This is a genomic window from Streptomyces sp. NPDC051217, assembly GCF_044455465.1.
In the GTDB taxonomy this organism is placed as follows: domain Bacteria; phylum Actinomycetota; class Actinomycetes; order Streptomycetales; family Streptomycetaceae; genus Streptomyces.
In genome coordinates, this window is the sequence record NZ_JBITEV010000005.1 from 258,519 (window position 1) to 370,155 (window position 111,637).

A 111,637-nucleotide genomic window follows, 5' to 3' on the forward strand; every position below is an offset into this window, starting at 1 on the left:
CTGGCCGACGAGGGGCTGGTGGAGAGCCGGCGGGGGCGCTACGGCGGCACGTTCGTCCTGCGCCGGCCCGATACTCCGGCGCAGGGGGCCGAGGAGGAACTGCGCCGCCGGGTCTCGGGGGGCGACATCGAGGACGTGCTGCGCTTCCGGGAGGTGCTGGAGGTCGGCGCGGCGGGGCTGTGCGCGGCGCACGGTCTGACCGAGGAGGGGGCTGCCCGGCTGCGTACGGCGCTCGCGGCCACGCACGACGCCCCGCTGGGCGACTACCGCCGCCGCGACACACTGCTGCATCTGACGCTCGCGGAGCTGTCCGGCTCGGCGCGGCTGACCGAGAGTTATGTGTCGGTCCGCGCGACGGTGAACGATCTGCTGGACTGCATTCCGCTGCTGGTCCGGAACTTGGAGCACTCGCAGCAGCAGCACACCGCGCTGGTGGAGGCGGTCCTGGACGGCGACGCGGACGCGGCGCGCGAGGTGATGCGCGAGCACTGCGGCGGGACGGCGGCGCTGCTGCGGGGTTTTCTCAGCTGAGAGCGGGTAGCGAGGGGGGTGGGCCGCGCGGGCCCCGGCCACCCTGCCGCGCGGCCGTAACCGTCGCTTAACGCAGAGGGCTTGCGCCCGCGCGTATGAGGCCGCAATGGTATGCCCTCACACCTTTGCCCCCGAGGCAGAACCCGAGGCAGGAGCGGCTCATGGCCGAAGGCACGGACTCCCGTATCCCACCAGCCGATCCGTCACGTCCGGCCGGTCCCGCACCGGACGCCGCCGCGACCGACGCCGCGACCGGCGCCGCGACCGGCGCCGCGACCGGCGCCGCGGGCGGTCCCGCCGCCGACGCGGACTATCTGCGGCGCCGCACGCTGAAGCGCGGCAGCGCCGGCTGGCTGCTGCTGACCGGTCTCGGCGTCGCCTACGTCGTCTCCGGTGACTTCTCCGGCTGGAACATCGGACTCTCCGAGGGCGGCTTCGGCGGACTCGCCATCGCGACGCTCCTGATGGGCGCGATGTACGCCTGTCTCGTCTTCTCGCTCGCGGAGCTGTCCGCCATCCTGCCGACGGCGGGCGGCGGTTACGGCTTCGCCCGCCGCGCGCTCGGCACCTGGGGCGGTTTCCTGACCGGCACGGCCATCCTCATCGAGTACATCCTGGCGCCGGCCGCGATCTCCATCTTCATCGGTGACTACGTCGAGTCGCTGAACCTCTTCGGGCTGGACGCGGGCTGGCCGGTCTATCTCGCCTGCTTCGCCGTCTTCATCGGCATCCACCTCTGGGGCGTGGGCGAGGCGCTGCGCTTCAGTCTGGTCGTGACGGCCATCGCCGTCGCCGCGCTGCTGATCTTCGCCGTGGGCGCCTTCACCGACTTCGACAGCGGCCACCTCAACGACATCCCCGTCCAGGAGGACGCCTTCGGCTCCAACTCCTGGCTGCCGTACGGCCTGTTGGGCATCTGGGCCGCGTTCCCCTTCGGCATGTGGTTCTTCCTCGGCGTCGAGGGCGTGCCGCTGGCCGCCGAGGAGGCCAAGGACCCGGTGCACTCGATGCCACGGGCGCTGTCGATCTCCATGGGCATCCTCGCCCTGCTGGCCCTGATCACGTTCTTCGCCGCCACCGGGGCCCGCGGCTCGGCCGCCGTCCAGGAGGCGGGCAACCCGCTGGTCGTCGCACTCCAGGGCGACGGCGATCCCACCGCGCTCAGCCGGTTCGTCAACTACGCGGGCCTCGCCGGTCTCGTCGCGTCCTTCTTCTCCCTCATCTACGCCGGTTCCCGGCAGCTGTTCGCGCTCTCCCGCGCCGGCTATCTGCCCCGCTTCCTCTCCCTGACCAGCAGCCGCAAGGCGCCCTACCTCGGTCTGCTGATACCCGGCGCGATCGGCTTCGCGCTCGCCGCGGGCAGCGGCAACGGCGGGCGGATGCTGAACGTCGCGGTCTTCGGCGCGACCATCTCCTACGCCCTGATGGCCCTGTCCCATCTGGTACTGCGGCGCCGCGAGCCCGGTCTGCACCGTCCGTACCGGACACCGGGCGGCATGCTGACCTCCGGCGTGGCCTTCGTACTGGCCCTGTCGGCGCTGGTGGCGACCTTCCTGGTGGACAAGGACGCCGCGTTCATCGCGCTCGGCGTCTATGTCGTGGCACTCGCCTACTTCGCCTTCTACAGTCGGCACCGGCTGGTCGCCGCCGCGCCCGAGGAGGAGTTCGCCGCGCTCGCGGCCGCCGAGGCCGAGCTGGAACGGGACTGAGGATCCCGTACGGCGGATCGCCTCCCGACGGATCGCTTCCGACGGAACACCACTACAGAACAGCGCCACAGCACAGCACCACAACGGAGGAACGTTCAGTGAAGCCGCTCATCGGCGTCAGCACGTATCTGGAGACGTCGGCCAAGTGGGGCGTCTGGGATCTGCCCGCAGCTCTGCTGCCCATGGGATATCCCCGCCTCGTCCAGCGCGCGGGCGGCGTGGCCGTCATGCTCCCGCCGGACGGGTCGGCCACCGCCGCCTCCGTGGTCGCCAGGCTCGACGGGCTGGTCATCGCCGGCGGTCCGGATGTGGAGCCCGTACGGTACGGGGCCGAGCCCGACCCCCGTACCGGACCGCCCGCCCGGGAGCGGGACGAGTGGGAACTGGCCCTGATCGAGGCGGCGTTGGCGTCCGGTACGCCGCTGCTGGGGATCTGCCGGGGCATGCAGCTGCTGAACATCGCCCTCGGCGGGACGCTCGTGCAGCATCTGGAGGGCCACACGGCCGCGACGCTCGGCGTGTTCGGCGAGCACCCGGTGAAGCCGGTGCCGGGGACGCGGTACGGGACCGCCGTGCCGGAGGAGGCGGACGTGCCGTCCTCGCACCACCAGACGGTGGACCGGCTCGGCGAGGGTCTGATCGTGTCGGCGTACGCGGGCGACGGGACCGTGGAGGCCGTGGAGTTGGTGGACGAGCGGTGGGTGCTGGGGGTCCAGTGGCATCCCGAGATGGGCGAGGACGTTCGCGTGATGGCGGCGCTGGTGACGGCGGCGCGCGAGCGGGGGCGGGTCGGCGCACGGCCGCCCGGCCGGTGAGACAGCATGCGTTGATGGTTTCCCGTTCACCCGCCGTTCGCGGATGGAGGGGACTGTAGCCCGGGCTCGGGTCACCCCGGCCGTCCAACCGTGTACCCCCAGGAGACGAACGTGCCCATCACCCGTAGAGACTTCTCCAAGACCTCAGCCGGCGCCGGTCTCACCCTCGTCGGTGCCGCCGGTGTGCTGTCCACCGCCAGCGCGTACGCCTACGCGGACGAGAACGCGGACGCAGCCACGAGCGGAGACCAGGAGCAGATCGACCGGTCCGCCCAGGCACTCGGCAGCAAGACCGGGTACGGCCCCCTGATCGACGACCCGAAGGGCCTGCTCGCTCTGCCCGCCGGATTCTCGTACAAGATCATCACCCACGCCGGTGTCACGAAGCTGGACAGCGGTGAGTTCACGCCGAACAAGCACGACGGCACGGCCACCTTCCCGGGCACCCGCGGCTCCACACTCCTGGTCACCAACCACGAGATCAGCGGCGACCGCGCCGCCGTCGACTTCCCCGTACCGCTCACGGCGGGACTCGTGTACGACCCCGCCGCCCCCGGCGGCTGCACCGTCGTCGAGGTCTCCAAGCACGGCGAGCTGGTGGCCGAGTGGGTCGGCGTCGCCGGCACCCAGCAGAACTGCGCGGGCGGTCGCAGCCCCTGGGGCACGTGGCTGACCTGCGAGGAGAACACCGCCAAGGCCGGCGAGGGCGGCATGACCAAGGACCACGGTTATGTCTTCGAGGTCGACCCCTACGACCGTCGCGCCAACCAGCACCCGAAGCCGATCAAGGCGCTCGGCCGGTACGACCACGAGGCCGTCGTCGTCGACACCAAGCGCGGCCATCTGTACCTGACCGAGGACGCCTCCGGCCCCAACGGTCTGCTGTACCGCTGGACTCCGCCGAAGGGCTTCCGCCACGGCCGGGGCAAGCTGCGCGGGCTCTCCGACACCGCCGGTGTGCTGGAGGCCTTCAAGTGCTTCGACTCCCGGGGCAACTTCATCGACGACCTGTCCCGCGCCACGAAGGCCGGGACCGTCTACGGCGTCGACTGGGTGACCGTGCCCGACCGCGACGCCAAGACCGTACCGGTACGCAAGCAGTTCACGGACACGCAGGTCACGCGCGCCCGCAAACTGGAGGGCATGTGGTGGGCCGACGGCGGCGCGTACATCGTCTCCTCCTACGCGCGTGAGGAGAGCCCGAAGCAGCACGACGGTCAGGTGTGGTTCTACGACCCGGCCCGCCGCAAGCTGACCCTCAAGCTGATCCTGGGCGTCAACCCGGACCCGTCGAAGGACGGCGCTCTCGACGGCCCGGACAACATCACGGTCTCCCCGTACGGCGGCGTGATCCTGGCCGAGGACGGCGAGGGCATCCAGCATCTGTTCGGCGCCACGGACAACGGCAAGACCTACCCGATCGCCCGCAACGAACTGAACGGAGGCACCGCCGAGGAGCCCGAGTACAGCGAGTTCGCCGGTGTGGTCTTCTCCCCCGACGGCAAGACGCTGTACGCGAGCATCCAGAACCCCGGCATCCTGCTGGCCATCACCGGCCCCTGGCGCCACCAGCGCTGAGCGTCCACCGCTCACGGCCGCGCCCCGAACCCTGGGGGCGCGGCCGTGGCCGTCGGGAGGCCAAGGGGGTGGGGAGGGTCACGGGGTTACGCGTGTCAGCGCCAGCAGGTCTCGGGCCGGGCCGCTCGGGCGGTGCCCCGTCGGCCAGACGGCACGCAGCTCGCGCCGCAACTGAATGCCCCCCACCTCGACCTCCCTCAGCCGGCGTGACGCCAGCTCCTCCCGCACGGCGAGTTCGCTGAGCACCGAGGGCCCGGCTCCGCTCACCACCGCCGCCTTGACCGCCGTCGTCGAGGACAGTTCGAGCAGCGGCTCGGCGGGACCTCCGTAGGAGGCGAGCGCCGCGTCGAGCACCTGCCGGGTGCCCGAGCCCTCCTCACGGAGGATCAGCGGGGCAGCCGCCAGCTCGGCGGGCGTCACAGCCGTACGCCGGTCGCCCCAGGGGTGCGTCGGCGCGACCACGACCACCAGCCGGTCGCGCCCGATCACCGTGCCGTCCAGCCCCCCGGGCACGGCCAGGCCCTCCACGAAGCCGATGTCCGCCTCGCCGCCGATCAGCCGCGCGGCCACGGCGCCCGAGTTGCCGGCCAGGAGCGAGACGGCCGTGTCCGGCCGGGCCGTGCGCAGTGCGATGAGCCAGCCGGGCAGCAGATACTCCGCGATGGTCATGCTCGCGGCGACCCGGAGCCGTGAGTCGCGCCGGTCGCGCAGCGCCTGCGCGCCCGCGTCGAACGCCTCGGCCGCCTCCATGATCCGCCGCGCCCAGTCCGTGACGAGCGCGCCGGCGCCGGTGAGCCGGGAGCCGCTGGGCGACCGGTCGAAGAGGCTGACGCCGAGCTGCCGTTCGACGGACCGTATCCGGCTGCTCGCCGCGGGCTGGCTGATACCCAGCTCGCGGGCGGCGCCGCCCATGCTGCCGTGCCGGGCGACCGCGATGAGCAGTTCCAGCGCGCCCAGCTCGGGCACCCGGTGGGCGAGGGTCGGGGCAGGCTCGTCGGTCATATACGCAGGTTATGGCCTCATAGCGCGAAGGGGCCTGGTGGGGAGGGCACGGAGCGAGGAGGGTGTGGGTATGCCCAGCCTCGCTCCGACCGCCCCCGCCGTCCTCACCACGGTGAAGGCGCCCATGAAGCCGACCGCGCGGAAAGACCGCCGGCGCTTCCCGGCGCTGCGCCATGTCGGACCCAACTGGTACGCGAGTGTGATGGGGACCGCGATCGTCGCGAGCGCGGGCGGCGCACTCCCCTGGGCCCCGTCTCCCGCCCCCGCGGCCCGCGCCTTCTGCGTCGCCGTGTGGGCGCTGTCGGCGCTGATGCTCCTGCTCGTCCTGGCCGCCCGCGCCGGGCACTGGATCCACCACCGCGACCAGGCACGCGCCCATCTGCTCGACCCCGCCGTGGCGCCCTTCTACGGATGCCTCGCGATGGCGCTGCTCGCGGTCGGCGGTGCCACTCTCTCCGTGGGCGGTCATGCCATCGGAGAGCGTGCGGCGGTGGCTGTGGACGCCGTGCTCTTCACGGCGGGCACGCTCGCCGGCCTGGCGGCGGCGGTGGGCATCCCGTATCTGATGGTGGTCCGCCATCGGGTACGGCCCGCCGACGCGTCCCCGGTGTGGCTGCTGCCGGTGGTGGCGCCCATGGTGTCGGCGGCGCTCGGTCCGCCGCTGATCCCGTATCTGCCCGCCGGGCAGTGGCGCGAGGCGCTGCTGCTGGGCTGTTACGCGATGTTCGGTCTGAGCCTGCTCGCCACGCTCACCCTGCTGCCGCTGATCTTCGGCCGGCTGCTGGTCCTCGGTCCCCTGCCCGTCGCCCTGACGCCGGCGCTCTTCCTCGTACTCGGGCCGCTCGGGCAGTCCACGACGGCGGTCGGCCATCTCGCCCGCGAAGCGCCGAGCGCGCTGGGCACCTCGTCCCCGCATCTCTCCGCGCTGGACGCGTTCGCGGTGCTGTACGGCGTCCCGGTGCTGGGCTTCGCCCTGCTGTGGCTGGCCCTGGCGGTCGTGATGGCCGTAGGTGCCGTACGGCGCGGGATGCGGTTCTCGATGACGTGGTGGGCCTTCACCTTCCCGGTCGGCACGTGCGTGACCGCCGCCGCCGGGCTGGCCCGCGCCACCGGCCTGACCGCCCTGACCTGGCTGGCATTCGGCTTGTTCGCCCTGCTGACGGCCGCGTGGGCGGTCGCCTGGACCCGTACGGTCCACGGTCTGGTCAGCGGAGTGCCGCTCGCAGCGCCGCCGGTGCCCCGGCCAGTGACGGCCCGTACCAGGTGAGGAACCGCCCGTCGACCAGCGCCGCCGGCAGCCCCGGGAAGGCCTCGGGGCCGTCCTCGGCGGTGAAGCGGTACGGCTCGTCGGGCAGGACGACCAGGTCGGCCCCCGAGGCCCGCAGCTCGTCCAGCGGGATCCGGGGGTAGCGCTCGGCCCGGTCGCCGTAGACGTTGCGCACGCCGAGCCTGGCGAGCAGATCGCCGGCGAAGGTGTCCCGCCCGAGCACCGTCCACGGCCTGCGCCAGATCGGTACGACCGCCCGGCGCCGGCCTCCGTACGGAGGAGGCACCGCCGCCCAGGCGTCGCGGGCCTCGTCGAGCCAGCGCGGCACCGCGAGCCCGCAGCCGGTCACGAGCATCCGCTCCAGCTCACCGAAGGCCTGGTCGAGGTCGCGCACCTCGGTGACCAGCACCATGATGCCCGCCGCTCGCAAGGCCGCCAGATCGGGCTCGCGGTTCTCCTCCTCGTTGGCGACGACGAGGTCGGGGCGGAGCGCGACGATCGCGGCGATGTCGGGATTCTTGGTGCCGCCGACGCGTACGACATCGAGGCCGGCGGGGTGGACGCACCAGTCGGTGGCACCCACCAGCAGTCCGGGCTCGCTGACCGCGACGGCCTCGGTGAGGGAGGGGACGAGCGAGACGATCCGGCGGCTCCCGGCGCCTGTCCGCACGGCGGGGCCCGCCGCTCAGCGCCGGGTGTCGAACGTCGCGTCGATGTGCTCGGCGACGGCGACGACCAGGATGCGGGTGCCGGGCTCGGTCGCGCGCCAGCGGTGCCTGACGCCTCCGGAGAGGTACAGCGTGTCGCCGCGTTCCAGGCGGTAGGCCCGCCCTTCGGCCTCGACCTCGGCCGCACCGTCGGCGATGTACATGACCTCGTCGTTGCGGTGCTGGTACTCGCGCCCGGTGTCCTGCTCGCCGGTGTACTCCTTGGCGTGCAACTGGTGTCCGCCACGTGCCACCCTGCGCACGCCGGGGCCGCCCTCGTGCGCCCGTACGACGTCGACGGTGCGCGCCGAGTCCGCGGCGGCGTGCAGCGCGGCGGTGGTGGTCTCCAGGGCTTCGGCCACCCGCTCCAGCGAGCGGGCGCTCGGCCGGGCGCGTTCGTTCTCGATCTGGCTGAGGAAGGGCACGGACAGCCCGCTGCGGTCGGCGACGGCCGCCAGCGTCAGCCCGAGGGACCTGCGCCGCCTTCGGACGGCGGCGCCCACCCTGAGCGCTTCCTTGTCGTCCATGTCTGGGCTCCCTCCGGCCGGATCGTCATCTTCTCAGAGTTGACGGCCGCGTAAGGGCGGTCTGTCTCACCCGCCACCGATCCGTCCGGATCCGGTTACCGACCCGTAGGGCCACAGCTCCAACGTACGACGCTCAGCGCGGAGCGCACCCCCAGAGCGCGGTGGCGCGGAAAACAGCGGGCGGGCACCGTCTCTCACGGTGTCCGCCCGCTACTTTCCGCCACGGCCGTTGACCACTACGGCCTACGGCCGACCGCTCACCGCCGACCGCTCACCGCGGAGCGATCTGGTCAGCGATGCCCGGATTCTTGTCCATCCAGGCCTTGACCGCCTCTTCCTCATGTCCTGTGCCGCGCTTCTGGATCTCGTTCTCCAGACCGGCGAGCTGCTGCTCGCTCAGCTTGAAGTTCTTGAACCACTTGGTCAGCTGCGGGTAGTTCTTGGGGAAGTCCTTGTTGGCCACGGTCCGGATCTCGTCACCTTCGCCGAAGGCCTTCTTGGGATCCTTCAGCTTGGTCAGCTCGTACTCGTTGTAGGCCCAGTGCGGGGTCCAGAGCATGACCGCGATCGGCTCCTTCTTGCCGTACGCCCGCTCCAGTTCGGCCAGCATGCCCGGCGTCGAGCTGTCGACGACCTTGTAGTCGCCGTCCAGGCCGTAGCCCGGCAGGACGTCGTTCTTGAGGATGTTCATGGTCTCGGTACCTGGCTCGATACCGACGATCCGGCCCTTGAACTCGTCCTCGCGGCCCTTCAGATCCTCCAGGGAGTCGACGCCCTTGACGTAACTGGGCACGGCGATCTCCAGGGACGTCGGCCCGTACCAGGAACCGAGGTCGGAGAGTTTGTCGCCGTACTTGTCCCAGTACTTCTTCTGGGTGTTGGGCAGCCAGCCGTCGAACTGGACGTCGATCTGCCCTCGGGAGAGCGCGGTGTACATCGGACCGACCTCGAACTGCTTGAGGTTCATCTTGTAGCCCCGGTCCTCCAGCACCGCCTTCCACAGATACGTGGCCGCGATGTCCTCTTCCCACGGGAACCAGGCGACTTCGATGGGCCGTTCACGCTCGTCCTTGCCGTTCGCGCCCTTGCTGACGCCGGCGACCGGGGCCCACTTGTCGGCCAGCCCGGGATTGTCCTTCAGCCAGGCGCGTACGGCGTCCTGCTCCTTGCCCTTCCCGGCGCCCTGGATCTCCGCCTCAAGACTGGTGAGCTGTTCCTCGGTCATCTCGAAGTTCTTGAGCCACTTGGCGACGCTCGGGTTGTCGGCGGAGAAGCCCTTGCGGGCGAGCGTGTGCACGCCGTCGCCCTTGCCCCAGGTCCCCTCGGGGTCCTTGAGCTTCTTCAGGTCGTAGGTGTTGTACGCCCAGTGCGGGGACCAGAGCGTGACGACGACCGGTTCCTTCTTCTCGTACGCGCGCTTCAGCTCGGCCAGCATGCCGGGCGTGGAGCCGTCGACGACCTTGTACTCGCCTTCGAGGCCGTACTCCTTGAGAACCTTGTCCTTGAGGATGCCCATCTCGCCCGCGCTGGGCTCGATACCGATGATCCGGCCCTTGAACTGGTCGGCCTTGCCCTTGAGATCCGCCAGGGAGTCGACGCCCTTCACGTAACTGGGCACGGACAGCTCCAGGGACGTCTCGCCGTACCAGGAGCCCATGTCCTCCAGCTTGTCCTGGTACTTGGCCCAGTAGGTGGCGTGGGTGTTCGGCAGCCAGGAGTCGGTCTGGATGTCGATCTGGCCGTTCGCCTGGCCGGTGTAGAGCGCCCCGGCCTCGTACTGGGTGGCCTCGACCTCGTAACCGCGCTGCTCCAGCAGTTCCTTCCAGAGGAAGGTGGACGCGATGCCCTCGTCCCAGGGGATGTAGCCCATGCTGATCTTCTTGCCCTGGCCGACGTCGCCCCCGTCGGCGACCGTCCCAGTCCCTCGGTCGCCGTCGCCACCGAAGATGCTCATGCCGCCTGCTACGAGCGCGAGTACGACCACGCCGACGACGGCGACCGAGGGACGCGGACGGTGGTCCCACACCTTGAACGAACCGCTCAGCGCCTGCGCCTTGGCCAGCGCGCGGCGGCCCACCGGTGAGACGTGCCGGCCGAGCGCGCCGGTCATCCGGTCGAGGTACATCGCCAGGATGACGATGGAGACGCCCGCCTCGAAGCCGAGGCCGATGTCGACGTTGCCGATGGCGCGGTAGACAGCGCCGCCGAGGCCGCCGCCGCCGACCATGCCCGCGATGACGACCATCGAAAGGCCGAGCATGATCACCTGATTGATACCGGCCATGATCGTGGGCAGAGCCAGCGGGAGTTGGACACGCAGCAGGGTGTTGCGCGGGCTGGTGCCGAACGCCTCGGCGGCCTCGACCAGTTCGGCGTCGACCTGCCGGATGCCCAGCTCCGTCATACGGACACCGGGCGGCAGGGCGAAGATGATCGTGGCGATGATGCCGGGCACTACGCCGACGCCGAAGAAGATGATGCCGGGGATCAGATAGACCATCGCGGGCATCGTCTGCATGAAGTCGAGCACGGGCCGGATGACGGCGCTGACGGTGGCCGAGCGGGAGGCCCAGACACCGAGCGGCACCGCGACGACCAGGATGACGATCGTGGCGACGAGCACCAGCGAGAGCGTCGACATCGCGAGTTCCCACAGCTCGATCGAGTCGATGAGCGCGAACCCGACGAAGGCGAGAGCGGCGGTGAGCAGCCCGCGCAGCCACCAGGCGAGCACGGCGAGGATGCCGGCGAGGACAAGCGGTTCGGGGCCGCTCAGCACCGCGTCGACGGCGTCGTACATGCCGGTGACGAGCGAGCTGATGGCGTCGAACAGCCAGGAGAGATGGCGCTGGAGGAAGTCGACACCGCTGTCGACCCACTCGCCGAGCGGGAGCCTAGGCACTGGCCGCCTCCTTACCGAGGGACAGCTGTGCCGGGGCGCCGTCGGCGACGGGCGCCGAGGTGCCCGCGCCCGCGGACGCCGGCGCGTCGGCGGGCGTCATCGGCTCGCCGAGTACGGCGAGCAGTCTGGCGCGCGGTACGACCCCGACGAGCCGCCCCTCCTCGTCGACCACGGCCACCGGGACCGAACTGGTCGAGCAGGGGGTGAACAGCTCGATGATCGGGGTGCTCGCGGTGACGCAGGCGGGCGCCGCGGCGAGCACGTCCTCGTCGGTACGCAGTTCCTCGCCGCCGTCCGTACGGAGGCCATGGGCGGTGTCGGCGTCCGCCATGATCGCGCCGGCGGTCAGGACACGCGAGCGGTCCACGTCCTGGGTGAAGGAGGCGACGTAGTCGTTGGCCGGGGTGACGAGGATGTCCTCGGCGGTGCCCATCTGGACGATCTCCCCGTCGCGCATCACGGCGATCCGGTCGCCGAGCCGCATGGCCTCGTTGAGGTCGTGGGTGATGAAGACGATGGTCTTCTTCAGCCGCTTCTGGAGTTCCAGGAGCTGGTCCTGCATGTCACGGCGGATCAGCGGGTCGAGCGCGCTGAACGACTCGTCCATGAGCAGCAGATCCGCGTCGGTGGCCAGTGCGCGGGCCAGACCCACACGCTGCTGCATACCGCCGGACAGTTCGTCGGGCCAGGCCTTCTCCCAGCCGGCCAGGCCCGCCAGCTCCAGCGCCTCGGTGGCGCGTTTGTTCCGTGCGGCGCGTGGGACGCCCTGGACCTCCAGTCCGTATCCCGCGTTCTCCAGCACGCTGCGGTGCGGGAAGAGCGCGAAGTGCTGGAAGACCATGCTGATCTTGGTGGAGCGCACGGTGCGCAGCTCGGCCGCGCTCAGGGCGGTCAGATCCTGGCCGTCGAAGAGCACGCGCCCGGCCGTCGGCTCCAGGAGTCCGTTGAGCATGCGCAGCAAGGTGGACTTGCCGGATCCGGAGAGTCCCATCACGACGAATATCTGACCGGGGTCGACGGAGAACGAGGCGTCGATCACCGCTGCGGTCGTACCTTCGGCGCGCAACTCCTCACGGTCCGTGCCGCTTTCGAGCTTCTTCACCGCTTCATCGGGTCGTGCGCCGAATACCTTGTACAGGTGTTCCGCCTGCAGCCTGGACACATATACCTCACGCCGTCGAAATGAGAAACGGCCCGCCACCCCCGCCGGCGGGCCGTGGAGCGGCACGGGGTCTGCCCGTGGTGTCCGGTCGACGGTCTTTGGCACTCCGTGTCCGGGTCCGCTCCGCATGCGCGCCTGCCCTGGTCCTCATGACCCAAACATTTATGTGGTCCACACCACTCGGTGCGCTGCCGCGCAGGTCAGACCGGTAGGGGCGGCGGCGCCCGGCGGGACCGGCCGACCGCCCCGCCGCTGTCAGTGGCATGCGGCATCATCGGGGTGTGACGCGACGCCTGATGCTCCTCGACACCGCTTCCCTCTACTTCCGGGCCTATTTCGGGGTCCCCGACTCGGTGCGTGCCCCCGACGGCACGCCCGTCAACGCGGTCCGGGGCCTGCTCGACTTCATCGCCCGGCTCGTCCAGGACCACCACCCGGACGACCTCGTGGCCTGCTGGGACAACGACTGGCGACCGCGGTGGCGGGTGGATCTAATCCCGTCGTACAAGGCGCACCGCGTGGCGGTGGAGAGGCCGGAGGGGCCGGACGAGGAGGAGACCCCGGACACGCTCGCCCCGCAGGTGCCGATCATCGAGGCGGTCCTGGACGCGCTGGGGATCGCCCGCGTCGGGGTGGCGGGTTACGAGGCGGACGATGTGATCGGCACGCTCACCGGCCGCGCCTCCGGCCCGGTGGATGTGATCACCGGCGACCGTGACCTGTATCAACTGGTGGACGACGCGCGCCAGGTGCGGGTGCTGTATCCGCTGAAGGGCGTCGGCTCGCTCCAGGTGACGGACGAGGCGTGGCTGCGCGAGAAGTACGGGGTCGACGGGCCGGGCTATGTCGATCTGGCGCTGCTGCGCGGTGACCCGAGCGACGGGCTGCCGGGTGTGCCCGGGATCGGCGAGAAGACGGCGGCCAAGCTGCTCGACGCGTACGGAGATCTGGCGGGGATCATGGCTGCGGTGGACGATCCGCGGTCCGGGCTCACTCCCTCCCAGCGCAAGCGGCTGGACGAGGCCAGGGCCTATGTGGCGGTCGCGCCCACGGTGGTGCGGGTCGCCGGGGACGTACCGCTGCCGGACTTCGATCCGGCGCTGCCCTCCGAGCCGCTCGATCCGGAGCTGGTGGAGGCGCTGGCCGCGCGATGGGGTCTGAACAACGCCATGCACCGGCTGCTCACCACGCTCGGGAAGTGACGGCGGGAGGTACATATCGCGCGCCGGCCGACAGCGGGGTGTTAACTTAGGCATACCTAAGCACCGCGCGACCGCCGATCGGCGGTCGTGTGCCGCATGAGTCGAGGGAGACGCCGTGGCAGCACAGTCGGCCCGCAAGTCACCGAAGGTCCACGAGGCGCGGGTGATACGTACCCAGCGCATCACGCCGCACATGGTGCGCCTGGTCCTCGGCGGCGACGGACCCGCCGGGCTCCGGGCGGGCGAATTCACCGACCACTACGTCAAGCTGCTGTTCGCGGCCGAGGGCGTCAGCTATCCGGAGCCGTTCGACATGGACCGGATCCGGGAGGACTTCCCGCGCGAGCAGTGGCCCACCACCCGTACGTACACGGTGCGCGAGTGGAATCCGTCCGCCGGGGAGATCACGATCGACTTCGTGGTGCACGGGGACGAGGGCCTGGCGGGCCCCTGGGCGGCCGCCGCGCGGCCCGGCGAGACGGTGCGGTTCCTGGGCCCCGGCGGGTCGTACGCCCCCGACCCGGCCGCGGACTGGCATCTGTTCGTCGGTGACGAGAGTGCGCTGCCCGCGATCGCTGCGTCGGTCGAGCAGGCTCCCGAGGGCGCCAAGATCCATGTCTTCGTCGAGATCGACGCCCCCGAGGAGGAGCAGAAGATCGCCGCTCCCGCCGGCGCCGAGATCGTCTGGCTGCACCGCGGGGACCGTCCGGTCGGCGAGGCGCTGGTCGCCGCCGTACGAGCGCTGGACTTCCCCGCCGGTGACGTGCACGCCTTCGTGCACGGCGAGGCCGGTTTCGTGAAGGAGCTGCGCCGCCATCTGCGGCACGACCGGCAGATCCCGCGCGAGCGGCTGTCGATCTCGGGCTACTGGCGGCTGGGCCAGAACGACGAGGCGTGGCGGGCGGTCAAGCGCGAGTGGAACGAGCAGGTGGAGCGCGAGCAGGAGAACCCGACGGTCTGAGGCCGCGCCGTCCTCGGTCGTCTTCTGGTACGACGGGAACGTCCGGGTGGAGAGCCGACCGCGACGACCGCGCGCATCGGCAGCGGTTCCCCGCGGCTCAGCACATCACCCCGGTCGGGATCGGATGCCATCGCCGAACGGCCCGCGGCCATCGCCCAGTTCACCGGGCGGGGCTGATGCCGTTCCGCACGACATGGCGTTCATCAGTGCGCCGCGGTCTGATCCCCGGGGCCGTGGTGATGAGCGCGCTCGGCTCCGGCATGTATGCCGGCATGAGCACGCTGGAGCGGAACGGTCGGAACGGCGAAACAAGCCGTACAGATCGGCGGTCCCGCCCCCGCCGGGCCGGACCTGCAGGAATTGCTGGGCCGGATGGCCCGGGGCGACCAGGAAGCCTTCGCCCGGGTGTACGACCTGGTCTGCGGGCCGGTGCTCGGGCTCGTCCGCTCCGTCCTGCGCGATCCCGCCCAGTCCGAGGAAGTGGCCCAGGAGGTCCTGCTGGAGGTGTGGCGCAGCGCCCCGCGCTTCCAGGCGTCCCGCGGCAGCGGCATGACCTGGGTGCTCACCCTCGCGCACCGGCGCGCGGTGGACCGGGTCCGCTCGGCGCAGGCGTCCAGCGACCGCGAGCAACGGGCGGCACGGCGGTCCAGAAGGCGGGCCTGGTCGACACCCTCAACACGGCTGAGAACATCACGGTGTTCGCCCCCACCAACGACGCCTTCGCCAAAATCCCGAAGGCCGACCTGGACGCGGTGCTCGCCGACAAGGCCATGCTCACCAAGATCCTCACCTACCACGTGGTGGGTGAGAAGCTGGCGAAGAAGCAGCTGGAGAGCGGCACCTACCCCACCCTCCAGAAGAGCGCGCTCACCACGGCGGGCTCCGGCGACTCGTACAGGGTGAACGACGCGGCGAGCGTCGTCTGCGGCGACGTCCCGACGGCCAACGCCACGGTGCACATCATCGACACGGTGCTGATGCCGAAGTAGTCCCACGCCCAACGGGGTTGTCCGGCCTCTCTATGCTGGCCGGATGACCCCCGTGGATCACCCGGACGCTTCGGACGGAGCGGCTCGCACCGACCGGGCGCTCGGAGCTGTCGTCGGCTCGGCCGTCGGCGACGCGCTCGGAGCGCCCTTCGAGTTCGGCCCCGCCGGCGCCTTCTCCGCCCGCTTCCCGGACGGCGTGGGCGAGATGTGCGGAGGCGGTGGCTGGGAGCCTGGCGAGGCCACGGACGACACACAGATGGCGGTCCTGATCGGCGAGTCGCTGCTGGAGCGCGGCGGCCTCGAACTGCCCGACGTCTTCGACCGGTTCCGGCGCTGGGCCGCGGCCGACCCCAAGGACATCGGGCTCCAGACGGAACAGGTCCTGACCAGCGGCGATCCCTGGGATCTCGCGGCCGCCATCCACTTCCAGCGCTCGGGACGGGCCGCCGGCAACGGCTCGTTGATGCGCGCGGCCACCCCCGCCGTGCACTTCGCCGCCGCCGGCCGGGAGGCCACCATGTCGGCCGCCCGCCGGATCGCGGCGCTCACCCACGGCGACGCGGCGGCCTGGGAGGGCACAGCCGTGCTGCACGAGCTGATCCGGGTGGCGCTGGACGGCGGTGATCCGGTTGCCGCGGTCCCCGGCGTCCTGCGGGACGTACGCGAGGACCACCGTCCGCGCTGGGCGGCCGTGCTCGACCCCGGGTGGCACCCGGACGACGCCACGGAGTTCAACGGCGCGGTATGGCCGTGCCTGGGCTCGGCCCTCTGGGCGCTGCGGACCACCGACTCGTTCGACGCCTCCCTCGCGGCCGCGATCGACCTGGGGGGCGACACGGACACCGTCGCGGCGGTCACCGGTGCGCTCGCCGGCGCCGTGTACGGCTTCGCAGCGGTCCCCCGCCGCTGGACCGACCCGCTCCATGTAATCCTGCCCGGATACGGCGACCGTGCGCTCCGTACACCCGAACTGGCCCGGCTCGCACAGCGGTTGGCCGCATGACGCAAGGGCCCGGACACTCGGTGTCCGGGCCCTTCGTGGACCTTGCCTGTCGAGCTGAGCCAGGTGACGCCCGGGACCGCACGCATCTCGTGGTTCCATCCCGAGACCTCGACCTCGCGCAGTACCCGCAGGGCGTCGCGGCGGGCGGACCCGGCGTCACCCCACCGAGCTGTACGCCACCACCCCGCGCAGCACCGCGTCGACCGCCTTGCGGGCGTTCTTCGCGACCGTGCTGTTCTCGCGGGGCGCCGCCGCGGCGATCTGTCCGAGGACGTCGATCACCTGCTTGCACCAGCGGACGAAGTCGCCGGCCGGCATCTCCGCGTCGCGCAGCACCTCGTCCAGTCCCTTGCCCGACGCCCACATGTGCACGGGCCAGGCGAAGCCGAGGTCGGGCTCTCGCTGGCCGACGCCCTCCGCCTGGTTGATCTTGAAGTCCTCCTCCAGGGCGTCGAGCCGGCCCCAGATACGGACCATCTCGCCGAGCGCGGCCTTCGCCGGGCCGCTGGGCAGCCGGGGCGCCACCGCGTCGTCCGACTGGCGCGCCTCGAAGACCAGCGCCGAGACGCACGCGGCCAGCTCCGCCGGGGAAAGCCCCTCCCAGACACCCTCGCGCAGACATTCGCTGGCCAGCAGGTCCAGTTCGCCGTAGAGCCGCGCGAGCCGCTTGCCGTTGCCCGTGACCTCGTCGGCGCGCAGATAGTCCATCTCGGTGAGAAGGGCGACGATACGGTCGAAGGTGCGGGCGATGGTGTTCGTCCGGCCCTCGATCCGCCGCTCCAGCTGCCGGGTGTCCCGCTGGAGCCGGTGGTAGCGCTCGGCCCAGCGCGCGTGGTCCTCCCGCTCGTCGCAGCCGTGGCACGGGTGCGCGCGCAGCTCCGACCGCAGCCGGGAGATCTCGCGGTCGTCGGCGGCCGGCGCCCGCCCCTTGCGGTGCCGCTCCGGCGCGATGTGACCGGCCTTCGAACGGAGCGCGGACGCCAGATCGCGACGCGACTGCGGCGATCGCTGGTTGAAGCTCTTCGGGATCCGCATCCGCTCCAACGCCTCGACCGGCACCGGGAAGTCCATCGACGCGAGCCGCTTGACCTGCCGCTCGGCGGTCAGGACCAGCGGCCTCGGGCCGTCGTGATACTCCACGCCCCGGTGGCCGTTGGCCCGCCCGGCCGGCAGCCCGGGGTCGAGCACCAGCGCGAGCCCGGCGAACTTGCCGGTCGGGACATGGATGACATCGCCGGGCTTGAGCTTCTCCAGCGAGGACGCCGCGGCGGCCCGCCGCTGCACGGCGCCCTGCTTGGCCAGCTCCGTCTCGCGGTCCTTGAGGTCGCGGCGCAGCCGCGCGTACTCCTCGAAGTTCCCCAGGTGGCAGGTCATGCCCTCCCGGTAGCCCTCCATCCCCTCTTCGTTCTTCTGGACCTGCCGGGAGATCCCCACCACCGACTTGTCCGCCTGGAACTGCGCGAACGACGTCTCCAGCAGCTCGCGCGAGCGGTGACGGCCGAACTGCTGCACCAGATTGACCGCCATGTTGTACGACGGCCGGAAGCTGGAGCGCAGCGGATACGTGCGGGTGCCCGCGAGGCCCGCGAGCGCGCCCGGGTCCATGCCACGCTGCCAGAGCACCACCGCGTGGCCCTCGACATCGATGCCCCGGCGTCCGGCGCGCCCGGTCAGCTGGGTGTACTCGCCGGGCGTGATGTCGGCGTGCTGCTCGCCGTTCCACTTGACGAGCTTCTCCAGGACGACGGACCTGGCCGGCATGTTGATGCCGAGCGCCAGGGTCTCCGTGGCGAACACGGCCTTGACCAGACCCCGTACGAACAGCTCCTCGACGACTTCCTTGAATGTGGGCAGCATGCCGGCGTGGTGCGCCGCGATGCCGCGCTCCAGGCCCTCCAGCCACTCGTAGTACCCCAGCACATGCAGGTCCTCGGTGGGGATGGACGCGGTGCGCTCCTCCACGATCTCGCGGACCCGTGCGCGCCTGTTGTCGTCGTTGAGCCGCAGCCCGGCGTGCAGGCACTGCTGTACGGCGGCCTCGCAGCCGGCCCGGCTGAAGATGAAGGTGATGGCGGGCAGGAGGTCCTCGGCGTCGAGCCGCTCGATCACCTCGGGCCTGCCCGGTGTCCAGATCCGGCCGCGCTGTCGGCGCTCGCGCTCCCGGTCCGCCTCCCGGACCATCTTGCCGCGACGGCGGTCACGCGGGTTGTACGTCTTCTGGTTCTCCATCCGGGCCAGCCGCACGAGATCGGGGTTGACCTCGCGGCGGGCCCCGCCCCGGCCGCCGTGGTCGGTGCTCTCCTCGAAGAGGTCGTACATCCGGCGGCCCGCGAAGACGTGCTGCCACAGCGGCACGGGGCGGTGCTCGGAGACGATCACCTCGGTGCTGCCACGGACGGTGTCCAGCCAGTCGCCGAACTCCTCGGCGTTGGAGACCGTCGCCGACAGCGACACCAAGGTCACGGACTCGGGGAGGTGGATGATCACCTCTTCCCAGACGGCGCCCCGGAAGCGGTCGGAGAGGTAGTGCACCTCGTCCATCACGACATAGCCGAGCCCGGACAGCGACTGGGAGCCCGCGTAGAGCATGTTGCGCAGGACTTCGGTGGTCATGACGACCACCGGGGCGTCGGAATTGACGCTGTTGTCGCCGGTGAGCAGCCCGACCTTGTCCGCGCCGTAGCGTTTCACCAGGTCCGCGTACTTCTGGTTGGACAGTGCCTTGATGGGCGTGGTGTAGAAGCATTTGCGGCCCTCGGTGAGGGCCAGGTGCACGGCGAACTCACCGACGATCGTCTTGCCGGAGCCGGTGGGCGCGGCGACCAGGACGCCCTTGCCGGACTCCAGCGCCCGGCACGCCTCGATCTGGAACGGATCGAGGCCGAAGTCGTACATCTCGCGGAACGGCGCGAGTGCGGTGGCCTGCTCGGCTGCCCGGGTCCGAGCTGCGGCGTAACGCTCGGCCGGTGTGAGGTCCTCTGTCATCTTGCTCACGAGCCTACCCGCCACCTCCGACAGTCAGCGCGATCTTTACGGGCGAGGTACCTCGGCCCCTCCGCGGCCCGGCGCCGGGCCGCGGCCGAGCACCCGTACGGCCCCGGCGACACACTCCGCGGTCAGCGGCAGCGGGCCGAGCGGCTCCCCGTCGGCGTAGCCGGTGAGGCCGGGGGCGGCAAGGGTGATCTTCGCGGTGCGGTGGACGGTGACCTTGGGGTGGCTGAGGTGCGTGCCCCGGTAGACTCGCGGGAAGACCTTCAGCAGCGTGGCACGGCCGCAGTCCCCGACGACTGTCACGTCGAAGAGCCCGTCGTCCATGGCGGCGTCCGCGCAGATCCGCATGCCGCCTCCGTAGGAGGGGCCGTTCCCGACGGCGATCAGGGTCGCCTCGATCTCGCGCTCGATGCCGTCGTCCAGGGTCATGCGGTACCGGACGGGCTTGAAGGCGGCCAGTTCGGCCACCATCGCCAGGTCGTACTTGAGCCGGCCGTTCGGCCGGCGCATGCGGTTGCCGCGGTCGTTGACCCGGGAGTCGAAACCGGAGGCCAGGACGGTGCCGAACCACCGGCCCCCGACCCGCCCCAGGTCCAGCTCCCGGATGCCGTCGTTCTTGAGCGCGTCGGCCGCGATCCGGCCCGCCTCGGCGGGGTCCCGGACCGGCAGGCCGAGCGCCCGGCCGAAGTCGTTGCCCGTGCCGACGGCGACGACGCCGAGCGGGGTGTCCGTACCGGCCACGGCCTGGAGGGCGAGGGAGACCAGACCGTCCCCGCCGACAGCGATCAGGGCGCCGGTTCCGGCCGCGACGGCCTCACGCGCGCGCCGCAGCGCGTCGTCGGCGTCGGTACCCAGCACCGTACGGACGGAGTATCCGGCGTCCCGGAGCGCGCGGGCGGCGGGCTGGGCGGCACGGGCGCCCCTGCCGCGGCCCGCGGCGGGATTGACGAAGAGGCTGATCTCGGCGGTCACGGCTCAGGTGACGTCGTCGTAGCCGTTCACCCGGGCCGTACGGTTGCTGTCCTGCTCGGGCAGCGCGGCAACCGACGAGACCGGTTCGACGCTGCCGACGCTCTCCGGGGTGTGGTCCAGATCGGACGCCTCGTCGTCGTCCAGCCCGGCGTCGGGATTGTTACGGCGCCTGCGCCGGTCGTTCAGCAGGGAGAAGGCGACCGCTCCGAAGTAGAGGACGACGATCGGCCCGGCCAGCGCGAGCATGCCCACGGGGTCCGTCGTCGGGGTGACGACAGCGCCGAAGACGAAGACGCCCATGACGACGGCGCGCCACCATCCGGCCATCCGGCGGCCGGTCACGACGCCCGTCATGTTGAGCATGACCAGGATGAGGGGCAGTTCGAAAGCGAGCCCGAAGACCAGCACCATACGGGTGGTGAAGTCGATGACCTCTTCGAGGGAGAGGATGTTCGACGAGCCCGTCGGCGTCAGGCTGAGCAGCACCTTGAGGCTGATCGGGAGGATCACGTACGCCAGGTAGGCACCGGCCGCGAAGAGGGGCACGGCGGTCGCGACGAATCCGTATGTGTACTTCTTCTCGTTCTTGTGCAGACCCGGGGCGATGAAGGCCCAGAGCTGGTAGAGCCAGACCGGGCTGGCGCCGATGATGCCGGCCGTGAGGCTGACCCGGATCGTGGTGGTGAACGGCGCGGTGATCGTGTTGAAGGAGACAAGCGCGCAGTTGCCGCCGTCGCTCTCCTGGAAGCCGTCCTTGCACGCGGGCACGGTCTCGGCGAAGAACGTCATGATCGGCTCGCTGTAGACCGCGGCCACGATCGACACGACGATGATCGCGAGGATCCCCTTCGACAGCCGGTTGCGCAGCTCACGAAGATGCTCCACGAGCGGCATGCGCCCCTCGGGATCCTTCTCTTCTGTGCGGGCAGACTTGGGCAACCCACGTCCTCATCTCGTGCGGCAGGCCGTCACCGTGCCCGGTGCGTGCATCGGCCCAGGTGTCGGATCAGCGCTTGGTCGAGTCGGTCGGCTCGGCGACGGGACGCGAACTGGTGACATCGCCGGGCGCGGCCTGGATCGTCCGGGGCGCGGGCTGGTCCGGGTCGGCGGAGGCGGTCGGCGGGTCCGTCGGAGCGGTGCCGCCCTTGTTGTCGTCGGACTTCATCGCCTTCGCCTCGCTCTTGAGGATGCGCGCCGACTTGCCGAGTGAACGGGCCATGTCGGGCAGCTTCTTGGCGCCGAAGAGCAGGATGATGACGACAAGAATGAGGATGATCTCGGTGGGGCCGAGCCTACCCATAGCGATTACCTTCTTCACCGAGGCGACAGGAGTCTTGGACGACAGCCGGACAGTTGTCTGACCACCGTGCTGGCAGCGATCGTAACCCGCAGGGGTAAACGCAGGGCAATGCCTGTGCGTACTCCCTACGACGGCCCCCGCCTCCAGTCCGAGACCGCTTCGTCACCCTACCGCCCGAACTGGTGACGGAGGGAGGGTGCAATCATTTATCGGATGGCATCGCCGGTCTTCGCGAGATGGGTGGCGGCCAGCTCCAGCTCCTCGGCCGCCTCGTTGATCCGCCGTGTGGTGGAGGCGACCTGGTGGCCGAGACGCTGGGCCTCGACGAAGACACGGATCGCGAGGACGCCGAGCACGGTGAGTCCGCAGAATCCGAGGGCGATGGCGAGCATGGGCCAGAACACGCGAGGAAGCCTTTCCCCTAGAGATGCAGGCGCAGCGTCCGTACGCCGCCGCCCATGAGCAGTTCGACGATGCGTTCACCGGCGGGTTTGCGCACCGCCGTCTCGCACTCGGGGCAGGTGAACGAGTAGAAGGTCGTACGGCGGCTGGCGCCGATCGCGAGCCGCAGCGCGCCGGCCGAGAGTTCGAAGCGGGCCCGGCACTCGGGGCAGGCGGCCTGGAAGAGGACCGGCACCATGGATGCCGGCGCCGAGAAACCACCCATCATAGACATATCCCCCAAATCCCCTAGTTACGTCAGTAGTCGCCGTCGCCGTACGCCGCCAGCGCCTCGCCCGCCGCCAGCCGCGCGCTCTCCGCGAGATCCGTCGGCGAGGTGATACGGCCGTCCCTGCCCAGGCGCAGCGCGAGCCGCCGCAGCGAGGCCGGCGCCGGCGTACGCAGCGTGATCCGCAACCCGCCGTCGGGCAGTTCCTCGGCGCTGTCGTGCGGGTAGTACTCGGCGACCCAGCGCCCGCCGGGGCCGACCTCGACCACCACTTCGGGATCCTCGGCCGCCGGCTGCACCAGCCCCTCGGAGAGATCACGCAGCTCAAGCTCCGGCGGCGCGGCCGGCTCGTCGAGCAACCTGATCTCGGCGACCCGGTCCAGCCGGAACGTACGCCGCGCCTCGGAGAGCCGGCACCAGGCCTCCATGTACGTGTGACCCACGGCGAACAGCCTGATCGGGTCGACCTCACGCTCGGTCAGCTCGTCCCGCGCCGGTGAGTAGTAGCGCAGCCAGAGCCGGCGCCGCTCGGAGATGGCCCGGTCCACATCGGCGAAGACGCCGCCCTCGGACTCGAAGGTGACCGAGAGCCTGGAGCTGGCACCCGCCGCCTCTCCGGCGGCGGCCTCCAGCTTGGCGGTGGCCCGCAGCAGCGCCTGCCGGTCGCTCTCCCGCAGCCCCGGCAGGGTGGCGACGGCGCGGGCGGCCACCAGCAGCGCGGTGGCCTCGTCCGCGGCGAGCCGCAGCGGCTCGGCGACGTCGTCCGGGTTGTGCCACCAGATGCGGTCGCCGTCGGTGTCGATGTCGAGGAGGTCGCCGCCGCGGAAGCTCGTCCCGCACATGGGCAGTACGTCGAGGTCCGAGATCAGCTCGTCCTCGGTGATCCCGAATGCGCGGGCGACGTCCTGGACGTGCGCACCCGGGCGCTCGCGCAGATAGGTCACCAGCGAGAGCATCCGGCGGGTCTGGTCGATGGCGTTGGCTGCCATGGTGTGTACGAAGTCCCCTCAGGCCTTGGCCACGGCGCGCAGCCGGTCCACGACGTCGGCCCGCAGGTCCGCGGGCTCCAGCACGACCACGTCGGGGCCGAACTCCACCAGCCAGGCGTCCAGGCCGTGGCCGTACGGGATCTCCAACTCGTCCCAGCCGTCGCCCAGTTCCCGGCACGACACCGCTCGGGCGCGCAGCGGATATCCGCTCTCGGAACGGAGCCGGATCAGGGCCGAACGCGTCGCCGTCTCACCGGCCCAGGTCTCGACCGTCTCGCGCACGGTGACCACGTCGGGTACGGACGCGGTGAACTGCCCCGTCCTGGAGCGGACCCGGCCGGTGATCCGGGAGAGCCGGAAAACCCGCTCGGCCCGGCGTTCCCGGTCCCAGCCGGCCAGATACCAGTGACCCCGCCAGCACTCCAGGGTCCATGGCTCGACCTGGCGCTGCTCGGGCTTGGCGGCGTTGGCCTTGCGGTAGTCGAAGACCACGGCCCTGCGGTCGCGGCAGGCGAGCATCAGCGGCTCGAACGCGGCCTCGTGGACGGGGATGCGCGGCTCCAGGGCGCTGTGGTGCGCCTCGTACGAGTCCTCCGCCTCCGGCATGCCCGCGGCCCGCAGTTTCTGGAGCGCGCCGCTGGCGGCGCCCGCGAGCCGGGCCTGCTGCCAGACCTTGGCGGCGAGACCGAGCGCGGCGGCCTCCTCGGCGTCCAGGGTGATGGCGGGGAGCCGGTTGCTGTCCCGGCGGGCGAGATAACCGGTCTCGCCGTCCAGATTCTCCACCGTCTCGATGACCAGACCGAGTTCGCGCAGATCGTCCTTGTCCCGCTCGAACATCCGGTTGAAGGAGTCGTCGGAGCCGGCTTCCAGATATGCCTCGATGGACTCGCGCAGCTCGCGCTTGCTGAGCGGGCGCCGGGTGCCGAGCAGGCACAGCGCGAGATTCATCAACCGCTCGGCCTTGGCAATGGCCATCGACGCCCTACACCTCATCTGATAGTGCCGGATCCGCGCGTCGACCGTACCGCCCGGCGGTCCCGCGGTAAAAGCCGAGGGCCCACGCCGGACAGCATGGGCCCTCGGTGTGTCCGTATGTGATCGGACAGGTACGTCATCGCGCCGACAACGCCGATCGGACACGTCGACCGGAGACGCCGACCGGAGACGTCGATTCAGAGACGTCGATCAGACGGAGACGAGGTCGCAGACGAAGATCAACGTCTCGCCGGGGGCGATGGCACCGCCGCCCGCGCCACGCTCGCCGTACGCGAGATGCGAGGGAATCGTCAGCTGACGGCGCCCGCCGACCTTCATGCCCTGGACACCCTGGTCCCAGCCGGAGATGACCATTCCGCGACCGAGCTCGAACTGGAGCGGCGTACCGCGGTTCCAGGAGGCGTCGAATTCCTCGCCGGTGGAGAAGGCCACGCCCACGTAGTGGACGGAGACGGTGTCGCCCGCCTTGGCCACGGCACCATCGCCCTCCCAGATGTCCTTGATCTCCAGGTCGGCCGGCGGCTCGCCACCCGGGAAGTCGATCTCGGGCTTCTCGATGCTCACTGAACTGCTCCTCTAAATGATGAACGGGGCAACCGGGACAGTCTTACACCTTCGCCAGGATGTCCACGGCGAACACCAGCGTGGAGTTCTTGGGGATGCCCTGCTGCTCCTTGTCGCCGAACGCCTCGGCCGGAGGGATCACGACCAGCACCCGGCTGCCGACCTTCTTGCCCACGACGCCGTCCTTCAGACCCTTGAGGGTGAGCTGCGGCAGCGGGAACGTGACGGTCTTGCCGTTCTTGAACGTGCTGTCGAAGGTCTTGGCGTCCTTCCAGATCAGCGCTTCGTAGTTCAGCACGACCGAGTCGGTGGCCTTGACGACCTCGCCCTTGCTCTCCAGCACGTAGTTGGAGACGAGCTTCGTCGGCGGGTCCGTCTTCGGGATCTTGACCGTGGGGGCTTTGCCGTCGGCGTTGACCCCGACCTTGGGCAGGTCGGCGTCGTCCTGGGCGACCTCGGTGCCCTTGGCGGTGGTCGGGACCTGGGTCGCCTTCAGGATGTCGACGACGAAGACGAGGGTGGAGTTGGGCTTGATGTCGCCCTGGCCCTGCGCTCCGTAACCCAGCTCCGGCGGAATGACCAGCTCGACACGGCTGCCGACCTTCTGGCCCTCCAGGCCCTTGTCCCAGCCCTGGATGACCATGCCGGCGCCGAGCGTCAGATCGAAGGGGGCCTTGCGGTCGAAGCTGTTGTCGAAGGGCTTGGCCGAGTCCCACGACTGGCCCAGGTAGCTGACCTGGATCGCGTCGCCCTTCTTGAGCTTCGCGCCGTCACCCTCGCTGACGACGTCGGTCTGCAGCTCCTTCGGCGGTGTTCCCTCACCCTTCCCGAGGGTCGGCTTCTCACCGAACTTGGCACCCGCTGTGATCTCGGGAAACCCGTTCTTGGACGAGGTGGAGTCGGAGCCTCCGTCGTCACCGCACGCCGCCAGGGACAGCAGCAGTAGGGGGATGACGACGAGGCCGGCAAGTCGGCGCACGAATTCCTCAGATCTCAGACGGAAGGTTTGGGTCCTCGACACTCTAGGGCGTGCCAAGGGCCCCGCACGAGAAACGTACGGGGCCCGAGTGGCGTTCCGGACGGCCGAAGCCGGTGATCGAACTGTCACATACCGGCGATCAGCTTTTCGACGCGATCATCCACGGAGCGGAACGGGTCCTTGCACAGCACGGTGCGCTGCGCCTGGTCGTTGAGCTTGAGATGGACCCAGTCGACGGTGAAGTCCCGCCGCTGCTCCTGGGCCCGGCGGATGAAGTCTCCGCGCAGCCGTGCCCGGGTGGTCTGCGGGGGCACGGACTTGCCTTCGAAGATCTTCATGTCGTTGCAGATCCGGGCCGCCTGGCCGCGCTTCTCCAGGAGGTAGTAGAGCCCGCGACGGCGGTGGATGTCGTGGTAGGCGAGGTCTATCTGGGCGACCCGGGGGTGGGACATGGTCATGTTGTGCTTGGCCCGGTAGCGCTCGATGAGCTTGTACTTCATGACCCAGTCGATCTCGGTGTCGATCCGGTCCAGGTCCTCGGCCTCGATCGCGTCGAGCGTACGGCCCCAGAGCTCCAGGACCTGCTCCACGGTGCCGGTGCGGATGCCCCGGCGGTCGACGAAGTCCACGGCCTTCTCGTAGTACTCCCGCTGGACCTCGATGGCGGACGCCTCGCGCCCGCTGGCCAGGCGCACCTTGCGCTGGCCGGTGATGTCGTGGCTGACCTCGCGGATCGCCCGGATCGGGTTCTCCAGGGTGAGGTCACGCATGACCGTGCCCGCCTCGATCATGCGCAGCACGAGATCCGTGGCGCCGACCTTGAGGAGCATGGTCGTCTCGGACATGTTCGAGTCGCCGACGATGACATGCAGCCGGCGGTAGCGCTCCGCGTCGGCGTGCGGTTCGTCACGGGTGTTGATGATCGGACGGGAGCGGGTGGTGGCGGAGCTGACACCCTCCCAGATGTGCTCGGCGCGCTGACTGACGCAGTAGACCGCGCCACGCGGGGTCTGCAGCACCTTGCCGGCGCCGCAGAGCAGCTGCCGGGTGACGAGGAACGGGATGAGGATGTCCGCGAGCCGGGAGAATTCCCCGTGGCGGGCGACGAGATAATTCTCGTGGCAGCCGTAGGAGTTTCCCGCCGAATCGGTGTTGTTCTTGAACAGATAGACGTCGCCCGCGATTCCCTCCTCGTGCAGGCGGCGTTCGGCGTCGACGAGCAGGCCTTCGAGAATGCGCTCGCCCGCCTTGTCGTGCGTGACCAGTTCGGTCACGTTGTCGCATTCGGGTGTCGCGTATTCCGGATGCGATCCCACGTCGAGGTAGAGGCGGGCGCCGTTCCGCAGGAAGACGTTGCTGCTGCGGCCCCATGACACAACACGGCGGAAGAGGTAGCGCGCCACTTCGTCAGGGGACAGCCGGCGCTGTCCCCTGAAGGTGCACGTGACGCCGTACTCGTTCTCCAGCCCGAAAATGCGGCGGTCCATGTCTGAACATTACGCCTGATGGCCTGAGCTGAAACCGTGTTGGGCCGCACCGTTGCGATCATTTTCGTAACCGGCTTCCCCAATGGGGCCGGTCGCGGCGTCGGCGCGGGGAGCCGCGAGGACCTTCCGGGTGCCCAGCAGAACCAGCAGCGCGGCTCCGCCGCCCGCCCCCGCGACGGCGAAACTCGCGGATGTCCCGGCGAGTTCGACGGCCGGGCCGGCCACTCCCGTACCGAACGCGGCGCCGACGCCGAACGTGGTGACGAGCCAGGAGAACGCCTCCGTGACGGTGCCGGGCGGGGCGTGCCGGTCGACGACGATGAAGGCACAGGCCAGCGCGGGCGCCAGGAAGACCCCGGCGAGGGCGGCGAGCCCGGTCATGGCCACGACGCCGGGGGTGAGCATCAGTGGGAGGTAGCCGGCCGCGAGCAGGGCGGTGATCCACAGCAGCCTGCGTTCGGGGGTGCCGGTCCACTCCCTGGCCCCGTACGCGAGTCCGCCCACCAGCGCGCCGAGACCGAGGGCGGCCATCAGCCAGCCGTACACCGACTCGCGGCCCTGGTCGTCCGCGTACGCGACGCCGGCGACGGTGATGGAGCCGAGTGCCAGACCGATGAAGAGGAAGGCGGCGAGGAGCGCGAGGAGTCCCGGTGAGCGCAGGGCGCCCAGCCAGTGGGCCTCCCGGGGCGCCGAGCGCCAGGCGCGGGAGGGTTTGGAGAGTACGACGGTGAGCGCGCCGAGGACGCCTATGGCGTTGATGACCAGGAGGGCGGCGCCCGGGGACCAGAGGGCGACGAGGAGGGTGACGAAGAGCGGGCCGGCCGTGAACATCACTTCCTGCGCCACGGCGTCCATGGCGTACGCCCGGTGCACCCGGTCCTCCCGGCCGAGCACGCTGGGCCACAGGGCCCGCAGGCCGCCTTCGAGAGGCGGGGTGAAGAAACCCGCGACGACCACCGCCGCGTAGGCGAGGGGCAGCGGGTCGATGCCGGTGGCGGCGAGGAACACCATGCCGAGGGCGGAGACGAGGGCCGCGGGGAGCTGGACGCGCGGCTGGCCGACCAGGTCGACGGCGCGGCCGAGCAGTGGCTGGCCGATCGCGGTGGAGAGCCCGTAGACGGCCGCCAGGGCGCCCGCGAGGGTGTAGCTGCCGCCCGCGTCGCGGGTGAACAGGACGATCGCGATATGGCCGGTGGCGCTGGGCAGCCGCCCGACGAGCGTGCCCGTGAGCAGCCGTGCGGCATGCGGTGCCCTGAGAATCTCCACATAGCCGGTGGCCATGAATCCCCCTTCTCTCCCCCGGTCGGCCCGGCGCGGCAGGTTTTACGTATAACGTGCGCCGTCATACGTACCATGTCGGGAGCCCGCGGGTCCACCGGCTTTCGGGCGGCAGCAGTCACCGCGGAGGACGACACCCATGGCACAGCCGCCCCGTACGGACCGGTCCGGGCCGGGCACGGCCGCGAGGTCCACGAGGCCGACCAGCAGGGACGTGGCGCGCGCCGCCGGGGTGTCGCAGGCCACGGTCTCCCTCGTGCTGGGCGACAAGTGGCCGGGCCGGGTCTCCGAGCGCACGGCCGGGCTCGTCCGGGACACGGCGCGCGAGCTGGGCTACCGGCCCAACCTCGCGGCCCGCAATCTCCGTCTCGGCCGGACCAGGACCGCGTTGCTGGTGGTCCCGGCGCTCACTCACGAGTTCTTCGCCCGGGTCTACACCGGCGCCGCGTCGGTCGCCGCCGAGCACAGCTTCGGGGTGGTGCTCTATCCGTCACCGGAGGGCGTCGGGCCCGCCAGGGACCCGTTCGCCTCGGCGCGGGCGGCGCTGGACGGCGTGATCGCCTCGTCCATGGCCACCGAGGCGCTCGCCGCGATCCGGGGCACCGATCTGCCGCTGGTGATGCTCGACAGCGACCCCGCCGGGTCCGGCGCCGCCGCGCAGGTGAATCTCGACATCGCGGACGCCATGCGGCAGGTGACCGGCCATCTGCTCGGGCTGGGGCACCGCCGGATCATCCATCTGGCCTCGGCCGTGACGTCCTGGACGTTCACCGTGCGGGCGGACACGCTGGCCGAGGCGGTACGTGGAGTGCCCGGGGCGGTCGTACGCACCGTGCCGTCGGCCCTGGAGGTGCACGCGGCGCGCGAGGCCGCCGAGCGGGCCCTATGTGGCCCGGGGCCCCGGGCCACGGCGCTGATCTGCGACAGCGACGTGCTGGCGGCGGGCGCCGTCAAGGCCGCCCGGAAACTCGGTCTGCGGGTGCCGGACGACGTCTCCGTCACCGGCTTCGACGACTCGGGTCTCGCGACGGCGCTGGAGCCGGAGCTGACCACCGTGCGGCTGCCCGCCGAACGGGTCGGCGAGCACGGGATGTCGGCGCTGCTCGCCATCCTCGACGGACGCGAGCCCGAGAACACCGTCCTGCCGGTGTCCCTGGTGATCCGCGGCTCGACAGCGCCCCCGCCGGCCTGAGAACGACGGACCGGCGGCCACGCGGGAGGCGTCCGGACGGACCGGTGCCCCGGACCGCACGGGCGGTACGGGGCACCGGAGGACTCGCGTCACTCACTCGTCGGAGTCGCCGGACCCCTCCGTCTCCTCGGTGTCCGAGGGAGCGTCCGTCGGCGTGGACGCCTCGCCGTCCGCCTCCAGCAGTCGGGCGAGCTGACGCCCGACGACGCGCTTGAACTTGCGCTGCTGGGGCCGGGTGCGGTCCAGGACCGCCACCTCCAGCCGCTCGGCGGGGATCTCCCGCTCGCCCCCGTTCGTGTCACGGGACAGCGCCTGCACTGCCAGCTTCAGCACCTCGGCGAGCGTCATCCCGTCACGGTGCTGCTGGTCCAGGAAGGTGCTGATCTGCTCCGAGTTGCCGCCGACGGCCACCGAGCCGTGCTCGTCGACGATCGATCCGTCGTGCGGCAGCCGGTAGATCTGGTCCCCGTCGGCCGTCGGGCCCACCTCGGCGACGACCAGCTCCACCTCGTACGGCTTCTCGCCGGCGCTGGAGAAGATCGTGCCGAGCGTCTGCGCGTAGACGTTGGCGAGCCCACGGGCCGTCACGTCGTCGCGGTCGTAGGTGTATCCCCGCAGATCCGCGTAGCGGACACCGCCGATGCGCAGATTCTCGTACTCGTTGTACTTGCCGGCGGCGGCGAATCCGATCCGGTCGTAGATCTCGCTGAACTTGTGCAGCGCGCGGGACGGGTTCTCACCGACGAAGACGATGCCGTCGGCGTACTGCAGCACAACCAGGCTGCGACCGCGGGCGATGCCCTTGCGGGCGTACTCCGCCCGGTCGGCCATGGCCTGCTGGGGTGAGACATAGAACGGCGTCGACACCGGCTATCCGTCCCTTCCTGTCAGTGACATGTCTTATCAGAAGAGGCCGGGCGTCAGAGCAGTTCGGCGCGCGGGCCGTCGGGCTGTTCCAGCCGGCGCTCGATGATGGAACGGGCGACCTCGGAGGACTCCTCCTCGGTGACCCTGCGGAAGCCCTCGTCACTCATGATGTTGACGAGGGGATAGATCTTGCGGGCCACGTCCGGGCCGCCGGTGGCCGAGTCGTCGTCCGCCGCGTCGTAGAGCGCCTGGACGACCAGGGTGATGGCCTGCTCCTCCGTCAGTCCCTCGCGGAAGAGCTTCTTCATCGCGCCGCGCGCGAAGAGCGAGCCCGATCCGGTGGACGCGTACCCGTGCTCCTCGGAACGGCCGCCGGTGACGTCGTAGGAGAAGATGCGGCCCTTGCCGCGGTCGACGTCCCAGCCGACGAAGAGCGGGACGACGGCCAGGCCCTGCATGGCCATGGCGAGATTGCCGCGAATCATGGTGGAGAGCCGGTTGGCCTTGCCCTCGAACGAGAGCTGCGCGCCTTCGACCTTCTCGAAGTGCTCCAGCTCCAGCTGGAAGAGCTTGACCATCTCCACGGCGAGACCCGCCGTGCCCGCGATACCCACGGCCGAGTACTCGTCGGCCGGGAAGACCTTCTCGATGTCGCGCTGAGCGATCATGTTGCCCATGGTGGCCCGCCGGTCACCGGCGAGGATGACTCCACCCTCGAAGGTGACGGCGACGATCGTCGTACCGTGCGGCGCCTCGATCGCGCCCTGGACAGGCGGCAACACCCGGTTGCCGGGCAGGATCTCCGGCGAGTGGACCGACAGGAAGTCCATGAACGAGGCCGACCCGGGCGTCAGGAAGGCAGCTGGTAGACGCCCGGTGCTACGAGTGTTGGCTTCCACGCGTTTCCCTCCAGGTATGCGGTGGCCCGGCGCAGGGTGTCGGGATCGTCCCCCAACTTGCCAATGGCCGAATTGCAGTTGAAGCACAGTACGCCCCGGACCCTACCCGTCTCGTGGCAGTGATCCACATGCGCGGCGGGGGCAGATAGGCAGATGACACAGATGCCCATCTGCGACGAGATCATCTCGTCACGCTGGGCTTCGGTGATGCCGTACTGCCGCTTCAGGTGGCCCGCGCGACCTTGGGCCGCCCGGCATGACTTGCACCGCGTGGACAATCCGTCCGAGGTACTGGAATTTCGGTGCCACTCGCTGTGAGGTTTGACCACGCCACAAATCCAGCACAGCTTGTGGCCCGTAGGCACGGCCACCTTCTCGCGGACGACCTTGCCTTCAGCCTCCCGGCGGCGCCGGTAGCGCATGGCGCTGTGCTCCGCCACACACTGCCGACACCGCGTTTGGAGGCCGTCTCGCCTATTCCTGTCCGCCGCGAATGAGCTGAGCTGCAGGGTGCGGCGACAACCCGCGCACTGCTTCTCTTCGGACGGATCGCCCATCGTTCACTCTCCGCCTTTTTGTACGAAGCTTCGAACGAAGTCCTCAGCGTTCTCTTCCAAGACGTCGTCGATCTCGTCCAGCACGGAGTCCACGTCGTCCGACAGCTTCTCCTGGCGCTCCTTGAGGTCCTCGGACTGCTGTGCGTCCTCGGTCGTCTCCTCCACGTCCTCGGTGGAACGCGTCGCCTTCTGCTGCCCGCCGTCGGTGTCCTTGGTCGCCATATCCCTCACCCCGCTCGGTTCGCCCCGCTCGATGTGACCTTCAAGATCCGACCCTACAAGCAGGGTCCGACATCGGCCCCGCAGTTCGTGCAACGTCCGGGGGCCACCTTCATGATTCCCGGACCGGGACCATTTCAGCCGCCCGAGAGCACTCGGACGAGGTCCTCGGCCGTGCGGCACCGGTCCAGGAGCTCTTTCACGTGGTTACGGGTGCCCCGAAGCGGCTCCAGGGTCGGTACCCGCTGGAGCGAGTCCCGGCCCGGCAGATCGAAGATGACCGAGTCCCAGGAGGCCGCGGCCACGTCGTCCGCGTACTGCTCCAGACAGCGGCCCCGGAAGTAGGCGCGGGTGTCCTCAGGAGGCTTTGTCTCGGCCCTCTCGACATCCGGTTCGTCCAGGAGCCTGTCCATCTTGCCGCGGGCCACCAGGCGGTTGTACAGGCCCTTCTCGGGGCGTACGTCCGAGTACTGGAGATCCACCAGATGCAGCCGCGCCGCGTCCCACTCCAGGCCGTCCCGGCGGCGGTAACCCTCCAGGATCTCCTTCTTGGTCACCCAGTCCAGTTCGCCGGACAGGCTCATCGGGTCGTTCTCCAGCCTGTTGAGCGTGTCCTCCCACCGGCCGAGGACGTCCCTGGTCTGCTCGTCGGCGTCGACGCCGTAGCGCTCCTCGACGTATTTGCGCGCCAGCTCGAAATACTCCATCTGAAGCTGTACGGCGGTGAGTGTCCGCCCGCTACGGAGTGTGACCAGGCGCCCCAGGGACGGGTCGTGCGAGACCTGGTGGAGCGTACGGACCGGCTGGTCCACGGCCAGGTCGACATTGATGAACCCGTCCTCGATCATGGACAGGACCAGGGACGTCGTGCCGAGCTTGAGATAGGTGGAGATCTCCGAGAGATTCGCGTCGCCGATGATCACATGGAGCCTGCGGTACTTCTCGGCGTCCGAGTGGGGCTCGTCCCTGGTGTTGATGATGGGCCGTTTGAGGGTGGTCTCCAGACCGACCTCGACCTCGAAGTAGTCCGCGCGCTGGCTGATCTGGAAGCCGTGCTCGTGGCCGTCCTGGCCGATGCCGACCCGGCCGGCGCCGGTGACGACCTGCCGCGAGACGAAGAACGGCGTCAGGTGGCGCACGATGTCCGAGAAGGGGGTCTCCCGCTTCATCAGGTAGTTCTCGTGCGTGCCGTACGAGGCGCCCTTGTTGTCGGTGTTGTTCTTGTACAGAAGGATCGGCTGAGCGCCCGGGAGCTGTCCGGCGCGCTCGGCGGCCTCGGCCATGATGCGCTCACCGGCCTTGTCCCACAGGACGGCGTCGCGCGGGTTGGTGATCTCCGGTGAGCTGTACTCCGGGTGCGCGTGGTCGACGTACAGCCGCGCGCCGTTGGTGAGGATCACATTGGCCAGCCCGATGTCCTCGTCGGTGAGCTGGCTGGACTCGGCGGCCTCGCGGGCGAGGTCGAAGCCTCGTGCGTCCCGCAGCGGGTTCTCCTCCTCGAAGTCCCAGCGGGCGCGGCGCGCCCTGTGCATCGCCGCCGCGTAGGCGTTGACGATCTGGGACGAGGTGAGCATGGCATTGGCGTTCGGTTGGCCGGGGACGGAGATGCCGTACTCCGTCTCGATGCCCATTACTCGCCGTACGGTCATGCGGCCCTCCTTGCCCGGCGGCGCTCCCCTTCGGGAACGGCGCTCAAGTACCGCTGTCTCTCCGGTGCGTGTGCGGTGCCCGTCCCCGCACTGCGCGACGCGGCGGTACCGAAGAGCCTAGAACGCCTTTGCACTGGTGGGGAGATCGTTTCCGTCATTGCCCTGGTGTGGTGAAAGGTACGGGGAAAGCAACCGGCTGCGGATGCCCGTCCGGACATCCGCAGCCGGTCTGTGCCTTACAGGTACTGCCCGGTGTTGGCCACCGTGTCGATGGAGCGTCCGGTGTCCGCGCCCTGCTTTCCGGTGACGAGGGTGCGGATGAATACGATCCGCTCGCCCTTCTTGCCGGAGATACGGGCCCAGTCGTCCGGGTTGGTGGTGTTCGGCAGGTCCTCGTTCTCCTTGAATTCGTCCACGCAGGCCTGCAGCAGATGGGCGACGCGGAGTCCTCGCTGGTTCTCGTCGAGGAAGTCCTTGATCGCCATCTTCTTGGCCCGGTCGACGATGTTCTGGATCATCGCGCCGGAGTTGAAGTCCTTGAAGTAAAGGACTTCCTTGTCGCCGTTGGCGTACGTGACCTCGAGGAAGCGGTTCTCCTCGGACTCGGTGTACATCCGCTCGACGACCGACTGGATCATGCCCTGGACCGTGGACTCGGGCGAGCCCTTGTGCTCGGACAGGTCGTCCTCGTGCAGGGGCAGCGAGGACCGCAGGTACTTCGCGAAGATGTCCTTCGCCGCCTCCGCGTCCGGACGCTCGATCTTGATCTTCACATCGAGCCGGCCGGGCCGCAGGATCGCGGGGTCGATCATGTCCTCGCGGTTGGAGGCGCCGATCACGATGACGTTCTCCAGGCCCTCCACACCGTCGATCTCGGCGAGCAGCTGCGGGACGATGGTGTTCTCCACGTCCGAGCTGACACCGGATCCGCGGGTGCGGAAGAGGGACTCCATCTCGTCGAAGAAGACGATGACGGGCGTGCCCTCGCTGGCCTTCTCACGGGCGCGCTGGAAGACCAGGCGGATGTGCCGCTCGGTCTCGCCGACGTACTTGTTGAGGAGCTCGGGGCCCTTGATGTTGAGGAAGTAGCTCTTCCCCGCGGGCCGGCCGCTGACCTCGGCGACCTTCTTGGCGAGAGAGTTGGCCACCGCCTTGGCGATGAGCGTCTTGCCGCAGCCGGGCGGACCGTAGAGCAGGATGCCCTTCGGCGGGCGCAGTTCGTGCTCCTTGAAGAGGTCCGGGTAGAGGTACGGAAGCTCGACCGCGTCTCGGATCATCTCGATCTGGCCGCCCAGGCCGCCGATCTTGCTGTAGTCGACGTCCGGGACCTCTTCGAGGACGAGCTCTTCGACCTCGCTCTTGGGAACCACTTCGTAGACGTAGCCGGAGCGCGGTTCGAGCAGGAGGGCGTCGCCGGCGCGGATCGTGATGTCCAGCAGCGGCTCGGCGAGCCGCACCACCCGTTCCTCGTCGGTGTGCCCGACGACCAGGGCGCGCTCGCCGTCCTCAAGGATCTCCTTGAGGGTGACGATGTCCCCGGCCCGCTCGAACTCCATGGCCTCGACCACATTGAGGGCCTCGTTGAGCATGACTTCCTGGCCGCGCCGGAGCTCTTCGAGCTCGACGCCGGGGCTGACGTTCACCCGGAGCTTGCGGCCCCCGGTGAAGATGTCAGCCGTGCCGTCCTCGTTCGCATGCAGAAAGACACCGAAGCCGGCCGGCGGCTGTGCGAGCCGGTCGACCTCTTCCTTGAGGGCCACGATCTGGTCGCGGGCCTCACGCAGCGTATTGGCGAGCCGCTCATTCTGCGCGGACACACCTGCCAGGTTCGTCTGCAGTTCGACGATCCGCTCTTCGAGAATCCTCGTATGACGCGGAGAGTCGGCGAGCTTACGTCGCAGGACGGCGATTTCCTGCTCGAGATAGGCAACCTGGCCGGCCGGGTCTTCAGACCCCCGCCCGGGCCGGATGCCGCGGTTGATGTCGTCGTCGTGGGCTGCCACGGTCCTCACCTCCTCCAAGGGGAGCTGGACGCTTCCTGACCCTACCTGGGTAGGTGGTGATTAAAACCCCTAGATCACAAAGACTGTCGGGGCGTGTCCGATCTTCACCCTTGCGCTCTCCCTCACGCCAGGGGAATACCCACCGTTCAACATCGGAAAGCGGCCGGTTGTATCGTCGAAGTGTTCAACACCCGTCCGGGCTGGCGCGACTTGCCCGAGATTGCCTCACCCCACGCAGGAAACGGCAGGAGATATGACCGTGCAGCAGCAGGTTCCGACAGACGCCGTCACCGAGGGCGTCGAGCCGCTCGAAGTCTGGATCGACCAGGACCTCTGCACGGGCGACGGGATCTGCGCGCAGTACGCGCCTGATGTCTTCGAGCTCGACATCGACGGCCTCGCATATGTGAAGAGCGCCGACGACGAACTTCTCCAGTCCCCCGGCGCCACCACGCGGGTACCACTGCCCATCCTCAAGGATGTCGTCGATTCGGCGAAGGAATGCCCGGGGGACTGTATTCATGTACGGCGCGTTTCGGACAGTGTCGAGGTGTACGGCCCCGACGCGGAGTGAGCCTCCTCGGGGGCTCATGACTTCGAGGTTACGCCGTCGGCGGGGTGAGGTTGAGGCACGAGGTGACCGGGTCAGACGCTCCGCGACTCGTCCCGGCCGCCCTCGCTCCGTACGAAGGCGCCGTTCTTCCACTCCCAGGTCGGGCTCTGCTCCACGTCGGGGCAGCAGCCCGGCACGTCGGGTCCCGAGTAGCCGAGCAGCCGGGCCCGGACGACACCGTCGCGTATCTCCAGGTCGGCCACGCTCTGCCGGTCGGCCGGGTCCACCAGCGTCGCGACGATACGAGGGGTGCCCGCGTCCTTCGACGCCGTGAGGACGTACACCCCGGCCGGCGGGGTGCCGGAGCCGGCGTCGCAGCGGGCGGCGGCCACGGTCTCGGGATCGCCGTCGCCGTCGAGGTCTCCGGTGGCTTCCATCGTGACCAGCGCTTTCGCGCCACCGCACTCCAGTGGGAAGTCCACGGCGGCGGTGTCGGGGGCGGGCAGCGGCGCGGCGTTCGGAGCGGTGCGTCCGGTGGGCTCGGAGCCCGGCTGGCCGGCCGTGGCGGCGTCGGGCTGGAGCAGACCGGCGAGGGCCACCACGGCGGCCATCGCGGTGGCCGTGGCGAGCCAGTGCACCGGACGCGGCTGGGTGTGCGCGAGGTCCGGGACGTCGGAGATCTGCACGCGGTGACTCCTGTGAAGGCGATGCCGGTGGGGGTGGCGTGAATGGTGCCACACGTCACACTGCGGCGGAACAGCGGGGTCCGTAAGGCCAACGTAAAGACACCGCCGCCGAGTTCGCGTCGGGTGGACGTGAACTCGGCGGCGGTGCTGTGGTGTTGTGACCGTTGGCGGTCCGGGCCTGCCGGACGTGACCCGCGGCCTCGAAGGTGACGCGGGCTCAGCCTCGGGAGCCGCTGCCGCTTCCGGGGCCGTCGTAGTCGTCGCCGTACGCGCCCTTGGAGGGGCGGCGGCGGCGCAGGGGCGGCTCCACGCCGTCGGCGAGACGGCGGGCGGTGATCAGGAAGCCGGTGTGCCCGATCATGCGGTGGTCCGGGCGGACGGCGAGTCCCTCGACGTGCCAGTTGCGGACCATCGACTCCCAGGCGGCGGGCTCGTTGAACGAGCCGTGCTCCCGGATCGTCTCGACCGTGCGGGCGAGCTGGGTGGTGGTGGCGACGTACGCGCAGAGGATGCCGCCGGGCACGAGCGCCTTCGACACGGGCTCGACGCACTCCCAGGGCGCGAGCATGTCGAGGACGACCCTGTCCACCTCGGTGTCGGAGAGATTGTCCTGGAGGTCGCCGACGGTGAGCTGCCAGGCGGGGTGCGGGCCGCCGAAGTAGCGCTCCACGTTCTGCCGGGCGATGTCGGCGAAGTCCTCGCGGCGCTCGTAGGAGTGCAGCATGCCCTGATCGCCGATGGCGCGCAGCAGGAAGCTGCTGAGCGAGCCCGATCCCACTCCGGCCTCGACGATGCGAGCGCCGGGAAAGATGTCGGCGAAGGCCAGGATCTGGCCCGCGTCCTTGGGGTAGACCACGGCGGCGCCGCGGGGCATGGACAGGACGTAGTCGGGGAGCAGGGGGCGCAGCGCGAGGTAGGCGACGTTTCCCGTGGTGCGGACAACACTGCCCTCGGGAGCACCGATCAGCTCGTCATGGGGGAAGGAACCCTTGTGGGTGTGGAAATTCTTCCCCGCTTCGAGCGTGAAGGTGTAGTGGCGTCCCTTGGGGTCGGTGAGCTGGACCTGGTCCCCGACCTTGAAGGGGCCGCGACGACGGGCGGCACCGGTCGGTTCGGACATGCGGTCAGACTACCTGCTCCATTTGGGCCTTCCTCACCTGCCTTGACCCGCCCTCACTTGCTGTCGGGCCTGGCCATCGCGGCGACGAAGGCGCGTTCCACATCGGCCGTCGACAGGACTCCGTAGATCTCCCCGCTCTCCTCGACGACCAGATACTCGGTGGCGGGGTTGGCCCTGAGACGGTCGAGGAGCGCCTCTCCGGCGAGTTCGGCGGGGACCTTCATACCGTCGGTGAGGTCCTGCGCGAGGCCGCTCACGGCGACCCAGGGGCGGCGGTGGGTCGGGACGCCGACGATGGCCGCCTCGCGGACCAGTGCGGTCGGTTCGCCCTGTCCGTCGACGACGACCAGGGCGCGCGCTCCGGCCTCGTTGGCACGGCGCAGCGCCTCGGAGAGCGGGGTGGCCGACTCGACGGGGACGGCGCGCCGGGTGAGTGCGCGGGCCCGCAGGTCGGGCAGGTGTTCGCGCAGGCGGGCCATCCGCAGGCTGTTGCCGGCGCCGGTCCAGATGATCGCGGCGAGGATGGCGGCGAGGAGCGCGTCGGTGACGGTCTCGACGCCCCCGATGTCCTTGGTGGAGTTGCCGAGCGTGCCGGTGTGGGTGAGCAGCGGCAGGCCGATCAGCACGGCGACGGCGAGTGCCCTGCCGACCCAGGCGGCGGCGACGGTGCCCGTCATGGGCTTGCCGGTGATCTTCCAGACGACGGCGCGCAGCATCCGGCCGCCGTCCAGAGGCAGACCGGGGAGCAGATTGAAGGCGGCGACGATGAGGTTGGAGATCATCAGGCCGGCGAGCAGGACGCCGGGCACGGTGCCGGGCTCCACGGCCGCCATCGTGAGGTAGAAGAAGCCCGCGAGGACCAGCGAGAGCAGGGGGCCGACGAAGGCCAGCATGAATTCGCGGCCCGGTGTCTCCGACTCCTTCTCGATCTCGGAGACGCCGCCGAAGAACTGGAGCTGGATACGGCGGACGGGAAGTTTGTAGCGCAGCGCGACGACCGTGTGGGCCAGTTCGTGGACCAGTACGGAGGCGTAGAAGGCGACGGCGAAGAAGAGCGCGACGAGATAGCGGACACCGCCGAGCTCGGGCAGCACCCGGTCGAGCTGGCCGCCGAAGACCCAGGTGATGAGCGCGGCCACCAGGAACCAGCTGGGGGCGACGTACACGGGCACGCCGAAGGGACGGCCCATCAGGATCCCGCCGCCGGGGTCTTCGGGCCGCTTCCGCTTGCCGCCGGGGGGCGCGTCCTCAGGACCGGACCGCGGCCTCCTGCTCTCGCCGCTCTCGTCGTCCTTTTTCACGTCATCCCTTCGTTGCGGCACCGTCGCTCGCTCGATCATGCTGTTCGCGAGGGTCTTACGTCGATGGTATTCCGCTCGCTGTCAGTGGCGGGCCGTAGGGTCTGCGTCATGAGTACGAGTCAGCAGCCCACTTCGCTGTCGCCGTCGCGCGCGAGCGATTTCATGCAGTGCCCTCTGCTGTACCGGTTCCGGGTGATCGACAAGCTGCCGGAGAAGCCGAGCGAGGCGGCGACCCGGGGGACGCTGGTGCACGCGGTGCTGGAGAGGCTGTTCGACGACCCCGCTGTCGAGCGTACGGCGCCGCGGGCGAGGTCGATGGTTCCCGGGCAGTGGGACCGGCTGCTGGAGTCGAGACCGGAGCTGGGCGAGCTGTTCGCCGGGGACGAGAGCGGCGAGCGGCTGACGGGCTGGCTGTCGGAGGCCGAGCGGCTGGTCGAGCGGTGGTTCTCGCTGGAGGATCCGACGCGGCTGGAGCCGGCCGAGCGCGAGCTGTTCGTGGAGACGGAGCTGGAGTCGGGGCTGCGGCTGCGCGGGGTGATCGACCGGGTCGATGTGGCGCCGTCGGGCGAGGTGCGCATCGTCGACTACAAGACGGGGAAGGCGCCGCGTCCGGAGTACTCGGAGGGCGCGCTGTTCCAGATGAAGTTCTACGCGCTGGTGATCTGGCGGCTGAAGCGGGTGGTGCCGCGCCGGCTCCAACTGGTTTACCTCGGCAGCGGCGACGTGCTGACGTACGACCCCGTCGAGGCCGACCTGGAGCGCGTGGAGCGCAAGCTTCTGGCGCTCTGGGACGCGATCAGGCAGGCGACGGAGACGGGCGACTGGCGGCCGCGGCCGACGAAGTTGTGCGGCTGGTGCGACCACCAGTCGGTGTGTCCGGAGTTCGGGGGCACCCCGCCGGTGTATCCGCTGACGGCGCCGCCGCCACAGAGCGGCGAGCCGCTGCCCGCTGCCGAGGCGCTTGGCGCCCCCGAGGCGCCTCCCGCTGCGCCGCCCGCTGCCGGGCCGGTCGCTTCCGCCGAGGCGGCTCAGGGGGCCTAGGGCCTGTCCGGCGGGCGTGCGGTGTGTGCCCGCCGGGGGCACGGCCGGACGCTCAAGGCAGAATGGACCGGGATCAGTCCCACCGAAGGAGATCCCGTGGCCATCCGTGTCCTACTGGTCGACGACCAGCCACTGCTGCGCACCGGCTTCCGGATGATCCTGGAGGCCGAGCAGGACATCGCCGTCGTCGGCGAGGCCGGGGACGGCCTCCAGGCGATCGACCAGGTCCGGGCGCTCCAGCCCGATGTCGTTCTGATGGACATCCGGATGCCGCGGATGGACGGCGTCGAGGCGACCCGTCAGATCACCGGACCCGGCAAGGACGGTCCGGCGAAAGTGCTGGTGCTGACCACGTTCGACCTGGACGAGTACGTGGTGGAGGCGCTGCGCGCCGGGGCCAGCGGCTTTCTCCTCAAGGACGCGCCCGCCAACGAGTTGGTGCAGGCGATCCGGGTGGTGGCCGCCGGTGAGGCGATGCTGGCACCGAGCATCACCCGCAGGCTGCTCGACAAGTACGCGGACCATCTGCCGTCCGGCGAGGAGCAGGTTCCGGACACCCTGCACACGCTGACCGAGCGCGAGGTGGAGGTCCTCAAGCTGGTGGCGCGCGGGCTGTCCAACGCCGAGATCGCCGCGGACCTCTTCGTGAGCGAGACGACGGTCAAGACGCATGTGGGTCATGTGCTCACGAAGCTGAGCCTGCGCGACCGCGTCCAGGCGGCCGTGTACGCGTACGAGAGCGGTCTGGTCCGTCCCGGCGCCCAGTAGGCCGACGGGCGCGTAAGGACGTACGGCGCGCGGAGCGGAGAACTGACAGGTCCCCGGCATCGCACCGATGCCGGGGACCTCTCCTATGACGACCGCCGACCGCCGGGCCGGTCAGACCGCGCTGCCGGTGCCCAGCTCCCAGAGCAGCAGTTCGCCCGAGGGATTGAGGGCCCACTCCACACCGGAGATGTCGTCGGCGGCGGCGACGTACTGCTTGCCCTGCCAGAGCGGCAGCACCGGCACGTCCTCGGCGACGATGTCCTGCATCTCCGAGAATGCCTTGGCCGCGGCGCTGCGCTCGGCCTCGCTGCGCGACTGCGGGATCAGCTCCTTGATCACCTTCTGGTTCGCGTACGGCGCGTTGAGGAAGTTGTCCTCGTCGAGGAAGGGCGCGATGTAGTTGTCCGGGTCCGGGAAGTCGGGGAACCAGCCCATGCCGTAGACGGTGTAGTCACCGCGCGTCTGGGCGGGCCGGAACTTGGCCCACTCGGCGCCCTTGGTGTCGACCTGGAAGAGACCGCTTGAGTTGAGCTGCTCCTTGAGCATCTCGAACTCCTTGGCGGTCGCCTCGCCGTAGTGGTCGGTGGTGTAGTGCATGGTGAACTTCACCGGCGTCTCCACACCGGCTTCTTCGAGGAACTTCGCGGCCTCGGCCCGGTTCGGCTCCCCGTACTTGTTGAAGAACGAGTTGGTGTGCGCCGTGATGGTCGCCGGGATGAGCGAGTAGAGCGGCTCGGCCGTGGAGCCGTACACCTCGGAGGCGATCCGGCCGCGGTCCACGAGGGAGGCGACGGCCTGGCGTACGGCCTTCTCCTTCGTCACCGGCTCCTCGGTGTCGAAGGCGAGGTAGCGGATCTCCAGACCCGGCATCTCGGTGAGTTCGACGCTGTCCTTGGGCTTCGCGGCCATCGCCTCGATCTGATCGGGGGCCATGGTGCGGGCCATCACGTCGATCTCGCCGGAGTCCAGGGCCTTGCCCATGGCCGCGGCGTCGGGGTACGAGCGCAGTTCGACCTTGCTGTTGCGGAGCTTGAGGTCGCCCTTGTACGAGTCGTTCTTGGTGAAGACCGCCTTGACGATCCGGTCGTCCTTCACCTCGGCCTCGAACTTGTACGCGCCCGAGCCGTTCACCTCGAAGCCGTCGCGGAGCTTCTTGCCCTCGTACGCCTCGGGGTCGACGATGCCGGCGACGGGTGTCGAGAGCTTGTACGGGAACGTGGCGTCGGGGGTCTTGAGATGGAAGATGACCTCGGTGTCGCTGGGGGTCTCGATCGTGTCGATGTTCTTGAGCAGGCCCACCGCGCCGGCCTCGGAGTTGATGTCGATGACACGCTCGATGGAGAACTTCACGTCCTCCGAGGTGATCTCGGCGCCGTCGGCGAACTTCAGCCCGTCGCGCAGCTCGCAGCGGTAGCTCTCGTTCTGGTTGTCCGAGAACCGGCAGCTCGACGCGGCGTCGGGTACTGGGGCGCCGCCGCCGCGCGGGATGTGCATCAGTGTCTGGAGGGACTGGCGCAGGATGTTCCAGGAGCCGGTGTCGTACGCGAACGCGGGGTCCAGGGGCGCCGGGGACTCCTTGGTGGCGGTGAACTGGTCCGTGGTGCCCACGACTATGGCTTCACCGTCGCCGGACGAGCTGTCCGAGCCGCCGCAGGCGACGAGCACCGGGGCGAGCAGACCGGCCACAACCGGCAGCACGAGACTCTTGCGCTTCATCCTGGACGTACTCCCTCATCCGAACACCTTGCGATACAACGGTGGTTGAGAATTTCGCGACGTGATTGACCGTCGGATCACACCATTGAGGTGGCGAACGTGTGGCGAAGTTCTCGCGATGAGGTTAGTCGGCGGGTGCGGACGTCCTGAACCGGGCCCACTTCGGGCGTAATCGCAAAGTGATCAGAGATTGCTGTGAAGCGGTATCAGGACGTCAGAATCATTCGCGCATCAAGCAATAAAACCGGACACATGGGTGCCCGTAGCGGCGCGGCGAACGGGCAGCCCAGGGGCGCCGAACGGGCATCGTCACCCGCGGCGACGGCACGGCGAGTGACCAACATCACTCACACTCCCGTCAGACCCTCATGATCATGTTCGCGATGATCGACAAGGGGGTCCCGGAACGCGTACACAAAGCCCCCGGTTATCGATAGTTTCAGGGGCCACGCTCTGTATGCGTATCAGTGTTGGAGCGTAATCAAACCGCGCAGAAATACCAGATCGACCTCTTCGAGAGACTCCACGATCACCCGTCCCGCGGCGGCCGCGATGGGCGCGACCGAGGGCACCGCGACGACCCGGCAGCCCGCCGCCTCGGCCGACGCCACACCGGTCGCCGTGTCCTCGATGACCGCGCATCTGGACGGGGCGGCGCTCAGCCCGCGCGCGGCGAGCAGATACGGGTCGGGGTGCGGCTTGGTGTTCAGCACCTCGTCACCGGCCACGGTGAGGGAGAAGTGGTGGCGTCCCACGGACTCCAGCACCCGCTCGATGATGCGCCGGTGGGACGCGGAGACCAGGGCCGTGGGCACACCGTGGTGGGCCAGCTCGGCGAGGAGCTTGGCGGCTCCCGGCATCAGCGGCACGTCGGTGCCGATGCGCTCCTCGAAGCGGTCGTTGAGCAGCACGGTCAGCTCGGCGAGTGTGATGTCGGCGCCGGTGGCCTCGATGAGATAGCCGGCGCTCCTGGTCATCGGTCCGCCCACGACCACATCCCGCCAGGCGTCGTCCAGGGGGTGGCCGAGGTCCTTGAAGACCGCGACCTCCGTGTCCCACCAGAAGCCCTCCGTGTCGACCAGGGTGCCGTCCATGTCGAGCAGAACGGCCTGAAGGGCGGACCCTTCGGCCGTACGGGTCAAGGACGCGGGAACCGTACTGGTCATCCGGCACACCTCCGAGAGGGACGAGAAGGCCGGTCGCCTTTCCTGACGGGATTCCCGTCGGGTCCGGCAACCGGCCTGCACTGGACCGACCAGTGTACGGCTCGTCCACGCGAAGTGCGCGGTCAGCGGCTTGTGGCGCCATCAGCGCGCGATCGGCGGGCCTTGTGGCGCTCTAGCGCGCGTTGAAGTACTTCGCCTCGGGGTGGTGGATCACGATCGCGTCGGTGGACTGCTCGGGGTGGAGCTGGAACTCCTCGGAGAGCTCGACGCCGATCCGGCCGGGCTCCAGGAGCCCGGCGATCTTGGCGCGGTCCTCCAGGTTGGGGCAGGCGCCGTAGCCGAGCGAGAAGCGGGCGCCCCGGTACTTCAGCGCGAACATGTCCTCGACCTCGGACGGGTCCTCGCCCGCGAAGCCCAGCTCGGAGCGGACACGGGCGTGCCAGTACTCGGCGAGGGCTTCGGCGAGCTGGACGGAGAGACCGTGGAGTTCGAGATAGTCCCGGTAGGCGTTCTTCTCGAACAGCTCCGCCGTCGCGCCGCCGATCTTCGAGCCGACCGTGACGACCTGGAGTCCGACCACATCGGTCTCGCCGGACTCCTCGGGGCGGAAGAAGTCGGCGAGGCAGAGCCGCCGCCCGCGCCGCTGCCGGGGGAAGGTGAAGCGGGTGCGCTCCGAGCCGTCCTCGCCGAGCAGGATGAGGTCGTCGCCCTTGGAGACGCAGGGGAAGTAGCCGTAGACCACGGCCGCTTCGAGCAGGTTGTCCGTGTGGAGCTTCTCCAGCCATCCCCGCAGCCGCGGCCGGCCCTCGGACTCGACCAGTTCCTCGTAGGAGGGTCCGCCCTTGCGGGACTCCTTCAGCCCCCACTGCCCCTTGAACAGCGCGCCCTCGTCCAGCCAGGACGCGTACTCCTTGAGCTGGATGCCCTTGATGACGCGGGTGCCCCAGAACGGCGGCTCCGGAACGGGGTTGGTGACCGACACGTCCGAGCGGGCCGCGCCTTCCTCCGGACGCTCCTCCACCACCGCTGTGGCGGCGGGCTTGACGCGGCGCTGCTTGAGGTCGGGCAGTACGGCTCCGGGGACGCCGCGCTTGATGCCGATCAGCGCGTCCATCAGCCGCAGGCCCTCGAACGCGTCGCGGGCGTAGCGGACTTCACCCTCGTAGATCTCGTGCAGGTCCTGCTCGACAAAGGCGCGGGTGAGGGCGGCGCCGCCGAGGATGACGGGGAAGTCGGCCGCCATCTTGCGCTGGTTCAGCTCCTGGAGGTTCTCCTTCATGATCACCGTGGACTTCACGAGAAGCCCCGACATCCCGATCACGTCCGCCCGGTGTTCCTGGGCGGCTTCGAGGATCGCGGAGACGGGCTGCTTGATACCGAGATTGACCACGGTGTAGCCGTTGTTGGAGAGGATGATGTCGACGAGGTTCTTGCCGATGTCGTGCACGTCGCCGCGCACCGTTGCCAGCACGATCGTGCCCTTGCCGACAGCGTCTTCGCCGTCGGCGACTTTCTCCATGTGGGGCTCCAGGAACGCCACCGCCGTCTTCATCACCTCGGCGGACTGGAGCACGAACGGCAGCTGCATCTGACCGGAGCCGAACAGCTCACCGACGACCTTCATGCCGTTCAGCAGGGTGTCGTTGACGATCTCCAGCGCGGGGCGTGTCCGGAGGGCTTCGGTGAGGTCGCCCTCCAGGCCGTTCTTCTCGCCGTCGATGATGCGGCGCTCCAGGCGCTCGTTCAGGGGCAGCGCCAGCAGTTCCTCGGCGCGGCCGTCCTTCATCGACTTGGTGTTGACGCCCTCGAACAGCTCCATCAGCTTCTGGAGCGGGTCGTAGCCTTCCTCACGGCGGTCGTAGATCAGGTCGAGCGCGACCTTGACCTGCTCCTCCTCCAGGCGGGCGATCGGCAGGATCTTCGACGCGTGCACGATCGCCGAGTCCAGTCCGGCCTTCACACACTCGTCCAGGAACACCGAGTTGAGGACGATACGGGCGGCCGGGTTGAGGCCGAAGGAGATGTTGGACAGGCCGAGTGTGGTCTGCACCTCGGGGTGGCGCTTCTTCAGCTCACGGATCGCCTCGATCGTCGCGATGCCGTCCTTGCGCGACTCCTCCTGACCGGTGCAGATCGTGAACGTCAGCGTGTCGATGAGGATGTCCGACTCGTGAACGCCCCAGTTGCCGGTCAGATCGGCGATCAGCCGCTCGGCGATCGCGACCTTGTGCTCGGGGGTACGGGCCTGGCCCTCCTCGTCGATGGTGAGCGCGATCAGCGCCGCACCGTGCTCCACCGCCAGTTCGGTGACCTTCACGAAGCGGGACTCGGGCCCGTCGCCGTCCTCGTAGTTGACGGAGTTGACGACCGCGCGACCGCCGAGCTTCTCCAGCCCGGCGCGCAGCACGGGCAGTTCGGTGGAGTCCAGCACGATCGGCAGCGTGGAGGCGGTGGCGAACCGGCCGGCGAGTTCGGCCATGTCGGCGACACCGTCCCGGCCGACGTAGTCGACACACAGGTCGAGCAGGTGCGCGCCCTCGCGGATCTGGCCGCGCGCCATCTCCACGCAGTCGTCCCAGCGCCCTTCGAGCATCGCCTCACGGAACTTCTTCGACCCGTTGGCGTTCGTCCGCTCGCCGATGGCCAGATACGAGGTGTCCTGCCGGAACGGCACGCTCTGGTAGAGGGAGGCCACTCCCGGCTCGGGCTGCGGCGCCCGCTCCGTGATGCCCGCCCCGCGCACCCGCTCCACCACCTGACGCAGATGCTCCGGAGTCGTACCGCAGCAGCCGCCCACCAGCGACAGCCCGTAGTCGCGTACGAAGTTCTCCTGGGCGTCCGCGAGTTCCCCCGCGGACAGCGGGTAGTGCGCCCCGTCCTTGCCGAGGACGGGCAGTCCGGCGTTGGGCATGCAGGAGATGGGGATACGGGAGTGGCGGGCCAGGTACCGCAGGTGTTCGCTCATCTCGGCGGGGCCCGTGGCGCAGTTCAGACCGATCATGTCGATGCCGAGCGGCTCCAGCGCCGTCAGCGCGGCGCCGATCTCCGACCCCAGCAGCATGGTGCCCGTCGTCTCGACGGTCACCGAGCAGATGACCGGCAGGTTCGTGCCGGTGGCGTCGAGGGCCCGCCGGGCGCCGAGGACGGCCGCCTTCGTCTGGAGCAGGTCCTGCGTCGTCTCCACCAGCAGCGCGTCGGCGCCGCCGGCGATCATGCCCTCGGCGTTGCGCTGATAGGCGTCGCGCAGCGTCACGTAATCCACGTGCCCCAGCGTCGGCAGCTTCGTGCCCGGCCCCATCGAGCCCAGCACCCAGCGCTGCTGTCCCGTCGACACCGTGAACTCGTCGGCCACCTCGCGGGCGATACGCGTGCCGGCCTCGGAGAGTTCGAAGACCCGCTCAGGGATGTCGTACTCGGCCAGAGCCGCGTAGTTCGTGCCGAAGGTGTTCGTCTCCACGCAGTCGACACCGACCGCGAAGTACTCCTCATGGACCGAGCGCACGATGTCCGGGCGGGTCACATTGAGGATCTCGTTGCAGCCTTCCAGGTTCTGGAAGTCCTCCATCGTCGGGTCCTGCGCCTGGAGCATCGTGCCCATCGCGCCGTCGGCCACGACGACGCGGGTGGCCAGCGCCTCGCGCAGCGCTTCGATTCGGGTGCGGCTGTCGGCGGAAAGGCTGGAGGACGGGGCCATGAACATACTCCCGGGGATGCGACGGCTGTCGGCTTTGCGCCTTCCGGTGGAAGGGGCACCCGGCAAGGGTAGCGGTGCCCGGCTCCGTACGGCGTTTGTGTACCACGGGGCGGACTGGCGCGTCCCTGCCCGGGGAAGGAATCCGGTGACCTTCGAGGGGAGTCGGCATGGGCCCATAATGTTCAGCATTGCCGAACGACTGTGTAGTGGAGGCCCGGCCGATGGCGAAGAGTATTCAGTCGCTGCAGCGCGCGGCGGCGGTGCTGCGGCTCCTGGCCGGCGGCGAGCGCAGGCTCGGCCTGTCCGACATCGCCTCCTCGCTCGGGCTGGCCAAGGGCACGGCCCACGGCATTCTCCGTACTCTCCAGGCCGAGGGCTTCGTGGAGCAGGACGCCGTCTCCGGCCGTTACCAGCTGGGCGCAGAGCTGCTGCGGCTCGGCAACAGCTATCTGGACGTCCATGAGCTGCGGTCCCGCGCCCTGGTATGGACGGACGATCTGGCGCGGTCCAGCGGCGAGAGCGTGCATCTGGGGGTGCTGCACCTGGAGGGCGTGCTGATCGTGCACCACGTCTTCAGGCCCGACGACAGCCGACAGGTCCTGGAAGTGGGCGCGATGCAGCCGCTGCACTCCACGGCCCTCGGGAAGGTGCTCGCCGCGTACGACCCGGTGGCCCGCGGCGAGGCCGTCAGAGGCACCCGCGAACAGCTCACCACGCGCACCGTCACCGATCTGGAGCAATTCGAGGCGATTCTCGAACTCACCAGGTCGCGGGGGTGGGCGACGGACGTCGAGGAGACCTGGGAAGGGGTGGCCGCGGTGGCCTCTCCGATCCATGACAGGCGCCGAATGCCGGTCGGAGCCATCGCTCTCACCGGCGCGGTGGAACGGCTGTGCGAAGGCGGCGAAATCCGCCCGGAGCTGATCACAGCGGTGCGCGAATGTGCCCGTTCGGTGTCCAGGGATGTCGGCGCCGGGCGGTTCTGAACCGCATGGCCGATGATCTGAGAAGAACAAGGTTCCGGCTACGGAGCCCTTGACGACGTATCCATCACAGGATGACACTGCCGGTCAATGGTCGGCATTGTCGAACACTGATCGACGGCTCATTCTGCGTGCACGACAACGCCAAGGGCCGGCAATGCCCTTAACCGAGGGCGCGGACCATCGGTGAGAGCCGCGGGTCTGCCTTCCCTGGACGAAGGAGTCTCGGGTGTCTCACTACGACATCTTCATCGGCGAGATGGTTGGTACCGCCCTTCTGCTGCTGCTCGGTGGTGGCGTCGTGGCGGGCGTCGTCCTCAAGCGCTCCAAATCGCATGCCGCGGGATGGGTCGCCATCAGCTTCGGCTGGGGCCTCGCCGTCCTCACCGGTGCCTATCTCGCCACGGGCATATCCGGCGCCCATCTGAACCCCGCGGTCACCCTCGGTCTGGCGATCGCGGGCACGACCCCGTGGGGGGACGTTCCCCTCTACATGGCCAGCCAGCTGCTCGGCGCCCTCATCGGCGCGTTCCTGGTGTGGGTGTCGTACATGGGACAGTTCAAGGCCCATCTGACCGACCCGGAGATTCTCGCGGCGCAGCCGAGGATCGAGGGTCTGGTCGACCAGAAGACCGCGCCGAAGGCCGGTCCGGTCCTCGGCATCTTCTCCACGGGCCCGGAGATCCGGAACACCGTGCAGAACCTCCTCACCGAGATCATCGCCACCTTCGTCCTGGTGATCGCGATCCTCACCCAGGGACTGAACAACGAGGGCAACGGCCTCGGCACGCTGGGCGCGCTGATCGTCGCACTGGTCGTTGTGGGTATCGGCCTCTCGCTCGGTGGCCCCACGGGATACGCCATCAACCCGGCGCGTGACCTCGGCCCCCGCATCGTCCACGCCCTGCTGCCGCTGCCCAACAAGGGCGGCTCCGACTGGACGTACGCCTGGATCCCCGTCGCCGGCCCGCTGATCGGCGGCGCCGCCGCGGCCGGCTTCTTCAACTGGGCCCTCAAGTGACCCTCCCTCTTCCCTCCGCCCTCCGAACCGAGCAGGAGCAGACACCGTGAGTGACGCACAGAGCACCGGGACTTCCTCCCGCGGAGCGGGACCGTTCATCGCGGCCATCGACCAGGGCACGACGTCCAGCCGCTGCATCGTCTTCGACGTCGACGCGCGCATCGTCGCCGTCGACCAGAAGGAACACCGGCAGATCTTCCCGAAGCCGGGCTGGGTCGAGCACGACGCCAAGGAGATCTGGGCCAACGTCCAGGAAGTCCTGGCGAACGCCATCGAGAAGGCGGACATCACCAGGGCCGACGTCCTGGCGATCGGGATCACCAACCAGCGCGAGACCACCATGCTCTGGGACAAGAAGACCGGTGAGCCCGTCCACAACGCCATCGTCTGGCAGGACACCCGTACCAGCGCGCTCGTCAGAGAACTGGGCCGCAACGTGGGCCAGGACCGGTTCCGGCGCGACACCGGACTGCCGCTGGCGACCTACTTCGCCGGGCCGAAGGCCCGCTGGCTGCTGGACAATGTCGAGGGCCTGCGCGAGCGCGCGGAGAACGGCGACATCCTCTTCGGCACCATGGATTCCTGGGTGATCTGGAATCTGACCGGCGGCGTCAACGGCGGCGTGCACGTCACGGACGTCACCAACGCCTCCCGCACGATGCTGATGCGGCTCGACACCCTGGAGTGGGACCCGAAGATCTGCAACTCGATCGGTGTCCCGATGGCCATGCTCCCGAAGATCCGCTCCTCGTCCGAGGTGTACGGAACGGCCAAGGGCGGCCCGCTGAACGGGGTCCCGGTCGCCTCGGCGCTCGGTGACCAGCAGGCGGCCCTGTTCGGCCAGACCTGCTTCGCCGAGGGCGAGGCCAAGTCGACGTACGGCACCGGCACGTTCATGCTGATGAACACCGCCCACAAGCCCATCAACTCCTACAACGGCCTGCTGACCACCGTCGGTTACCGCATCGGGGACCAGCCCGCGGTGTACGCCCTGGAGGGCTCCATCGCCGTCACCGGCGCCCTGGTCCAGTGGATGCGCGACCAGATGGGCCTCATCAACACCGCGCCCGAGATCGAGACGCTCGCCTCCTCGGTCGAGGACAACGGCGGCGCGTACTTCGTCCCCGCCTTCTCCGGGCTGTTCGCACCCCACTGGGACTCCTCCGCCCGCGGCGTGATCGCCGGTCTCACCAGCTATGTCACCAAGGCGCACATCGCCCGCGCGGTGCTGGAGGCCACGGCCTGGCAGACCCGCGAGATCAGCGACGCCATGACCAAGGACTCCAAGGTCGAGCTGACGTCCCTCAAGGTCGACGGCGGTATGACCGCCAACAACCTGCTGATGCAGACGCTCGCCAACGTCCTCGACGCGCCCGTCGTACGCCCGATGGTCGCCGAGACCACCGTCCTGGGCGCCGCCTACGCCGCCGGCCTCGCGGTCGGCTTCTGGCCGGACACCGACGCGCTGCGCGCCAACTGGCGCCGGGCCGCGGAGTGGACTCCGGACATGGACCAGGCGAGGCGCGCACGCGAATACAAGAACTGGCTCAAGGCCGTCGAGCGCACCAAGGCATGGCTGGACGACGACGAGGACAGCTGAGCAAGCCCCGTCCGATCGAGGAGACACCATGACCACCCTTCACAGCGGTCCCGCCCTGGGCACGCATCCGGCCGGCGGCTCCCTCCCGAGCCGTGCCGAGACCCGGGAGCAACTGTCCCGCGCCACCTACGACCTGCTGGTCATCGGCGGCGGCATCCTGGGCATCTCCACCGCCTGGCACGCCTCCCAGTCGGGACTGCGGGTGGCCCTGGTGGACGGTGGCGACTTCGCGGGCGCCACCTCCTCCGCCTCCTCCAAGCTGCTCCACGGCGGTCTGCGCTACTTGCAGACCGGTGAGGTGAAGCTGGTCGCCGAGAACCACTTCGAGCGCCGCGCGGTCTCCCGCCGGGTGGCTCCGCATCTGGCGAACCCGCTCACCTTCTATCTGCCCGTCTACAAGAACGGGCCGCACAGCGCGGCCAAGCTGGGTGCCGGCGTCTTCGCGTACTCGGCGCTGTCCGCCTTCGGCGACGGTGTCGGGCATCTGCTGAGCCCGGCCAAGGCGCGGCGCGCGGTGCCCGAGCTGCGGACGGACAATCTGCGGGCCGTGGCCGTGTACGGCGACGACCAGATGAACGACGCGCGGATGGCGATCATGACGGTCCGCGCCGCCGTCGAGTCGGGCGCGGCCGTCCTCAACCACGCCCAGGTCACCGGGTTGCGGTTCAGCGGCGGGCGGGTGACGGGCGCCGAGCTCAAGGACGGTCTGGACGGTACGGAGTTCGGGGTCGACGCCCGGCTCGTACTGAACGCCACCGGCCCCTGGGTCGACCGGCTGCGCACGATGGAGGACCCGAGGTCCGAGCCCTCCATCCGGCTCTCCAAGGGCGCGCACCTCGTGCTGCGGCGCACCGCCCCCTGGAACGCGGCGCTCGCGACCCCGATCGACAAGTTCCGCATCACTTTCGCCCTCCCCTGGGAGGACATGCTGCTGCTGGGCACGACGGACGAGACGTACGTGGGCGATCCGGCGGACGTGGCGGTCACCGACGCGGACATCCACCAGATCCTGGACGAGGCGTCGCTGTCCGTGCGCGACCAGCAGCTCTCGCGCGAGCTGATCACCTACTCGTTCGCCGGTCTTCGGGTACTGCCCGGCGGTCCTGGTGACACCTCCACCGCCAAGCGGGAGACGGTCGTCACCGAGGGCAGCGGCGGCATGCTGTCGGTCGCCGGCGGCAAGTGGACGACGTTCCGGCATATCGGCCGTACGGTGCTGGACAAGCTGGAGACCCTGCCGGGCCGTCCCCTCGGCTCCGACATCGAGCCCACCTCACGGCTGCCGAAGATGCTGCCGCTGCCCGGTATCGCCAATCCGCAGGCGGTGACGCACCGGCTGCTGATCGACGGCGGCTCGCACGGCGACGGCATGGCGCGCGACACCGCCCACCATCTGGCCAGGCACTACGGGTCGTTGGCGTTCGACATCGCGCGCCTGGCGTACGAGCACCCCGAGCTGGGCGAGCGTATCCACCCGGACGCCCCGGAGATCTGGGCGCAGGTCGTGTACGCGCGCGACCACGAGTGGGCGGAGACCGCGGACGACGTACTGCGGCGCCGTACGACGCTGACGATCCGCGGGCTCGCCACCGACGAGATCCGGGCGCGGGTCGAGCGGTTGCTCGGCGAGCGGCACGGCTGACGTCACGCCTCGAATCAAGTTCCGAAACGGCGCCGGGGCCGGCAGGACCGTCCCCGGCTCCGTCGTTCTCGCGGAACTCCGGTGGAAGGGGGCGCCCGGCACTCGCGGAGACGCATAATGGAGGCCGATACATCGGATGTATGGAGGTCGCCCATGGCTGTCACCGACGAGGCCATCGAGAAGATCAAGGGAATGATCGTCTCGGGCGCGCTGCGCCCGGGGGACCGCCTTCCCAAGGAGAGCGAGCTCGCCGCCGAACTGGGCCTGTCGCGCAACTCGCTGCGCGAGGCGGTACGCGCGCTGTCGCTGATCCGCATTCTCGACGTACGGCAGGGCGACGGGACGTATGTCACCAGCCTCGACCCGCAGCTCCTTCTGGAAGCGCTGAGTTTCGTCGTCGACTTCCACCGTGACGACACGGTGCTGGAGTTCCTGGCGGTACGGCGAATCCTGGAACCGGCCGCGACGGCGATGGCCGCCTCCCGGATCAAGGACTCCGAACTGGACACGCTGAGCGAGCAGTTGGACGCGCTCGGCCCGGAGCCGTCGGTGGAGGAGCTGGTGGCCTCGGACCTGGAGTTCCACCGCGGGATCGTGCAGGCCTCGGGCAACTCGGTGCTCTGCTCGCTGCTCGACGGCCTTTCGGGGCCGACGACACGGGCCCGGGTCTGGCGTGGACTGACCCAGGAGGACGCGGTCAGCCGTACGTTGCACGAGCACCGGGCGATCCTGGCGGCGCTGCGGGACCGGGACGGCGAGGCGGCCAGATCGTGGGCGACGGTGCATGTCGCGAGTGTGGAGCAGTGGCTGCGTTCGACGCTCTGACGGTCAGGGGCACGGCTACGGGCCTCCCGGGAGCGGATTCCGCTCCCGGGAGGCCCGTAGCCGTGTCCCCGGCCGTGTCCGTGCCGTAGCCGTGTCCCCGGCCGGTCAGTCCTGCTTCTCGCCGCTCGCGAACCGCGAGATGACCAGGGCGACGATGATGATCGCGCCGTTCAGGAACTGGTTCCAGAGCGCGGGCACCCCGCCCAGCGTCATCACATTCACCACCAGCTGAAGCGTCAGCACACCGGTCAGCGCGCCGAAGAGCGTGCCACGCCCGCCCTTGAGGCTGATGCCGCCGATCACGGCGGCCGCGAAGACCTGGAAGATCCAGCCGTTGCCCTGGGTCGCCGCCACGGAGCCGTAGTGGCCGGTGTAGAGGATGCCGGCGAAGGCCGCGAGGATGCCGCCGATGGCGAGCACGATCCAGGTGATCCGGTCCACCCGGATACCGGCGGCGCGCGCCGCCTCCGGGTTGCCGCCGATGGCGTACAGCGAACGCCCGTGCCGCAGCCAGGCGAGCGAGGCGCCGCCGATCGCGAACAGCGCCAGACAGATCCAGACGGCGGCGGGCGCTCCCAGCCAGTCGGTCTTGCCGAGGTAGCGGAAGGACTCCGGGACATCGGTGATCGACTTGCCCTCGGTGATGCCGATCTGGAGGCCGCGCAGCATCGTGAGCATGCCGAGGGTCGCGATGAACCCGTTGACCCGCAGCTTCAGCATCAGGAAGCCGTTGACCACACCGACGATCATGCCGACCAGCAGACACGCCGGGATGGCCATCCAGACGGGCAGCAGATCCAGACCTGCGAACCGGCCGCCGTCGCTCGGCAGCACCATCCACATGGCGATGACCGGCGCGATGCCGATCGTCGACTCCAGCGACAGGTCCATCCGGCCGCAGATCAGGATCAGTGCCTGGCCGAGCACCAGCAGACTCAGCTCGGACGACTGCTGGACCACGCTGATCAGGTTGTTGGAGGTGAGGAAGACCGGCGAGACGATGAAGCCGATCACCATCAGCACCAGGATCACCGGCACGAGCGAGAAGTCGCTCCACCTGATGAGCTTCAGCCGGCTCAGCGGGTGGTCGTCGGCGCGCTCCTTGTCGAGCACCGGCGGTCGTATCGTCTCGGTCATCCGTTCTCCCCCACACCTTCCATGGCGGCGACCAGTTCCCGGTCGGTCCACCCGCTCCCGAACGTTGCCACCACTCGCCCGTGGAACAGGGCCAGTACGCGATCGCAGACCCGCAGATCATCCAGCTCGTCGGAGATGATCACGGCCGCGTTTCCTTCGTCGGCCACCCGGCGTACGACGCCGAGCAGCGAATCCTTCGACTTGACGTCGACGCCCGCCGTGGGGCGCAGGGCCACCAGCACGCTGGGCCCGCGGGCCAGCGCCCGCGCGACCACCACCTTCTGCTGATTGCCGCCGGAGAGTCCCGAGACCGGCTGCTCGGGCCCTGTCGTCTTGATGTCCAGCGAGGCGATCATCGACCGGGCGAACTCCCGCGTACGGGAGGGCAGTACGGTCCCCCACGGGCCGAGCTGGTCGGCGACCGTGAGTGTGGCGTTCTCGGCGACGCTGCGGTCCAGTACGAGCCCCTGGAGGTGCCGGTCCTCGGGGATGTAGCCGATCCCGGCGTCCAGGGAGTCCGGGACGCTGCCCGGCCTGACCGTCCGGTCGCGTACCGCGATCCGGCCCGCCGTCGCCTTCCGCATGCCGACCAGGATCTCGCCCAGCGCGGTGTTGCCGCTGGCCGCGGCCCCGGCCACGCCGAGGACCTCACCGGGCCGCACTTCGAGGTCGAGCGGTTCGAACTCGCCCTCCAGGGCGAGCCCTTCGGTGGTCAGTACGGGCGCCACCGTCCGGTCCGGGGGCACCGCGTGCGCGGCGTGCCAGGCCGCCGCCGAGCTCGCCGCGTCGCCCGTCATGGCCGTCACCAGGTCCGCCTTGGCCAGATCGGCGACCGGTGCGGTCAGCACATGGCGGGCGTCGCGGTAGACGGTGACGGTGCTGCACAGCTCGTACACCTCCTGGAGGTGGTGCGAGATGAAGAGGAACGCCACCCCCTGGCTCTGGAGGTCACGGAGCTTCTCGAAGAGGCTGTCGATGCCGCGGGCGTCGAGCTGGGCCGTGGGCTCGTCCAGGATGATCAGCCGGGCGCCGAACGACAGGGCGCGCGCGATCTCCACGAACTGCCGCTGCTCGACGGCGAGATCCTTGGCCCGCGCGTTCGGGTCGACGCTGACGCCGTACTCGGCGAGCAGCTCCTCGGCGCGGGTACGGAGCCGGCGCCAACTGATGAGGCGCCCGCCGATCCCTGAACCGCCCTTGTCCAAGCCGTAGTTGTTGAGGAAGAGATTCTCGGCGACGGTCAGGTCGGGTACGACCATCGACTTCTGGTAGACGCAGGCGACCTTGGACTGCCAGGCCGAGATGTCGCCGAAGGCGGGCGCCGGTTCGCCGCCGAAGCTCACCTTTCCCGCGTCGGCCTCGTGGAGTCCGGTAAGGACACTGACGAGGGTGGACTTGCCGGCGCCGTTGCGCCCGACGAGTGCGTGGGACTCGCCGGGCGCGACGGTCAGCCGGACACCGTCGAGCGCCACGGTGGGACCGAAGCGCTTGACGATGCCCTCCGCGTGGACGGCGGGCGCCGCCGCTGCCGGCGCCCCGGCCGCAGGTGCCTGGTCCATGGCTAGCTCTTCTTCTCCAGCTGATTGGCCCACAGCGCCTTGTCGTCCACGTTCTCCTTGGTCACCAGGGGCGCGGGAAGCTGGTCCTCGTAACCGTTCGGGATCTTGACGATGTTGGAGTCGTGGTCGGTCGGACCCTCCTTCGGGGTCTTCCCGGCCAGCGCCTCCTTCGCGTAGTACAGCGCGTACTTGGCGTACAGGTCGGCGGGCTGCGAGACGGTGGCGTCGATCTTGCCCTCCCGGATCGCGTCCAGCTCCTCCGGGATGCCGTCGTTGGAGATGATCGTGATGTGGCCCTTCTCCCCCGCCGGCTTGAGGAGCTTCTTCTGCTCCAGGAGGGCGAGGGTGGGCTGCAGGAAGACGCCGCCCGCCTGCATGTAGATGCCGTTCAGGTCCGGGTGCGCGGCGAGCGTGGACTGGAGCTTGGCGGACGCCACTTCGCCCTTCCACTCGGTGGCGAGCTCGAACACCTCGATGTCGGGGAACTTCTCGTCCATGCAGCTCTTGAACGCCTCGGAGCGGTCACGGCCGTTGATGGAGGAGAGGTCGCCCTGGAACTCGGCGACCTTGCCCTTGCCGCCCAGCTGCTCACCCAGGTACTCGCAGGCCTTCTGGCCGTACGCGCGGTTGTCGGCCCGTACGACCATGTAGACGTCGCCCTTGTCGGGGCGGGTGTCCACGCTGACGACCGGGATGTCCTTGTCGTTCAGCTCGGCCAGCGTCTCGGCTATCGCGCCGGTGTCCTGCGGGGCCATGACCACGGCCTTGGCGCCCTGGTCGGTGAAGGCCTGGACGTTGGAGACGAGCTTGCCGATGTCGTTCTGCGAGTTGGTCAGCGACAGCGCGTCGATCTCCTCGTCCTTGACGCCGGACTCGATGTACTGCTGGTAGGAGTTCCAGAAGTCGCTGTCACTGCGCGGCAGGTCGATGCCGACCTTGCCGCCACCGCCGTCCCCGCTCTCCGAGTCACGGTTGCAGCCCGCGAGGGCCGTGACGGCGAGCAGCGCGGCACAGGCCGCGGCGCTCGTACGCAGTACGGTGCGTGGGGATCGCCCCACAGGGTGTCGCAGCATGGTTTTCCGTCCTTGGATGAGTGTCGGCTCAGGCTCAGGGCGTGGCGGGGCGCAGACGAAGGCCCTGCATTCCGCCGTCGACCGCGAGTGCCGTGCCCGTGACGGCAGCTGCGGCGGGGCTGGCGAGGTAGGCGACCGCCGCTGCGACCTCGTCCGCGCTGACCAGCCGTCCCGTGGGCTGGCGCGCTTCGAGGGCGGCACGTTCGGCCACCGGGTCGGGTGCCTGGTCGAGCAGGCGGCCGACCCAGGGGGTGTCCGCGGTACCGGGGTTGACGCAGTTGACGCGTACGCCTTCACGGATGTGGTCGGCGGCCATCGCGAGGGTCAGCGACTGCACCGCGCCCTTGCTGGCGCTGTACAGGGCGCGTTGCGGCAGCCCCGCCGTGGCGGCGATGGAGCAGGTGTGGGTGATCGAGACGCAGCCGGGCCGGTCCGCGGCGGCGCGCCGCAGATGGGGCAGGGCGTGGCGCGCGGTGCGGACCATGCCGAGGACGTTGATGTCGAGGACCCGCAGCCATTCGGCGTCGTCGTTGTCGGTGACGGTGCCGATCGCGCCGATCCCGGCGTTGGAGACGACGGTGTGCAGGGCGCCGAACTCGGCGGCGGCCGCGTCGACCGCCGCGCGGACGGCGTCGTCGTCGGTCACGTCGGCCTTGAGTGCCAGGGTGCCCGCGGGGGCCGACGCGGTGTCGCGGTCGAGTACGGCGACACGCGCGCCGCGCGCGAGCAGCAGGGTCGCGACGGCCGCCCCGATGCCTGAGGCGCCGCCGGTGACGAGGGCGCCCAGGCCCGCGAAATCTCCTGTGTCCTGTGCCGCGGTCATGAGTTGACCTCCTCGGTGGTGCGGCGGGCCTGCCAGACGGGCCCTTCCGGATAGCGGTGCGCGGCCATCGACTCCGGGCGCATCCGCGCGGAGAAGCCCGGGGCGCCCGGCGCGACGTAGCGGCCGGAGTCGATCACCACGGGGTCGGTGAAGTGCTCGTGGAGGTGGTCGACGTATTCGATCACACGGTCCTCCCAGGTGCCCGAGACGGCAACGTAGTCGAACATGGCCAGATGCTGGACCAGTTCGCACAGGCCGACTCCGCCCGCGTGCGGGCAGACCGGCTTGCCGTACTTGGCGGCGAGGAGCAGGATCGCCAGGTTCTCGTTGACGCCGGCGACGCGCGCGGCGTCGATCTGGACGAAGTCGACGGCCTCTGCCTGGAGCAGCTGCTTGAACACGACGCGGTTGGCGACGTGTTCGCCGGTGGCGACCTTGACCGGCTGGCCGGCCCGGACGGCGGCGTGGCCCAGGATGTCGTCGGGGCTGGTGGGCTCCTCGATCCAGTGCGGCTCGTGCGGGGCCAGCGCGGTCATCCAGCGGATCGCGTCGGGCACGTCCCAGCGCTGGTTGGCGTCGACGGCGATACGGATGTCGGGGCCGACCGCCGCGCGGGCCAGCTTCATCCGCCGTACGTCGTCGTCCAGGTCGCCGCCCACCTTGAGCTTGATCTGCTCGAAGCCGTCGGCGACGGCCTGTTCGGCGAGGGTGACGAGCTTGGTGTCGTCGTAGCCGAGCCAGCCGGGCGAGGTGGTGTACGCGGGGTAGCCCTCGGCGCGCAGCCGGGCGGCGCGCTCGGCGCGGCCGGGCTCGGCGGCGCGCAGGATCTCCAGCGCCTCGGCCGGGGTGAGGGCGTCGGTGAGATAGCGGAAGTCGACGAGGGAGACCAGTTCCTCGGGCGTCATGCCGGCCAGGAACTCCCAGACGGGCAGACCGGCCGCCTTGGCGGCGAGGTCCCAGGCGGCGTTGATGACCGCGCCCGCGGCCATGTGCATGACGCCCTTCTCCGGGCCGAGCCAGCGCAGCTGCGAGTCGTGGGTGAGCTCGATGTGGAGCGCGGCGAGATCGGCGGCGGTACGGGGCGCCCGGCGGCCGACCACGTAGGGCCGCAGGGCCTCGATGGCGGCGGCGAGTACGTCGTTGCCGCGGCCTATGGTGAAGCAGAAACCGTGGCCCTCGGCGCCCTCGTCGGTGCGCAGGACCACGTATGCCGCGGAGTAGTCGGGGTCGGGGTTCATGGCGTCCGAGCCGTCGAGCTGTTCCGAGGTGGGGAAGCGGATGTCGTGTACCCCGAACTCTGTGACGGTCTGACTCACTGCACGCCCCCTGAGAAGAACATCGGACCTCTTCGGTCATCCGATGTATAGCGTCGTTGAGGGGTAAACGTCCAGGGGCGGAACGAAATTTACGGTCACAGCTCGGATGAATTCTCCGATTCCCGGATCGGCATCCCCAGCCATGCCCAGCGACGCGGAAGTTCACCCACGCGTGCATGGGGGCTGCGGGCCGGTAGCTGAGAAGCCGTAAGGTTGGTCCGTACGTTCAGAGCACACTTCGGAAGGAGGCCTGGGTGATCGAGCTCGAGGGGGTACCCGAGCTGATCGACCCGGTCATGGTGGCCGCGTTCGAGGGCTGGAACGACGCCGGCGACGCGGCGTCCACCGCGGTCGGACATCTGGACCGGGAGTGGAAGGGCGAGGTGTTCGCGGCGCTGGACGCCGAGGACTACTACGACTTCCAGGTCAACCGGCCCACGGTCTATCTGGACGGCGGAGCACGGAAGATCGTCTGGCCCACGACCCGGCTCTCCGTGGTCCGGGTAGGCGGCGAGAAACCCCGTGACCTGGTGCTGGTCCGCGGGATCGAACCGTCCATGCGCTGGCGCTCCTTCTGCAACGAGATCCTGGGCTTCGCCCATGAGCTGGGCGTGGAGATGGTGGTGATCCTGGGCGCGCTGCTCGGCGACACCCCGCACACCCGCCCGGTGCCGGTCAGCGGCGTGACCTCGGACGCGGACCTGGCCAGGACCATGGACCTGGAGGAGACCCGGTACGAGGGCCCGACCGGCATTGTCGGCATCCTTCAGGAGGCGTGCACGCACGCGGGTGTGCCCGCGGTGAGCCTGTGGGCCGCCGTACCGCACTACGTCTCGCAGCCGCCGAACCCGAAGGCGACGCTGGCCCTGCTGAACCGGCTGGAGGATCTGATCGGGCTGCGGATCCCGCTGGGCGAACTGGCGGAGGACGCGCGGGCGTGGCAGCTCGGGGTGGACCAACTGGCCGCCGAGGACAGCGAGGTGGCGGAGTACGTCCAGTCGCTGGAGGAGGCGCGCGACACCGCGGAGCTGCCGGAGGCGTCGGGCGAGGCGATCGCGCGGGAGTTCGAGCGGTATCTGCGCCGGCGTGACGGCGGCCCCGGCCAGTCGCCCGGCGGGCACGCCACGGAGAGCGGCGAGGGCTCGGGGACGTATCTGCGCGACACGTCGGGTCCGGGCCGCGGCCGCCCGCCACGGCCTCCCCGCCCCGGTCCCGACCCGGGCGCCGGACCCGAGCCGGGCCCCGGCACCGGCCCGGACCGGGAGCCGGGTCCGGGCGACGGCGACGACGAGGATTCCTCGGACGACTGAGCGCGGGTCCCGGGTCCGTGTCCCGGGTCGCGGGTCGCGAGGCCCAGGGCACGGCCCGCCCCGGCCGGCCCCGGCGCTCCAGGGAGAGCGAACAGGCCCGGACCCGGCCGGCCCCCATGAAGACCGAGGCCCACGACAACTCCCGGGTGTGCACGGCGAATGGAGACCAGCAGTTCACGGGCGCGCGTGAACCCACCCTCCCGAGCCCCGGATCCGACCGCGACCCGGCTGGAGGCGCGCGCCGCCGTGGGCAAGCTCGGGCCCTAGGTGTGGTTGCCAGGCATCGCGGGCCAGGCGGGGCTTCGCGGACACGCCCCGGGGGTGTCGCCGGGGGGGGGGGGGGGGGGGGGGGGCCCCCCCCCCCCCCCCCACCGGCGGACAGCACAGGTCGACGGCAAGACCTACAGCGCGACTCCCAGCAGCGCGTCCACCGTGCGGGACACCACTCCCGGCGCCCCTTCGTCCGTGCCGCCCGCGGACTCCTGGAGTTCGGCCCAGCGGTCGATCGCCACCAGTGCCGTCGGGGCGTCCAGATCGTTCGACAGGGCCTCGCGGACCTCTTCCACCAGTGCCTGTGCCGGAGGGCCGTCGGGGCGGGACACGGCGGCGCGCCAGCGTGCCAGACGCGCCACCGCCGTTTCGAGCTCTTGGTCCGTCCACTCCCAGTCCGAGCGATAGTGGTGCGCGAGCAGTGCGAGCCGGATCGCGGCCGGGTCCACGCCCGCGTGGCGCAGGGCGGAGACGAAGACCAGATTGCCCTTGGACTTGGACATCTTCTCGCCGTCGAGCGCGACCATCCCGGCGTGCACGTACGTCTTGGCGAACGGGTGCTCGCCGGTCAGCGCCTGTGCGTGCGAGGCGCCCATCTCGTGGTGCGGGAAAGCCAGATCGCTGCCGCCGCCCTGGACGTCGAAGCCCATGCCGAGGTGGTCGAGGGCGATGGCCACACACTCGATGTGCCAGCCCGGCCGGCCGCTGCCGAGGCTGCCGCCGTCCCAGTTGGGCTCGCCCTCGCGGGCGGCCATCCAGAGGATCGGGTCGAGCGGGTTCTTCTTGCCGGGGCGCTCCGGGTCGCCGCCGCGCTCGGCGGAGAGCAGCCGCATCGCTTCCGCGTCGAGACCGGAGACCTCGCCGAAGTGCGGGTCGGCCTCGACGGAGAAGTAGACGTCGCCTTCCAGTACGTACGCGGCGCCGCTCTCGCACAGCCGCTCCACCAGCGGCACGATGCCCGGTATCGCCTCGACCGCGCCGATGTAGTGCTGCGGCGGCAGCATCCGCAGCGCCGTCATGTCCTCACGGAACAGGGCGGTCTCACGCTCCGCGAGCCCGGTCCAGTCCTCGCCGTCGCGTGTCGCGCGCTCAAGGAGCGGGTCGTCGATGTCGGTGACGTTCTGGACGTACTGGATCTGCCGCTTGGTGTCGAGCCAGACGCGCTGCACGAGGTCGAACGCGTTGTAGGTCGCCGCGTGCCCGATGTGCGTCGCGTCGTACGGCGTGATGCCGCAGACGTAGATACGGGCGACGGGTCCGGGGGCGACGGTGACGGGACCACCGGTCGCTGTGTCGTGAATCCGGAGGTCGCGGCCCTTGCCGGGCAGGGCGGGGACGTCGGAAGCGGGCCAGGCATGCATGTCATGAGCGTAACCGGACGTCGCTTCCGGATACGAACTGGACCGGTGCCGTTGTCCGATTCGGCGCCCTTGCATGATCGGCCGGTTGGTGCACGGCCGCCACACGGCCCCGGACGTCCGCGTCCGGCAAGGTCAGACGGGCGGCCAGGGGATCGCGGGCCACTGCCCGGACGGCTTCGGATGGCGTCCCGTACGGCGCAGTTCCTGGACCCGGGACCGTACGGCCTCGGTCTCGGCCGGTGTGATCAGTTCGGCCAACCGGGTGGTGAGTGGGGTGCCTTCGACCAACTCCTCGGCCAGCCGGTCCAGGACGGTCACGGCCTCGGCGGGCAGCGGCTCCCCCGCCCAGCCCCACAGCAGCGTGCGCAGTTTGTCGTCCACGTTGAAGGTGACGCCGTGGTCGATCGCGTACAGCCGGCCCCCGGCCTCGGGCAGCAGATGGCCGCCCTTGCGGTCGCCGTTGTTGATGACCGCGTCGAGGACCGCGAGCCGCCGCAGCCGCGGGTCGTCGGCGTGCACCAGCAGCGCGGTACGGCCCTCGCCGACCTCCGCGAAGCCGATCGCCTTCCAGCCCTCCGCCGGCTCCTCCTCCTCGACCAGGGCGAGGAGTTGGGGCGCCGTGTCGCTCTCGTCGGCCTCGATCCAGAGCTGGCACATGCCCTCGCCGTACGGACCGTCACGCAGCACGGTGGGCGGTACCAGACCCCAGCCGGTCACCTCGGAGATCTCGTAGGCGGCCACCTCGCGCTGGGCGAGCGTCCCGTCGGGGAAGTCCCAGAGCGGCTGCTCCCCGGCGACGGGCTTGTAGACGCAGGAGGCCGCCTCGCCCTCGTACGACACGGAGCAGTACAGCACCGCGTTGGAGGCCTCCCGGATGCGGCCCCGTACGGTCAGTTCGCCCTTGGTGATCAGATCCACCGCTGTCACGCTCATGCGTCGCGGCGGTATCCGTTCTGGCGCGGGCATACATGTCCCTCCGGGTCGAGCGGCAGACTGCACAGCGGGCACGGCGGCCGGCCTGCGTTGACCACGTCCAGGGCACGCTTGGCGAAGGCCCGCGCCTGGGCGCCGGAGAGCCGGACGCGGAGCATCGGCGGGCCGTTCTCCTCGTCCTGGAGCAGCCGTTCCTCGGCGTCGGCGAGGTCTTCGTCGGTGTCCGCGTCGAGTTCGACGAGCGCCTGGGCCTCGACGATCATGCGCTGTTCGTCGCCGTCCCAGGCCAGCGCCATGGTGCCGACCCGGAACTCCTCCTCGACGGGGGCGTCGAGCGGTGCGGCGTCGGCGACGTCGGTGGGGGCCACGGCGGGCACCGGTGCGTTGCCGCCGGTACGGCGCACGACCTCGTCGAGCAGCTCATCTATGCGCTCGGCGAGTGCGGCGACCTGGGTCTTCTCCAGGGCCACGCTGGTGACGCGGCCCGAGGCGGATGCCTGGAGGAAGAACGTACGGCGGCCAGGCAGCCCGACCGTACCGGCCACGAAGCGGTCCGGCGGGTCGTAGAGGAACACCTGACGGGACACGTCCTGTCTCCCTTGGGAATTGACGGAATGGGGCGGGCCGGGGGCTCCCGGAGAGCGAACCTCCGGGGTGGCGCGGACGGCCCGTCCACCCTACTGCGCGCGGAGATCACGCCGCGCCGCTGCCGCCCCCCACGACGGCTTCACCGCTGCTGTCCTTCTTTCCCTCCGCGCCGTTCTCACGCGGTGTCAGGGAACCGAGGTCGCCGGTCTCCCCCAGCCGCAGCAGGAAGGGGCGCAGCCGGGTGTAACGGATGGCGGTGACCGAGCAGGGGTCGGCATGGATCCGCTGGAAGTGGTCGAGATGCATGCCGAGCGCGTCGGCGACCAGGGACTTGATGATGTCTCCGTGCGAGCACATCAGGAAGACGGCACCTTCGCCGTGCTCGGCCTCGACGCGGGTGTTCCAGTCCCGTACGGCATCGACGGCGCGTGCCTGCATGGCGCGCATCGACTCGCCTCCGGGGAACACGGCGGACGAGGGGTGCTGCTGGACGACCGCCATCAGGGGGTCGTCGCCCAGTTCGGCGAGTTTGCGCCCGGACCAGTCGCCGTAGTCGCACTCGCTGATCCGTTCCTCCTGGTGCGCCTCGACACCGGGGCGGGCGTCGACGAGCGGCTGGACCGTCTCCAGACAGCGCTGGAGCGGGCTGCTGACGACGGCGGCGAGCGGCAGGCCCGCGAGACGTCCGGGGAGGGCGGCGGCCTGCGCGAGGCCCTGTTCGTCGAGCGCGACGCCGGGCGTCCGGCCGGCGAGGACGCCCGAGGTGTTGGCGGTGGAGCGTCCGTGCCGTACGAGGATCAGGGTGGCCATGCCGGCCAGCCTAAACGGTGCGCGGAAAGGCGGTCCGGCCACCCGGGCGCGGCACAGGGAGCGGGCGGGCCGATCCGGGAGACCGGCCCTGGTGCGGCAGACGTGCGTCGAACCACTTCGGCCGGGAATATGGACGGGGTGATCGTCGACCGTGCCATCTACCGCGACGGGCGCCGCACCGACGGGCCCGCCGATCTGTCCGACGCCCTGGCCGAGGCGCGCGCCGAGGGGGACGCCTTCCTCTGGGTCGGGCTGTATGAGCCGACGGAGCAGGAGTTCGACCTCGTCAGCCGCGAGTTCAGCATGCATCCGCTGGCCGTCGAGGACGCGCTCAAGGCCCATCAGCGGCCCAAGCTGGAGATCTACGACGACTCGCTGTTCATGGTGCTCAAACCGGTGGTGTACGACTCCGAGCAGGACACCGTCTCCAGCGGCGAGCTGATGGTCTTCCTCGGCGACTCGTTCGTGGTGACGGTCCGGCACGGCGAGGGCGCGCCGCTGCACGCCGTACGCATGCGCCTGGAGGCGGAACCCAAGGTACTCAGGCACGGTCCGACCGCGGTTCTCTACGCGGTGAGTGACGCGGTGGTCGACCATTACATCGATGTCAGCTCCGAGCTCCAGGTCGACCTGGAGGAGCTGGAGGCGCAGGTCTTCTCGCCGGACGAGGGCGGTTCGGGCCGGAGCAGCAGGACGGGCAGCCAGCCGACGGCCGAGCGGATCTACACCTTCAAACGGCAGGTGCTGGAGTTCCGCCGGGCGGCCGGGCCGCTGGCCGGGCCCATCTCGCGACTCACACGCGCCGGGGTGCCGTTCGTCAGGGAGCAGTCGCAGCCGTTCTTCCGGGACGTGGACGACCATCTGACGCGCGTCAGCGAGCAGGTGGACGGGCTCGACCGGCTGGTCTCGGACATCCTGTACGCCCATCTCGCGCAGATGGGCGTACGGCAGAACGACGACATGCGCAAGATCTCCGCCTGGGCGGCGATGGCCGCGGTGCCGACGCTGCTCGCGGGGGTCTGGGGCATGAATTTCCAGCACATGCCCGAGCTGAGCCAGGTGTGGGGTTATCCGGCCGCGCTGTCCGTGATGGTCGGCGCGGTGACCTTCCTGCACCGGCTCTTCAAGCGCAACGGCTGGCTCTGACCCGGTCGACCGGGCCGGAGCCGGCCGTTGCGCGGCTGTATCGGCTGTACGGCTCAGAAGGCGGGCGCGGTCGCCGGGCCGCCCAGCGCGTCGCGGCGCTCCGGCATGCTGAGGCTGACCATCCGCCGCCAGCGGCCCGCCCGCTCCACCCCGTACATGGCGTGGATGCCCGCGGTCAGCAGCGCCGCCTTGGGGCGGGGCCAGCGCAGGATGCGGCCCATGTGCTCCATCACGGCGATGCTCACGTCGCGGTAGATCTGGATCTCGGCACGCGCGCTCTCCTGGAGCACCCGGTGGATGGTGCGGCCGTGGCCCTGGCGCGCGAGGCGCAGCAACTCCTCGTGGCAGTACGCCAGATGACTGTCCTCGTCGGCGCTGATCATCCGGACGGCCTTGCCGACGTCCGGGTGGTCCGCGAAGTGCTTGCGCAGCAACTCCATCTGTTCGGAGGCGCGCTGCTCGGTCACCCGGCTGTGCGAGAGGTAGACGACGATGTCGTGCTCCGTCAGCGGGTCGTCGCGGCGCAGCTTGTCGTGCGGGAGGCCGATACCGCGCCGTTCGAGCAGCAGCGTGTAGTCGGTGGCGGGCGGGACGTCGACGGGCTCCAGACCGCGCTTCTTCAGCATCGCCTGGAAGATCCGCCCGTGTTTGTCCTCGTCCGCGCCGTGCCGCGTGATCTTGGGTGCGAGGTCCCGCATTCCCTCGGGCACCAAGGCGGCGATACGGCCGTTCTCCCAGCCGCCCTGGGCCTCGCCGCTGGCCGCGATGGAGCAGAAGAGCTGAAAGGACTCGTCGTTGTCGAGGATTTCCTCGAACAGGCCTCGGGCCGAGAGCATTGGATGCCACCTCCATACCGATGTCCGCACAGACATCCGCACAAGGATTCAAATCCGACACCGCGGAGCAGGCAACAGCTCAGGTACCGGAATCGGCCGTTCGGGGGAGGGGCGGGCGCACGTCCGTACGTATACGGGCATGCGTAACCCGGTGGAGGCCGGGGGCGTTGTCCTTTTCGACGGCCGTGGCGGGGAAGACCCCCCGAGCCCCCACCACGGCCGCGGACTTCCTCCGCCTCTCAGGTGACGAGACCGGCCAGTTCCAGGGCCTGGGTGCCCGCGCGCAGGGCCGCGAGGCGTTCGTCGAGGGTGAAGCCCGCGGGGGCCAGGGTCAGCGTCGTGACGCCGGCCGCGTCGTACGCCTTCATCCGGTCGGCGATCCGCTCCACCGAGCCGAGCAGCGTGGTCGAGTCGATGAGCTGGCGCGGGACGGCCGCCCCGGCGCCCTCCTTGTCGCCCGTCAGGTACCTGTCCTGGATCTCCACGGCCTCGCGCTCGTATCCCATGCGCCGCGCGAGCTGGTTGTAGAAGTTCTGCTTGCGGCTGCCCATACCGCCCACGTACAGCGCGGTGTACGGGCGGAACATGTCCGCCAGCGCCTCGATGTCGTCGCCCAGCGCGATCGGCAGGGTCGGACAGACGTCGAAGCCGTCCATGGTCCGACCGGCCTTCTCGCGGCCCGCGCGCAGATGCCTGAGCGCGGTCTCCTCAAGATGCTCGGCCGAGGGGAAGATCAGCAGCGCGCCGTCGGCGATCTCACCGGTCTGCTCAAGGTTCTTGGGGCCGATCGCGGCGATGTAGAGCGGAATGTGCTCGCGCTCGGGGTGGACGGTGAGCTTGAGCGCCTTTCCGGGTCCGCCGGGCAGCGGCAGGGTCCAGTGCTCTCCTTCGTAGGAGAGCCGCTCGCGGGACATCGCGCGGCGGACGATCTCGACGTACTCGCGGGTGCGGGCCAGCGGCTTGTCGAACTTGACGCCGTACCAGCCCTCGGAGACCTGCGGTCCGGAGACCCCGAGGCCGAGACGGAACCGGCCGCCGGAGAGCGAGTCCAGCGTGGCGGCCGTCATCGCCGTCATCGCGGGCTGGCGGGCCGGGATCTGGAGGATCGCCGAACCGATGTCGATGTTCTCCGTCTGGGCGGCGACCCAGCTCAGCACCGTGGGGACGTCGGAGCCGTATGCCTCGGCGGCCCAGCAGACGTCGTAGCCGAGCCGGTCGGCCTCCTGGGCGACGGCGAGGTTGTCGCTGTCCATTCCGGCGCCCCAGTAGCCGAGATTGATGCCGAGCCGCATAACCACTCCCTTACCGATCAGTAACGTCTCTGTGGCGGGACTCTAGCGCGTGGTGCGGGCATTCGTCAGGGGCGCCATCGGGCCTCCGTCCGGGGCGGGTTGTCCACAGGCTCACTGCGAGTGGGGCCTCGGCCAGTAATCTCAGCGGTCATGGAGCAGAGGCATCTCGGCCGTACCGGCCTGCGAGTGTCCCGGATCGGGCTCGGCACGCTGACCTGGGGGCGGGACACCGACGAGCACGACGCCGCCGACCAGTTGAAGGCTTTCTGGGAGGCGGGCGGCACTCTCGTCGACACCGCCGACGTGTACGGGGGCGGGGAGGCGGAGTATCTGCTCGGGCAGCTCGTGGAGAGACTTGTGCCGCGCCGGGATCTGGTGATCGCCACCAAGGCGGGCAGTGTGCCGGATCCGTACAGGCGCTTCGACGGCTCGCGCGGGCATCTGCTCGCCGCCCTGGACGCCTCGCTGGAGCGGCTGGGCACGGACCATGTCGATCTCTGGCAGGTCCACGCCTTCGACACCGGGACACCGCTGGAGGAGACGCTCCAGGCGCTCGACATAGCCGTGAGCAGCGGCCGGGCCAGATACGCGGGCGTGTCCAACTTCTCGGGCTGGCAGCTCGCCAAGGCGGCCACCTGGCAGCTGGCCTCCCCCGGCGTACGGACCCGGCTGGCGAGCACGCAGATGGAGTACTCCCTGCTCCAACGGGGCGTGGAGCGCGAGGTGTTGCCGGCCGCCGTCGATCTGGGGGTCGGGCTGCTGCCCTCGTCGCCGCTCGGCCGGGGCGTGCTGACGGGCAAGTACCGGCACTCCACGCCGGCCGACTCCCGTGGCGCCTCCGAGCAGCTGGCGCCGTTCGTCGAGCCGTATCTCGACGAGCCCGCGAGCCGCATCGTCGACGCGGTGGTGACCGCGGCGGAGGGACTGGCGACAACGGCGCTGGAGGTGGCGCTCGCGTGGGTCAGGGACCGGCCGGGCGTGGTGGCCCCCATCATCGGGGCACGCAACGCGCACCAGCTCACGGCCGCGTTGTCAGTGGAGAGCCTTAGGCTTCCCGACGAGATCTGCCGGGCGCTCGACGATGTGTCGGCGCCCGTGCACCGCTATCCCGATCAGGACTGGAGCACCCTGTGACTGTGCCTTCCCCGGGGGCGCCCCCCGGATCCCCCGCCGAAGACCGCGACACCGCAGTCGTGGAGGAGGCCGCGTCCGAGGCGGTCGCCGACGCGGACGGGGACGGCGACGGGGCCGAGGGCGGGGACGGGGCCGAGGACGGGGACGGGGCCGAGGACGGGACGAAGTCCGCCGAGGACGCGGCTGCGCAGTTGTCCGAGGCCGAGGCCGAGATCGCCGCGCAGCGTGAGCTGCGCGCCCGGATCGCACAGCGGAAGGCCGAGAAGGAAGGCCCCATCCCGGCGGGCGCCAAGCTGGGCGGGCACGCGGCGGATCTGCTCGCCGCCGTACGGGCCATGGAGAGCGGCCAGGCGGCTCCGCCCCCTCCGGTGGCACCCACCGCCGCCGCGGCCGCCGTACGGGCTCAGGACCGGCCCCGGGCTCCTGAGCCCGCTCGGGCCGCCTCGGGGTCCCCCGCGACCGCTCCGGAGGCCGTGGCGGCCGTAGGGGCCGTGCTCGCCGAGGGCGGTGCGCCGACGGCGCTGGCCCCCCAGGTCACAGCGGTGCTCGGCGAGCGGGCCGGTGACGCGCTGCGCGCCGATCCGTGGCTCCTGCTGTCCGTCCCCGGGGTCCGGCCGGAGCAGGCCGACGGTTTCGCCCGCGCGCTGCTCGGTGACGGCTGCGGTCCCGGAGACGAGCGGCGGTCCGCCGCCCTCGTCGGCTGGCTGCTGGAGCGCGCCGCTCTCCAGGGGCACACCGCGCTGGCGTTCCCGGCGGTGCGGGCCGCACTGGCGGAGCGGTCCGTGCCGGACCCCGACGGGGCGCTGCGGCACGCGATCGCGGAGGGAGCCGTGCTGGTGTTCCAGGACGGCGCCGAGGACATCGGCGAGGACACGCAGGACGGAACGGCGGACGGCGAGGGGGCGGACGGCGAGGCTGCGGAGGGCGCCGCCGAGGGTCCGGCCGCGCCCGTCCTGCTCGGTCTCGATCGGTACGCGCTGGCCGAGGAGAGCCTCGCCGACGGTCTGGCCCGGCTGGTGAAGACCGCACAGGAGGCGTCCTGGGACGAGGCCGCCGCGCAGGCGCCCTCCCCCTCGGCCGGCGAGCTGATCCGCGCGGTCGCCGGGCACGGTCTGGTGGTCCACACCGGCGGCGAGGCCGCGCGCGCCGAGCCGGTGGCGCTCGCCGAGGCCGTGCGCGCGCTCGGTCTGCGGCCGGTCGTCGCCGCGCACAGCGAGAACGGCCGGCGCCGGCTCGGTGACGGCGCCGTGACCGTCGCGGGGCTGCTGTCCGGCGCCGAGGGGCCGGGACGGGACGCGGACGGCGCGCTGGCCCTCGACCTCCTCGTCGTCCTGGACGCGCCCCAACTGGACGTGGAGACCGCGACGACGCTGGTGGAATCGCTGCCCGACGGCGCTCGGCTGGTCCTCGGCGGCGACCCCGGGGTGCTCTGGTCGGCGGGCGCCGGGCGGGTCTTCGCGGATCTGCTGGCGGCCCGGGTCTGCCCGCAGATCGCCTCGCGCACGCCCGACCCCGGGCCGCTCGGCGAGCTGGTCTCCGGCATCGGCATCGGTGAGCTGAACCAGGTCGAGGCGCCCGGCAAGGAGGTCGTGATCGTGCCCGTGCGCGACCCGGGCGAGGCCGTGCACCGTACGGTTCAGCTCGTCGCCGACTCGGTGCCGCGCGCCATCGGTGTGCCGTCCGGGCAGACGCAGGTGATCACGGTCGGGCACGCCGGCGCGGTGGGGACGCGCGCGCTGAACGTGGCGCTCAAGGAGCGGCTGAATCCCGGTCCCGGGCGGTTCGGCGGCTTCGACCCGGACGACCGGGTCGCCTATGTGCCCGCACCGGGCCGGACGCTGACGGGCGCAGTCGTGTCGGCGGACGCGCAGGGGCTCCGGCTGGACTGCGACGGGGTGCCCGTCGTGGTGCCCAGGGAACTGGTCGAATCGGTCGTACGGCACGGCTGGGCGCTCACGGCGCACCAGGCGGCGGGGATGCGGTGGCCGGCCGCCGTCGTGGTCCTGCCCGGCGACGCCGCGCAGGGCCTGAGCCGGCCCTGGGTCTACACGGCCTTCGGCCGGGGCGAGCGTCATCTGTCCGTGGTCCACGGCGTCGACCAGGCGCTCGCGCACGCGGTGGCTCAGGTGCCTGCCGCCGAGCGGACCACGCGGCTCCGGACGCTCCTGGAGGGCCTGCTGGCGCCCGCGGTGTGACCCGGGGTGACCTGGGGTGAACCCGAACGGCCGACGGCCCGCACACGAGATTCGTTGGCGGGCCGTCGGCCGTGTCGGACCGCGCGGTCAGGCGTCCTGTTCCTCCAGGTCACCGAGGGGGTCCCGGCCGCGGATCCCGGAGCTGTCGAAATCCTCGTCGTCGAAGACCGAGCTGACGTCGAAGCGGCAGACGACCTGCTGCGGATCGGCCTGTTCGAAGGGGGCGCCGAGCCATTCGCCGGGCTCCGGAAGGTCGTCGGCGGCCGACACCCAGAGTGTCGAGTCGCCCTCCTCCAGGCCGAACTCCTTGTGCCGGGACGCGATCTCGTCCGGCTCGTACTCGCCGAAGAGCACGCCCACAGCGGCGTGCACACTGGCGCCGACGACCGCCACGGTCTCGGCGTCCCCGTCGACATCGGCGATGCGCTGTGCCTGAGCCAGCAGTCTCCGCGGCTCCGCCACCGCGTAGTCGCGGCGGATCAGCACGCTGAGCGCGTTCGGCTCCTCCGGCCCCGCGTAGGGCGGCAAGGAGTCGTCCGTGCCGGGAATCTCGAACGGGGTGACCTCGTCGTAGAGGTCGTAGAGCCGCTCGTCGTACGCCTCCGCCGCGGTGGCGAGGGCGTTGAACGCCTCGGAAACCGCCGGGTCGTCCTCACCCGTGCGGCGTTCGACCGCCGCGAGGTGGCGGTCCAGCGCGACCTTGACCGCCTCGGCGGCGGCACGTACCTCGGCAGCCGTGGGCTGCGCAGCATCAGACATAGAGCAGACGCTATCCGTACCGGGGCTCTGCCCGCACAATAGATGCGATGCCGGAATACGAATTTGTCGACGTGTACGTGCCGCGCGGGGTGTCCCGCAGCGACGCGACCCGCCTGCTGACTGACCACGCCGAGTACGGACACTGGGAAATGGACCGACTGAGCCTGCACCGGGACGGCAGTCGCAGAGTGCGGCTGCGCAGACGGATCATCCGTCAGGTACGCGCCACCTGGTGACGGTGACGGTGACGGGGCGGATCCCCGTGGTGTGGAGGCCCGCCCCGTGCCGTACCGGGATGAACACGTGCCGTACTCGCGCGCCGTCCTATGCGGCGGCGCGGGTGCGCCGGTAGATGACCGTGCCCGCGAGAAGCAGGGCCGCACCGGCCGGAACGATCAGTCCGAGCCCGTCGCCGCCGGTCCGCGCCAGCACCTCGGTGCCCGTGGCGGGCGGGTCGACGGTCTTCGCCTCCGGGTGGTTCGGGGACGGCGGGACGGTACGGTCCGTCGGGGGCTCGGGGGTGCCCGGGGTCTCGGGCGTCTCCTCGGCCGGCGGGGCGGGGGTGTCCGCGTTCACGCACTCGTTGCCGATGGCGGGGTTCAGTGCTCCGACGATGTCGACGCTGTTGCCGCAGACGTTGACGGGGATGTCGATCGGCACCTGGATGAGGTTGCCGGAGCCGACACCGGGTGAGTTGCCGGTTCCGCCCTCGGCGTGCGAGCCGCCGCCTCCGGAACCTCCGTGCGAGCCGCCCTTTCCACCGGCGCCGGGGCCGTGCGAGCCGCCGCCCTGGGAGCCCCCGCCGTGCGAGCCGTCGCCGCCCGGGCCGCGACCGCCGTCCGACTTGTTCGCGCAGGCGTTGCCCATGGCGGGGTTCAGCACGCCGACGACGTTGACGGTGTTGCCGCAGGCGTTGACCGGGACGTGCACCGGGACTTGGACGTTGTTCCCGGACAGCACGCCCGGGGAGTTCGCCGCGGTTCCTTCGGCACCCGCGTCCGCTTGCGCGTAGCCGCCGCCGAGGGCGAGTACGCCGCCGGCCGCCGCCACGGTGATCAGGCCTTTGCGCGTGACCTGTCTCATAGCTTGTTCCTGCCTTCTGCCTTCCGGATACCCCCGGCGCAACGCGCCCGGGGTTTGAAGCGCGGCGGCCCCGGAGCGCATGGCGCGCACTCCGGGGCCGCTGGGCTCAGACCCTTACGGGTTCGAGGTACAACGTCACGCGTTGACGCAGGTGTTGCCGAAGGCGGGGTTCAGCAGCCCGATCACGGAGACCGTGTTGCCGCACACATTCACCGGAATGTGGATGGGCGCCTGGATGACGTTGCCCGAGAGCACACCGGGGGACCCCACGGCGGCACCCTGGGCACCGGAGTCGGCGACGGCCATACCCGCGCCCGCGAGCACGAGACCACCGGTGGCAGCCGCAGCGGCGACGACCTTCTTGATCATTATTCCTCCTTGTTGGCAAATGCGGTCCCAACCTCGGACCGCACATCTGTAACGAGGAGGTGGTGGCGGGGCTACGAGCCTATGGTCGCTTTCACTCTTTTCAGTCAAGTACGCACGCGCTGCCGAATACGGCTCAGCTGGCATCGATGAAGCGGTCCAACACCCGTACACCGAAGCGCAGTCCGTCCAGCGGCACCCGCTCGTCCACGCCGTGGAACATCCCGGCGAAGTCCAGCTCCGGCGGGAGCTTGAGCGGGGCGAAGCCGAAGCCGCGGATACCGAGGTCGTCGAAGGACTTGGCGTCCGTGCCGCCAGAGAGCATGTAGGGCACGGCCCGCGCGATCGGGTCCTCCGCGACGAGCGCGGTCTGCATGGCGTCCACGAGCCTGCCGTCGAAGCTGGTCTCCAGGGCCTTGTCGCCGTGCACGTCCTCGCGCTTCACGCGCGGGCCGAGGATCCGGTCGATGTCGGCGAGGAACTCCTCCTCGTAGCCGGGCAGGAAACGGCCGTCGACATGGGCGGTCGCCTGGCCGGGGATCACGTTCACCTTGTAGCCCGCGCCGAGCATCGTGGGAGCCGCGGAGTTGCGCAGGGTGGCGCCGATCATCTTCGCGATGCCGCCGAGCGTGGCGAGCGTGCCCTCCATGTCCTCCGGGTCGAGCGGGACGCCCAGCGCGTCGGACAGCTCGTCCAGGAAGGACCGCACGGTCTTGGTCATCCGCACCGGCCATTCGTGCCGGCCGAGCCGGGCCACCGCCTCGCAGAGTTCGGTGATGGCGTTGTCGTTGTTGGTCATCGAGCCGTGCCCGGCCGTGCCGTCCACGGTGAGCCGCATCCAGTGCATGCCCTTCTGCGCCGTCTCGACGAGATACAGCCGCAGGTTCTCGTTGACGGTGAAGGAGAAGCCGCCGACCTCGCTGATCGCCTCGGTGACGCCCTCGAAGAGGTCGGGGTGGTTGTCGACGAGGTACCGCGCCCCGTACGTACCGCCGGCCTCCTCGTCGGCCAGGAAGGCGAGGACGATGTCGCGCGGGGGCTTGCGCCCGCTGCGGAGCCTGTCCCGCACCACGGCGAGGGTCATGGCGTCCATGTCCTTCATGTCGACCGCGCCGCGTCCCCAGAGGCAGCCGTCGGCGATCTCGCCGGCGAACGGGTCGTGCGTCCAGTCGGCCGCGTTGGCGGGGACGACGTCGGTGTGACCGTGGATGAGCAGGGCGGGCCTGGAGGGGTCCTCGCCGGCGATCCTGGCGACGGTGGAGGCACGGCCCTTGTGGGACTCGAAGATCTTCGGTTCGAGCCCCACCTCCGCCAGCTTCTCCGCCACATACTCCGCGGCCGCCCGTTCGCCGGGGCCCGAGTGGTCCCCGTAGTTGCTGGTGTCGATCCGGATCAGATCCCGGCAGAGGTCGACGACCTCGTCCTCGCCCGAGACCGTCCCGCCCGTGTTCGACTCACTCACGCTGCTCACTCCCGCTGTCGTTGCCCGTGGTCGTCCCATCCTCCCACCGGGCGGGGATCGGGCAGTGCCCGATGTTTGCTATGGTTTTCCACGTCGGAACGGCCCTGGGTCGTCCGGCGGACACCTTGTCCGGGTGGCGGAATGGCAGACGCGCTAGCTTGAGGTGCTAGTGCCCTTTATCGGGCGTGGGGGTTCAAGTCCCCCCTCGGACACCATCGTTGACGTCATGCCGATCGGGATCCTTTTCCCGGTCGGCATGACGCATTCCACGGCCCCGTCCGGCCACCCCTAAGATCTGCCCCGAACTCCCTGGTGGGGGCGGCGATCGAGCAGAATAGGGGTTGCCCGCAGGGGGTCTCGCTGGCACGTTTGCGATGCAATTCTCAGTCGACGTGTGCCCCCAGAATGAGGCGACGGAAACATCATGACTCTCGCGCCCAGCGAAACGAAGCCGTGGATTCGACGCTTTCGGCCGGCATCCGAAGCACGCACCCAGTTGGTGTGTCTGCCGCACGCGGGAGGGTCCGCGCCGTTCTTCCTTCCGGTGACCAAGGCGCTCTCCCCCGAGACCGATGTGCTGGCCGTCCAGTATCCGGGCCGCCAGGACCGTCGCGACGAGAAAGGCATACCGAGCATTCCGAAGCTGGCGGACGCGGTCGCCCGTGAGCTCCTGGAGTGGGCGGACCGGCCGATCACCCTCTTCGGTCACAGCATGGGCGCGTCCGTGGCGTTCGAGGTCGCGCGGCGGCTGCGGGACACGGACGTGGAGGTGCTCGGGCTGATCGTCTCCGGCCGGTGCGCGCCGCGCTGCCGGTGCATCACGACACGTCAGCTCTTCACCGACGAGAACATCCTCGACGACGTCCGCCGGATGAGCGGGACGGACTCGGAGGTCCTCGGTGACGACGACGTCGTACGCATGATCATGCCGGCCCTGCGCAACGACTACGCGGCCGTGATGTCGTACCGGAGCGAGCCGGGGGCGACGGTGCCGTATCCCGTCGTGGCGCTGATCGGCGACTGTGACCCGCAGGTACCGGTCATGGACGCGCGGGCGTGGGCCGACCACACCGAGGCGGACTTCCAGCTGCACGTCTTCCCCGGCGGCCACTTCTACCTCAACGACCAGCCCGCCGCCGTGGTCGGCACGGTCAGGCACCACATCGCGCGGTGGTCCACAGCCGACGCGCTGCGGGACCGCGTCGCCTGAGGCGACGACCCGGCCCCGCACGACGGGTTCAGCCGCCGGCCCGGATCCACTCGTCGAGGTGCGGCGCCTCGTCGCCGACGGTGGTCGAGTCGCCGTGTCCGGTACGGACCACCGTCCCGGATGGCAGCGTCAGCAGCCGTTCGCGGATCGACTCGATGATCGTCGGGAAGTGCGAGAAGGACCGGCCGGTGGCGCCGGGCCCGCCCTGGAACAGCGTGTCGCCGGTGAAGACCGTGGACAGCTCGGGGGCGTACAGACAGACCGCGCCGGGCGCGTGGCCGGGCGTGTGCAGCACCGTGAGGGTGATGCCGGCGACGGACAGGCTCCGGCCGTCGGCCAGTTCGCCGTCCGGGAGCCGGTCCGGATGGGTCTGCTTCCACAGCGGCAGATCGTCCGGGTGCAGCAGGACCGGCGCGCCGGTGGCGGCGGCGAGCGCCGGGGCCGCGTCGATGTGGTCGTTGTGGGCGTGGGTGCAGACGATGGCGCGCAACGTCCGGCCGCCGAGCGCGGCCTCGATGGCCGTGGCGTCGTGGGCGGCGTCGATGACGATCGCCTCGGTGTCGTCGCCGACGATCCAGACGTTGTTGTCGACGTCCCAGGTGCCGCCGTCCAGCGAGAACGTGCCGGAGGTGACGAGGTGGTCGACGCGGGCCCCGGACGCGGCGGAGCCGGCGGGCGAGTCGGCGGCGGCCATCAGAGCACCACGACCGAGCGCAGGACGTCGCCCTCGTGCATACGGGCGAAGGCCTTCTCGACGTCGCCGAGTCCGATGGTCTCGGTGACGAACGCGCCCAGGTCGATACGGCCCTGCTGGTGCAGATCGATCAGCATCGGGAAGTCCCGGGACGGCAGGCAGTCGCCGTACCAGGACGACTTGAGCGAGCCGCCGCGCCCGAAGACGTCGAGCAGCGGCAGTTCGAGCCGCATCTCCGGGGTGGGGACCCCGACCAGGACGACCGTGCCGGCCAGGTCACGGGCGTAGAAAGCCTGCTTGTACGTCTCCGGGCGGCCGACCGCCTCGATGACGACGTCCGCCCCGAAGCCCCCCGTCAGCTCGCGGATCGCCTCGACGGGGTCGGTGGAGCGGGAGTTGACGGTGTGGGTGGCGCCCATCGTCTTCGCCGTGGCGAGCTTGCGGTCGTCGATGTCGACGGCGATGATCCGGGCCGCGCCCGCGAGGCGGGAGCCGACGATCGCCGCGTCGCCGACCCCGCCGCAGCCGATCACGGCGACGGAGTCGCCCCGGCCGACGCTGCCGGTGTTGATCGCCGCGCCGATGCCGGCCATGACACCGCAGCCGAGCAGACCGGCGACGGCCGGCGAGACGGCCGGGTCGACCTTGGTGCACTGTCCGGCGGCGACCAGGGTCTTCTCCGCGAAGGCGCCGATGCCGAGCGCCGGGGAGAGCTCCGTACCATCCGTCAGTGTCATCTTCTGTTCGGCGTTGTGGGTGTTGAAGCAGTACCAGGGCCTGCCCCGCAGACATGCCCGGCAACTGCCGCAGACGGCACGCCAGTTGAGAATGACGAAATCTCCGGGAGCGACGTCGGTGACGCCGTCGCCGACCGACTCCACCACGCCCGACGCCTCGTGGCCGAGCAGGAAGGGGTAGTCGTCGTTGATCCCGCCCTGCTTGTAGTGCAGATCGGTGTGGCAGACGCCGCACGCCTGGATCTTCACCACGGCCTCGCCGGGGCCGGGGTCGGGGATCACGATCGTCTCGATCCGCACCGGCTCGTTCTTGCCGGGCGCCACGACGCCTTGCACCTGCTGCGACATGTCTGGACCTGCCTCTCCATCGAGCCTGAAGGGGCAAGTCTGACATCGCGCCCCCGGTCAGGGTGCCAGCACGTCGAGTTCCTGGAGGGCGCCGACGGCGATCTGCCGGGTCAGCTCCTCGGCGCGGGCGGCGTCCCGCTCCCGTACGGCTTCGGCGACCTGTACATGCAGGGTCACGGCCGCCGGGTCCGGGTCGTGGAACATCACCTCGTGCCGCGTACGGCCTGTCAGGACTTCCGCGACCACGTCGCCGAGCCGCGCGAACATCTCGTTGCCCGACGCGTCGAGAACCACCCGGTGGAAGGCGACATCGTGCCGTAGATAGCCCTCCAGTTGGTGCCCGCGCGAGGTGGCGACCATTCCGAGCGCCTGCTCGGTGAGGGCGGCGCACTGCTCAGGGGTGGCGTGGGTGGCGGCGAGACCGGCGGCGACCGGTTCGATCGCGGAGCGCAGCACGGTCAGTGAACGCAGCTGGCGCGGCTGGTCGTTGCCCGCGAGGCGCCAGCGGATGACCCGCGGGTCGTAGACGTTCCACTCGGCGGCGGGCCGCACCGTCACCCCGACGCGGCGCCGGGACTGGACGAGATGCATCGATTCGAGAACGCGGACCACTTCCCGTACGACGGTGCGCGAGACGTCGAAGCGCCGTGCGACCTCGTCGGTGCGCACGATGCCGCCCTCGGGGTACTCGCCCCCCGTGATGGCGAGACCGAGGGTGTCGAGCACATGGGTATGCAGGCCCCGGCCTTCTGTGGTCATGACGGAAGCCTACGGGGCGGGCAGGGTGAAGAAGAAATATGACAAGTGAGTGACGACACCTTGAATACGTCGTACATATGAGTTTCAGTATCGCGAAGGCAGCGGAGCATGCGAGGACAGCGAGGTATCAGATGAACACCCCCCACGTCGTCGTGGTGATGGGCGTGGCAGGTACCGGCAAAACGACCGTCGGTCCCCTGCTGGCCGCCGCCCTGGGCGTCCCGTACGCCGAGGGCGACGACTTCCACCCCCCTGCGAACATCGCCAAGATGTCCGCAGGCACCCCGCTGGACGACCACGACCGCCGCCCCTGGCTCGACGCGATCGGGCGCTGGGCGCACGGCCGGGCCGGTCTCGGCGGTGTGGTCAGCAGTTCGGCGCTCAAGCGCGCCTACCGCGACCGGCTGCGGGCAGCGGCACCCGATGTCGTCTTCCTGCACCTCACCGGTGACCGCGCCCTGATCGAACGGCGGATGGCGGACCGCAAGGGGCACTTCATGCCCACCGCCCTGCTGGATTCCCAGTTCGCCACGTTGCAGCCGCTGGGCGACGACGAGGCGGGCGTCACCGTCGACGTGGCGGGCACCCCCGAGGAGATCACCGGACGGGGCGTCGCCGCGCTGGCGGGACTCGACCGTCCCCATGGGCCTTACGAGCCCGAACTCACCTGACAGACAAGCCAGTCAACTCCCCGATACGTAAGGATCCCCCGTGACCAGTCTCAGCGTCGAGACGCTGGCAGCGGACGCCGTAGAACCGATCACCTCGGCCGGCAACACGCAGCTGGGCATCGCCGTTCTCGCCGGTATTGCCGTCATCGTCCTGCTCATCACCAAGTTCAAACTGCACGCCTTCCTCGCCCTGACCATCGGCACGCTGGCGCTCGGCGCGTTCGCCGGCGCTTCCCTGGGCGACACGATCACCAGCTTCTCCACCGGTCTCGGCTCGACCGTCGCGGGTGTCGGTGTGCTGATCGCGCTCGGCGCGATACTCGGCAAGCTGCTCGCGGACTCGGGCGGCGCCGACCAGATAGTCGACACGATCCTCAGCCGGGCGAGCGGGCGCGCCATGCCCTGGGCGATGGTCCTCATCGCCTCGGTGATCGGGCTGCCGCTCTTCTTCGAGGTCGGCATCGTGCTGCTGATCCCGGTCGTGCTGCTGGTCGCCAAGCGCGGCGACTTCTCCCTGATGCGGATCGGTATCCCGGCGCTGGCCGGCCTCTCCGTCATGCACGGGCTGATCCCGCCGCACCCCGGCCCGCTCGTCGCGATCGACGCCATCGGCGCCGACCTCGGCGTGACGCTGGCGCTGGGCCTGGTCGTCTCCGTACCGACGGTGATCATCGCCGGTCCGCTGTTCTCCCGCTACGCGGCGCGCTGGGTGGACATCCAGCCGCCGGAGCGGATGCTCCAGACGCTGGAGAAGCGTCCGTCCGAGGAGGGCGACAGGCGTCCGAGCTTCGGCGCCACCGTCGCGACCGTGCTGCTGCCGGTCGTCCTGATGCTGGTCAAGGCACTGGTCGACATCGTCGTGGACGATCCGGAGAACCAGGTCCAGAAGGTCGCCGATGTCATCGGCTCCCCGCTGATCGCGCTGCTCGCCGCCGTGCTCGTCGGCATCTTCACGCTGGGGCGCGCCGCCGGATTCACCAAGGACCGGATCGCCTCGACCATCGAGAAGTCCTTCGGGCCCATCGCGGGCGTGCTGCTGATCGTCGCCGCGGGCGGCGGTTTCAAGCAGACCCTGATCGACGCGGGCGTCGGCCAGATGATCCTGGAGTTCTCCGAGGACTGGTCGATCCCGGCGCTGCTGCTGGGCTGGCTGATCGCGGTCGCGATCAGGCTGGCGACCGGCTCGGCGACCGTCGCGACGATCTCCGCCGCCGGTCTCGCGGCGCCGCTCGCCGCCGACATGTCCACGTCCCACGCCGCGCTGCTGGTGCTGGCGATCGGCGCCGGTTCGCTCTTCTTCAGCCATGTCAACGACGCGGGCTTCTGGCTGGTGAAGGAGTACTTCGGGATGGACGTCGGTCAGACGATCAAGACCTGGTCGGTGATGGAGACGATCATCTCCGTCGTCGGTCTCGGCTTCGTGATGCTGCTCTCGCTGATCCTTTAGCCGGTTACGTCACCCGCCTGGGCGGGGCTGGTCACTCCTCTTCCTTCCACAGAGGGTGCTCCCGCTCCGCCCAGGGCCGTTCCACCGACCCGGTCCGCATGCCGCGCCGCGCCTCCGGGTCGGCGAACGCCATCCCGATGTGCCCGACGAGCACAAGCCCCACGGCCAGCGACAGCCAGTCGTGGACGAAGGTGGCGCTCGTCCGCCACACCAGCGGCGTCAGCCAGGTGAACCACATCATCAGGCCCGTCGCGAGCATGACCAGGACGGCTCCGGCGATCCAGCCGCCGTACACCTTCTGCCCGGCGTTGAACTTGCCCGCCGGACGCGACTGGGGCCGGAAGTCACGCCGTCGCACCGCCCGCAGCCACTCCTTGTCGTGCGGCGCGAAGCGGTTGAGCCGGCGCAGATCGGCGCGGAAGGACGGGGACGCGAGCCCCAGGAGGAACGGTCCGGGCAGCAGCAGGCCCGACCACTCGTGGACGGTGACCACCAGATAGCGGCGGCCGACGAGTTCGGCGAGCTGCGGTACGTACAGACAGGCCGCCGTCGCCACGCACACCAGCATCAGGATGCCGGTCGCCCGGTGGACCATCCGCTCGGCGCGGCTGAACCGCCGCCGCAGCCGGGGGCGCGCCGGTTCCGGCCGTCCGGAGGGCGGGGCGTCCGGACGGTCAGACGGTCGGGGTGTCGGTGCGGCCGTTGGACCGCCCGACCCAGGCGTCGACGTCATAGCCGCGCTCCTCCCAGTAGCCGGGGCGGACGTCGGAGGTGACGGAGATCCCGGAGAGCCATTTCGCCGATTTGTAGAAGTACATGGGTGCCACGTAGAGCCGTACCGGGCCGCCGTGCGCGTGCTCGACCGGTTTGTCCTGCATCTTCAGCGCCACCAGTACATCGGCCCGTCTGGCCTGCTCCATGGTCAGGCTCTCGCTGTACGTGCCGTCGAAGCAGGTGAAACGGACCGCCTTGGCGTCCGGCCGTACCCCCGCGGCGTCCAGGATCCGCGACAGCCGTACGCCTTCGAACGGTGTTTCCGGCACGCGCCAGCCGGTGACGCACTGGACGTCCCGGACCATGCGGGTCTGCGGGAGCTTCCGCAGGGCGTCGAGCGTGTACGTGGTGGGCCGGTCGACCAGCCCGTCCACGGTGAGCCGGTAGTTCTCACGGTCCTTGCGGGGTACGGAGGTGGCCACCGAGTAGTAGCGGAACCCGCCCCCGTTGGGCAGCAGCCCGGTCAGCCCCGTCGGATCGCTGTCGGCGACCGAGCCGAGGAAGGCTTCGAGCCCCCGCTGGAGATAGGGCGCCGTGACGACGCCCGCCGCGCCGAGGCCCAGCATGGAGAGCACCAGGCGCCGCCCGACGGGCGTGCCCTCCGGGTCGTTGTGTGGAGTGGTCACCCATTGATTCGAACACCATGGAGGCGCGGAAGCCAGGGGCGTCGGCTTTCCGTCATGGTTTCGTCAGGTCCGGCAGACTGACGCCATGGAGACGCCCCAGGAACACCGCGAAGCCCTCCCGCCCTTTCTGCTGGCCTTTCCCGGGCCGCTGCGCGATCAGCTGGTCGCGGCGGTCCTGTCCGGGGAGAAGGTCTCGACGACGGGCCTGCTGGCCGAGTACGAGGTGGAGAAGGAGGAGCTGCCGCCGGTCGGCGAGCGCTCGGCGCTGATCGACTCGGACGGCCGCGAGATCGCCGTGCTGGAGCTGACGGAGGTGCGGGTGATGCCGCTGGGGCAGGTCGATCTCCAGCACGCGCTCGACGAGGGCGAGGGGTACGACTCGGTGGATGCCTGGCGCGCGGGCCACGAGGCGTTCTGGCACAGCGACGAGATGCGGGAGGCGCTGGGCGACCCGTCGTTCACCGTGCATGACGGGACGCTGGTGGTGGCGGAACGTTTCCGGGTCGTGGAACGCCGGTAGACCTTGCCCGGCGGTGGACCTTGTCCGGCGATCGAGGCGACCCGGCGAGTTCAGGCGACCGCCTCCGCCGCCGCCCGCCCGGCCGCGCGCCCGGAGAAGACGCAGCCGCCGAGGAACGTCCCCTCCAGCGAGCGGTAGCCATGCATCCCGCCGCCGCCGAAGCCGGCCGCCTCCCCCGCCGCGTACACCCCGGCCAGCGGTGTGCCGTCCTGCCGCAGCACCCGCGACGACAGGTCCGTCTCCAGCCCGCCGAGCGACTTGCGGGTCAGGATGTGCAGCCGTACGGCGATCAGCGGACCGGCCTTGGGGTCGAGGATGCGGTGCGGCGCCACCGTACGGATCAGCTTGTCGCCCAGATACGCGCGCGCACCTCGGACGGCCGTCATCTGGAGGTCCTTGGTGAACGGGTTCGCGACCTCCCGGTCGCGGGCGACCACCTCCCGGCGCAGCTCGGCCTCGTCGATCAGCGGCTTCTCGGTGAGCGCGTTCATCCGTCGCACGAGCGAGGCGAGGTCCTTCTCGACGACGAAGTCCGCGCCGTTGTCCATGAACGCCTTGACCGGTCCCGGCACGTCCAGGCGCGCCCGGTTGATCACGTCGCGGACGGACTTCCCGGTCAGGTCGGGGTTCTGCTCGGAGCCCGAGAGTGCGAACTCCTTGCCGATGATGCGCTGGTTGAGGACGAACCAGGTGTAGTCGTGGCCGGTGTGCATGATGTGGTCCAGCGTTCCGAGCGTGTCGAAGCCGGGGAACAGTGGCACCGGCAGCCGCCTGCCGCGCGCGTCGAGCCAGAGCGACGAGGGGCCGGGCAGGATCCGGATGCCGTGCCCGGCCCAGATCGGGTTCCAGTTCTCTATGCCCTCCGTGTAGTGCCACATCCGGTCGCGGTTGATGTGGTGGGCGCCGGCCCGCTCGGTGATGCCGAGCATCAGACCGTCGACATGTGCGGGCACGCCGGAGAGCATCTTTCCGGGCGGGGTGCCGAGGCGTTCGGGCCACTGGGCGCGTACGAGATCGTGGTTGCCGCCGATGCCGCCGGACGTCACGATCACGGCCTGGCCCTTGAGCTCGAACGTGCCCGCCGTGACGCGGCTGCTGGCCGTACCGCGTTCGGCGTCGCTCGGCTCCAGCACCTCACCGGTCACGGTGTCGACGGCGCCGGCGCTCGCGCCGAGCCCGGTGACCCGGTGCCGGAATCGGAATGTCACCAGTCCCTTGGCGACGCCCTCGCGCACCCGGCGTTCGAAGGGCTCGACGACGCCGGGACCGGTCCCCCAGGTGATGTGGAAGCGCGGCACGGAGTTGCCGTGCCCGCGAGCGCCGTAGCCGCCGCGTTCGGCCCACCCGACGACCGGGAAGAAGCGTATGCCCCGCTCACGCAGCCAGGACCGCTTCTCCCCCGCGGCGAAGTCCACGTACGCCTCGGCCCACTTGCGCGGCCAGTGGTCCTCGTCGCGGTCGAAGCCGGCCGTGCCGAGCCAGTCCTGGAGCGCCAGGTCCCTGCTGTCCTTGACGCGCAGCCGCCGCTGTTCGGGAGAGTCCACGAGGAACATTCCGCCGAAGGACCAGTGCGCCTGTCCGCCGATGGATCGCTCGGGCTCCTGGTCGAGGAGGATGACCGAGCGCCCGGCGTCGACGAGTTCGGCGGTGGCGACCAGCCCGGCCAGTCCCGCGCCGATCACGATCACGTCAGCGTCGTACGCCATGGGTTCCCACCTTCTCGGGGCGACTGAGGTGGTCCGATCTTCCGTACGGGCCGGTAACGAGTCAACCGGCCGTGCGTGCCAGGCTGTCCCGCATGAGCCCCGCTGACGAGATCATCGACATCGTGGACGAGAACGACCACGTCGTCGGGCAGGCCCCGCGCGGCGAGGCGTACGCGCGAGGACTGCGGCACCGCTGCGTCTTCATCCTCGCGCGCGACGCGGACGACCGTGTCTTCGTCCACCGCAGAACCGCGACCAAGCTCGTCTTCCCCTCCCACCACGACATGTTCGTGGGCGGCGTGGTCGGCGCGGGCGAGACGTACGACGACGCGGCTCTGCGCGAGGCGGAGGAGGAGCTGGGGGTCAGGGGCCTGCCGCGGCCCCGGCCGCTGTTCTCGTTCCTGTACGAGGCCGGGGACGGGCCCATGAGCTGGTGGTCGCGCGTCTACGACGTCCGGTGCGTGCTGCCGGTATCCCCGCAGGCGGAGGAGATCGACTGGCACACGTTCCTCACCGAGGAGGAGCTGGGCCGACGGCTGGCGGAGCGTGGCGGCGACGGCGGGTGGCTGTGGACGCCGGACGGTGTGGCGGCGTACGAACGGCTGAGAGGGGCCGGGTTCCGGGGCGTGTTTCAGAAGTAGCGTCGTCCCCCCGCGGGGCGGGGCTCACGCCCGGCGCGGAGCGGCTGACGACTCGTTGGTGCGTGCGATCGCAAGGCGGAGGATCGGCGTGGTGGAGGGACCGGGCGTACTCGGGCGACCCGACAAACGCGGGGAGCGCGCGTGCGAGGCGCCGCGAGCCGGACGGGACTTCTGAAACACGCCCTAGAGTGCGACGGGTGAACGAACTCGTGCGGAGCTTGCGGCTGTGGTTCGCGCCGCGGCGGATCAGGGACGAGGGTAAGACCCCCGACTACCGCTTCTCGCTCGCCAACGAACGCACCTTCCTTGCCTGGATCCGTACCTCACTCGCCCTGGTGGGCGGCGGATTCGCCGTCGACCAGTTCCTGCCGGACCTGCGCTGGGGTGTGCGGGTGGGGCTGGCGGTGGTGCTCTTCGCCATCGGGGCGCTCAGCGCGCTGCGGTCCATCAGCCAGTGGGTGCGCAGCGAGCGCGCGATGCGCCGGGGCGAGGATCTGCCGGTGACGGCGTTTCCGACGCTGCTGGGCCTGTCGGTCGCCGCCGTCGCCGTGATCATGCTGGTCGTGGTGCTGGCGGGCGGGACCCGCTGATGGGGAGCCCGGCGGCCGGGGCGACCCGGGACCCGGGCCTCCAGCCCGAGCGGACCCGGCTGGCCTGGCGGCGTACGACCCTGACGTACACGGTCGTGGCGGTGCTCGCGGGCCGGCAGGTCCTGCGGGACGAGGTGACGGCCGCGGGGGTCGCGGCGGCGGTGGCGAGCGCGCTCGTCTGGCTGGCGTTCCTCTGGGTGGCGCACCGGCGGATGACGGCCCTCGACACGCCGGAGCCGCGCGCGCTGCCTACGGGCGCGGGGGTCGCGGCGGTGGTGTGCGTGATCTGCCTGGCGGCGTTCGGCGTGACCGTCCTCTGAGGGGACGGCACTCAGCGGTTGCCCGTGCGGTAGCGCGCCCGCGTACCGGAGCGGGGGCGGGCGCCCGAGCCGGTGCGGGAGGTCGCCCTCGTACGCAGCGCCAGTGCGATCCGGCGCGGTTCCCGTCCCGCGAAGCCCGGCTCACGGGCCATCAGCCGGATCAGCTCCTCGCGTACGCGGGTGCTTCGGCCCGCCTCCGTGAAGTACCGGGCCTCGGCGAGCGCGCGGGCGACGCGGTGGTGGCGGGGCGTCAACGTCGACGGCTCGTCGAACCAGTTCCAGTGCGGGAACGACTCGTTGACCTTCGGCTGATCGTCGGCCAGATGCGTCCACACACGGCGGTCGAGGGACACATCGGTCACATGGTGCGCGGGCAGGGTCCGCACCCAGGCGTTGTCGGGGTCCTGCTGCCAGCGCCAGGTGTTCGGGCTGGAGCGGACGCGACGGGTCACCGCGACGTAGCGGAGCTTGCGCCGGATGACGGTCCACGGCTCCCGGCTCTCCACGACCCAGTCGGCGAGATGGCGGTGGAGCGTGCCGTAACTGCGTCCCTGCGCGACGACGTCGACCAGGGCGATGGGGCGGCTACGGCGGGCCAGCGCGTACGGCTCCAGGCCCACGGAGGCGAGATGCTCGCGGAAGCGGCGCCCGGCGGCGGGGCTCCAGCCGTCGTCGTCCATGCAGGAGACCGGCAGCCGCAGAAGCTTCCCGTCCCACGGCGAGTGTTCCAGCGCGCCGGTCAGCAGGTCGTACATCGAGTCGAGCGACCGGCCGAGGAAGCAGAGATCGGCTCCGTCGGAGCGGGCGAGGACCTTGGCGGTGACGGCGGTCAGCCCGGCGAGGACCAGGTCGCCGGGCGGGCTCTGGTCCTGCGGCGGGCAGAGCGTGCCGAGTTGGTCGGGCCGGCCGCCTCCGAACGCGGAGAGCGACCAGCGGTAGGGCTGGGGCGGTGGGGCGGCTTCGGCGCTCATACCGATCAGTTCAGCAGGGCGTGACCCGTCCGGTCATTCGATTTTCGGGACGCGAACCGGACCTACCGGCCATGACGGACGGGGCTGGTAGCGTCCCATCCGGCTGGTCAAATCACCGCGAAATATAACAAAGAGGCACATTGTGACGGCTCTTCACCAGGAACACTCCATGCACGAGCACTCCCACGGACCGACCTGCGGACACACCGAGGTGCGGCACGGCGGCCATGTCGACTACGCGCACGACGGGCATCTGCACCGGCGGCACGCGGAGCACTGGGACGAGTGCGAGCCCGCCGCCCATGTCGTCCACGAGGGCCACCCCCACCAGCACGGCGGGGGCTGCGGCCATCCCGCCGTCGCGCACGGCGACCACAAGGACTACGTCCACGACGGCCACCGGCACGCCGCGCACGAGGGGCACTGGGACGACCACTGACCCGACGCGCACCCGCCGGGTCCGCCCCACGGGCCCGGCACGTCGATCCCGTCACAGACGCGGACGGTTCCCGCCGCGCACTGGACGGCATACCGACTGGTCGGCATCATGAACGGCGAAGGCATTCGACCGCCCCAGCCCGCCATGGAGGTACGACCGATGAGCGCCAGTCCCCCGCCAGGACTCGACCCGGAGAAGCTGCGCGGCCGTCTCGACCGCGAGCACCCGGGGCTGGTGGGCGGACCGCTGAGCGCCCGGCTGATCGAGGGCGGGCGGTCGAATCTGACGTATCTGGTCACCGACGGCGCCCAGGAGTGGGTGGTCCGCAGGCCGCCGCTCGGCCATGTCCTCGCCACGGCGCACGACATGAAGCGCGAGTTCCGGGTGATCAGCGCGCTGCACCCGACGGCCGTGCCGGTGCCCGAGCCGCTGTTGCTGTGCGAGGACCCGGAGGTGCTCGGGGCGCCCTTCTACGTGATGGAGTACGTGGCGGGGACCCCGTACCGTACGGCCGAACAGCTCGCCCCGCTCGGCCCCGAGCGCACCCGCACCGCGCTCCTGGGTCTCGTCGACACGCTCGTCGAGCTGCACGCGGTCGACCCCGACGCTGTGGGGCTCGCCGGCTTCGGCCGGCCCGAGGGCTTCCTCGACCGCCAACTGCGCCGCTGGGCCAAGCAGTTGGACGCCTCACGCAACCGGGACCTGCCCGGCATCGACGAGTTGCACGCCGCGCTGGGCCGCTCGATGCCCGACTCCGCCGCGCCCACCGTCGTCCACGGGGACTACCGGCTCGACAACGTACTGCTCGGTGACGACGACCGGATCAAGGCCGTGCTGGACTGGGAGATGTCCACCCTCGGCGATCCGCTGACCGACCTCGGTCTGCTGGTGATGTACAGCGCGCCGCTGGAGATCACCGGCTCCCCGATCAGTACGACCGCCGGCGCGGCCGGCCACCCCGCCCCGGCCGAACTCATCGCGCGCTACGCCGCCGGTTCCGGCCGCGACACCTCCGCGATCGCCTGGTACACGGCCTTCGCCTGGTTCAAGCTCGCCGTGATCCTCGAAGGCATCCACTACCGCTACACGCTGGGCCGGACGGTCGGCGGCGGTTTCGAACGCATCGGGGATCTCGTCCCCGTCTTCATCGAGCACGGCCTCACCACCCTTCAGGAAGGCTGATCCGTCCATGGACTTCGCATTCGACGCCCGCACCGAGGAACTCCGCGCCAGGCTGCTGGCGTTCATGGACGAGCACATCCACCCCGCCGAGGCGATCGCCCACGAACAGCGGGCCCGGCTCGCCGACCCCTGGGACACCCCGGCGATCGTGCCGGAGCTGAAGGCCGAGGCCCGCAGGCAGGGTCTGTGGAATCTGTTCCTCCCGGACGCGGAGCACGGCGCCGGGCTGACCAACCTCCAGTACGCGCCACTCGCCGAAATCACCGGCCGCAGCCCGCAGTTGGCCCCGACGGCGCTCAACTGCGCGGCGCCCGACACCGGGAACATGGAGGTACTCGCCCAGTTCGGCAGCGACGAGCAGAAGAAGCGCTGGCTGGAGCCGCTGCTCGACGGTGAGATCCGCTCGGCGTTCGCGATGACCGAGCCGCAGGTCGCGTCGTCCGACGCGACGAACATCCGGACCAGGATCGAGCGCGACGGCGACGACTACGTGATCAACGGCCGCAAGTGGTACATCTCCGGGGCGATGAACCCGGACTGCCGGATCTTCATCGTGATGGGCAAGACCGACCCGGACGGCGCCGACACCCGCCGCCAGCAGTCGATGGTCCTCGTCCCGCGCGACACCCCCGGCCTCACCGTCGAGCGCGCGATGAGCGTGTACGGCTACGAGGACCACTCCCACGGCGGCCACGCGGAGGTCGTGTTCACAGACGTCCGTGTCCCGGCGGCCAGTCTGATCGGCGAGGAGGGCGGCGGCTTCGCCATCGCCCAGGCCCGGCTCGGCCCCGGCCGGATCCACCACTGCATGCGGCTGATCGGCATGGCCGAGCGCGCCATCGAACTCATGTGCCGGCGGGCCGTGTCCCGTACGGCCTTCGGCAAGCCCATCGCTCAACAGGGTGTGGTCCAGAACTGGATCGCCGACGCACGGGTGACGGTCGAGCAGTTGCGGCTGCTGGTGCTCAAGACGGCCTGGCTGATGGACACGGTCGGCAACAGGGGCGCGCACACGGAGATTCAGGCGATCAAGATCGCGACGCCGCGCGCGGTGGTCGACATCATCGACAGCGCGGTGCAGCTGCACGGCGCGGGCGGGGTGAGCCAGGACTACCCGCTGGCGGAGCTGTGGGCAGCGGCGCGGACGCTGCGACTGGCGGACGGGCCCGACGAGGTGCACCAAAGGTCGCTGGCGCGCCGGGAGTTGAAGAAGTACGTGTAGAAACCGGCCCGGGACACCTACGGGCGCAGTGCGCGCAGCAGCAGGTCGGCGAGGTGGTCGGCGACCTGCTGCGGGGTGAGCGGCCCGTCCGGCCGGTACCAGGTGGAGAGATGGTGGACCGACCCGAAGTGGTAGTCCACCACCAGGTCGGCCGGTGTGGCGGAGGTGAACACTCCGCTGCGCTGGCCCTCTTCGACCAGCGCGCGGAACCGCTCGTGGTAGCGCCGCCGCTCGGCCCGTACCTGCTTGTTCTTCTCCGGGCTCAGATGGTGCATCGAGCGGAAGAAGATCGCGGCGTCGTCCAGGTTGTCGATGGTGGTCACGACCACGTCCGCCGCCGCCGCGCGCAGCCGCCGCTCCACGGGCTCGTCGGCGTCGGCGAAGGCGTCCAGCCGCTCCTGCTGGAGGCGGAGCACCCGCGCGTACACCTCCTGGAGGAGATCCTCCTTGGAGCCGAAGTAGTGGTACAGCGCGCCCTTGGTGACGCCCGCCGCCTCCACGATCTCCTGGACCGAGGTGCTGCCGTAACCCTGCTCGGCGAAGAGCCGGGTGGCGGCGGCCAGCAGCCGCTGGGGTACGGGAACGCCGTTCCCGTCCGTCTTTCTGGCCACTGTCGCCACCTGCCTTTCTCAGTCCTGAGCGGTGTCCGCCGCCGTGGTGTCCGCCGCCCTCTCGTGGCGTGAACGCGGCAGCCGCCCGAGGATCTTCCCACTCGTGGCGTCGGGCAGTTCGCTCAGGACCTCCCTCACAGCCCGGTTCCTTCCCATTTCTGCTGTATCTGGTTCATGCCGGCCAGCCAGCGGTCGGGGTCGCCGGAGCGGGCCCGGAAGTACTCGGCCACCTCGGCGTGCGGCAGCACCAGGAACCGGTCCTCGTCCATGGCGTCGAACAGCGCGTCGGCGACGTCCTCGGGCTCGATCGCCGTCGGGGCCAGGACGAGTTCGCCCGCCGATCCTGCGGCGGTCAGCATGTCGGTACGGACGCCCTGCGGGCAGATCGCGTGGACCTTGAGCCCCCGGTGGCGGTAGGTCAGCGAGAGCCATTCCGCGTAGGCGAGGGCGCCGTGCTTGGTGACGCTGTACGGCGCCGCGCCGATCATCGTGAGCAGTCCGGCGGCGGAGACGGTGGAGATGAACCGGCCGTCGCCGCGCTCCAGCCAGTCGGGCAGCAGGATCCGGGAGGCGCGTACGTGTGCCATGACGTTGACGTCCCAGGCCGACGCCCAGATCTCCTCGTCGGCGAACGGGTCACCGGCCGTGCCGTAACCCGCGTTGGCGCAGTAGATGTCGACGGCACCGCCGAGCGCGTCGCGCGCCTGCTCGACCACGGCGGAGGCCTCGCCCGGAACGGCGATGCCGCCGACGCTCTCGGCGACGGCGTGCGCCTTGACGGCATCGAGATCGTTGACGACGACGCGGGCGCCCCCGGCGGCGAATCTGCCGGCGAGCGCGGCACCGATACCGCCGCCGGCTCCTGTGACCACCACTCGCGCGCCCCGCACCGTACTCATCGGACCTGCCTCTCGGATTCACCGCGGTACCCACCGCTCGACCGAGACAGACTAACCAGTCGGTATGTCGCTGGGAAGGGTACGTACGGAACGTGTCACCCGAGACCGCGTTGGTCTGATCGGGCACCTGCCTCTTCGAGGGCACCAACCTCTCCGAGGGCCGGGGCACGACCCACCCCCTTCGAGCTCCTGGGCGCCGAAGGCGTCGACCGCGTGTGGGCCGGGGCCGCCAACGCCGGGGAGCCGCGCGGGGTCCTCCAACTCCACGTCCACGACCCGGAGTCGCTCGACCCGGTGCCTACGGGCATCGCCCCGCTGGTGACGGCGGAGAAGTCCGCGTTCCGGGCGACACGGGCCCGGTACCCCAGTACCGCTGAGCGGCCCGGCCGGTCCGAACGAGGGGCCGCCACCGTCAATCGGACCACCTTCCGGCGGCAGTCCTCAGGGTGAAAACACGCGTGATGGCTGCCATCGGATTTTCGATGGAGCCGGATCGGGCACGCGTACGTCTATTGGATGACGCCGATGCAGCAACCGACGGAGGTGGCAGGCGATGGCCGGATTCCGGAGTCTCGCGAGACAGGTGCGTGATCCGCGAAGTGATCTGGCACTACGCCGGTATTCACTGCGTAAGTGCCTTGAACGATTTGCCCCTTATGGGCATCGAGCCACCTGGGACCACCTCTGCGAACGGCATGACATCGAGCCGGAGGACAGAGCTCCCGATCCGGCGCGGCTGATGGCCGCGCTCGACGAACTGGAAGAGGCGCGGGCCGTCTGGCTGGCCTACGAGACACAGTTCGCCCAGCGCCGTAAGCGTGAGAAGCACGACGGGCTGAGAAGACCGGGCACGTTCGACGACTGGCACCGCAGGACCTGGGGCGGCAACGGGGTGGCGCGGTGCGACGACCCGGCCGTGCACCCGACGGAGCCCCTGGCCGAGGTGCTCCGCCGGCTGATCGCCGGACTGGAGTCGGGACCGGGCGGCGCGTGCCCGGTGTGCGCGGAGAAGGGGATCGTCTGGCGGCCGGATCTGTCGCAGGCTCCCTGGTCGGGACCGGTGTGCAAGGGCTGTGGCATTGTCGTGCCGCGGCCCGTTCTCACGTCCGAGGCCATTCAGCGGGCGAAGCGCGTACGGCAATGGGAGCCGGCCTCGGTGGCCTGACCCGCCGCGGCGGCGGGACAGGCCGGGGACGGTGGACGTCATACGTCATACGTCCTGCGGGGGACGGCACACGTGCCACGGCGGACTGCATGCGGATCGGTCAGGGCGCGCCGATCCGTCAGGACGTACGGACCCGGGACCGGGACGTGCGCGGGAGTGACGCGACGGCTACTTGGGCGCGCGCTTGCGCTCCGACAGGAGCCGGGAACCGGACATCCGGTCACCGAACCGGTCGTCCGGGTTGGACAGGACGCATGTCTCCAGCGAGAGACAGCCGCAGCCGATGCAGTCGGTCAGATGGTCGCGCAGCCGGCCGAGCTGTTTGATGCGCTCGTCGAGTTCCGAGCGCCACGCCTGCGAGAGCCGTGCCCAGTCTTCGTGGTTCGGTGTACGCCCCTCGGGAAGCTCCGCGAGAGCGTCCCTGATGGTGGCGAGCGGGATGCCCACGCGCTGGGCCGCGCGCACGAAGGCGACACGGCGGAGCATGTCCCTGCTGTAGCGGCGCTGGTTGCCACTGGTCCTGCGGCTGCTGATCAGCCCCTTCGCCTCGTAGAAGTGCAGGGCCGAGGTCGCCGCGCCGCTGCGCGCTGACAGCTGCCCGACGGTGAGTTCTTGGATCTTCTCCGGAATCTGCGGCACCCGACCGAGCCTACGGGGGCGCCGTGTCACGCGTTGACAGGACCGGAAGCCCCAACCATGCTGAGCAAGCGCTTGGACACCGCGCGAACGGGACTTGAGACGGCGTTTCGGACGGCGCCCGAGAGGCAGGGATCGACAGACATGGCTGAGCCGAGGATCTTCACTTCCGCAGCGGAACTGCGCGCCGCTGTCGGCGAGCAGTTGGGACACAGCGACTGGCTGGAGGTCGACCAGGAGCGGATCGATCTCTTCGCCGCGGCGACCGGCGACCACCAGTGGATCCATGTGGACCCGGAGCAGGCGGCGAAGGGACCGTTCGGCTCGACCATCGCGCACGGCTATCTGACGCTGTCGCTCCTGCCGGTCCTCTTCCCGCAGATCCTGGCCGTCGAGAGCGTGACGATGGGCATCAACTACGGCGCCAACAAAGTGCGTTTCCCCTCTCCCCTGCCCGCGGGCTCCCGGGTGCGCGCGACGGCCGTACTGAAGGAGGTCGCCGAGGCGGGCGGCGGTGTGCAGGTCACCTCCCTCGTCACGGTGGAGCGCGAGGGCGCCGAGAAGCCGGTGTGTGTGGCGGAGTCGGTCTCCCGCTACTACTTCTGACCTTCGGTCCCGGCGGACGGCGGCGGACCCTCGCGCGCCACCACCATGCGGAGCACGAGGTCGGCGTAGAGCGCGCCGACCTCGTCGGGCGTCCGGCGGCCCCGCGCGTTGAACCAGCGCGCCACGTCGATGCAGAGGGACAGCACCGCCAGGGTGGTGCCCGGCACGTCGGGGACGTCGAACTCCCCGTCCCGTACGCCGTCCTGGAGGATCCGGCGCACGGCCCCGTCGCTGCGTCTGCGCAGTTCGACGATCTCGGCGCGGTGCTCGTCGGCGAGCGCGTCGAGTTCGTACTGGACGACGCGCGCCGTGGTGTGGCGGGCCGCGTGCCAGCCGACGAACGAGCGGACCGCGTCGGTGAGCCGTTCGGCCGCGGTGCCCTCCCGGCCGGCGGCGGCGGTCAGGATCTCCAGGGCCTTGTCGTGGCCGATCCGGCTGATCCGGTGGAGCAGTTCTTCCTTGGTCTTGTAGTGGATGTAGAGGGCGGCCGGGCTCATGCCGGCGCGGCTCGCGATGTCGCGGGTGGTGGTGGCGTGGTAACCGCGTTCGGCGAATGCCTCCACGGCGGCGACGAGCAGCCTTCTGGCCGCCTCGGGGGTGACCTCACCCCACGGCATGCCCTCGCCGTCGGCCGTCCGTTCCGCCGTACGCATCGCTCTCGCCCCTTCCGGTCAGCAGAACGCACACCCTACCCCGAGGGTGAGCAAGCGCTTAGGTCTGTGTCAGAACCGCTCTCACACCCCGGACCGGACCACAGCCATACGATGTGCGCCATGGCCCGACCCCGCAAGCCGCTGCTCAGCAGAGACCGCATCGTCGCGACCGCGAGCGCGCTCGTGGACTCCGAGGGGCTCGGGGCCGTCTCCACCCGCCGGCTGGCCGCCGAGCTGGGGGTCAGCGGGCCGTCCCTCTACAACCACTTCCGCAACAAGGACGAGATCCTGGACGCCGTCGCGGACTCGGTCAGCGCGCAGGTCGACCTGTCGATGTTCGACGCGGACGACGTACGGGACTGGCGCACCGCCTTGCACGACTACGCCGTCTCCTACCGCGCCGCGCTCACCGCGCATCCGCACATCGTGCCCGTACTCGCCCAGGGTCCGGGCCGCCGCCCGGCGGGACTGCGGGTGGCCGACACGGTCTTCGGCGCGATGGTCCGGGCGGGGTGGCCACCGGTCCAGGCCACCCATATCGGGGCGCTGATGCGGTACTTCATCACGGGATCGGCGCTCGGCTCGTTCGCGCGGGGCTTCGTGGACGACGAGACGGCGTACGACCCCGCCGACTATCCGCACCTCGGCCAGGCCCATCTGCTGGCCGAGCGGCAGCAGCGGGTGGACGAAGGGGCCTTCGAGACGGGGCTCAGGGCGCTGATCGACGGGCTGGCCGCTCAGTACGAGACAGTTCGGGCCACACCGAAGCGTATCTGAGGCACCCTGGAGGTATGCCGCAGAACACCACCCCCCGCGCGCCGACCGCCACCTCCGGCGACTCCCTCGGGCTGCCCGCCCCGTCGGCCTCCCCCGGCTCGCTCCTCGCGGGCTTCGCCGCCCTGCTCGCCGACGAGACACGGGCCGTGTTCTGCCTGTCCCTGCTGGACGGGCGTGCCTGGACGGCCGGGGAGCTCGCGCGGGAGGCGGGGGTCGCCGCGTCCACCGCCAGCGAGCACATCGGGAAGCTGATCGCGGCCCGGCTGGTCACCGAGGAGCGCCAGGGCCGCCACCGGTACGTGACGCTGGCCGACGCGACCACCGCCGAACTGGTCGAGTCGCTGGCCGCGCACGTCATGCCGGGCCGCGACAGCCCGCACATCGTGCGCGCGTCGAGGGCGAGCGGCGCCATGGCACGGGGACGTACCTGCTACGACCATTTCGCCGGCCGGCTCGGGGTGGCACTCACCGATGCCATGGCACGGCGCGGGCTGCTGCTCATGGACGCGGGGTTCGCTCTCACCGAGGAGGGCAGGGCGTGGTTCCGCGAGCGGGGAATCGCGCTGGAGGGCGCGGGGCGGCGCCCGGTGGTCAGCTCGTGTCTGGACTGGACGGAGCGCCGGCGCCATCTGGCCGGGGTGGCGGGGGCGGGTCTGTGCCGGCTCGCCCTGGAATCGAGGTGGTGCGTACGCATCGGTACGGAGCGGGCGGTGCGGGTGACACCGACCGGTGAGCGCGTCTTCGCCGAACTTCTCGGGATCGAGGCGTCAATACTTCGGTGACAGCCGAACTGTTAAGGGCTTAGCATCACCCGCATGGCGAAATTCTCACCTCCGCGTGCCCCGGCGCGCCTGGCCGCGTCGACGGCCGCCCCCGGTGTGCCCACCGCGGCCACCGGCCGCGCGCAGCCGCTGGCCCTGGCCGCCGCCGGGGTCACCGTCGTCCTGTGGGCGTCGGCGTTCGTCTCCATCCGCAGCGCGGGCGAGGCGTACGCACCCGGCGCGCTGGCGCTCGGGCGGCTGCTGACTGGATCACTCGTGCTGGTCGCGATCCTGCTGATACGCCGTGAAGGACTGCCGCCACGGGCCGCCTGGCCCGGCATCGCGGTGTCCGGACTGCTCTGGTTCGGCGGCTACTCGGTCGTCCTCAACTGGGGCGAACAGCTCGTCGACGCGGGCACCGCGTCGCTCGTCGTGAACATCGCGCCGCTGCTCATGGCGCTGCTCGCCTTCCGCCTCCTCGGCGAGAACCTGGCGCCCCGGCTGCTCACCGGCATGGCGGTGTCGTTCGCCGGCGCCGTGGTCGTCGGTCTGTCGATGGCCGGCGGCGGCAGCACCTCCGTACTCGGTGTGCTCCTCTGCCTGCTGGCGGCGGTGGCGTACGCGGGCGGGGTCGTCGCGCAGAAGCCCACGCTGGCGTACGCGACGCCGTTGCAGGTCACGACGTACGGCGCGCTGATCGGGGCGGTCGGCTGTCTGCCCTTCGGGTGGCAGCTCGTACAGGACGCCGCGCACGCGCCGCTCTCCGCGACGCTCAACATGGTCTATCTGGGCGTCTTCCCGACCGCGCTGGCCTTCACGACCTGGGCCTACGCCCTGGCCCGTACGACCGCGTCGCGGATGGGCGCCACCACGTACGCGGTACCGGCGATCGTCGTCCTGATGGCATGGCTGCTGCTGGACGAGATACCCGGGCCGCTCACACTCGCCGGCGGTGTGCTCTGCCTGGCGGGCGTGGCGGTGGCGCGCTCCCGTCCGCGCCGGAGCCGACTGCCGCGGGAAACCTGAGACTTGGGGCGCTCAGAAGACGATGAGGGCCCGGCCGCCGCGCCCGGCGAGCATGTTCTCGAACGCCCCCGGGATCCCGTCCAGCCCGATCCGCCCGGTCACCAGCGAGCCCAGGTCCAGGCGGCCGGCCCGGACGTGTTCGGCGATGGCCGGGAGATCGCGGACCGGGTCGCAGTTGCCGTACACGCACCCGGACAGCGTGCGGCCCCAGTGGAACAACTCCAGCGCGTTGAAGGTCACCTGCTGGTCCTTGCCGCCGATGCCGACGACCGTGGTCCGGCCGCCCCGGCGGGTGGACTCCCAGGCCGTGCGGATGGTGACGGCGCGGCCCACGCACTCGACGGCGACGTCCGCGCCCTGGCCCTCGGTGAGCCCGCGGACGTCCTTGGCCGTGGTGGCGGACGAGACGAGATAGTCCGTGGCCCCGGCCGCCCGCGCCAACTCCTCCTTCTCCGGGGAGACATCGACCGCGACGATGGTCGAGGCCCCGGCGATCCGGGCGGACTGGAGCACCGCCAGACCGACCCCGCCCACACCGAAGACCACGACGCTCTCGCCCGCGCGCACCTTGGCCGAGTGGTGCACGGCGCCGTATCCGGTGAGGACGGCGCAGCCGAGCAGCGCCGCGTCGGTGAGCGGGATGCCGTCGGGGACGGGCAGGACGCAGTTGGCGGCGACGACCGTCTCCTCGGCGAACGTGGCGACGTTCAGGCCGGGATGGAGTTCCCTCCCGTCGGCCGTACGGGCGTGGATCGCGCCCGCGCCGGTCAACGCCGAGGCGCAGAGCCAGACTTCGCCGAGCCCGCAGTGGTGGCACTCTCCGCAGGACGGCGCCCAGTTGAGGACCACGCCGTCGCCCGGCGCGACATGGGTGACGCCCTCGCCGACGGACAGGACGGTGCCCGCGCCCTCGTGGCCGAGGACGGCGGGGACCGGCACCCGCATGGTGCCGTCGCTGAGGGACAGGTCGGAGTGGCAGACCCCGGCGGCGGCCAGGCGGATCCTCACCCGGCCGGGGCCGGGCTCGGGTAGTTCGATGTCGGTGAGCTCCAGCGGAGCTCCGACGGCGGGCAGGACGGCGGCGCGGACCACGATCGGTTTCTCTCCCGGCTCAGAACTGGAGGGACTTGGTCTGGAGGTACTCGGCGAGCCCGTGTCGGCCGAGTTCCCGGCCGACACCCGACTGCTTGTAACCCCCGAAGGGCGCGAGGGGGTTGAACCTGCCGCCGTTGATGTCGACCTGGCCGGTGTCCATCCGCCGGGCGAAGGCGACGGCCTCACTCTCCTCGCCCGCCCATACCGCCCCGGCGAGGCCGTAGACGGTGCCGTTGGCGATCCGCAGGGCGTCGTCCTCGTCCTCGTACCTGAGGATGGACAGCACGGGGCCGAAGATCTCCTCCTGGGCGATCGTCATCTCCGGGGTGACGTCGGCGAAGACGGTCGGGGCGACGAAGTAGCCGGTGTGGTGCGGTGGTTCGGCTCCGCCCGCGACCAGCCGGGCGCCTTCGGCGACGCCCTTGGCAATGTAGCCGCGCACCCGGGCGTGCTGGGCCGCGTTGACGACGGGGCCCAAGCGGCACAGTTCGTCCCGCGGGTCGCCCGGACGGTACGGCGCGACGGCCGCCGCGACGGCCTCAACGGCTTCGTCGTAGCGGTCGGCGTGGACGAGCATGCGGGTCCACGCGCTGCACGTCTGGCCGGAGTTGGTCATCACGTTGGCGACCCCGGCCTTGACGGCCCTGGCGTGATCGGCGCTCGGCAGGATGACGTTCGCGGACTTGCCGCCCAGCTCCAGCGCGACCCGCTTGACGGCCGCTCCGGCGGTGGCGCCGATCCGGCGGCCGACGGCGGTGGAGCCGGTGAAGGAGACCAGGTCGACGTCCTCGTGCGCGGCGAGCGCCTGCCCGGCGACGGCGCCGATGCCCGTGACCACGTTGACGACGCCCGGGGGCAGCCCCGCCTCGTGGACGGCCTCGGCGAAGAGCTGCGCGGTCAGCGGGGTGTCCTCGGCGGGCTTGACCACGATCGTGCAGCCGGCGGCGAGCGCCGGGGCGACCTTGGCGACGATCTGGTGCAGCGGGTAGTTCCAGGGGGTGATCGCGCCGACGACACCCACCGGCTCCATCAGCACCGTCGAGTTGCCGATCCGCTCCTCGAAGGCGTGGGAGGCGGCGAGTTCGGCGTACGAGCCGGCGACGGCCACCGGCGCGGAGGCGTGCACCGCCTTCGACAGCCGCACCGGCGAGCCCAGTTCGGCGGTGACGGTCTCGGCTGTCTCGTCCTTGCGGGCGGCCATCGCGTCCCGCAGGGCCGCGAGGCGCGCCGCGCGTTCGGCGGGCGGGGTGGCCGCCCAGCCGGGGAAAGCGGCCCGCGCGGCACGTACGGCGGTGTCGATGTCCTCGGCGGTGCCGGCCGGGACCTCGGCGATGACCTGCTCGGTCGCCGGGTTGACGACGGCGATGGTCCCGGGGCCGGCGGCGGGGCGCCACTCGCCGCCGATGTACATGCTGCTCTGTGCCTTCATCGGTGTTCCTCCCGGGGGACTGCCGTGTGCGGCCGCGGTCCGGCGTCGCCGCGACCCCAAACTAGCGGTGTTAGTTTTCCGGCGCCAGGGACCCGGGAGTCCCGAACGTCACATCCGACGGCGACGTCTCGTCGCCGGGCCGCGGCCCGGCGTCGTCACATGTCCAGGCCGGGCATGTCCATGGGCGCGGGGCAGATCCGCCGCCCGTAGTGGTCGAAGACGTAGAGGTGCGCCAGGTCGACCAGGAGCGGCACCTGCGCGCCCGTGCGCAGGCGCATGTCCGGCCCGGTCCGCACGACGAGATCGCTCGCCGTGATCGCGGGGCGGTCCGGGGGGTACGTGGCCGGGGCTCCCGGCTCCGGTTCGTCCAGCACCACGACGGGCCCCGACACATGGCCGGGCACATGCGCGGCGGCCCGTTCCCTCAGCCGCTCCAGCACCCCCGGTCCGCCGCGGCGGCGGCGCGGGGCCGTCCTCGGCCGGGGCGATTCGGGGTCGGGCACCACCGCGGGCCGCGAACCGGTGTTGAGATGCACGAGCGCCTCGTGCCCCTGGTACTCCATGTGCTCGACGATGCCGCTCAGCGCCACCTCGCCGGGGCGCGCCTGACTCGCGGGCGCGATGCGCGCCGCCTCGGACCGCAGCCCGACGATGATCTGCCGACCCTGCTGGATCCGGAGCAACTGGTGGTCGGGGCTGAGCGGTTCGGGCAGCGGCAGACGCTGCCGGCCGAGGTCGATCGACATCCGGCCCTGGAGGGGCGCGTAGACGACCGCCTGGAGCAGATTGATACGCGGGGTGCCGATGAAGGCGGCGACGAAGACGTTCCGCGGCAGCGCGTACACCTCGCGGGGCGAACTGACCTGCTGGAGCACGCCGCCGCGCATCACGGCGACCCGGTCGCCGAGCGACATCGCCTCGGCCTGGTCATGTGTCACATAGACAGTCGTGACACCAAGGTCGGCGGTCAACCGGGCTATCTCGGCCCGCAGATGGTTGCGCAGTTTGGCGTCGAGGTTGGACAGCGGCTCGTCCATGAGGAAGGCCGACGGACGCCGCGAGATGGCGCGGCCCATCGCGACACGCTGGCGTTCACCGCCGGAGAGCTGACTGGGGTAGCGGTCGAGGACGTTCTCGATGCCGAGCATCCGGGCGGTGGCCTCGATACGTTCCGAGCTGTCCTGCCGGGGATTCTCCAGGCGGAGGGGGAAGCCGATGTTGTCGCGGTTGGTCATGCTCGGGTAGAGCGCGAAGTTCTGGAAAACCATCGCCATCGCGCGCTCGCGGGGCGGCATGAAGTTGGAGTGCTCGCCGTCGAGCAGCAACTCCCCCTCGGTGATGTCCTCCAGACCGGCGATCATGCGCAGCACGGTGGACTTGCCACAGCCCGAAGGGCCGAGCAGCACCACGAATTCACCGGGGTCGATGTCCAGGGAGAACCGGTCGACGGCGCGTGTGGCCCGTCCGTACACCTTGCTGACACTGTGCAGAGAGATGGCGCGAGTCATGAGGATTCCGCCCGGAAGGTGAGGTTGAGCGCCTGCGACGCCTGAAGTTAGCCGACTACTCGGGGTCAGGGAATGACTGCGGCGTCACAGGTGACACGTGAGCCGATACACGGCGGAGGCGGTACGGCAGATGCGGGGGGCGGTGTCCGGACAGGAGTCGTAGAGCCTGTCGTTCAGCTTCTGTTCGGCTTCAGCGACGGTCGCGGCACTCTTCGGCGGGCACGGGCGCTTCCTCGCGGGCCTTCGCCGGGGCGGATGCCGGGGGCGCGGGGGGCGCCGGGGCGGGATGGCGTGGAGTACCGCGCACTCCGAGGCCCGCCGCTCCCAGCAGCAGCACGCCGAGCATGATGAACGGCGCGCCCGTGCCCGCGACTCCGGCGACGAGGCCGGCGGACGCGGGAGCCGCGACCTGCCCGAGACGGTTGCCGGTGAGCCTGAGCGCCAGGGCGGTGGAGCCCGCCTCGGCGGGCGCCGCCCGGACGACGGTCGTCATCGACAGCGGCTGACCGACACCGAGACAGAAACCGAGCGCCACGAGCATCAGGGCCATTCCCCAGACCGGCACGGGCAGCGCGATCCCCGCGCAGAGCAGCCCGCCGAGCAGACAGGAGGCGGTGAGCAGGGCCGTACGCCCCAGCCGGTGGATCATCGGCGTCATCACCAGCCGGCAGGCGATCGCGGCGGCGGCCCGCAGACTCAGCAGCACTCCGACCGTGGCCGGGGAGATGCCCCGGTCCTCCCCGACGACCGGGAGGTAGGCGGTGAGGATGTCGGTCGCCGAGAGCACGGCCAGGCTGACGAGGATGCCGCCGGGGACGCCTCGGGTGCGCAGGATGCGCCGTACGGGCACCTTGCCGGACGTGGGCTTCCCGTCCTTCCCGCTCCGTTCGGCGGGCGGGGTCGGTGCCACCGGCGGCTCGATCCGGCGCAGGCAGGTGAGGGAGACGGCCGCGACCCCCGCCGAGACGACGAGGGCGAGGGCGCTCGTGCGCCCCATCGCCCCGTCGTGGCCGGAGACCAGCAGCCCGGCGGCGACCGGCCCGACGAGCTGGCCGAGCGAGGCGCCGATGGTGAAGTGGCCGAAGTTACGGTCCTGTTCGTCCGGAGTGCTGCGGCGCGCGACGATGGACTGCGCGCCGATGACGAAGCAGAGATGGCCGAGGCCCATCACGCCGCTCCAGGCGGCGAGCGCGGCCAGTGAACCCGCCGTACCGCTGAGACCGCAGCCCACACCGATGAGCGCGGCGCCGACGGCGAGGAGCGGGACGCACCGCCCCCGGTCGGTCCTGCGCCCCAGCGGTACGGCGGCGAACAGTGGCAGCAGCGCGAACACCCCCGCGATGACACCGACGGCGCGCTCGTCGGCGCCGAGTGCGAGGGCCCGGTAGGAGACGGCCGGCCGTGCCATCGACACCGCCGCCTGGGAGAAGGCGAAGGCGATGACCAGGCGGAGCAGCCAGCGACGGTCCCCCACCGGCATCACGGGCCCATGCCCACGAGAACGGCGCTCACCAGCCAGTCAGCCATGTGTTCGACCATACCCGTGCCGGTCGGGAGGCCGGTCGGCACACCGGTGAAGACGGCTGCCGCGCCTGTCAGGCGGGAGCCAGCTCGACGGGAAAGCCGTTGAGGACCGACGTCCCCGACAGCGGGTCGCGACGGCTGCCGTCGAGCAGTTGGTTGACGTTGACGCCGGGCCGTGCGTGGGCCACCGCCATCCGGGTGCCCGGTCGGTCGTGGCCCCAGCCGTGCGGCACGCTCACGACCCCGGCCCGGACGGTGTCGGTGATCTCCACCGGGATCGTGATCTCGCCCGCCTCGGTGGTGATACGCGCCTGTCCGCCGTCCGCGAGTCCGAGCCGTTCGGCGTCGGCGGGGTGGACCTGGACGGTGCAGCTGTTCGAACCGCCGTTGAGCGTCGGCACGTTGTGCATCCAGCTGTTGTTGGAGCGCAGATGGCGTCGCCCGACGAGCACCAGAGACGCGGGTACCTCCGTGAGCGCGGCACGCAGCCGGGGCAGGTCGGCGGCGATCGGCCCGGGGAGCAGTTCGACGCGCCCGCTGCGGGTCTTGAGGATTCCGGGGAGGCGGGGCTTCAGCGGCCCGAGGTCGATGCCGTGCGGCCGGTCGGCGAGCCGGGCGAGGGTGAGCCCCGCCGGGTCGGCGCCGAAGCCGTCGCCGTACGGGCCCAGGCGCAGCATCAGGTCGAGCCGGCGCTCGGGGCCGTCGGCGCCGGTGAGCGCGGCGGCGAGTTCCTTCGGGTCGCGTCCGTGGACGGGCGACAGCGGGTCGTCGACGGCCTTCGTGAGCGTGTCCTCGATCACCTGGTCGTCGATGGCCGACGGGTCGGCCCCGTGCATCCCGCCCAGGGCGAGCGCCAGCCGCGCGAGGATCTCGCACTCGTCCATCGATCCGGCGGCGAGCGGCACGGCGGGCGGGCTGTAGCGGGCCTGGTTGCGTACGGCGAAGCCGTTGAAGACGAAGTCGAAGTGGGCGCTCTGTGACGGCGGCGGCGGAGGCAGGACGACGTCCGCGTGCAGTGAGGTCTCGTTGAGGTACGGGTCGACGCTGACCATGAAGTCCAGGCTGTCCAGCGCCCGGCCGAGCCGTCGGCCGTCGGGCGCGGAGAGCACGGGGTTGGCCGCGACGGCGATCACCGCGCGGATCCTCCCGTCGCCGGGTGTCTCGATCTCCTCCGCGAGGACGGCGATGGGCAGTTCGCCCCTCACCTCCGGATGGCCGCCGACCCTGCTGGCCCAGCGGCCGAGCGCGAATCCCTTGCCGGGGCCCGCCGGGCGGGGCGCGTTGTCGGTGGCGGAGAGAGGGAAGAGCGCGCCGCCCGGCCGGTCGAGATTGCCGGTGAGGACGTTGAGTACGTCGATGAGCCAGCTGGCGAGCGTGCCGTACTCGACGGTGCAGCTTCCGATGCGTCCGTAGACGGCGGCGGCGGGAGCGGCGGCGAGTTCACGCGCGAGGGTACGGATCTCCCCGGCGTCCAGGTCGCAGGCGGCCGCGACGGCGTCGGGCGTGAAGTCCGCTGTCGCCGCCCGGAGTTCGTCGAGCCCTTCGAGATGGTCGGTGAGCGCGCCGGGGTCGGTGAGCCCTTCCTCGAAGAGGACATGGACGAGGGCGGCGAGCAACAAGGCGTCGGTGCCCGGCCGGATGGCGAGGTGCCGGTCGGCGAGGCGCGCGGTGCGGGTACGGCGCGGGTCGACGACCGTGAGGGTGCCGCCGCGCCCGCGCATCGCCTTGAGCTTGCCGGGGAAGTCGGGCGCGGTGCAGAGACTGCCGTTGGAGTCCAGCGGGTTGGCGCCCAGAAGCAGCAGATGGCTGGTGTTGTCCAGGTCGGGCACGGGGATGGCGAAGGCGTCACCGAAGAGCAGGCCCGACGACACGTGCTTGGGCATCTGGTCGAGGGTGGAGGCGGTGAAGAGGTTGGGGGTGCGCAGGATGCCCAACAGGACGGGCGGATACAGAACGCCGGCCATGGTGTGCACGTTGGGGTTGCCGAGGACGGCGCCGACGACCGCCGTTCCGTGCTCCTCGATCAGCGGGCGCAGCCGGGCGGCGATCAGATCGAACGCCTCGTCCCAACCGGCCTCCCTCAGCTCGCCGTTCTCGCGTATCAGCGGGGTGCGCAGTCGGTCGGGGTCGGCGTCCAGCTCTCCGAAGGAGGCGCCCTTGGGGCAGATGAAGCCCTTGCTGAAGATGTCGTCGCGGTCGCCGCGTGCTCCGGTGACCGTGGTCCCCTCGATGGTGAGGATCAGTCCGCAGGTGGCCTCGCAGAGGGGACAGACGCGCAGGGCGGTGCGGGCGGGGCCGCTGGGCGGCATGGGTCCTCCAGGGGCGGCGGCGATGACGCTCGGGCTGCACCCGAGCATACCGAGCGGTACGGACGAGGGGAGGCTTTTGCCGGTTCCGTCGACCGTCAGCCCAAGGTGCGTGCCAGATACGCGCGGACCAGCTCCCGCGTCTCGGCGATGATGTCCGGATCGCCCGACGCGTCCGCACGGAAGGCGAGTTGGAACAGCGCGTCCGCCGCCTCGACGGCGACCAGGACCATCCGGCGAAGCACGGCGTCCGGGGAGCGGCGCGACTGCGCGGCGAGCAGGGCGGTGAGGCGGTCCGCCACACGGTGGTTGGCGTCGGGCACCGGCTCGCCGTCGGCGGTCCGCTCCGAGGCCGGGCCGGGCGCGCCCGCCGGAACCCTGGTACCGAAGTCGACCAGCCCGAAGCCGGGCACCGTGCGCTTCATGGCGAGGTACTCGTCGAGGATCGCGTCCAGCGCGGCCTGCCAGTCGGCGGCCGGGATCGCGGCGAGCCGGCGCTCGACGCGGTCGGCGTAACCGTCCAGATTGCGCCGGGCGAGCGCGTCGGTCATGGCGCGCTTGTTCCCGAAGAAGCGGTACACCGAGCCTATGGGCACGCCGGCGCGGGTGGCGACGGCGCGGGTGGACAGCTCCTCGTAGCCGGTCTCGTCCAGCAGTTCGGCGCAGGCGTCGAGGATCCGGGCGAGCCGCGCCGCGCTGCGCTGCTGCATGGGGATCCTGCGGAGGCCGTCGTGGGTGTCGGCGCTGACTCCGTACACGGGCTGGCCCACCCTTCGGCGAGATGTGTGGTGGCGCACGCGTGGTGACAGACGCGTGTGACCGCGGCCCTTCGAGTCTCCCTTGTGGAGGGCCGCTCTTCGAGACGGCGGGGCCGTACCTCTGTTCGCACGGACATCTCTTTCGGACAACGTGCCTGTCCCCGTTGACGCGCCTCCGACGGAATCCTACGGTGAACCATAGGATTCGATGGTGAGCAGGACCACGCGCGGGGCAGCGACACGAACGGACTCGGGGAGCGACGATGAGCGGCATCGAGCAGGCCAGGAAGACGGCCGAGAGCCTGGCGTACGCCACCGGCTTCGGCAACGAGCACAGCTCGGAGGCCGTCGCGGGCGCCCTGCCCGTCGGACGCAACTCGCCGCAGAGAGCCCCGCTCGGCCTGTACGCGGAGCAGTTGAGCGGCAGCGCCTTCACCGAGCCCCGCGCGCACAACCGCCGCTCCTGGCTCTACCGGATCCGCCCGTCGGCCGCGCACCCGCCGTTCACCCGGACCGGCAACGGCACGCTGCGCACCGCGCCGTTCACCGAGTCCGTGCCCGACCCCAACCGGCTGCGCTGGAACCCGCTGCCGGCCCCCGCACCCGGCACGGACTTCCTGGCGGGCCTCTGGACGCTGGGCGGCAACGGCGACGCCGCGCGGCGCACGGGCATGGCCGTGCACCTGTACCACGCCAACTCCCCCATGACCGACCGGGTGTTCAGTGACTCCGACGGCGAGCTGCTGATCGTCCCCGAGCACGGCGGGCTGCTGATCGTCACGGAGTTCGGCCTGCTGGCCGTCCGCCCCGGCGAAGTCGCGCTGATCCCGCGCGGGGTGCGCTTGCGGGTGGAGCTGCTGGACGAGACGGCGCGCGGATACGTCTGCGAGAACTACGGCCGCCCCTTCGTCCTCCCCGACCTCGGCCCGATCGGCGCCAACGGGCTGGCGAACGCGCGTGATTTCCTCACCCCGGTCGCCGCCTACGAGGACGTCGAGCGCCCGACCGAGGTGGTCAACAAGTTCTGCGGGAACCTGTGGACCGCGACGTACGACCACTCCCCGCTCGATGTCGTCGCCTGGCACGGCAACCATCTGCCGTACGTCTACGACCTGCGCCGTTTCAATGTGATCGGCACCATCAGCTACGACCACCCCGATCCGTCGATCTTCACGGTGCTGACCTCGCCCTCCGACACCCCGGGGCTGGCGGGCGTCGACTTCGTGGTCTTCGCCCCGCGCTGGCTGGTCGGCGAGAACACGTTCCGGCCGCCGTACTTCCACCGCAACGTGATGAGCGAGTACATGGGCCTGATCGAGGGCGCGTACGACGCCAAGGCGGAAGGCTTCGTGCCCGGCGGCGGATCGCTGCACAACATGATGTCGGCGCACGGGCCCGACCGGGAGACGTTCGACCGGGCCGGCGCCGCCGAGCTGCGGCCGCAGCGGATCGACGACGGCCTCGCCTTCATGTTCGAGACGCGCTGGCCGGTGACCGCCACCGCCCAGGCGGCGACGGCCGGACACCTCCAGACGGGTTACGACGAGGTGTGGCAGGGTCTGGAGCGCCATTTCAGGCCTACGCCCGGACCGGCCCCCACCGAGGGACCCTGAACCGCACCGGTCAGGACCGCCCTGGACCGGTCCCGGACCGACCCGCCCGACTCGGAGCCCGCCGTGACCGCATTCGCACCCGATTCGCTGGTCCTCAACCGCAAACTGCCGCTCTGGTACCAGGTCTCGCAGTCGCTGCGCGCCTCCATACTCGGCCGGCGTCCGCAGGATCCGCTGCGCCTCCCCACGGAGGAGCAGTTGGCGGGGCACTACGGGGTCAGTGTGCTGACGATGCGCCAGGCCCTCAAGGAGCTGGAGCAGGAGGGCCTGATCAGCCGGCACCGGCGGCGCGGCACCTTCATCGAGCCGGGCGCGCGGCGCGGCGCGCCCCGCCGGCTGCTGGGCTCCGTCGACGCGGTCGTGGCACAGCAGTCGGGCGAGCGGACGACGGTGATCGGCCACGGCCGGGAGCCGATGCCCGGCGAGCTGGCCGAGTACTTTCCCGGTGTCGAGGAGGTGGCCCTCTACCGGCGGCTGCGCCGCGACGGCGAGAGCGGTGAGCCGACCAACTGGGCCGAGAACGCGCTCCGTACGGACATCGCGGACCGGCTGGATCCAGGCGATCTGGAGCGCTGGCCGATGACCAAGGTGCTGCGCGACGTGCTGGGGGTGCGGATCGGCCGGATCACGGACACGGTGGAGGCGACACTCGCCGACCCGGCCACGGCCGACCTGCTCCAAGTGCCGCTGCTCAGCCCGATCCTGCACTACACGGGGGTCACGTACGACGCGGACGGCCGGGTCGTGGACGTGGCCAGAATCCGCTACCGGGGCGACCGCTTCTCCTTCTCGGTGACCATGGAGACGGACTGACACGGCGCTCGGCCGGGTCACGCCCCGACAGGTGGGAAGACCCGCCGTCGGACCCGGTCGGTACGCTTTCGCCGACGGCACGTACCGGACCGGGGAGGGGTGTGCCCGTATGACGGCCCCGCTGCTGAGCGACCTCATGCCGTGGTCGGCGGCGCCGCTGCGGCTCGGCCGCGGCTGGATCCTGGCGCCCGACGCCGCGTCGCTCACCGCGCGCTGGGACACGCTGATACGGGCCACGGGCGCCGAGCGCGAGGCGCTGTTCCGGCCGACCCGGTCCCGTACGCCGCGCAGCGCGGTCGCCGCGCTGCCGGGGCAGCTCACCGGCACGGGGAGGTTCGCGCGGGAGTCCGGACGGTGTCCGGAGCCGTTGCGGGTGGGGCACGGACCGTTCGACGAGCGTTATCTGATCCCCGACCACCGTTTGATCGACGCGGCCAGACCGGAGCTGTGGCGGGTCGCCGACGAGCGGCAGCTCTTCGCCGTGGAGCAGGGGTTCGTCCCCGGGGCCGAGGGTCCGGCGCTGCTGGTGAGCGCCCTGCTGCCGGACGGCCGCTCACCCGCCGGGCGGCCGGGCCGGATCCGGCCGCTCTACCGGAGGCCGGGTGGCGTCGAGCCCAATCTGACGCCGGGACTCCTGGCGTCGCTGACCGGGCGCCTCGGACACGAGGTCACCCCGCGCCAGTTGCTCGACTGGGCTGCCGCGGCGGCCCGGCCCTCGCCGCGCGGCTGTGTGGTGCCACTGACCGCCGACCCGGACCTGTGGACCACCGGCGTGGAGCTCGGCGCCCTGCTCACCGGCGTCCAGCTGCGCGGCGCCCGGGGCGGTGAGCGCCGCCGGCTGCCCGGCGGTCGGCGCCCGTACGTACGCGCCGCGATCCCCGCCCGCCCCACGACGATCGGTTACGACTCCGAGGACGAGACGCTCCACCTGGGTGACGGCCGGATCTCACCCGTGCCGGCCGGGGCCTGGGACTTCCAGGTCGGCGGCGTACGGATGATCGAGCTGTGGTTCGAGCGCCGCGCCGAGCGGCCGGAGCCCGGCACTCTGGAGGCGATCGGCCCGCGCGCCTGGCCGCAGGAGTGGACCTCGGAGCTGCTGGAGCTGATCACCGTGCTGGCGCTGCTGGCCGGACTGCGGCCCCGGCAGCGGGAGTTGGGCGAGGCGCTGGAGGAGGGTCCGGTGATCGGAACCGACGAGCTGCGGGCCTCAGGGGTGCTGCCGGTACCGGACACGGCCCGGCGACCCGCCTCCGTGCTCGACCACCACGAAGAAGGCCCGGAGGGGCAGTTCGCACTGATCTGAACGGGTGTTGACCGGCACCGGGAGGTCGTCAGTCGCTCCCGAACGCGTCCAGCACCCGGTTCAGCGCCCGGTCGAAGTAGGCGTCCATGTCGATGGGTCCCGAGTCCTCCATGAAGGCCGCCGCCAACCGCGGGAACTGCCCGGAGCCGACCTGCCCGGCCAGATAGGCCATGCGGATCTCATGCTCGCGCTCGGCCGACCAGGGCAGTGACCGGGTGCGCTCGGCGGTCTGGATCTCGTTGGCGACGTAGGTGGTGACGATGCCGTTCACCATGGCCACCAGTTCCATCTTCCGGCCGTACGGCAGATCGAGCGGGTCCAGGCACCAGAGGCTGAATTCAAGGAATCTCATCGCGTTCGGGCTGAAACCGTAGGTGGCCGACATCAGGCGCGACATCCACGGATGGCGCCGCATCATCGCCCGCGCCCGGTGGGCGAGGCCCGTCAGATCGGCCCGCCAGTCGCCGGTGGGCCGCTCGGGCAGGTCGTACTCCCCGGCGACCAGGTCGGCCATCAGCTCGTACAGGTCCTCCTTGCGCGGCACGTAGTTGTACAGCGACATCGTGCCGCAGCCCAGCTCACCCGCCACGCGGCGCATGGAGACGGCCTCCATGCCGTCGGCGTCCGCGATCCGTACCGCGACGGCCGCGATCTCGGCGCGCGTGTGCGACGGCCTGGGGCCACGGGCGGCGCGCTCGGGACGCGACCAGATCACTTCGGGTTCAGCAGGTCGCCCCGCCATCGGTCATCACCTCGTCGGCCATTCTCCCCCAGAGACCCAGTTACGTACGGCGTACGTAGTGGGCTACGATGAGCCGCATGGATACTACGTACGCCGTACTTAGTGAAGGTCTGGAGAAGCGTTTCGGTGAGGTGCGTGCCCTGCGGGGCCTGGATCTCGCCGTCGCCCGAGGCACGGTCTGCGGGGTGCTCGGACCGAACGGCGCGGGCAAGACCACCGCCGTGCGCGTCCTCACCACGCTCAGCGCACCCGACGGCGGATCGGCCCGCGTCGCCGGGCACGACATCGTCAAGGAGCCGGCGGCGGTACGCCTGGCGATCGGCGTCGCCGGCCAGTACGCCTCCGTCGACAGCGAGTTGACCGGCCGGGAGAATCTCCGGCTCTTCGCGAAACTGCTCGGTCGGCGGGGAGCGGCCGGCCGGGCCCGCGCCGACGAACTGCTGGAACGGTTCGACCTCACCGAAGCTGCCGACCGGGCCGCCCGCACCTACTCCGGCGGCATGCGCCGCCGCCTCGACCTGGCATCCAGCCTGCTCACCAGACCCCAGGTGCTCTTCCTCGACGAGCCCACGACCGGCCTCGACCCGGGGAGCCGCGGCCAGATCTGGACGGCGGTACGCGAGCTGGCCGACGAGGGCACGACCGTCCTGCTGACCACGCAGTATCTGGAGGAGGCCGACCGGCTGGCCGACGACATCGTGCTGATCGACCACGGCCGGGCCGCGCACCGGGGCACCCCCGCCGAGCTGAAGTCCCTCATCGGGTCGTACGCGGAGGCGGTACTGGCCGAGGACGCCACTCAGCCGGTGTTCCTCACCGCGGCCGGCGTGCTCGACCACCTGACCGGCGCCGAGCCGGTGATCGACCGGGAGCGCCGAACGGTGGGGGCCATGGCGACCAGCGGCACGCTCACGCTCCCCCGGATCGTCCGCGAACTGGACGCCGCCGGAGTGCCGGTGGTCGACGCGAGCCTGCGCCCGCCCACACTCGACGAGGTGTTCCTGCGCCTGACCGGCGGC

103 protein-coding genes, 1 tRNA gene and 3 pseudogenes (2 of these 107 only partly in view) are annotated in these 111,637 nt (G+C 70.6%); 45 read left to right on the forward strand and 62 right to left on the reverse strand.

Features of this window, described 5'->3' with window-relative positions:
• The 4 genes from ACIBBB_RS14650 to ACIBBB_RS14665 all read left to right on the forward strand — a co-directional run.
• A protein-coding gene (locus ACIBBB_RS14650) for a FadR/GntR family transcriptional regulator (RefSeq protein ID WP_398981747.1) crosses the window boundary here: on the forward strand, window positions 1-531 show its 3' portion. 204 nt of this gene lie to the left of the window's left edge; 531 of the gene's 735 nt are visible here — the last part of the coding sequence; its start codon lies off the left edge, out of view; it ends in the stop codon at window positions 529-531.
• Between the two features lie 161 nt (window positions 532-692).
• A complete protein-coding gene (gene eat, locus ACIBBB_RS14655; protein ID WP_398981749.1) occupies window positions 693-2,240 on the forward strand; it encodes an ethanolamine permease in 1,548 nt (515 codons plus the stop codon).
• Window positions 2,241-2,338: 98 nt separating this feature from the next.
• Window positions 2,339-3,055 (forward strand): gamma-glutamyl-gamma-aminobutyrate hydrolase family protein, encoded by a 717-nt coding sequence (locus ACIBBB_RS14660; RefSeq protein WP_398981751.1) that lies wholly within the window; start codon window positions 2,339-2,341, stop codon window positions 3,053-3,055.
• A 111-nt stretch (window positions 3,056-3,166) separates the two neighbouring features.
• Window positions 3,167-4,633, forward strand: a complete 1,467-nt coding sequence (locus ACIBBB_RS14665; protein ID WP_398981753.1) for an alkaline phosphatase PhoX — start codon at window positions 3,167-3,169, stop codon at window positions 4,631-4,633.
• A 78-nt stretch (window positions 4,634-4,711) separates the two neighbouring features.
• Here ACIBBB_RS14665 and ACIBBB_RS14670 read toward each other — a convergent pair whose 3' ends face one another.
• Window positions 4,712-5,635: a LysR family transcriptional regulator gene (locus tag ACIBBB_RS14670; RefSeq protein WP_398981755.1), complete on the reverse strand. Its 924-nt coding sequence runs from the start codon at window positions 5,633-5,635 to the stop codon at window positions 4,712-4,714.
• 124 nt (window positions 5,636-5,759) lie between these two features.
• On the opposite strand from ACIBBB_RS14670, the gene ACIBBB_RS14675 reads away from it, so the two are divergent.
• A complete protein-coding gene (locus ACIBBB_RS14675) occupies window positions 5,760-6,902 on the forward strand; it encodes a TDT family transporter (RefSeq protein ID WP_398982060.1) in 1,143 nt (380 codons plus the stop codon).
• Here ACIBBB_RS14675 and ACIBBB_RS14680 read toward each other — a convergent pair.
• From ACIBBB_RS14680 to ACIBBB_RS14695, 4 genes are all read right to left on the reverse strand, one after another.
• Window positions 6,841-7,572, reverse strand: a complete 732-nt coding sequence (locus tag ACIBBB_RS14680) for a helical backbone metal receptor (protein WP_398981757.1) — start codon at window positions 7,570-7,572, stop codon at window positions 6,841-6,843. The two genes, ACIBBB_RS14675 and ACIBBB_RS14680, sit on opposite strands and share 62 nt — an antisense overlap.
• A gap of 15 nt (window positions 7,573-7,587) precedes the next feature.
• Entirely contained in the window at window positions 7,588-8,136 is a 549-nt protein-coding gene (locus ACIBBB_RS14685) for a helix-turn-helix domain-containing protein (protein WP_398981759.1), read from the reverse strand.
• 271 nt (window positions 8,137-8,407) lie between these two features.
• Window positions 8,408-11,038 (reverse strand): ABC transporter permease/substrate binding protein, encoded by a 2,631-nt coding sequence (locus ACIBBB_RS14690; protein WP_398981761.1) that lies wholly within the window; start codon window positions 11,036-11,038, stop codon window positions 8,408-8,410.
• On the reverse strand, window positions 11,031-12,200 hold the full coding sequence (locus ACIBBB_RS14695; protein ID WP_398981763.1) for a glycine betaine/L-proline ABC transporter ATP-binding protein: 1,170 nt from the start codon (window positions 12,198-12,200) through the stop codon (window positions 11,031-11,033). Before ACIBBB_RS14695 ends, ACIBBB_RS14690 begins: the two co-directional genes overlap by 8 nt.
• A 296-nt stretch (window positions 12,201-12,496) precedes the next feature.
• Between ACIBBB_RS14695 and ACIBBB_RS14700 the strand changes: the two genes are divergently transcribed.
• From ACIBBB_RS14700 to ACIBBB_RS14720, 5 genes and pseudogenes are all read left to right on the forward strand, one after another.
• Window positions 12,497-13,402: a 5'-3' exonuclease H3TH domain-containing protein gene (locus ACIBBB_RS14700; RefSeq protein ID WP_398982062.1), complete on the forward strand. Its 906-nt coding sequence runs from the start codon at window positions 12,497-12,499 to the stop codon at window positions 13,400-13,402.
• 115 nt (window positions 13,403-13,517) lie between these two features.
• Window positions 13,518-14,363 (forward strand): siderophore-interacting protein, encoded by an 846-nt coding sequence (locus tag ACIBBB_RS14705; RefSeq protein WP_398981765.1) that lies wholly within the window; start codon window positions 13,518-13,520, stop codon window positions 14,361-14,363.
• 372 nt (window positions 14,364-14,735) lie between these two features.
• Window positions 14,736-14,912 (forward strand): annotated as a pseudogene (locus ACIBBB_RS14710) (sigma factor); the annotation flags it as partial.
• 80 nt (window positions 14,913-14,992) lie between these two features.
• A pseudogene (locus ACIBBB_RS14715) lies at window positions 14,993-15,352 on the forward strand (fasciclin domain-containing protein); the annotation flags it as partial.
• 43 nt (window positions 15,353-15,395) lie between these two features.
• Entirely contained in the window at window positions 15,396-16,355 is a 960-nt protein-coding gene (locus ACIBBB_RS14720; RefSeq protein WP_398981767.1) for an ADP-ribosylglycohydrolase family protein, read from the forward strand.
• A 156-nt stretch (window positions 16,356-16,511) separates the two neighbouring features.
• Here ACIBBB_RS14720 and ACIBBB_RS14725 read toward each other — a convergent pair whose 3' ends face one another.
• The 12 genes from ACIBBB_RS14725 to ACIBBB_RS14780 all read right to left on the reverse strand — a co-directional run bounded on the left by ACIBBB_RS14725 (window position 16,512) and on the right by ACIBBB_RS14780 (window position 28,584).
• The gene (locus ACIBBB_RS14725) at window positions 16,512-19,340 is read right to left on the reverse strand and encodes a DEAD/DEAH box helicase (protein WP_398982064.1); all 2,829 of its coding nucleotides are present in this window, start codon (window positions 19,338-19,340) and stop codon (window positions 16,512-16,514) included.
• 45 nt (window positions 19,341-19,385) lie between these two features.
• Entirely contained in the window at window positions 19,386-20,318 is a 933-nt protein-coding gene (locus ACIBBB_RS14730) for a diacylglycerol kinase (RefSeq protein ID WP_398981769.1), read from the reverse strand.
• 3 nt (window positions 20,319-20,321) lie between these two features.
• On the reverse strand, window positions 20,322-21,212 hold the full coding sequence (gene tatC / locus ACIBBB_RS14735) for a twin-arginine translocase subunit TatC (protein WP_398981771.1): 891 nt from the start codon (window positions 21,210-21,212) through the stop codon (window positions 20,322-20,324).
• 112 nt (window positions 21,213-21,324) lie between these two features.
• A complete protein-coding gene (gene tatA, locus ACIBBB_RS14740; protein ID WP_398981773.1) occupies window positions 21,325-21,618 on the reverse strand; it encodes a Sec-independent protein translocase subunit TatA in 294 nt (97 codons plus the stop codon).
• Window positions 21,619-21,824: 206 nt separating this feature from the next.
• Complete coding sequence (locus ACIBBB_RS14745) at window positions 21,825-22,022, reverse strand: hypothetical protein (protein ID WP_398981775.1); 198 nt, start codon at window positions 22,020-22,022, stop codon at window positions 21,825-21,827.
• Window positions 22,023-22,039: 17 nt separating this feature from the next.
• The gene (locus ACIBBB_RS14750) at window positions 22,040-22,294 is read right to left on the reverse strand and encodes a hypothetical protein (protein ID WP_398981777.1); all 255 of its coding nucleotides are present in this window, start codon (window positions 22,292-22,294) and stop codon (window positions 22,040-22,042) included.
• A gap of 23 nt (window positions 22,295-22,317) precedes the next feature.
• Window positions 22,318-23,277: a helix-turn-helix transcriptional regulator gene (locus tag ACIBBB_RS14755; protein WP_398981779.1), complete on the reverse strand. Its 960-nt coding sequence runs from the start codon at window positions 23,275-23,277 to the stop codon at window positions 22,318-22,320.
• Window positions 23,278-23,295: 18 nt separating this feature from the next.
• Window positions 23,296-24,252 carry a helix-turn-helix transcriptional regulator gene (locus ACIBBB_RS14760; protein WP_398981781.1) on the reverse strand — a complete coding sequence of 319 codons (957 nt, stop codon included), beginning with the start codon at window positions 24,250-24,252 and terminating at the stop codon, window positions 23,296-23,298.
• Window positions 24,253-24,462: 210 nt separating this feature from the next.
• Complete coding sequence (locus ACIBBB_RS14765; protein WP_398981783.1) at window positions 24,463-24,837, reverse strand: FKBP-type peptidyl-prolyl cis-trans isomerase; 375 nt, start codon at window positions 24,835-24,837, stop codon at window positions 24,463-24,465.
• Window positions 24,838-24,880: 43 nt separating this feature from the next.
• The gene (locus ACIBBB_RS14770; RefSeq protein ID WP_398981785.1) at window positions 24,881-25,816 is read right to left on the reverse strand and encodes an FKBP-type peptidyl-prolyl cis-trans isomerase; all 936 of its coding nucleotides are present in this window, start codon (window positions 25,814-25,816) and stop codon (window positions 24,881-24,883) included.
• Window positions 25,817-25,941: 125 nt separating this feature from the next.
• On the reverse strand, window positions 25,942-27,303 hold the full coding sequence (gene pafA, locus ACIBBB_RS14775; protein ID WP_023542813.1) for a Pup--protein ligase: 1,362 nt from the start codon (window positions 27,301-27,303) through the stop codon (window positions 25,942-25,944).
• 9 nt (window positions 27,304-27,312) lie between these two features.
• The gene (locus tag ACIBBB_RS14780; protein WP_398981787.1) at window positions 27,313-28,584 is read right to left on the reverse strand and encodes an MFS transporter; all 1,272 of its coding nucleotides are present in this window, start codon (window positions 28,582-28,584) and stop codon (window positions 27,313-27,315) included.
• Window positions 28,585-28,720: 136 nt separating this feature from the next.
• On the opposite strand from ACIBBB_RS14780, the gene ACIBBB_RS14785 reads away from it, so the two are divergent.
• Window positions 28,721-29,773 carry a LacI family DNA-binding transcriptional regulator gene (locus ACIBBB_RS14785; protein WP_398981789.1) on the forward strand — a complete coding sequence of 351 codons (1,053 nt, stop codon included), beginning with the start codon at window positions 28,721-28,723 and terminating at the stop codon, window positions 29,771-29,773.
• 93 nt (window positions 29,774-29,866) lie between these two features.
• Here ACIBBB_RS14785 and prcA read toward each other — a convergent pair whose 3' ends face one another.
• The 6 genes from prcA to arc form a co-directional block, all read right to left on the reverse strand.
• Window positions 29,867-30,640 (reverse strand): proteasome subunit alpha, encoded by a 774-nt coding sequence (gene prcA / locus ACIBBB_RS14790; RefSeq protein ID WP_398981791.1) that lies wholly within the window; start codon window positions 30,638-30,640, stop codon window positions 29,867-29,869.
• A 53-nt stretch (window positions 30,641-30,693) separates the two neighbouring features.
• Window positions 30,694-31,539: a proteasome subunit beta gene (gene prcB, locus ACIBBB_RS14795; protein ID WP_398981793.1), complete on the reverse strand. Its 846-nt coding sequence runs from the start codon at window positions 31,537-31,539 to the stop codon at window positions 30,694-30,696.
• A complete protein-coding gene (locus tag ACIBBB_RS14800; protein ID WP_398981795.1) occupies window positions 31,491-32,096 on the reverse strand; it encodes an endonuclease VII domain-containing protein in 606 nt (201 codons plus the stop codon). Before ACIBBB_RS14800 ends, prcB begins: the two co-directional genes overlap by 49 nt.
• A gap of 3 nt (window positions 32,097-32,099) precedes the next feature.
• Window positions 32,100-32,318, reverse strand: coding sequence for a ubiquitin-like protein Pup (locus ACIBBB_RS14805; protein WP_329389636.1), 219 nt, complete (start codon window positions 32,316-32,318; stop codon window positions 32,100-32,102).
• A gap of 134 nt (window positions 32,319-32,452) precedes the next feature.
• Window positions 32,453-33,964, reverse strand: a complete 1,512-nt coding sequence (gene dop, locus ACIBBB_RS14810) for a depupylase/deamidase Dop (protein ID WP_189110408.1) — start codon at window positions 33,962-33,964, stop codon at window positions 32,453-32,455.
• 236 nt (window positions 33,965-34,200) lie between these two features.
• Window positions 34,201-35,967, reverse strand: coding sequence for a proteasome ATPase (gene arc, locus ACIBBB_RS14815; RefSeq protein WP_078078160.1), 1,767 nt, complete (start codon window positions 35,965-35,967; stop codon window positions 34,201-34,203).
• Window positions 35,968-36,220: 253 nt separating this feature from the next.
• Between arc and ACIBBB_RS14820 the strand changes: the two genes are divergently transcribed.
• On the forward strand, window positions 36,221-36,541 hold the full coding sequence (locus ACIBBB_RS14820) for a ferredoxin (RefSeq protein WP_398981798.1): 321 nt from the start codon (window positions 36,221-36,223) through the stop codon (window positions 36,539-36,541).
• A gap of 71 nt (window positions 36,542-36,612) precedes the next feature.
• Here ACIBBB_RS14820 and ACIBBB_RS14825 read toward each other — a convergent pair whose 3' ends face one another.
• The 3 genes from ACIBBB_RS14825 to ACIBBB_RS14835 form a co-directional block, all read right to left on the reverse strand.
• On the reverse strand, window positions 36,613-37,206 hold the full coding sequence (locus ACIBBB_RS14825; protein WP_398981800.1) for a hypothetical protein: 594 nt from the start codon (window positions 37,204-37,206) through the stop codon (window positions 36,613-36,615).
• 217 nt (window positions 37,207-37,423) lie between these two features.
• Complete coding sequence (locus ACIBBB_RS14830) at window positions 37,424-38,326, reverse strand: tRNA (adenine-N1)-methyltransferase (protein ID WP_398981802.1); 903 nt, start codon at window positions 38,324-38,326, stop codon at window positions 37,424-37,426.
• A gap of 53 nt (window positions 38,327-38,379) precedes the next feature.
• Window positions 38,380-39,666 carry a site-2 protease family protein gene (locus ACIBBB_RS14835; RefSeq protein WP_398981804.1) on the reverse strand — a complete coding sequence of 429 codons (1,287 nt, stop codon included), beginning with the start codon at window positions 39,664-39,666 and terminating at the stop codon, window positions 38,380-38,382.
• A 123-nt stretch (window positions 39,667-39,789) separates the two neighbouring features.
• Between ACIBBB_RS14835 and ACIBBB_RS14840 the strand changes: the two genes are divergently transcribed.
• A complete protein-coding gene (locus ACIBBB_RS14840) occupies window positions 39,790-40,668 on the forward strand; it encodes a RecB family exonuclease (RefSeq protein ID WP_398982066.1) in 879 nt (292 codons plus the stop codon).
• A gap of 96 nt (window positions 40,669-40,764) precedes the next feature.
• The gene (locus tag ACIBBB_RS14845) at window positions 40,765-41,436 is read left to right on the forward strand and encodes a response regulator transcription factor (protein ID WP_189110414.1); all 672 of its coding nucleotides are present in this window, start codon (window positions 40,765-40,767) and stop codon (window positions 41,434-41,436) included.
• Window positions 41,437-41,547: 111 nt separating this feature from the next.
• Here the strand turns inward: ACIBBB_RS14845 and ACIBBB_RS14850 are convergent, their stop codons facing one another.
• From ACIBBB_RS14850 to metH, 3 genes are all read right to left on the reverse strand, one after another.
• Entirely contained in the window at window positions 41,548-43,152 is a 1,605-nt protein-coding gene (locus ACIBBB_RS14850; protein WP_398981806.1) for an ABC transporter substrate-binding protein, read from the reverse strand.
• Window positions 43,153-43,616: 464 nt separating this feature from the next.
• On the reverse strand, window positions 43,617-44,318 hold the full coding sequence (locus ACIBBB_RS14855) for an HAD family hydrolase (RefSeq protein ID WP_398981808.1): 702 nt from the start codon (window positions 44,316-44,318) through the stop codon (window positions 43,617-43,619).
• A 172-nt stretch (window positions 44,319-44,490) separates the two neighbouring features.
• Entirely contained in the window at window positions 44,491-48,012 is a 3,522-nt protein-coding gene (metH, locus tag ACIBBB_RS14860) for a methionine synthase (protein WP_398981810.1), read from the reverse strand.
• A 221-nt stretch (window positions 48,013-48,233) separates the two neighbouring features.
• Here metH and ACIBBB_RS14865 point away from each other — a divergent pair, with 221 nt between their 5' ends.
• From ACIBBB_RS14865 to ACIBBB_RS14885, 5 genes are all read left to right on the forward strand, one after another.
• A complete protein-coding gene (locus ACIBBB_RS14865; RefSeq protein WP_398981812.1) occupies window positions 48,234-48,998 on the forward strand; it encodes an IclR family transcriptional regulator in 765 nt (254 codons plus the stop codon).
• 226 nt (window positions 48,999-49,224) lie between these two features.
• Window positions 49,225-50,016, forward strand: a complete 792-nt coding sequence (locus ACIBBB_RS14870; protein WP_398981814.1) for an MIP/aquaporin family protein — start codon at window positions 49,225-49,227, stop codon at window positions 50,014-50,016.
• 46 nt (window positions 50,017-50,062) lie between these two features.
• Complete coding sequence (gene glpK / locus ACIBBB_RS14875) at window positions 50,063-51,616, forward strand: glycerol kinase GlpK (RefSeq protein ID WP_398981817.1); 1,554 nt, start codon at window positions 50,063-50,065, stop codon at window positions 51,614-51,616.
• A 28-nt stretch (window positions 51,617-51,644) separates the two neighbouring features.
• Window positions 51,645-53,258 carry an FAD-dependent oxidoreductase gene (locus ACIBBB_RS14880; protein WP_398981819.1) on the forward strand — a complete coding sequence of 538 codons (1,614 nt, stop codon included), beginning with the start codon at window positions 51,645-51,647 and terminating at the stop codon, window positions 53,256-53,258.
• A 153-nt stretch (window positions 53,259-53,411) separates the two neighbouring features.
• The gene (locus tag ACIBBB_RS14885; RefSeq protein ID WP_398981821.1) at window positions 53,412-54,083 is read left to right on the forward strand and encodes a FadR/GntR family transcriptional regulator; all 672 of its coding nucleotides are present in this window, start codon (window positions 53,412-53,414) and stop codon (window positions 54,081-54,083) included.
• 105 nt (window positions 54,084-54,188) lie between these two features.
• Here ACIBBB_RS14885 and ACIBBB_RS14890 read toward each other — a convergent pair whose 3' ends face one another.
• From ACIBBB_RS14890 to ACIBBB_RS14910, 5 genes are read right to left on the reverse strand one after another with little or no spacing between them, the layout of a single operon-like run.
• Window positions 54,189-55,220: an ABC transporter permease gene (locus tag ACIBBB_RS14890; RefSeq protein ID WP_398981823.1), complete on the reverse strand. Its 1,032-nt coding sequence runs from the start codon at window positions 55,218-55,220 to the stop codon at window positions 54,189-54,191.
• Window positions 55,217-56,779 (reverse strand): sugar ABC transporter ATP-binding protein, encoded by a 1,563-nt coding sequence (locus ACIBBB_RS14895; RefSeq protein WP_398981825.1) that lies wholly within the window; start codon window positions 56,777-56,779, stop codon window positions 55,217-55,219. Before ACIBBB_RS14895 ends, ACIBBB_RS14890 begins: the two co-directional genes overlap by 4 nt.
• A 2-nt stretch (window positions 56,780-56,781) precedes the next feature.
• Window positions 56,782-57,852: a sugar ABC transporter substrate-binding protein gene (locus ACIBBB_RS14900; protein ID WP_398981827.1), complete on the reverse strand. Its 1,071-nt coding sequence runs from the start codon at window positions 57,850-57,852 to the stop codon at window positions 56,782-56,784.
• 34 nt (window positions 57,853-57,886) lie between these two features.
• The gene (locus ACIBBB_RS14905; RefSeq protein ID WP_398981829.1) at window positions 57,887-58,675 is read right to left on the reverse strand and encodes an SDR family NAD(P)-dependent oxidoreductase; all 789 of its coding nucleotides are present in this window, start codon (window positions 58,673-58,675) and stop codon (window positions 57,887-57,889) included.
• The gene (locus tag ACIBBB_RS14910; RefSeq protein WP_398981831.1) at window positions 58,672-59,991 is read right to left on the reverse strand and encodes an enolase C-terminal domain-like protein; all 1,320 of its coding nucleotides are present in this window, start codon (window positions 59,989-59,991) and stop codon (window positions 58,672-58,674) included. The genes ACIBBB_RS14905 and ACIBBB_RS14910 overlap by 4 nt, the downstream gene beginning before the upstream one ends.
• 254 nt (window positions 59,992-60,245) lie before the next feature.
• Between ACIBBB_RS14910 and ACIBBB_RS14915 the strand changes: the two genes are divergently transcribed.
• Window positions 60,246-61,301, forward strand: coding sequence for a PAC2 family protein (locus tag ACIBBB_RS14915; protein ID WP_398981833.1), 1,056 nt, complete (start codon window positions 60,246-60,248; stop codon window positions 61,299-61,301).
• A gap of 401 nt (window positions 61,302-61,702) precedes the next feature.
• Here the strand turns inward: ACIBBB_RS14915 and mshC are convergent, their stop codons facing one another.
• The 4 genes from mshC to ACIBBB_RS14935 form a co-directional block, all read right to left on the reverse strand.
• Window positions 61,703-62,932, reverse strand: coding sequence for a cysteine--1-D-myo-inosityl 2-amino-2-deoxy-alpha-D-glucopyranoside ligase (mshC, locus tag ACIBBB_RS14920; RefSeq protein WP_398981835.1), 1,230 nt, complete (start codon window positions 62,930-62,932; stop codon window positions 61,703-61,705).
• 132 nt (window positions 62,933-63,064) lie between these two features.
• Window positions 63,065-63,898: an SCO1664 family protein gene (locus ACIBBB_RS14925; protein WP_398981837.1), complete on the reverse strand. Its 834-nt coding sequence runs from the start codon at window positions 63,896-63,898 to the stop codon at window positions 63,065-63,067.
• Complete coding sequence (locus ACIBBB_RS14930; RefSeq protein ID WP_078078138.1) at window positions 63,862-64,452, reverse strand: DUF3090 domain-containing protein; 591 nt, start codon at window positions 64,450-64,452, stop codon at window positions 63,862-63,864. Before ACIBBB_RS14930 ends, ACIBBB_RS14925 begins: the two co-directional genes overlap by 37 nt.
• Window positions 64,453-64,558: 106 nt before the next feature.
• Complete coding sequence (locus ACIBBB_RS14935) at window positions 64,559-65,263, reverse strand: histidine phosphatase family protein (protein WP_398981839.1); 705 nt, start codon at window positions 65,261-65,263, stop codon at window positions 64,559-64,561.
• Between the two features lie 129 nt (window positions 65,264-65,392).
• Here ACIBBB_RS14935 and ACIBBB_RS14940 point away from each other — a divergent pair, with 129 nt between their 5' ends.
• Entirely contained in the window at window positions 65,393-66,409 is a 1,017-nt protein-coding gene (locus tag ACIBBB_RS14940; protein ID WP_398982068.1) for a magnesium and cobalt transport protein CorA, read from the forward strand.
• 53 nt (window positions 66,410-66,462) lie between these two features.
• Here the strand turns inward: ACIBBB_RS14940 and ACIBBB_RS14945 are convergent, their stop codons facing one another.
• Window positions 66,463-67,245, reverse strand: a complete 783-nt coding sequence (locus tag ACIBBB_RS14945; protein ID WP_398981841.1) for a ferritin-like domain-containing protein — start codon at window positions 67,243-67,245, stop codon at window positions 66,463-66,465.
• Between the two features lie 239 nt (window positions 67,246-67,484).
• Window positions 67,485-68,537 carry an LLM class F420-dependent oxidoreductase gene (locus tag ACIBBB_RS14950; protein ID WP_398981843.1) on the reverse strand — a complete coding sequence of 351 codons (1,053 nt, stop codon included), beginning with the start codon at window positions 68,535-68,537 and terminating at the stop codon, window positions 67,485-67,487.
• 150 nt (window positions 68,538-68,687) lie between these two features.
• Between ACIBBB_RS14950 and ACIBBB_RS14955 the strand changes: the two genes are divergently transcribed.
• Both ACIBBB_RS14955 and ACIBBB_RS14960 read left to right on the forward strand, forming a co-directional pair.
• On the forward strand, window positions 68,688-69,671 hold the full coding sequence (locus ACIBBB_RS14955; RefSeq protein WP_189110435.1) for an aldo/keto reductase: 984 nt from the start codon (window positions 68,688-68,690) through the stop codon (window positions 69,669-69,671).
• A complete protein-coding gene (locus ACIBBB_RS14960) occupies window positions 69,668-71,866 on the forward strand; it encodes a helix-hairpin-helix domain-containing protein (protein WP_398981845.1) in 2,199 nt (732 codons plus the stop codon). The genes ACIBBB_RS14955 and ACIBBB_RS14960 overlap by 4 nt, the downstream gene beginning before the upstream one ends.
• 87 nt (window positions 71,867-71,953) lie before the next feature.
• On the opposite strand, the gene ACIBBB_RS14965 is transcribed toward ACIBBB_RS14960, so the two are convergent.
• Window positions 71,954-72,625 carry a hypothetical protein gene (locus tag ACIBBB_RS14965; RefSeq protein ID WP_398981847.1) on the reverse strand — a complete coding sequence of 224 codons (672 nt, stop codon included), beginning with the start codon at window positions 72,623-72,625 and terminating at the stop codon, window positions 71,954-71,956.
• Window positions 72,626-72,672: 47 nt separating this feature from the next.
• Here ACIBBB_RS14965 and ACIBBB_RS14970 point away from each other — a divergent pair, with 47 nt between their 5' ends.
• A complete protein-coding gene (locus tag ACIBBB_RS14970; RefSeq protein ID WP_023542774.1) occupies window positions 72,673-72,861 on the forward strand; it encodes a DUF5703 family protein in 189 nt (62 codons plus the stop codon).
• Between the two features lie 88 nt (window positions 72,862-72,949).
• Here the strand turns inward: ACIBBB_RS14970 and ACIBBB_RS14975 are convergent, their stop codons facing one another.
• The 3 genes from ACIBBB_RS14975 to ACIBBB_RS14985 form a co-directional block, all read right to left on the reverse strand.
• The gene (locus ACIBBB_RS14975) at window positions 72,950-73,708 is read right to left on the reverse strand and encodes a chaplin (protein WP_398981849.1); all 759 of its coding nucleotides are present in this window, start codon (window positions 73,706-73,708) and stop codon (window positions 72,950-72,952) included.
• Window positions 73,709-73,843: 135 nt separating this feature from the next.
• Window positions 73,844-74,077 carry a chaplin ChpH gene (gene chpH, locus ACIBBB_RS14980; RefSeq protein WP_189110438.1) on the reverse strand — a complete coding sequence of 78 codons (234 nt, stop codon included), beginning with the start codon at window positions 74,075-74,077 and terminating at the stop codon, window positions 73,844-73,846.
• 133 nt (window positions 74,078-74,210) lie between these two features.
• Complete coding sequence (locus ACIBBB_RS14985; protein ID WP_398981851.1) at window positions 74,211-75,575, reverse strand: M20/M25/M40 family metallo-hydrolase; 1,365 nt, start codon at window positions 75,573-75,575, stop codon at window positions 74,211-74,213.
• A gap of 88 nt (window positions 75,576-75,663) precedes the next feature.
• On the opposite strand from ACIBBB_RS14985, the gene ACIBBB_RS14990 reads away from it, so the two are divergent.
• Window positions 75,664-75,751: transfer RNA gene (locus ACIBBB_RS14990), tRNA-Leu, on the forward strand.
• 209 nt (window positions 75,752-75,960) lie between these two features.
• Complete coding sequence (locus ACIBBB_RS14995) at window positions 75,961-76,746, forward strand: thioesterase II family protein (RefSeq protein WP_398981853.1); 786 nt, start codon at window positions 75,961-75,963, stop codon at window positions 76,744-76,746.
• 28 nt (window positions 76,747-76,774) lie between these two features.
• Here the strand turns inward: ACIBBB_RS14995 and ACIBBB_RS15000 are convergent, their stop codons facing one another.
• From ACIBBB_RS15000 to ACIBBB_RS15010, 3 genes are read right to left on the reverse strand one after another with little or no spacing between them, the layout of a single operon-like run.
• Window positions 76,775-77,440, reverse strand: a complete 666-nt coding sequence (locus ACIBBB_RS15000) for an MBL fold metallo-hydrolase (protein WP_398981855.1) — start codon at window positions 77,438-77,440, stop codon at window positions 76,775-76,777.
• Window positions 77,440-78,525 (reverse strand): S-(hydroxymethyl)mycothiol dehydrogenase, encoded by a 1,086-nt coding sequence (locus ACIBBB_RS15005; RefSeq protein ID WP_398981857.1) that lies wholly within the window; start codon window positions 78,523-78,525, stop codon window positions 77,440-77,442. Before ACIBBB_RS15005 ends, ACIBBB_RS15000 begins: the two co-directional genes overlap by 1 nt.
• Window positions 78,526-78,582: 57 nt before the next feature.
• The gene (locus tag ACIBBB_RS15010; protein ID WP_398981860.1) at window positions 78,583-79,284 is read right to left on the reverse strand and encodes a FadR/GntR family transcriptional regulator; all 702 of its coding nucleotides are present in this window, start codon (window positions 79,282-79,284) and stop codon (window positions 78,583-78,585) included.
• Between the two features lie 131 nt (window positions 79,285-79,415).
• On the opposite strand from ACIBBB_RS15010, the gene ACIBBB_RS15015 reads away from it, so the two are divergent.
• The gene (locus ACIBBB_RS15015; protein WP_398981862.1) at window positions 79,416-79,955 is read left to right on the forward strand and encodes a gluconokinase; all 540 of its coding nucleotides are present in this window, start codon (window positions 79,416-79,418) and stop codon (window positions 79,953-79,955) included.
• A gap of 40 nt (window positions 79,956-79,995) precedes the next feature.
• Window positions 79,996-81,402: a GntP family permease gene (locus ACIBBB_RS15020; RefSeq protein WP_398981864.1), complete on the forward strand. Its 1,407-nt coding sequence runs from the start codon at window positions 79,996-79,998 to the stop codon at window positions 81,400-81,402.
• Window positions 81,403-81,433: 31 nt separating this feature from the next.
• Here ACIBBB_RS15020 and ACIBBB_RS15025 read toward each other — a convergent pair whose 3' ends face one another.
• Both ACIBBB_RS15025 and ACIBBB_RS15030 read right to left on the reverse strand, forming a co-directional pair.
• Window positions 81,434-82,135, reverse strand: a complete 702-nt coding sequence (locus ACIBBB_RS15025) for a cytochrome b/b6 domain-containing protein (RefSeq protein ID WP_398981866.1) — start codon at window positions 82,133-82,135, stop codon at window positions 81,434-81,436.
• Window positions 82,077-82,742, reverse strand: coding sequence for a molybdopterin-dependent oxidoreductase (locus tag ACIBBB_RS15030; protein WP_398982070.1), 666 nt, complete (start codon window positions 82,740-82,742; stop codon window positions 82,077-82,079). The genes ACIBBB_RS15025 and ACIBBB_RS15030 overlap by 59 nt, the downstream gene beginning before the upstream one ends.
• 145 nt (window positions 82,743-82,887) lie before the next feature.
• Here ACIBBB_RS15030 and ACIBBB_RS15035 point away from each other — a divergent pair, with 145 nt between their 5' ends.
• Window positions 82,888-83,322, forward strand: coding sequence for an ASCH domain-containing protein (locus ACIBBB_RS15035; protein WP_398981868.1), 435 nt, complete (start codon window positions 82,888-82,890; stop codon window positions 83,320-83,322).
• Between the two features lie 50 nt (window positions 83,323-83,372).
• Here ACIBBB_RS15035 and ACIBBB_RS15040 read toward each other — a convergent pair whose 3' ends face one another.
• Entirely contained in the window at window positions 83,373-85,028 is a 1,656-nt protein-coding gene (locus tag ACIBBB_RS15040; RefSeq protein ID WP_398981870.1) for an FAD-binding dehydrogenase, read from the reverse strand.
• 92 nt (window positions 85,029-85,120) lie between these two features.
• On the opposite strand from ACIBBB_RS15040, the gene ACIBBB_RS15045 reads away from it, so the two are divergent.
• The 3 genes from ACIBBB_RS15045 to ACIBBB_RS15055 all read left to right on the forward strand — a co-directional run bounded on the left by ACIBBB_RS15045 (window position 85,121) and on the right by ACIBBB_RS15055 (window position 86,579).
• Window positions 85,121-85,669, forward strand: coding sequence for an NUDIX hydrolase (locus tag ACIBBB_RS15045; RefSeq protein WP_398981872.1), 549 nt, complete (start codon window positions 85,121-85,123; stop codon window positions 85,667-85,669).
• 197 nt (window positions 85,670-85,866) lie between these two features.
• Window positions 85,867-86,259: a YidH family protein gene (locus ACIBBB_RS15050; RefSeq protein ID WP_398981874.1), complete on the forward strand. Its 393-nt coding sequence runs from the start codon at window positions 85,867-85,869 to the stop codon at window positions 86,257-86,259.
• Window positions 86,259-86,579 carry a DUF202 domain-containing protein gene (locus ACIBBB_RS15055; protein ID WP_398981876.1) on the forward strand — a complete coding sequence of 107 codons (321 nt, stop codon included), beginning with the start codon at window positions 86,259-86,261 and terminating at the stop codon, window positions 86,577-86,579. The genes ACIBBB_RS15050 and ACIBBB_RS15055 overlap by 1 nt, the downstream gene beginning before the upstream one ends.
• Before the next feature lie 11 nt (window positions 86,580-86,590).
• Here the strand turns inward: ACIBBB_RS15055 and ACIBBB_RS15060 are convergent, their stop codons facing one another.
• Window positions 86,591-87,550 (reverse strand): hypothetical protein, encoded by a 960-nt coding sequence (locus tag ACIBBB_RS15060; protein ID WP_398981878.1) that lies wholly within the window; start codon window positions 87,548-87,550, stop codon window positions 86,591-86,593.
• A 142-nt stretch (window positions 87,551-87,692) separates the two neighbouring features.
• On the opposite strand from ACIBBB_RS15060, the gene ACIBBB_RS15065 reads away from it, so the two are divergent.
• From ACIBBB_RS15065 to ACIBBB_RS15075, 3 genes are all read left to right on the forward strand, one after another.
• Window positions 87,693-87,989, forward strand: coding sequence for a hypothetical protein (locus ACIBBB_RS15065; RefSeq protein ID WP_398981880.1), 297 nt, complete (start codon window positions 87,693-87,695; stop codon window positions 87,987-87,989).
• Window positions 87,990-88,148: 159 nt separating this feature from the next.
• Entirely contained in the window at window positions 88,149-89,171 is a 1,023-nt protein-coding gene (locus ACIBBB_RS15070; protein WP_398981882.1) for a phosphotransferase family protein, read from the forward strand.
• 7 nt (window positions 89,172-89,178) lie between these two features.
• Window positions 89,179-90,393, forward strand: coding sequence for an acyl-CoA dehydrogenase family protein (locus tag ACIBBB_RS15075; RefSeq protein ID WP_398981884.1), 1,215 nt, complete (start codon window positions 89,179-89,181; stop codon window positions 90,391-90,393).
• A gap of 17 nt (window positions 90,394-90,410) precedes the next feature.
• Here ACIBBB_RS15075 and ACIBBB_RS15080 read toward each other — a convergent pair whose 3' ends face one another.
• Entirely contained in the window at window positions 90,411-91,004 is a 594-nt protein-coding gene (locus ACIBBB_RS15080) for a TetR/AcrR family transcriptional regulator (RefSeq protein WP_384322881.1), read from the reverse strand.
• 134 nt (window positions 91,005-91,138) lie between these two features.
• A complete protein-coding gene (locus tag ACIBBB_RS15085) occupies window positions 91,139-91,903 on the reverse strand; it encodes an SDR family oxidoreductase (RefSeq protein ID WP_398981886.1) in 765 nt (254 codons plus the stop codon).
• Between the two features lie 95 nt (window positions 91,904-91,998).
• Between ACIBBB_RS15085 and ACIBBB_RS15090 the strand changes: the two are divergent.
• A pseudogene (locus tag ACIBBB_RS15090) lies at window positions 91,999-92,239 on the forward strand (DUF1343 domain-containing protein); the annotation flags it as partial.
• 217 nt (window positions 92,240-92,456) lie between these two features.
• A complete protein-coding gene (locus ACIBBB_RS15095) occupies window positions 92,457-93,068 on the forward strand; it encodes a hypothetical protein (protein ID WP_398981888.1) in 612 nt (203 codons plus the stop codon).
• Window positions 93,069-93,236: 168 nt separating this feature from the next.
• Here ACIBBB_RS15095 and soxR read toward each other — a convergent pair whose 3' ends face one another.
• The gene (gene soxR, locus ACIBBB_RS15100; RefSeq protein ID WP_398981890.1) at window positions 93,237-93,707 is read right to left on the reverse strand and encodes a redox-sensitive transcriptional activator SoxR; all 471 of its coding nucleotides are present in this window, start codon (window positions 93,705-93,707) and stop codon (window positions 93,237-93,239) included.
• Between the two features lie 141 nt (window positions 93,708-93,848).
• Between soxR and ACIBBB_RS15105 the strand changes: the two genes are divergently transcribed.
• Window positions 93,849-94,310: a MaoC family dehydratase gene (locus tag ACIBBB_RS15105; RefSeq protein ID WP_398981892.1), complete on the forward strand. Its 462-nt coding sequence runs from the start codon at window positions 93,849-93,851 to the stop codon at window positions 94,308-94,310.
• On the opposite strand, the gene ACIBBB_RS15110 is transcribed toward ACIBBB_RS15105, so the two are convergent.
• Window positions 94,301-94,963 (reverse strand): TetR/AcrR family transcriptional regulator, encoded by a 663-nt coding sequence (locus ACIBBB_RS15110; RefSeq protein WP_398981894.1) that lies wholly within the window; start codon window positions 94,961-94,963, stop codon window positions 94,301-94,303. The genes ACIBBB_RS15105 and ACIBBB_RS15110 overlap by 10 nt on opposite strands.
• Before the next feature lie 120 nt (window positions 94,964-95,083).
• On the opposite strand from ACIBBB_RS15110, the gene ACIBBB_RS15115 reads away from it, so the two are divergent.
• The 3 genes from ACIBBB_RS15115 to ACIBBB_RS15125 are packed head-to-tail and all read left to right on the forward strand — an operon-like array spanning window position 95,084 to window position 97,527.
• Complete coding sequence (locus ACIBBB_RS15115) at window positions 95,084-95,740, forward strand: TetR/AcrR family transcriptional regulator (protein WP_398981896.1); 657 nt, start codon at window positions 95,084-95,086, stop codon at window positions 95,738-95,740.
• 14 nt (window positions 95,741-95,754) lie between these two features.
• Window positions 95,755-96,522, forward strand: coding sequence for an ArsR/SmtB family transcription factor (locus ACIBBB_RS15120; RefSeq protein ID WP_398981898.1), 768 nt, complete (start codon window positions 95,755-95,757; stop codon window positions 96,520-96,522).
• A gap of 33 nt (window positions 96,523-96,555) precedes the next feature.
• Window positions 96,556-97,527 carry a DMT family transporter gene (locus ACIBBB_RS15125; RefSeq protein ID WP_398981900.1) on the forward strand — a complete coding sequence of 324 codons (972 nt, stop codon included), beginning with the start codon at window positions 96,556-96,558 and terminating at the stop codon, window positions 97,525-97,527.
• A gap of 12 nt (window positions 97,528-97,539) precedes the next feature.
• Here the strand turns inward: ACIBBB_RS15125 and ACIBBB_RS15130 are convergent, their stop codons facing one another.
• The 6 genes from ACIBBB_RS15130 to ACIBBB_RS15155 form a co-directional block, all read right to left on the reverse strand.
• On the reverse strand, window positions 97,540-98,619 hold the full coding sequence (locus ACIBBB_RS15130) for a Zn-dependent alcohol dehydrogenase (protein ID WP_398981902.1): 1,080 nt from the start codon (window positions 98,617-98,619) through the stop codon (window positions 97,540-97,542).
• A 19-nt stretch (window positions 98,620-98,638) separates the two neighbouring features.
• Window positions 98,639-100,051 carry an aldehyde dehydrogenase family protein gene (locus ACIBBB_RS15135; RefSeq protein ID WP_398981904.1) on the reverse strand — a complete coding sequence of 471 codons (1,413 nt, stop codon included), beginning with the start codon at window positions 100,049-100,051 and terminating at the stop codon, window positions 98,639-98,641.
• A gap of 155 nt (window positions 100,052-100,206) precedes the next feature.
• Window positions 100,207-101,559, reverse strand: coding sequence for an ABC transporter ATP-binding protein (locus ACIBBB_RS15140; protein WP_398981906.1), 1,353 nt, complete (start codon window positions 101,557-101,559; stop codon window positions 100,207-100,209).
• Window positions 101,560-101,749: 190 nt separating this feature from the next.
• Entirely contained in the window at window positions 101,750-103,039 is a 1,290-nt protein-coding gene (locus tag ACIBBB_RS15145) for an MFS transporter (protein ID WP_398981908.1), read from the reverse strand.
• Between the two features lie 115 nt (window positions 103,040-103,154).
• Window positions 103,155-105,392 carry a molybdopterin oxidoreductase family protein gene (locus tag ACIBBB_RS15150; RefSeq protein WP_398981910.1) on the reverse strand — a complete coding sequence of 746 codons (2,238 nt, stop codon included), beginning with the start codon at window positions 105,390-105,392 and terminating at the stop codon, window positions 103,155-103,157.
• Window positions 105,393-105,487: 95 nt separating this feature from the next.
• A complete protein-coding gene (locus ACIBBB_RS15155; protein ID WP_398982072.1) occupies window positions 105,488-106,099 on the reverse strand; it encodes a TetR family transcriptional regulator in 612 nt (203 codons plus the stop codon).
• Window positions 106,100-106,410: 311 nt separating this feature from the next.
• On the opposite strand from ACIBBB_RS15155, the gene hmgA reads away from it, so the two are divergent.
• From hmgA to ACIBBB_RS15170, 3 genes are all read left to right on the forward strand, one after another.
• Window positions 106,411-107,760, forward strand: coding sequence for a homogentisate 1,2-dioxygenase (hmgA, locus tag ACIBBB_RS15160; protein WP_398981912.1), 1,350 nt, complete (start codon window positions 106,411-106,413; stop codon window positions 107,758-107,760).
• A gap of 63 nt (window positions 107,761-107,823) precedes the next feature.
• Window positions 107,824-108,573, forward strand: a complete 750-nt coding sequence (locus tag ACIBBB_RS15165; protein WP_398981914.1) for a GntR family transcriptional regulator — start codon at window positions 107,824-107,826, stop codon at window positions 108,571-108,573.
• 109 nt (window positions 108,574-108,682) lie between these two features.
• On the forward strand, window positions 108,683-109,876 hold the full coding sequence (locus ACIBBB_RS15170) for a type ISP restriction/modification enzyme (RefSeq protein ID WP_398981916.1): 1,194 nt from the start codon (window positions 108,683-108,685) through the stop codon (window positions 109,874-109,876).
• 28 nt (window positions 109,877-109,904) lie between these two features.
• On the opposite strand, the gene ACIBBB_RS15175 is transcribed toward ACIBBB_RS15170, so the two are convergent.
• Window positions 109,905-110,618 (reverse strand): TetR/AcrR family transcriptional regulator, encoded by a 714-nt coding sequence (locus tag ACIBBB_RS15175; protein ID WP_398981918.1) that lies wholly within the window; start codon window positions 110,616-110,618, stop codon window positions 109,905-109,907.
• Between the two features lie 77 nt (window positions 110,619-110,695).
• On the opposite strand from ACIBBB_RS15175, the gene ACIBBB_RS15180 reads away from it, so the two are divergent.
• A protein-coding gene (locus ACIBBB_RS15180) for an ATP-binding cassette domain-containing protein (protein WP_398981920.1) crosses the window boundary here: on the forward strand, window positions 110,696-111,637 show its 5' portion. The gene runs 84 nt beyond the window's last position; 942 of the gene's 1,026 nt are visible here — the first part of the coding sequence; the start codon lies at window positions 110,696-110,698; the stop codon falls past the right edge of the window.

Excerpts from the sequence above, each read along its gene's own strand:
- eat (WP_398981749.1), top strand. The coding sequence starts at position 693 with ATGGCCGAAGGCACGGACTCCCGTATCCCACCAGCCGATCCGTCACGT.
- ACIBBB_RS14670 (WP_398981755.1), bottom strand. The coding sequence starts at position 5,635 with ATGACCGACGAGCCTGCCCCGACCCTCGCCCACCGGGTGCCCGAGCTG.
- ACIBBB_RS14675 (WP_398982060.1), top strand. The coding sequence starts at position 5,760 with ATGAAGCCGACCGCGCGGAAAGACCGCCGGCGCTTCCCGGCGCTGCGC.
- ACIBBB_RS14685 (WP_398981759.1), bottom strand. The coding sequence starts at position 8,136 with ATGGACGACAAGGAAGCGCTCAGGGTGGGCGCCGCCGTCCGAAGGCGG.
- ACIBBB_RS14700 (WP_398982062.1), top strand. The coding sequence starts at position 12,497 with ATGCTCCTCGACACCGCTTCCCTCTACTTCCGGGCCTATTTCGGGGTC.
- ACIBBB_RS14720 (WP_398981767.1), top strand. The coding sequence starts at position 15,396 with ATGACCCCCGTGGATCACCCGGACGCTTCGGACGGAGCGGCTCGCACC.
- ACIBBB_RS14725 (WP_398982064.1), bottom strand. The coding sequence starts at position 19,340 with ATGACAGAGGACCTCACACCGGCCGAGCGTTACGCCGCAGCTCGGACC.
- tatC (WP_398981771.1), bottom strand. The coding sequence starts at position 21,212 with ATGCCGCTCGTGGAGCATCTTCGTGAGCTGCGCAACCGGCTGTCGAAG.
- tatA (WP_398981773.1), bottom strand. The coding sequence starts at position 21,618 with ATGGGTAGGCTCGGCCCCACCGAGATCATCCTCATTCTTGTCGTCATC.
- ACIBBB_RS14750 (WP_398981777.1), bottom strand. The coding sequence starts at position 22,294 with ATGTCTATGATGGGTGGTTTCTCGGCGCCGGCATCCATGGTGCCGGTC.
- ACIBBB_RS14755 (WP_398981779.1), bottom strand. The coding sequence starts at position 23,277 with ATGGCAGCCAACGCCATCGACCAGACCCGCCGGATGCTCTCGCTGGTG.
- ACIBBB_RS14760 (WP_398981781.1), bottom strand. The coding sequence starts at position 24,252 with ATGGCCATTGCCAAGGCCGAGCGGTTGATGAATCTCGCGCTGTGCCTG.
- pafA (WP_023542813.1), bottom strand. The coding sequence starts at position 27,303 with ATGGACCGCCGCATTTTCGGGCTGGAGAACGAGTACGGCGTCACGTGC.
- ACIBBB_RS14780 (WP_398981787.1), bottom strand. The coding sequence starts at position 28,584 with ATGGCCACCGGCTATGTGGAGATTCTCAGGGCACCGCATGCCGCACGG.
- ACIBBB_RS14785 (WP_398981789.1), top strand. The coding sequence starts at position 28,721 with ATGGCACAGCCGCCCCGTACGGACCGGTCCGGGCCGGGCACGGCCGCG.
- ACIBBB_RS14800 (WP_398981795.1), bottom strand. The coding sequence starts at position 32,096 with ATGGGCGATCCGTCCGAAGAGAAGCAGTGCGCGGGTTGTCGCCGCACC.
- ACIBBB_RS14805 (WP_329389636.1), bottom strand. The coding sequence starts at position 32,318 with ATGGCGACCAAGGACACCGACGGCGGGCAGCAGAAGGCGACGCGTTCC.
- dop (WP_189110408.1), bottom strand. The coding sequence starts at position 33,964 with ATGACCGTACGGCGAGTAATGGGCATCGAGACGGAGTACGGCATCTCC.
- ACIBBB_RS14820 (WP_398981798.1), top strand. The coding sequence starts at position 36,221 with ATGACCGTGCAGCAGCAGGTTCCGACAGACGCCGTCACCGAGGGCGTC.
- ACIBBB_RS14830 (WP_398981802.1), bottom strand. The coding sequence starts at position 38,326 with ATGTCCGAACCGACCGGTGCCGCCCGTCGTCGCGGCCCCTTCAAGGTC.
- ACIBBB_RS14835 (WP_398981804.1), bottom strand. The coding sequence starts at position 39,666 with ATGATCGAGCGAGCGACGGTGCCGCAACGAAGGGATGACGTGAAAAAG.
- ACIBBB_RS14840 (WP_398982066.1), top strand. The coding sequence starts at position 39,790 with ATGCAGTGCCCTCTGCTGTACCGGTTCCGGGTGATCGACAAGCTGCCG.
- ACIBBB_RS14850 (WP_398981806.1), bottom strand. The coding sequence starts at position 43,152 with ATGAAGCGCAAGAGTCTCGTGCTGCCGGTTGTGGCCGGTCTGCTCGCC.
- ACIBBB_RS14855 (WP_398981808.1), bottom strand. The coding sequence starts at position 44,318 with ATGACCAGTACGGTTCCCGCGTCCTTGACCCGTACGGCCGAAGGGTCC.
- metH (WP_398981810.1), bottom strand. The coding sequence starts at position 48,012 with ATGGCCCCGTCCTCCAGCCTTTCCGCCGACAGCCGCACCCGAATCGAA.
- ACIBBB_RS14865 (WP_398981812.1), top strand. The coding sequence starts at position 48,234 with ATGGCGAAGAGTATTCAGTCGCTGCAGCGCGCGGCGGCGGTGCTGCGG.
- ACIBBB_RS14880 (WP_398981819.1), top strand. The coding sequence starts at position 51,645 with ATGACCACCCTTCACAGCGGTCCCGCCCTGGGCACGCATCCGGCCGGC.
- ACIBBB_RS14885 (WP_398981821.1), top strand. The coding sequence starts at position 53,412 with ATGGCTGTCACCGACGAGGCCATCGAGAAGATCAAGGGAATGATCGTC.
- ACIBBB_RS14890 (WP_398981823.1), bottom strand. The coding sequence starts at position 55,220 with ATGACCGAGACGATACGACCGCCGGTGCTCGACAAGGAGCGCGCCGAC.
- ACIBBB_RS14895 (WP_398981825.1), bottom strand. The coding sequence starts at position 56,779 with ATGGACCAGGCACCTGCGGCCGGGGCGCCGGCAGCGGCGGCGCCCGCC.
- ACIBBB_RS14900 (WP_398981827.1), bottom strand. The coding sequence starts at position 57,852 with ATGCTGCGACACCCTGTGGGGCGATCCCCACGCACCGTACTGCGTACG.
- ACIBBB_RS14905 (WP_398981829.1), bottom strand. The coding sequence starts at position 58,675 with ATGACCGCGGCACAGGACACAGGAGATTTCGCGGGCCTGGGCGCCCTC.
- mshC (WP_398981835.1), bottom strand. The coding sequence starts at position 62,932 with ATGCATGCCTGGCCCGCTTCCGACGTCCCCGCCCTGCCCGGCAAGGGC.
- ACIBBB_RS14925 (WP_398981837.1), bottom strand. The coding sequence starts at position 63,898 with ATGCCCGCGCCAGAACGGATACCGCCGCGACGCATGAGCGTGACAGCG.
- ACIBBB_RS14935 (WP_398981839.1), bottom strand. The coding sequence starts at position 65,263 with ATGGCCACCCTGATCCTCGTACGGCACGGACGCTCCACCGCCAACACC.
- ACIBBB_RS14940 (WP_398982068.1), top strand. The coding sequence starts at position 65,393 with ATGGACGGGGTGATCGTCGACCGTGCCATCTACCGCGACGGGCGCCGC.
- ACIBBB_RS14945 (WP_398981841.1), bottom strand. The coding sequence starts at position 67,245 with ATGCTCTCGGCCCGAGGCCTGTTCGAGGAAATCCTCGACAACGACGAG.
- ACIBBB_RS14950 (WP_398981843.1), bottom strand. The coding sequence starts at position 68,537 with ATGCGGCTCGGCATCAATCTCGGCTACTGGGGCGCCGGAATGGACAGC.
- ACIBBB_RS14955 (WP_189110435.1), top strand. The coding sequence starts at position 68,688 with ATGGAGCAGAGGCATCTCGGCCGTACCGGCCTGCGAGTGTCCCGGATC.
- ACIBBB_RS14965 (WP_398981847.1), bottom strand. The coding sequence starts at position 72,625 with ATGTCTGATGCTGCGCAGCCCACGGCTGCCGAGGTACGTGCCGCCGCC.
- ACIBBB_RS14970 (WP_023542774.1), top strand. The coding sequence starts at position 72,673 with ATGCCGGAATACGAATTTGTCGACGTGTACGTGCCGCGCGGGGTGTCC.
- ACIBBB_RS14975 (WP_398981849.1), bottom strand. The coding sequence starts at position 73,708 with ATGAGACAGGTCACGCGCAAAGGCCTGATCACCGTGGCGGCGGCCGGC.
- chpH (WP_189110438.1), bottom strand. The coding sequence starts at position 74,077 with ATGATCAAGAAGGTCGTCGCCGCTGCGGCTGCCACCGGTGGTCTCGTG.
- ACIBBB_RS14985 (WP_398981851.1), bottom strand. The coding sequence starts at position 75,575 with ATGGGACGACCACGGGCAACGACAGCGGGAGTGAGCAGCGTGAGTGAG.
- ACIBBB_RS14995 (WP_398981853.1), top strand. The coding sequence starts at position 75,961 with ATGACTCTCGCGCCCAGCGAAACGAAGCCGTGGATTCGACGCTTTCGG.
- ACIBBB_RS15000 (WP_398981855.1), bottom strand. The coding sequence starts at position 77,440 with ATGGCCGCCGCCGACTCGCCCGCCGGCTCCGCCGCGTCCGGGGCCCGC.
- ACIBBB_RS15005 (WP_398981857.1), bottom strand. The coding sequence starts at position 78,525 with ATGTCGCAGCAGGTGCAAGGCGTCGTGGCGCCCGGCAAGAACGAGCCG.
- ACIBBB_RS15010 (WP_398981860.1), bottom strand. The coding sequence starts at position 79,284 with ATGACCACAGAAGGCCGGGGCCTGCATACCCATGTGCTCGACACCCTC.
- ACIBBB_RS15015 (WP_398981862.1), top strand. The coding sequence starts at position 79,416 with ATGAACACCCCCCACGTCGTCGTGGTGATGGGCGTGGCAGGTACCGGC.
- ACIBBB_RS15025 (WP_398981866.1), bottom strand. The coding sequence starts at position 82,135 with ATGACGTCGACGCCTGGGTCGGGCGGTCCAACGGCCGCACCGACACCC.
- ACIBBB_RS15030 (WP_398982070.1), bottom strand. The coding sequence starts at position 82,742 with ATGCTGGGCCTCGGCGCGGCGGGCGTCGTCACGGCGCCCTATCTCCAG.
- ACIBBB_RS15035 (WP_398981868.1), top strand. The coding sequence starts at position 82,888 with ATGGAGACGCCCCAGGAACACCGCGAAGCCCTCCCGCCCTTTCTGCTG.
- ACIBBB_RS15040 (WP_398981870.1), bottom strand. The coding sequence starts at position 85,028 with ATGGCGTACGACGCTGACGTGATCGTGATCGGCGCGGGACTGGCCGGG.
- ACIBBB_RS15045 (WP_398981872.1), top strand. The coding sequence starts at position 85,121 with ATGAGCCCCGCTGACGAGATCATCGACATCGTGGACGAGAACGACCAC.
- ACIBBB_RS15055 (WP_398981876.1), top strand. The coding sequence starts at position 86,259 with ATGGGGAGCCCGGCGGCCGGGGCGACCCGGGACCCGGGCCTCCAGCCC.
- ACIBBB_RS15060 (WP_398981878.1), bottom strand. The coding sequence starts at position 87,550 with ATGAGCGCCGAAGCCGCCCCACCGCCCCAGCCCTACCGCTGGTCGCTC.
- ACIBBB_RS15070 (WP_398981882.1), top strand. The coding sequence starts at position 88,149 with ATGAGCGCCAGTCCCCCGCCAGGACTCGACCCGGAGAAGCTGCGCGGC.
- ACIBBB_RS15075 (WP_398981884.1), top strand. The coding sequence starts at position 89,179 with ATGGACTTCGCATTCGACGCCCGCACCGAGGAACTCCGCGCCAGGCTG.
- ACIBBB_RS15085 (WP_398981886.1), bottom strand. The coding sequence starts at position 91,903 with ATGAGTACGGTGCGGGGCGCGCGAGTGGTGGTCACAGGAGCCGGCGGC.
- ACIBBB_RS15095 (WP_398981888.1), top strand. The coding sequence starts at position 92,457 with ATGGCCGGATTCCGGAGTCTCGCGAGACAGGTGCGTGATCCGCGAAGT.
- ACIBBB_RS15105 (WP_398981892.1), top strand. The coding sequence starts at position 93,849 with ATGGCTGAGCCGAGGATCTTCACTTCCGCAGCGGAACTGCGCGCCGCT.
- ACIBBB_RS15110 (WP_398981894.1), bottom strand. The coding sequence starts at position 94,963 with ATGCGTACGGCGGAACGGACGGCCGACGGCGAGGGCATGCCGTGGGGT.
- ACIBBB_RS15115 (WP_398981896.1), top strand. The coding sequence starts at position 95,084 with ATGGCCCGACCCCGCAAGCCGCTGCTCAGCAGAGACCGCATCGTCGCG.
- ACIBBB_RS15120 (WP_398981898.1), top strand. The coding sequence starts at position 95,755 with ATGCCGCAGAACACCACCCCCCGCGCGCCGACCGCCACCTCCGGCGAC.
- ACIBBB_RS15125 (WP_398981900.1), top strand. The coding sequence starts at position 96,556 with ATGGCGAAATTCTCACCTCCGCGTGCCCCGGCGCGCCTGGCCGCGTCG.
- ACIBBB_RS15135 (WP_398981904.1), bottom strand. The coding sequence starts at position 100,051 with ATGAAGGCACAGAGCAGCATGTACATCGGCGGCGAGTGGCGCCCCGCC.
- ACIBBB_RS15140 (WP_398981906.1), bottom strand. The coding sequence starts at position 101,559 with ATGACTCGCGCCATCTCTCTGCACAGTGTCAGCAAGGTGTACGGACGG.
- ACIBBB_RS15145 (WP_398981908.1), bottom strand. The coding sequence starts at position 103,039 with ATGCCGGTGGGGGACCGTCGCTGGCTGCTCCGCCTGGTCATCGCCTTC.
- ACIBBB_RS15150 (WP_398981910.1), bottom strand. The coding sequence starts at position 105,392 with ATGCCGCCCAGCGGCCCCGCCCGCACCGCCCTGCGCGTCTGTCCCCTC.
- ACIBBB_RS15155 (WP_398982072.1), bottom strand. The coding sequence starts at position 106,099 with ATGCAGCAGCGCAGCGCGGCGCGGCTCGCCCGGATCCTCGACGCCTGC.
- hmgA (WP_398981912.1), top strand. The coding sequence starts at position 106,411 with ATGAGCGGCATCGAGCAGGCCAGGAAGACGGCCGAGAGCCTGGCGTAC.
- ACIBBB_RS15170 (WP_398981916.1), top strand. The coding sequence starts at position 108,683 with ATGACGGCCCCGCTGCTGAGCGACCTCATGCCGTGGTCGGCGGCGCCG.
- ACIBBB_RS15175 (WP_398981918.1), bottom strand. The coding sequence starts at position 110,618 with ATGGCGGGGCGACCTGCTGAACCCGAAGTGATCTGGTCGCGTCCCGAG.